Source organism: Stutzerimonas decontaminans (assembly GCF_000661915.1).
Taxonomy (GTDB): Bacteria; Pseudomonadota; Gammaproteobacteria; order Pseudomonadales; family Pseudomonadaceae; genus Stutzerimonas; species Stutzerimonas decontaminans.
This window is the reverse complement of the sequence record NZ_CP007509.1, coordinates 1134336-1249430: the sequence shown is the minus strand read 5'-3', so window position 1 is coordinate 1249430 and position 115095 is coordinate 1134336. Positions and strand designations below refer to the sequence as shown.

Here is a 115095-nt window from a genome sequence, read left to right as displayed (position 1 = left end):
GGATTTGACGATTACCCGCCCCGGAATCCCCACCGCAGTTGCACCCGGCGGGACTTCTCGAGTAACCACCGCATTGGAGCCGATCTTCGCTCCCGCACCGACAGTGAACGGGCCGAGAATCTTGGCGCCCGCCCCGACGATCACGCCATCCTCGAGCGTAGGATGACGCTTACCCTTGTTCCAGCTGGTGCCGCCGAGCGTGACACCATGGTAGAGCGTCACGTCATCGCCAATCTCGGCAGTTTCGCCAATGACGATACCCATGCCGTGGTCGATGAAGAAACGCCGCCCGATCCTGGCCCCTGGGTGTATTTCAACCCCCGTCAGCCAGCGTCCGAGATTCGATGACATGCGCGCGAGCCATTTCCACTCGTGCACCCACAGCCAATGGGAAAGCCGATGCATCCAAATGGCATGCAGCCCCGGGTAGCAGGTCAGGATTTCGAATGCATTGCGTGCCGCCGGGTCGCGATGAAAAACACTCTGAATGTCTTCGCGCATGCGTTCGAACATCATTCACTTCTCCGCTTATGAGGCTCGCCGCGGGCAGCCTTTTGTGTCTCGGTGAGGATACCGCGCAGGATATTCATTTCCAGCTTGCTGATACCGCTGCGCCCATATAGACGCCGTAACCGCGGCATCAGATGCCTCGGCTTGGCCGGATCCAGGAAACCAATATCCACCAAGGTCTGCTCGAGATGCCCGAAGTAATTCTCCAACTCATCGACCGTTACCGGCTGAGCGTCCAGCATTGCCGTGGTTTCAAGCTTCTCGACTTTCGTCGGACGGCCTTCGGCCGCCAGCCATGCCATGCGCACCTCATAGGTGAGCACCTGTACCGCGGCGGCAAGATTCAACGAACTGAACTGCGGGTCGGACGGGATATGAACGTGATACTGGCAGCGCTGCAGCTCTTCATTGGTCAGGCCGGCGTACTCGCGCCCGAAAACCAACGCCACATCGCTTCCGCAAGCCGCCTGCTCCACGGAAACCGTTGCGCACTCTCGCGGATCCAACAGCGGCCACGGAATGCGCCGATCACGCGCGCTGGTCCCCAACACCAGACTGCAACCGACCAGCGCCTCCTCCAGCGTACCGACAACCTGCGCGGCATCGAGAATATCGGTTGCGCCGGACGCCCTAGCTACAGCATCGGGACTCGGAAAATCTTCCGGCTCGACCAACACCAGACGCGACAGGCCCATGTTCTTCATGGCGCGAGCTGCGCCACCGATGTTGCCAGCGTGGCTGGTGTTGACCAGCACCACACGAATATTCTGCAGCGACACGATGATTCTCTGCTTGAAAGCGAGCGGAAAGCTTACAGGAAGCAGCTCGTGATCCGCCATCTGCGGGACCTGGCCGCAGCACCCGTGACGCTACATGCACCGGCGCTTTCCTGATAGAATTCCGCGCTTTCTTTAACGACCAGGTAATTGATCCATGCAGCCCATGCTGAATATCGCGCTGCGCGCCGCCCGCAGCGCCGGCGAACTGATTGTCCGTTCCACCGATCGCCTGGATGCAATCTCGGTCAACGAGAAAGAAGCGAAGGATTACGTTACCGAGATCGACAAGGCCGCCGAGCAGTGCATCGTCAACGCGCTGCGCAAGGCCTATCCGAATCACGGGATCCTCGGCGAGGAAGGCGGACTGCTCGAAGGCAGCGGCGACGGCGCTGATTACCTGTGGATCATCGACCCGCTGGATGGCACCACCAACTTCGTTCGCGGCATTCCTCACTATGCCGTCAGCATTGCCTGCAAATACCGCGGACGCCTGGAGCACGCGGTCGTTCTGGACCCGGTGCGCCAGGAAGAGTTCACCGCCAGCCGCGGTCGCGGCGCAGCAGTGAACGGTCGCCGCCTACGAGTCAGCACACGCAAGAGCCTAGAAGGCGCACTGCTCGGTACCGGCTTTCCGTTCAAAGACGGCCAGATGGACAACCTGGACGCCTATCTGAACATGTTTCGCAGCCTGGTCGGCCAGACCTCGGGCCTGCGTCGTGCGGGTGCCGCCAGCCTGGACCTCGCTTATGTTGCCGCCGGCCGCTTCGATGCGTTCTGGGAATTCGGCCTCTCGGAATGGGACATGGCCGCTGGCGCCCTGCTGATTCAGGAAGCAGGCGGCCTGGTCAGTGACTTCAGCGGCGGCCACGATTTCCTGGAAAAAGGGCAGATCGTTGCCGGCAACACCAAGTGCTTCAAGGCCGTACTGACTGCTATCCAACCGCACCTCACGCCGTCACTCAAACGCTGAGGAAGCAAAAAAAACGCCCCAACGGGGCGTTTTTTTCGTCTGCGCTTTACCGCTCAGATCACTGCTGCGACAGCATCAGCTGCCCATCCTGCACCGGAATCTGGCCGCCTGGATCACGATCCATACGCACGCGGCCAACCTTCCCTGCGAGGTCGTATTGGACGTCGTAACCGACGACTTTGTCGTGCGTATCGGTAACCGTACTGCAACGTGTTTCGGTGGTTGTATAGGTGCTGTTGGCCTGCATCCGGCCCTGCACCTGATTACCAGCGTAACCGCCACCAACCGCACCGGCGACAGTCGCGATCTTCTTGCCGTTGCCTCCGCCGACCTGATTGCCGAGCAGACCGCCGACCACGGCACCTACCGCAGTACCCGCGATGCGGTGCTCGTCCTGCACGGGCTTCTGGCGAGTCACAGTGACATCCTTGCAGACCTCGCGGGGCGTCCGGATGGTTTCCTTGATGGGCTCGACAGCCAGCACCTCGGCAAACTTTGGCCCGCGATCAACCAGACTATAAGTAGCGAAAGCGCCGCCAGCGGTGGCGACAACCACGCCAAGTGCCGTACCGACCAACATGGATTTGTTCACAGTGACTTCCTCTTTCCTTCGGGCTTCGCCCGTTCCGCAGCCTTGGACCTCGCCAGACTGCGGAAGTTCGAAGAAGTCAGGGACGCTCGTCGACTTCCTCTTCCACCACTGGCGGAATCAAGTCATCGCGGGTGAGCTTGAGCCACACGAGCAACATACCTGCAACGTAAACCGACGAGTAGGTCCCTGCACCGACGCCGATCAACAGCGCCAGCGAGAAACCCCACAGGTTCTCACCACCGAACACCATTAGTGAGCCAACTGCCAGCAAGGTGGACACGGAAGTCGCCACGGTGCGCAGCAGCGTTTGCGTGGTGGAGATGTTGATATTCTCCAGCAGCTCCGCCTTGCGCAGCATGCGGAAGTTCTCGCGAATCCGGTCGAAGATGACAATGGTGTCGTTCAGCGAATAGCCGATTACCGCCAGCACAGCTGCCAGCACCGTAAGATCGAACGAAATCTGGAAGAACGAGAACACCCCGAGCACCAGGATAACGTCGTGAAAAAGCGACAGCACAGCGCCTAGGCCGAACTTCCACTGGAACCGGAACGCCACGTAAACCAGGATACCGCCCAGCGCGAGCAACATGCCCAGCCCCCCCTGATCACGCAGCTCCTCGCCCACTGCCGGCCCGACGAACTCGACGCGCTTCACGCTCACCGAGTTGCCGCTGTCGGCGCTGCGCAACGCACTGGCGACGCGCTCGCCGAGTTGCGGATCGTCACCAGGCATACGCACCAGCACATCGGTGGTCGCGCCAAAGCTCTGGACCACCGCCTCGGCGAAACCGGACTGCACCAACTGCCCACGAACCTGCTCGAGCTCGACTGGGCGCTCGTAGCCCAGCTCGATCAACGTGCCTCCAGTGAAATCCAGGCCGAAGTTGAGCCCTTTGACCACCAGACTAGCCAGCGAAGCAACCGTCAGCAGCACGGTAAGGGCAAAGGCCACATGGCGAACGCCCATGAAATTGATTACGCGCTTCATCGTGCTAGCCCCTTAAATCCACAGCTTCTTGAGATCGCGGCCACCATAGATCAGGTTGACCATGCCACGCGTCACGATGATTGCAGTGAACATCGACGTCAGGATCCCGATCGACAAGGTCACCGCAAAGCCCTTGATCGGGCCGGTACCCATGGCGAACAGAATGCCGCCGACCAGCAAGGTAGTGAGGTTGCCATCGACGATCGCCGAGAAAGCCCGATCAAAACCTTCATGGATGGCACGCTGAATCGACATGCCATTGGCAATCTCCTCACGGATCCGCGAGAAGATCAGCACGTTGGCATCGACCGCCATACCCATGGTGAGCACGATGCCGGCAATACCCGGCAGGGTCAGCGTGGCATTGAGCATCGACATCAGGGCGGTCAGAACTACCATGTTGAACAGCAGCGCAATGGTCGCCAGCACACCAAAGAATTTGTAGATCAGCACCATGAAGATGGCGACGAACAGAAAGCCCCACATGGCAGCCTGGACACCTAACTTGATGTTCTCCGCGCCGAGGCTAGGGCCGATAGTACGCTCCTCGGCGAAATACATCGGCGCAGCCAGGCCGCCGGCGCGTAGCAGCAGCGCCAGCTCGGACGACTCACCCTGACCGTCGAGACCGGTGATGCGGAACTGGCTGCCGAGCGGCGACTGGATGGTCGCCAGGCTGATGATCTTCTTCTCTTCCTGAAAGGTTTCGACCCGTACTTCCTGCTCCACGCCGTCAACCATCTGCCGCACATAGCGGGTCATCGGCCGCTGCTCGATGAAGATCACCGCCATGCTGCGACCTACATTGTTACGCGTAGCGCGATTCATCAGATCGCCGCCATGCCCATCGAGACGGATATTGACCTGTGGGCGACCGTTCTCGTCGTAGCTGGCCTGGGCATCGGTCACCTGATCACCGGTGATGATCAGTGTGCGCTCCAACTGGACCGGCGGACGGCCTTCCTGGCGGAACTCGAACGCCTCGGTAGAAGCGCGTGATGCGTCGGCATCGGCCGCCAGACGGAATTCCAGATTCGCTGTCTTGCCGAGAATGCGCTTGGCTTCGGCGGTATCCTGCACGCCCGGCAGCTCCACGACGATCCGATTGGCGCCCTGGCGCTGTACCAGCGGCTCAGCCACGCCAAGCTCGTTCACTCGATTGCGCACCGTCGTCAGGTTTTGCTTGATCGAGTATTCGCGGATTTCCGCCAACTTGGCTTCGGTAAGCGTCAGGCGCAGCACGTACTGGCCGTTACGCTCAGCGGAAGTCAATTCGAAATCGGTGAAGTTCTTGCGGATAACTGACTGAGCCGTGCTCAGCGTCGCTTCATCGGCGAAGCCTAGCTGCACAGCGTCTTTCAGGTTCGGCAGACTGCGGTAGCGCACGCGCTCCTTGCGCAGCAGGCTCTTGACCTCGCCCTCGGAAACGTTCAGCCGCGTTTCAATGGCCTTCTCCATGTCGACTTCCAAAAGGAAGTGCACGCCACCGGAAAGGTCGAGACCCAGCTTCATTGGGCTGGCGCCCAGGCTGCGCAGCCAGTCGGGTGTGGTAGGCGCCAGATTGAGGGCAACGACATAGGCGTCGCCAAGCGTACGCCGAACGATATCTTTCGCCGGCAACTGATCATCCTGCCGCTCCAGGCGCACCAGGCCGCCGCGACCCTGCTCGTCCAGCGAAGCAGACTTGACAGCAATACCGCCATCCAAGAGCGCCTTACTGATCCGCTCAAGGTCCGCGGTACCGATTTCCTGTGCCGTACTGGCGCCAGTAACCTGGATAGCCGGGTCGTCCGGATAGAGATTTGGTGCCGAATAAACGAAGGCGATGGCGAGCACTGCCAGAATCAGCAGGTATTTCCAGAGAGGGAATCTATTGAGCATGACGCAGCCCGTTTAATGAACGCGGGGCGCCTTGCGCGCCCCGTCGGTGTTGAATGAAGTCAGCTCAGATGGCTTTCAGTGTGCCCTTGGGCAACGTTGCGGCGATTGCCACTTTCTGGAACTTCAGCTCAACGTTATCGGACACCTCGATTACCACAAAGTCATCGGCAACCTTGGTGACCTTGCCAGCGATACCGCCGGAAGTGACCACTTCGTCGCCCTTCTGCAGGCCGGCGATCAGGTTCTTGTGTTCCTTGGCACGCTTGGACTGGGGGCGCCAGATCATCAGGTAGAAGATGACCAGAAAACCGACCAGGAAAACCCACTCGAAACCAGTGCCGGCAGGACCAGCGGCAGCCTCCTGGGCATAGGCGGCGGGAATCAGAAAGCTCATGTAGCACTCCTGTTGCAGAAAGGATTGTTTTGTTCTGGCACGTCACGCAAGCGGCGGCGTTGGCAGACCGCGCTTGGCATAAAAGGCGTCGACAAAGGCCGCCAATGTACCCTGTTGAATGGCGTCGCGTAAACCAGCCATAACCCGCTGGTAATGCCGCAGGTTATGGATGGTATTCAACATGCTACCGAGCATTTCGCCGCATTTATCCAGATGATGTAGATAAGCGCGGGAGAAATGTTTGCAGGTGTAACAATCACAGCTCGGATCCAGCGGCGAATCGTCGTGTTTGTGCACCGCGTTACGAATTTTGATCACGCCGGTATCGGTAAACAAATGACCGTTGCGCGCATTGCGGGTCGGCATCACGCAATCGAACATGTCGACACCACGCCGCACGCCTTCGACCAGATCCTCCGGCTTGCCCACGCCCATCAGGTAACGTGGCTTGTCGGCAGGCATCTGCGGCGGCAGGAAGTCGAGGACGCGAATCATCTCTTCCTTCGGCTCGCCGACCGAGAGCCCACCAATCGCCAGGCCATCGAAGCCGATCTCGCACAGCCCCTCCAGCGATCGCATGCGCAGCGACTCGTGCATGCCACCCTGAACGATGCCGAACAGCGCCGATGGACTGTCGCCATGAGCGACTTTGGAACGCTTCGCCCAGCGCAGCGACAGCTCCATCGAACGCCGCGCGACGTCTTCGTCAGCCGGATAAGGCGTACATTCGTCAAAGATCATCACGATATCCGAACCGAGGTCGCGCTGGACCTGCATGGACTCTTCCGGCCCCATGAACACCTTGGCGCCATCGACCGGGGAAGCGAAATAGACACCCTCCTCCTTGATCTTGCGCATCGCGCCGAGGCTGAACACCTGGAAGCCACCAGAGTCGGTGAGTATCGGCCCCTGCCACTGCATGAAATCATGCAGATCACCGTGACGCTTGATCACTTCCGTTCCCGGGCGCAGCCACAGGTGGAAGGTGTTGCCGAGAATGATCTGCGCCCCGATCGCCTCAATGTCACGCGGCAGCATGCCCTTGACGGTGCCGTAGGTGCCTACCGGCATGAACGCCGGCGTCTCGACGGTACCACGGGGAAAGGTCAAACGCCCTCGACGCGCCTTACCATCGGTGGCAAGCAGCTCGAAGGACATATGGCAGGTGCGAGTCATTGGGTTTCCTCGGGGCCGCGCGGCGCGGGATTGCGGGTGATGAACATGGCATCACCGTAACTGAAGAAGCGATAGCGCTGAGCCACAGCCTCGGCGTAAGCCGCCATGGTTTCCGGATAGCCGGCAAAGGCGGAGACCAGCATCAGCAGGGTTGATTCGGGCAAATGGAAATTGGTCACCAGCGCATCGACGACATGAAAGGTCTTGCCTGGATAGATGAAGATATCGGTATCGCCACTGAACGGTTTGAGCTTGCCGTCGTTACGGGCAGCCGTTTCCAGCGAGCGAACACTGGTAGTCCCTACTGCGATCACCCGACCGCCGCGCGCGCGACAAGCCGCAACCGCATCGACCACTTCCTGCGTCACTTCCAGCCACTCGCGGTGCATGTGGTGTTCCTCGATGCGCTCCACGCGCACCGGCTGGAAGGTACCGGCACCGACATGCAGGGTGACGTAGGCGGTCTCGACCTCGGCAGCTCGTAACCCCTCCAACATGGGCTCATCGAAATGCAGCCCGGCGGTGGGAGCCGCCACGGCGCCGGCGCGCTGTGCATAGACGGTCTGATAGCGCTCGCGATCGGCGGCATCGTCTGGCCTGTCTATATAAGGAGGCAATGGCATGTGGCCGATGCGCTCGAGCAGCGGCAACACATCCTCCTCGAAGACAAGTTCGAACAGGGCATCATGCCGGGCGACCATTTCGGCAGTACCACCGCCGTCGAGCAGGATCTTCGAGCCAGGCTTGGGCGACTTGCTTGAACGGATATGCGCCAGAACGCTGCGACCGCCCAGCACCCGTTCGACGAGAATCTCCAACTTGCCGCCAGTAGCTTTCTGGCCAAAAAGTCGCGCCGGAATCACCCGGGTGTTGTTGAACACCATCAAGTCGCCAGGACGCACGTAATCCAGCAGGTCAGCGAAGTTGCGGTGCGAAAGATTCCCGGTTTCGCCATCAAGCACAAGCAGACGACTTGCGCGCCGCTCTGCCAAGGGATGCGTTGCGATCAGGGCGTCGGGCAGCTGGAAGTAGAAATCAGCGACTTGCATGGACAGGTTTCAGGACGCGGAAAGAGCGCAAATCTTATCCGAAAGGTGTCTATCTGGCCACGCCAAACGATTGACCACCGCACTTTGCATCCCTATACTGCGCGCCCACTGTGCCTCGATGGCGGAATCGGTAGACGCAGCGGATTCAAAATCCGCCGTTGGTAACAACGTGAGAGTTCGAGTCTCTCTCGAGGCACCATCAGTGAATCGCTACACGCAGCCACACCGCAAACTCCGCGAGCGGTAACCGAAAGCCGGCGTAGCGAAGCTTCAAAAGCATCAAGCCGTACGCGACCATCTGAACAGCATGGCCCTGCAGTACAGCAAGCAACATGGCGATACTGCTTCCCCCACACAGACTGACACCCGCATCGATTCGGTCAGCTTGTGGCATGACTCTCCCACGCCAGTGGATACAGCGAGTCGAGTTCACTTCAAAAGTGCCGAAAAGGCGCTGCCTGGACAGGCAAATTCTATGGCTCCGAGGGGTTGGCTTTCCCTGGCGAGTTATCGTAGAGTGTGCCCACTGTGTTTGCATGGGTCGCTGTTGAATCGTGACCTGGTGCAGTAGATCTTCAGATCCGCTACTCCGCTCGACTCTCTTACTCCTTGCAACCAGTTCCAGCTTCCCGCTTTGCGGGGGCAATTCTACTTTTGAGTTTCAAGGATACAAAGACATGTCGAATCGTCAGAACGGTACCGTCAAGTGGTTTAACGACGAAAAAGGTTTTGGTTTCATCACTCCTGAGAGCGGTCCGGATCTGTTTGTGCACTTCCGCGCAATCGAAGGTAATGGCTTCAAGAGCCTGAAAGAAGGCCAGAAAGTCAGCTTCGTCGCAGTGCAAGGTCAAAAGGGCATGCAGGCTGACCAGGTTCAAATCCAGGAATAAGCCACGCTCCGAAAGCCCCTGATGGCAACATCAGGGGCTTTTTTATGCGCGCAATTCCGTAGAATGCGCCACCGCCACTTTATCGAGACACGTAATGCGCAGACATCTGCTCAGCCCGCAGGGCCAGTTTCCCGCCGCCGGCCTGGCGCGCCGACTGGCAGCAATGTTCTATGACAGCCTGCTATGTATCGCGCTGATGATGGTCGTCACACTGCTCTATCAGCAGGTATTACTGCGTCTGCTCTACGGCAGCGAACAGTTGCAGATGCTTGCCGACGCCGGCCGCCTGGATATCGACCCGCTGCTCTCCACCCTTCTGCTGTTCAGCCTGTTCGGCTTCTTTGCCAAGTTCTGGACCCACAACGGCCAGACGCTGGGCATGCAGGTATGGGGTATTCGAATCCAGAACGCGGACGGGCGAGCCATCGACCTATGGCAGGCGCTGTTGCGCTTTTTGATCGCACTGGTTTCGCTGCTGTGCCTGGGAATGGGCTACTGGTGGATGCTGATCGACAAGCAAAAGCGCACCTGGCCCGACATCTATTCCGATAGTCAGGCCGTCCAGTTACCGAAGAACATCCACAAGAAGTAAGCGCAACTTACCCTTCCTCGACAGCAAGCCTTCGGCGCCACTGCTCCGAAGGCATCCTCTGCTACCCCGCCCTACGCAGCAGCCACGCCCCGATCAGCGCACAGATGCTTGCCGGAAGTACCACTGCAAGCAATGGCGAAAAGCCGAACACCTGGCTTGCAGGACCGAGCAGGTCCTGGATGATGCGGAACACGAAGCCGACGACCACACCGGTAAAGATGCGCTGGCCGAGCGTGACCGAACGTAGAGGCCCGAAGATGAACGAGATTGCCAGCAGGACCAGCGCCACCGTGACAACCGGCTGCAGGACCTTTGTCCAGAATGCCAGCCAGTAACGACCATTATTCAACCCCTGATCGCCGAGGTAGTGGATATAGCGCCACAGGCCGGTGATCGACAGCGCTTCCGGCTCCATCACCACGGTACCAAGCAGCTGAGGGGTCAACTGGACATCCCAGCGCTCTTCGGGCGTGCGCAGCACCTCGGTGTGGTCACCACGGAAATGCGTCGTCGAAATGTTCTCGAGCTTCCAGTGATCCCCCTGATAGCTGGCACGACGAGCGAAACTTGAAGACTGCAGCCGGCGTTCGTCGTCGAAACGATAGCGCGTCACGCCTACCAGAACCCCACCGGGCTGCACCGCATTGACGTGCACAAACTCGTTTTCCTGCCGATGCCACAATCCGCGCTTGCTGCTTTGCGCTTCACCTGCGCCTTGCGCCAGGGAGCGCCGAGCCTGCGCGACATCCTCGGTCGCGGGCGCGACGTACTCACCGATCAGGATGCCGGCGACAAGCAGCACCAGCATCGGCTTCATCACGGCCGTCACGATACGCCCCAGCGAGACGCCCGCCGCACGCATGATGGTCAGTTCGCTGCTGCTGGCCAGAGTACCCAGACCGATAAGGCAACCGATCAGGGCCGCCATCGGCAGCATTTCATACAGCCGACGCGGCGAGGTAAGCAGCACGTACTGCAAAGCATCACCCAGACCATAGCCGCCTTGGACATCACCCAGCTCATCGATGAAAGCGAACAGCAGCGCCAACCCGACGATGATGCCGAGCACGGTCAGAATGGCGAGGAAGACATGGATACCGATATAGCGATCGAGCTTAACCATGGGCCACCTCCCGCCGCACATGGCGCTTCTTCATTCGCAGCCTGATTGGTTCCCAGAACAGCATCAGCAGGCCGATGGCCAGGAACACCCCGTGCACCCACCAAAGCCCCAGCGCTATCGGGATACGGCCCTTGTCCAGCGCACCCCGCACGGCGATCAACAAGGCTAGATAGGTCATATAGAGCAGGATGGCGGGCAGCAGCTTGAGGAAGCGTCCCTGCCGCGGGTTGACCTTCGCCAGCGGCACAGCCAGCACCGTGACAACGAACACCAGCAGCGGCAGAGATAGCCGCCACTGCAGCTCAGTCTGATGGCGCACATTGTCGCTACCCAGCAGCTCCCGAGTCGGCATAGCCTCGCGCTCGCTCAGCTCCATGCTCACCTCAGGCTTGGGAAGCAGCACGCCGTAGGTATCGTATTGAATCGCGCGATAGTCGGCCTGCCCCGGATTGCCGTCGTAGCGATAACCGTTTTCCAGGATCAGGTAGCGACTGCCGTCAGGCTGGATCTCCTGCCGGCCGCTTTCGGCAACCAACACCGACAGCCCGCTTTCCTTGCCGGTCTGACGCGATACGTTGGTTTCCGAAATGAACACCCCACCCAGCTCACTGCGGTCAGCCGAAAGCTCGCGGGTGTAGGTTACCCGCGAGCCCCCACGCAGCGTCTGGAAGCGCCCTGGGACCAGCGTGTCGAACTCGGTCAGCGAATCCTGCTGATTGAAGATGCGATCCACCTCGGCAATACCTTGCGGCGCCAGACCCAGACTCAGCCAACCCACCAGCGCCGCAACCAGTGCGGCCGGCGCCATGCTGTAGGCCAGCAAACGGCGCTGGCTCATGCCGGTCGCCGACAGTACGGTCATTTCGCTTTCCAGATAGAGGCGGCCGTAGGCCAGCAGAATGCCGAGGAACAGCCCAAGAGGAAGGATCAGCTGAAGGAAGCCGGGCAGACGAAAGCCCATGATCAGCAACAGCACGCCGGGATCGAGCACCCCCTGCGCAGCCTGCGCCAGATACTTGATGAAGCGGCCGCTCATGATGATTACCAGCAGCACGGCACTGACCGCGCTCATGGTGACCAGCAGTTCTCGGGACAGGTAACGAAAGACGATCAAACCAGACACTCCAGGGTTGTCAGGCTCTGGCGGCAACGCTCAAACTAGCCGCCAGTTGCCGGCCCGCCGCAGCAGACCGTTGGAAATAGGTAATGGCACACCGACCGGACGCGGATCGCCGCGCCGAGGCAATCGCCGAAGCACGGTCGATTGCAACGTTTCTAGCCTAGCGCAGTCGTTAGCAACGACCGTACAGGCGAACCACCGGAAAAATAAGCCCGGCATTATCCTGCAAACCCGACTCTTTGTCTTGGGGACACCACGTCATGGAATTTGTTGTCAAAAGCGCCAAAGCCTCCACCCAGAAGACCGCCACCCTGATTCTGCCGCTAGGCGAGGATTGCGTCCTCGGCAGCGTCGCGCAGAGCGTGGACAGCGCCAGCGGCGGCGCGCTCAGTGCCGCGCTCAAGCGTGGTGACATTCAGGGCAAGTCGGGACAGACACTGCTGCTGCACAGCCTGCCGGGACTCAAGGCCGAACGCGTACTGCTGGTCGGCATCGGCAAGGCGGACGACCTCGACAGTCGTCAATGGCGCAAGGTGGTCAACGCCGCATTGGCTGTGATCAAGAACCTCGGCGGCGGCGACGCGGCTTTCGCCATGCAGGACGTGCAGGTCAAGGGCCGCGACAGCTACGCGCGCACTCGCCTGCTGGTGGAGATCGTCGCCGACGGCCAGTACGTGTTCGACAGCTTCAAGAGCAAGAAAGCCGAACCGCGCGCACTGCAAAAGATCACCCTGCTCTGCGACAAGACCGAACAGCCAGCAGTGGAGCGCGCCGCGCGCGAAGCCTCGGCGATCGCCAGCGGCATGGCCTTCACCCGCGACCTCGGCAATCTGCCGCCGAATGTCTGCCACCCGACCTACATCGCCGAGCAGGCCAAGCAGATGAGCAAGGCTTACAAGGGCCTGAATGTCGACGTTCTGGATGAGAAGAAGCTGAGGGATCTCGGCGCCGGCGCTTTCCTCGCGGTATCCCAGGGTAGCGATCAGCCCGGCTGCATCATCGTCATGCAGTACAACGGCGGCAACAAAGGCGACAAACCTTATGCCCTGGTAGGCAAAGGCATCACCTTCGATACCGGCGGCATCAGCCTCAAGCCGGGCCAGGGCATGGACGAGATGAAGTACGACATGGGCGGTGCCGCCTGCGTACTCGGCACGCTCAAGGCCGTACTGGAGCTGCAGCTGCCGATTAACCTGGTCTGCCTGCTGGCCTGCGCCGAGAACATGCCCAGCGGCGGTGCGACTCGCCCGGGCGACATCGTCACCACCATGAGCGGCCAGACTGTGGAAATCCTCAATACCGACGCTGAAGGCCGTCTGGTGCTGTGCGATACCCTCACCTACGCCGAACGCTTCGAGCCACGCGCAGTAATTGACGTGGCCACCCTGACCGGCGCCTGTATCGTCGCGCTGGGCAGCAACACCTCGGGGCTGCTGGGCAACAACGACGAACTGGTGCAGCAGCTGCTGCAGGCAGGCGAAAGTGCCGCTGACCGCGCCTGGCAACTGCCGCTGTTCGACGAGTATCAGGAGCAGCTGGACAGCCCCTTCGCCGATATCGCCAACATTGGCGGCCCCAAGGCCGGCACCATTACTGCCGCCTGCTTCCTCTCGCGCTTCACCAAGAAATACGCCTGGGCGCATCTGGATATCGCCGGTACGGCCTGGACCAGTGGCGGCAAGGAAAAAGGCGCTACCGGTCGTCCCGTGCCGCTGCTGACCCAATACCTGTTGGACCGGGCAAACTGACGATGCCGACCGCCGCGCATAGAGCCTCGGGCCGGAGCCGTCTCACATCGGCCGGCCCGGACGGAGCACGGCCATGACCCGGATCGAGTTCTATGTACTGCCGGATGACAACCCGCTCGGCCGCTTGCGGGCGGCCTGCCAACTGGCAGCCAAGGGTTGGCAGCACGGCATGCAGGTATTCATCCGCTGCGTGGACGAGGAGCAATCGAACCAGTTGGATGAGTTGCTCTGGAGCTTTCGCGCCGAGCGCTTCATCCCCCACGAGCAGGACGCCGATGACCCGCAGGCACCGGTGGTCGTCGGTATCGACCAGGCGCCGCCGTTCGCCCAGGGACTGCTGATCAACCTGGCGTCGACGCTTTCGTCGCACCTTGACCAGTTCAGCCGGATCATCGAGATCGTCAATCAGGAGCCGCAGCTGCTGACCGCCTGCCGGGAGAATTTCCGCCTGTATCGCCGTCAGGGCTATGATCCGCAACGGGTCGAACTCTAGAACCCTCCATACGACAGCAAGGGACAACCCCTGGCAGCAGCCGGGATGCTGCAGCCTCCGGAACCTCTGAGATGACACCGAAAGCCCCGAACAAACCCGCCGAGCTGCTGAGCGATCTCGAGTCCATTCGCGCCCTGCTCGGTGACGACTTCCCTGACAACCCGCCGAACAGCGAAGCGCTTGATCCAGACAGCATCCCCTTGCTGTCCGATATCGTCGAGCCGGCCCCAGCTGTAACCTCCGGCGACCCGAGTGACGACGAGCCACGGGAAACCAGTGTACGCAGCGCGTTCCGCTCCCTGGCTGAGCGGCACATTGATCACGAGCTGCGCACCGCCGCCAACCTGATCCTGCAGGAAGTGATCGACGACTTCGTGCCGCAGATCGAAGCGGAGCTCAAGCGCCGCCTGGAAACACGCCTCGAGCGCCTGGTTCGTACACCGCGCCCCTGAAGCGTCGCAACCGCGCTTTCTCCGCGCTAATCCGCAGTTAATCCCGCACGGCCGCGAAACCTCGCGGCCGTTTGCCTTTATACTTGCCCGTTTTTCCGACCAGCCGTTTTAAGGGTCCCGCCGCATGGACAAGACCTACCAGCCGCACGCCATCGAGACTTCCTGGTACCAGACCTGGGAATCGAACAACTATTTCGCCCCGCAAGGTTCCGGCGAGCCCTACACCATCATGATCCCGCCGCCGAACGTCACCGGCAGCCTGCACATGGGTCACGGCTTCAACAACGCGATCATGGACGCGCTGATCCGCTGGCGCCGCATGCAGGGCCGCAACACCCTGTGGCAGCCGGGCACCGACCATGCAGGTATCGCCACGCAGATGGTGGTCGAGCGCCAATTGGCCGCCCAGGGCGCCAGCCGTCATGACCTGGGCCGCGAGAAGTTTCTCGAGAAGGTCTGGCAGTGGAAGGAAGAATCCGGCGGCACCATTACCCGGCAGATCCGTCGCCTGGGCTCCTCGGTGGACTGGTCACGCGAGCGCTTCACCATGGACGATGGTCTCTCCGAGGCGGTCAAGGAAGCCTTCGTGCGCCTGCATGAGGACGGCCTGATCTATCGCGGCAAGCGCCTGGTCAACTGGGATACCAAGCTGCACACCGCCATTTCCGATCTGGAAGTGGAGAACCACGACGAGAAGGGTCACCTCTGGCACCTGCGTTATCCGCTGGCCGACGGCTGCAAGACCGCCGATGGCCTGGATTACCTGGTGGTCGCCACTACCCGCCCGGAAACCATGCTCGGTGACGCCGCCATTGCGGTGCATCCTGAAGACGAGCGTTACAAGAGCCTGATCGGCCGCCACGTCATGCTGCCGCTGGTCAACCGCCTGATCCCCATCGTTGCCGACGACTACGTCGACCTCGAGTTCGGCACCGGCTGCGTGAAGATCACCCCGGCGCATGACTTCAACGACTACGAGGTCGGCAAGCGCCATCACCTGCCGCTGATCAACATCTTCGACCAGAACGCCTGCATCCTGGCCCGCGCCCAGGTGTTCAACATCGATGGCTCGGTGAACGACAAAATCGACGGCAGCCTGCCGGACGGCTATGCGCACATGGACCGCTTCGATGCACGCAAGGCCATCGTCGCCGAATTCGACGCCATGAGCCTGCTGGAGAAGATCGACGATCACGCGCTGAAAGTGCCTCGCGGCGATCGCTCCGGCACCATCATCGAGCCCTGGCTGACGGATCAGTGGTACGTGTCCACCAAGCCGCTCGCCGAGAAGGCCATCGCCGCCGTCGAGAGTGGCGAGATCCAGTTCGTGCCCAAGCAGTACGAGAACATGTACTTCAGCTGGATGCGCGACATCCAGGACTGGTGCATCAGTCGTCAGCTCTGGTGGGGCCACCGCATTCCGGCCTGGTACGACGAAGCCGGCAACGTCTACGTTGGCCGCCATGAAGTGGAAGTGCGCAGCAAGTACAACCTCTGCAACAACGTCGAGCTGCGTCAGGACGAGGACGTGCTGGACACCTGGTTCAGCTCCGGGCTGTGGACCTTCTCCACCCTCGGCTGGCCGCAGCAGACCGATTTCCTCAAGACCTTCCATCCCACCGACGTGCTGGTCACCGGCTTTGACATCATTTTCTTCTGGGTTGCCCGGATGATCATGCTGTCCACCCACCTGACCGGGCAGATTCCGTTCAAGACCGTGTATGTGCACGGCTTGGTACGCGATGGCCAGGGGCAGAAGATGTCCAAGTCCAAGGGCAACGTGCTCGACCCGCTGGACATCGTCGATGGCATCACCCTCGATGAGCTACTGACCAAGCGCACCAGCGGCATGATGCAGCCCAAGCTCGCCGAGAAGATCGCCAAGCAGACCCGCGCCGAATTCCCCGAAGGTATCGCCAGCTACGGTACCGACGCCCTGCGCTTCACCTTCTGCTCGCTGGCCTCCACCGGTCGTGACATCAAGTTCGACATGGGTCGCGTCGAGGGATATCGCAACTTCTGCAACAAGATCTGGAACGCCGCCAACTTCGTCTTCGAGAATACCGAAGGCAAGGACACCGGCGCCAACGACGAACCGGTGGAGCTGTCCTCGGTTGACCGCTGGATCATCTCCGCCCTGCAGCGCACCGAAGCCGAAGTGACCCGCCAGCTCGAGGCCTTCCGCTTCGACCTGGCAGCCCAAGCGCTGTACGAATTCATCTGGGATGAGTACTGCGCCTGGTACCTGGAGCTGGTCAAGCCGCTGTTGTGGGACGAAACCGCCAGCGCCGAGCGCCAGCGCGGCACCCGCCGGACCCTGGTGCGCGTACTGGAAACCGCGCTGCGCCTGGCGCATCCGTTCATGCCGTTCATCACCGAGGAAATCTGGCAACGCGTTGCACCGCTGGCCGGTAAGTCCGGTCCGACGCTGATGCTGCAGCCCTGGCCGGAGTTCAATCCGGAGCGCATCGACGAGGCCGCCGAAGGCGATATCGAGTGGGTCAAGGCCTTCATGCTGGGCATTCGCCAGATCCGAGGCGAGATGAACATCTCCATGGCCAAGCGTGTCGACGTGGTCCTGGGCAACGCCTCAACCGAGGACCAGCGCCGCCTGGCCGACAACGAGCCGCTGCTGAAGAAGCTGGCCAAGCTGGAAAGCGTGCGCCTGCTCGGCGACGGTGAAGAAGCCCCCCTGTCGGCCATCGCGCTGGTCGGTGACATGCAGGTGCTGGTACCGATGGCCGGCCTGATTGACAAGGATGCCGAACTGGCACGCCTGGACAAGGAGATCGCGCGACTGGACGGCGAAGTCAAACGTGTCGGCGGCAAGCTGTCGAACGCCGGCTTCGTCGACAAGGCGCCAGCCGAGGTGATCGACAAGGAACGCGCCAAACTGGCCGAGGCAGAACAGGCCAAAGCCCGGTTGCAGGAGCAGCGCGACCGAATCGCCACCCTCTGATCATCTGATCATCTGATCATCGCGTTAAACGAGAAGGCCAGCCCGAAAGGTGCTGGCCTTTTTGCTTAAGGAGGTCATCTTGATTGATGACAAGTTATTACCGGTAACGCTGATACACTATGTCGCACATGAAACACCCCTTTACAAACTGGCAGGCCGTTAAAGCCAAGACGAACAGCTCGACGATGTGAAATGAGCCCTCTGCAGCGAGGCCCGATGTCTTCCCGCATCGAGCTGTACGCGCAACCGTTTACCAGCGGCAGGCAACTGCCTCGCACCCGCGGTTCCCGACTTGTCTCACCTCCGATAGCCGATCGCCGCCTGCCAGCCGCTGAGGCTGCGTCGCCACGTCCGCATGCCCGGCAAGGTTCCTCAAGATGGAGTCCCTCCGATGTATGCACTCATGGCTGTCGTGTTCGTCATAGGCTATCTATGCATAGCCTTTGAACATCCCCTGAAAATAGACAAGGCCGCCGCGGCAATCCTCACCGCGGTGTTGACCTGGACCATTCTGGTGCTAGGCGCCGACCAGATCCTTCCGCTGCTGCAGCCTGGCAGCCATGACCCGGCGGACTCGTCTGCCGTAGTGGTCGAAGCGCTGCGTCACCATCTGGGCGAAGTGTCAGAGATTCTCTTCTTCCTGCTCGGGGCGATGACCATCGTCGAGCTGATCGACTCGCACGAAGGCTTCAAGGCGATCACCGACCGCATCCAGACCCGCAAGCGCGTGCACCTGCTGTGGATCATCGGTTTCCTGACCTTCTTCCTCTCTGCTGCACTGGACAACCTGACTACCACCATCGTCATGGTATCGCTGCTGCGCAAGCTCATCCGCGGCCGCCCCGAGCGCTGGTTGTTCGTCGGTGTCGTGGTGATCGCCGCCAACTCCGGTGGCGCCTGGTCGCCGATCGGTGACGTGACCACCACCATGCTCTGGATCGGCAACCAGATCACCGCCTCGGGCGTGATCGTCAACCTGTTCCTACCGAGCCTGGTGTGCCTGCTGGTGCCGCTGATCATCCTCAGCTTCACCCTGCGCGGCGAAGCCCCGCGGCCGCGGCCGCGCGCCCACTTGGCCGAGAAGCACCCGCCTAGCACCAGTGTGTTCGAGCGCAATCTGGTGCTTGGTCTTGGCCTCGCCGCCCTGCTGTTCGTCCCGGTATTCAAGACAGTCACCCACCTGCCCCCGTACATGGGCATCCTCTTCGGCCTGGGCGTACTCTGGGTGGCTACCGAGATCATCCACCGCAACAAGAATGCCGAAGACAAGCACCCGCTCTCTGTAGTCGGCGTCCTGCGCAAGGTGGATACCCCAAGCGTGCTGTTCTTCCTCGGCATCCTGCTGGCGGTCTCCAGCCTTGCCACCGCCGGCCATCTCACCCAGGTCGCCACGGCGCTGCGCGAATCGCTCGGCCATATCTACGCGATCAACTACGCCATCGGCCTGCTCTCCGCAGTCGTCGATAACGTGCCGCTGGTAGCCGGCGCGATGAAGATGTACCCACTAGTCAGCGAGAAGATGCTCGCGGCTACCGCCGCAGAAGAGCTCGGCTGGATGTCGCAGTTCGTCATCGACGGCAACTTCTGGGAAATGCTCGCCTATTGCGCGGGCACCGGCGGCAGCACGCTGATCATCGGCTCGGCTGCAGGCGTTGCAGCCATGGGCATGGAAAAGATCAGCTTCACCTGGTATATCAAGCGCGTCAGCGTGCTGGCTTTCCTCGGTTACACTGCGGGCGCCGCGACCTACATCGGCATGCTCGCCCTGCGCTGAGCCATCGCCCTGCCAGGTCGTTGCCGCCAAAGGCGCCATCAACGACCTGGCCAGGGACCACGCATGACCGTCAGCAAGACCAAAACCAGTTTCTACCGCCGACTCTACGTCGCCTGGCTGATCGACAGCGGCAGCGCCACCAGCGTCCCGGCGCTGATGGCAGCCACCGGCATGCCGCGCCGCACCGCCCAGGACACCCTTGCCGCGCTCGCGGACCTGGATATCGAATGCACGTTCGAGCAGGACGATGGTGAACGGCATAACGCCGGCCACTACGCCATCCGCGACTGGGGCGCGATCGACAAAGGCTGGATCGAGCGAAACCTGAAGCACATCAGGTCCGTCCTTGATTACCCCTGATCGTCCATGAACACCGATTTGCTGCTGGTCCTCGCGCTGCTGGCGGGCTGCGTCGGCCTGTTCGCGCTGAACAAGCCGCGCATGGACGTAGTCGCGGTGCTGGCGATGGTAGCCCTGCCGCTGACCGGCGTGCTCAGCGTGCAAGAGGCGCTGGCCGGTTTTAGCGATCCGAGCGTAGTGCTAATTGCCACGCTGTTCGTCATCGGCGACGGCCTGGTGCGTACCGGCATCGCCTATCGCCTGGGCGACTGGCTGATGCGCGCTGCTGGCAACAGTGAAACTCGTCTGCTGATTCTGCTGATGCTGGCCGTCGCCGGGCTCGGCTCGGTGATGAGCTCGACTGGCGTGGTGGCGATATTCATCCCCGTTGTGCTCGGCATCGCCAATCGCATGAAGGTATCGCCGCGGCGGTTGATGATGCCGCTGGCATTTGCCGGGCTGATCAGCGGCATGCTGACCCTGGTGGCGACGCCGCCAAATCTGGTGGTCAACAGCGAGCTGCGTCGCGCCGGCCTCGAAGGTTTCGCCTTCTTTGCTTTCACCCCGATCGGTCTGGCGATCCTGTTGCTCGGGATCGGCTACATGCTGCTGGCGCGTCGCTGGCTGGGTATCGACAAGCACAGCGAAACGCTGGAGCCACGGCATACCCTGGCCGACCTTGCGCAGAGCTACCGGCTGGACGAACGCGAGCGGCGACTGCGGATCTTGCCGGGGTCGGTCCTGGCCAACCAGGCACTCGATGCGCTGCAACTACGCAGCCAGTACGGCATCAACGTGATCGCGGTGGAACGCCACGAGCGCCTGCGCAACCTGCTGTTGATGGCCACCGGCAACACCGAACTGTTTGTCGGTGATGTGCTGCTGGTCGATCTCGCCAGCCCGGCCATCGGCCTGCTCGGCGCCTACCAGGAACTCGGCCTGGAACCGTTGCAGCTCAGCACGTCCTACTACGCCGACCATGCACGCGAGCTGGGCCTGGCGGAGGTCGCACTGCCGCCGGATTCGCGCCTGCCGGGCAAGACCATCCAGCAGCTCGGGTTTCGCAGCCGCCACAAGCTCAACGTTGTCGGTCTGAGGCGCAACCGCGAGGCGCTGCAAGGGCTCCTGGTGGATGAGAAGCTCAAGCCGGCCGACACCCTGCTGGTCGCCGGCAGCTGGAAGCACATCCACCGGCTGCAGGGGCTAAGCCGCGACTTCCTGGTGTTGAGCCTGCCGGCGGAAGTGGACGACGTCGCTCCGGCCGCCAACCAGGCCCCCTTCGCGCTGCTCGGGTTGGCGGTGATGATCGTGCTGATGGTCGGCGGTGTGGTGCCCAATGTGCTCGCCGCGCTGATCGGTTGCCTGGTCATGGGCCTGTTCCGCTGCATCGACATGGACAGCGCCTACAAGGCGATCCACTGGCAAAGCCTGATACTGATCGTCGGCATGCTGCCGTTCGCGCTGGCGCTGCAGAAGACCGGCGGCATCGCCCTGGCGACCTCCGGGCTGGTCGGCCTGCTCGGCGACGCCGGCCCGCATGCGCTGCTTGCCTGCCTATTCCTGCTCACCGCGCTGATCGGGCTGTTCATCTCCAATACGGCGACAGCTGTGCTGATGGCGCCCGTCGCGCTTTCCACCGCCGAACAGCTGGGCGCCTCGCCCTACCCGTTCGCCATGATCGTCGCCCTGGCCGCCTCGGCCGCGTTCATGACACCGATTTCCTCACCGGTGAACACCCTGGTGCTCGGCCCAGGACAGTATCGCTTCGCTGATTTCGTACGCATCGGTGTGCCCTTCACACTTCTGGTGATGGCGGTTTCCGTGGCGCTGGTTCCGCTGCTGTTCCCGCTTTGATCTAACTGGCAGCGGATCGCCGGCACATGTGTCGCTGTAGAAAAGTGGCATGGCGGCGGTAAGGTCCAGCCGTTAAGCTCCAGCTCTCATTCTAAGAAGAACAGATTCCATGCCTCAGCGTGTCGCCCTGTTTCCGGTCCTGCTGGCCGGTGCCGTTCTGTTGTTGGTCGTCCATGGCCTTGGCCGCTTCGTCTATACCCCGCTGCTGCCCTGGCTGGTGGAGGACGGTCTGCTCAGCGTGCAGGAAGGCGCCAGCATCGCCAGCTGGAACTACCTCGGCTATCTGATCGGCGCCCTGCTCGCGGTGCGCTGGCATCGCGTCGCACAGATCCGCCGCACGTTGCCTTGGGCGCTAGGGCTGCACGTGTTGAGCAGCCTGCTACAGACCCAGGCCGAATCCGCCGATGCCCTGGCTGCCTTGCGCCTGGCCAACGGAATCAGCAACGGCCTGGTGTTCGTCCAGGCGCCCTCGCTGATCCTCGAATGGCTGGCACGCCAGCAGCGCGTGTCCTCCAGCGGCCTGGTCTATCTCGGCGTCTGCGTCGGCCTGATTCTCTCCAGCCTACTGGTGAGCCTGAGCGATGGGTATCTGCTCGGTGCCGAGCGCTGGTGGCCGGCGGCGCTGCTGTCGATACCGCTGGCCTGGTGGGGCTGGCGCCAGCTGTCGCGGCTGGACGTGCCCGACGAGGAAAAGGCTCATCCTTCGGCGGAGCCACCCAGCGGCAAGCTGCTCGATCGCTCCAGCACGCCACTGTTTCTTTCTTACGCCGGTGCTGGGATGGGCTACATCCTGCCGATGACGTTTCTGCCGATGGTCGCGCGCTTGCAGGTCGAGCCAGGGGATTTCCTGATTGGTGGCAGCTGGCTGGTCGTCGCACTGGCAACGCTGCCGTCGCCCTGGCTTTGGAATCGCCTCGGCGTGCGCATGGGCGACGACATCGCCTTGCGCCTGAGCTATCTCACCCAGCTGCTCGGCGTGCTCGCCGCGCTGCTGCTGCCCGGGGCCGTCGGCATCCTGCTCTGTGCGGTGCTGGTCGGCGGGACCTTCCTCGGTACGGTACTGCTGACCCAGCGTCTGGCGCGGGCGCTGCATCCACACCAGGGACCGCGGCTATCAGCGGCGCTGATCGCACTCTACGGCCTGACCCAGCTCGCCGCACCCTGGCTGACGAGTATCTGGATGGGCATGGGCGGCAGCCTGCACAGTGCCTTCTGGCTCGGCGCGGGTGCGCTGCTCTGGGGGCTGTTCTGGATGCTGATGGTGCCCCGTCGCCGCTAGCATCAAGCCTATCCGTCAGCAGCGGTTGTGGGACAATGCGCGCCCCAGCCGCCAACCTCCGCCGATCAAATGCCGCGCAAAGCCACCCCCCCGCCTTCGCAGCCCGTCCGTGCCGAACCCGGCAAGGCCGTATTGCATCCACGCAATCGCCATACCGGCCGCTACGACTTCCCGGCGCTGATCGCCGGCTGCCCGGAGTTGGCCGAGTACGTCATCCTCAATCCCTACGGCAAGCAGAGCATCGACTTCGCCAACCCCGATGCGGTGCGGGTGTTCAATCGCGCGCTGCTCAGGCAGTTCTACGGAATCCAGCACTGGGACATTCCGCCAGGCTACCTGTGCCCGCCGGTGCCAGGGCGCGCTGATTACCTGCACGGACTGGCCGATCTGCTCGCGCAGAACGATGCCAGCGCCATTCCCCGCGGCACCGCCATTCACGCGCTGGACATCGGCACCGGCGCCAACTGCATCTACCCGCTGATCGGCCATCGCGAATACGGCTGGCGCTTCACCGGCAGTGATATCGATGCTACGGCTCTGGCCTCGGCACGCACCATCGTCTCGGCCAATGGCCTCGCCTGGGCCATCGAACTAAGACAGCAGACCGCGCCGAAGCACATCTTCAAGGGCATGGTGTTGCCGGAGGATCGCTTCGACCTGACGTTGTGCAACCCGCCCTTCCATGCGTCGCAGGCCGAAGCCAGCAGTGGCAGCCAGCGCAAGTGGCGCAACCTTGGCAAGCTTGATCCCAGCCGCAAACTACCCGCGCTCAATTTCGGCGGTCAGGCGGCGGAGCTCTGGTGCGAAGGTGGCGAAGCGGCCTTTGTCGCGCGCATGGCGGAGGAAAGCGTCGCGTTCGCCGGACAGGTCTACTGGTTCAGCACATTGGTATCGAAGGGCGCCAACGTGGCGCCACTGGAGGCGCGGCTCAAGCGCCTCGGTGCCCGGCAGGTGCGCACGCTGGACATGGCTCAGGGACAGAAGAAGAGCCGCTTCGTCGCCTGGACGTTTCTGACCGAAGCTGAGCAGACGAACTGGCGCGCCGAGCGCTGGCCGAAAGGGTGAAATTCAGGCAGGCGCCAACGGAGGGCGTTAGACCGCCACGTCCCAGAGCTGCTTGTTCTTCAGCGCCATGGTCTGGATATAGCGCGGTTCACCGTTGATCTCTTCCAGTTCGGTCATCCCGGCCAGCTCGCCTACCACGCGATAACGCTTGCCTACACGCTTGTCCTTCAACGGATAGAGCTTGGCGATTTGTTGGGCGAGTTCGGTAAGGGTGGACATTGCTTGTTGCTCCATTGACTGCGTGCCGCAGGTATTTACCAACTGTTGATGACGGTTATGCGACAGCCGAGCCGTAGAACAGGGTTGCAGGGCTGCCACTTGATCGCAGGCGTACACGCACAAAAGCCGGTAGGTTGCTGCTAAGAACCGGCGATTTGTTCTTAATTTCTTCTACGCCGCTTCGCTTTGGAGCGATGAATACCGAATTGATTCCGTCACGTTCGTCGCCGCTCGCGGACTACAGACGTGGGTACCTGAGCGGTAATCGCTGGCAGTGCGGCCAGACATGCCGGCCACGCTAAAAAGAAGGAATCAGGAGATCGAGCAGGAGCTGCTTCAGCAGGTGCCCAGGCCCATCTGTAGGAGCGCCAGGCCGCCGCGCTGCCAGCCCCACCAGGCAAGCGCCAGCAGGCCCAGCAGCAGCGCGCCGGCCAGACCCAGCCAGAGCGGCTTCATCAGTTGACCTGCGCCTCGCGCAAGCGCTCGACCGGCTGCTCACGAATCGGCCAGTTGAGCACCGCTGCCATCAGGCTCAGCGCGATTGCGATCTGCCAGACCAGGTCGTAGCTGCCAGTGCGGTCGTACAGCCAACCGCCAAGCCAGCCGCCGAAGAACGAGCCCAGCTGATGGAAGAGAAAGGCGATGCCGCCAAGCATCGACAGGTTGCGCACGCCGAACATAGTCGCCACGGTGCCGTTGGTCAGCGGCACCGTGGACAGCCAGAGCAAGCCCATGGCAATACCGAATGCATAGGCGCTCCAGACACTCAATGGTGCCAGCAGGAAGATACTGATCACCACGCCGCGAATCAGGTACAACCCGGCCAGCAGCTTCGGTTTCGAATAGCAGCTGCCCAGCCAACCGGCGGTATAGGTGCCGACCACATTGAACAGCCCAACCAGTGCCAAAACAGTGGTGCCGACCTGCGCCGGCAGGTGCTTATCGACCAGATAGGCCGGCAGGTGCAGGCCGATGAAGACCACCTGGAAGCCGCAGACGAAGAAGCCCAGGGCCAGCAGACGGAACCCGGAATGCCCGGCTGCCTCGCGCAGCGCCTCGCCCAGTGACTGCTGCGTGCCGGGTGCCGCGGGCGCCTGCGCCGGACTGCGCATCATCCCCGCAAGCGGCACGATCAGCGCCACCAGCAAGCCAAGCGCCATAAGCGCCGAGGACCACCCCAGCCACTCGATGAGACCCAGGCTGCCCGGCAGCATGATGAACTGGCCGAAGGAGCCGGCGGCACTGGCGATGCCCATCGCCATGCTGCGCTTCTCCGGCGGCACCGCCCGCCCCACTGCACCGAGGATGACTGAGAACGAGGTACCTGACAGCCCCAGCCCGATCAGCAGCCCGGCACTCAACGTCAGCGTCGTCGGTGAATCGGACACCGCCATCAACGCCAGGCCCACGGCGTAGAGAATGCCGCCGATCAGCACCGCACGGGCCACGCCGAAGCGATCCGCCAACGCGCCGGTGACCGGTTGCACCAGCCCCCAGATCAGGTTCTGTATCGCAATGGCGAACGCGAACACCTCACGGCCCCAGCCGAACTCGGCACTCATAGGCGGCAGGAACAGACCGAACCCGTGGCGCACGCCGAGGGAAATCGCAAGGATCAGCGAGCCACCAGCGAGAATCCAGGCAGAGTTGCGCCATGCAGCGGTCATGGGTGTCATTCCTCGAAGAAAAGGCGACCAGTTTACTCAGTTAAGCCTTTCTTTCGTCACCCCATGTGTCCGATCGGGTGCCCTCCGCTCTCGTGGAACGCTAAAGCGCCATCAACCCTACGGCCATCAACAGCGGGGTCGCTACGCTGATCGCGGCGTTCAGCCCCAATGCCGGCAGCAGGCGTTGCGCCTGCAGCGGTTCGCGACGCAGCAACCAGGCCGCCCGCAGAGCCAGCGGCAAGGTCAACAGGCCGAGTGCGCCACCGGCCAGACCTGGCTGCGCCAGCACAGCCAGGAGTACACCGTAGGCCAGCAACCACTGCGCAAGCGCCACGCGCACGGCGTTGCCGCAGCCGATATGCATCGGCAGGGTACGCCGGCCGACAGCGCGGTCGGCATCAATGTCCGGAAACTGGCCGAGCAACAGCAGGTTGTTGCAGAGCAGCAGAGGAGTCAGGATCAACCACAGATCGCCAAGATCCGGGGCGCCGCCGAGAACGATGCGCGTACCCAGCACCATCAGCGCGAATCCCAGGCCCGGCGCGAACAGGCACAGCCAAGGGTGGCGGGTCAGCCAGGGCGTGTAAAGCAGCACCAGCAGCAGCCCCACCAGACCAACCGGCGCCAGACTGAGCAACAGCGGCGGCTGGCGCAGCAGGAAGAACAGGCCGATCAGCGCGCAGGTCAGCAGGCTGCCGAGACCGAGCAGCAATGTGCGACCCAGCAGATGCGGATGGGTCACCAAGGTGCCGCTGCCACCGCTGAACGCCGTGCGGCGGGTCTGCAGGTCCAGGCCACTGCGGTAATCACCCCATTCGTTGAGCGCATTGACTGCCACATGGGCGGCCAGGGCGCCGAGCATCACCAGCAGTGCATCACTGTAGGGCATCGCTTCCGCGCTCCCGCGCGCTGCTAAGGCCAGCCCGAGCGCCACGCAGCTCAGCGTGAGCAGCAGAAAACGACCGCGCGCCACACCCAGCCAGTCCAAGGTTCCGCTCATCTGTGCCTCCCGCTATCGTCCTGTGTACGGCAGGCTAACCCCAACGCCGCGAGGCGTCCTTGACACAGATCGACTCCGCCAGACCGCAGCTTCGGCTGCAGGCACGCACCACCCGCTCTCGGGTAAACTGCCCAACCTGTTGCATTCCAGCCGTGAGACCACCATGCCCATCCGCCACTGCATCGTCCATCTGATCGAGAAAAAGCCGGACGGCACCCCCGCCGTGCTTCATGCCCGTGACTCGGAGCTGGGCAACTCCCAGGCCATCGAAAACCTGCTGGCCGATCTCAACGAGAGCTACAACGCCAAGCAGGGCAAGGCCTGGGGCTTCTTTCACGAGGAGTCCGGCGCTTATCCGTTCAGCGGCTGGCTCGCGCAGTACATGGAAGGCAATCAGGACTTCACCGCATTCAGCCGCCAGGCAGTCGAGCACCTGCAGAAGCTGATGGAGGAATCCAACCTGTCCACCGGTGGTCACGTGCTGTTCGCCCACTACCAGCAGGGCATGACCGATTACCTGGCCATCGCCCTGCTGCACCACAGCAACGGCGTCACCGTTACCGACTCGCTGGACGTGACCGAAGCCCGGCACCTGGACCTCGGCCAGCTGCACCTGGCGACGCGGATCAACATCTCCGAGTGGCAGAACAACAAGCAGTCCAAGCAGTACATCTCCTTCATCAAGGGCAAGAACGGCAAGAAGGTGTCCGAGTACTTCCGCGACTTCATCGGCTGCCAGGAAGGCGTCGACGGCCCGGGCGAGACGCGCACGCTGCTCAAGGCCTTCAGCGACTACGTCGAAAGCGAGGACCTGCCCGAAGAAAAAGCGCGGGAGAAGACCAGCGCGCTGGTCGGCTACGCCAGCAGCCAGGCGAAGATCGGCGAGCCGATGTCGCTGGAGGAGCTGTCCGGGGTGATCGATGAGGAAAACCCACGCGCGTTCTACGAGCACATCCGCAACAAGGACTACGGCCTGTCGCCAGAGATTCCGGCCGACAAGCGCACGCTCAACCAGTTTCAGCGCTTCACCGGGCGCGCCGAAGGGCTGTCGATCAGCTTCGAGTCGCATCTGCTGGGCTCGAAGGTCGAGTACGACGAGGCGCGCGACATGCTGATCATCCGCCAGCTGCCAACCCAGCTGAAGGACCAGCTCAAGCGGCGCAAGGACTGACCGCGCCATGCGCCTGGCGGACGCCATTCTCGATGACTGCCTGTGCGACCCGGCGGCACCGCTGGCGCGCGATCCGGCACGCGGTTACGGCCTCGACAAAGCACAGGCACAGGTGCAGCTGGCAAGCCTGAAAGACTGGCTACGGGTACAGCAGACCATGCTCTGGGCCAATCGCCGCGATGCCTTGCTACTCGTGCTGCAGGGCCCGGACTGCTCCGGCAAGAACGGCGTAATCCGCCGCGTGCTCGCAGGCCTCGACCCACTGGGCCTTTCTCCGCACAGTTTCCAGGCGCCAAGCGAGGAGGAACGTCAGCATGACTTCCTCTGGCGCTACCGAGCGTGTCTGCCCAGGCCCGGCATGCTCGGCGCATTCAACCGCAGCTACTACGAGGCGCTGGTCAGCGATCTACGCGATAGCCTGTGCACACCCGCCGACATCCCGCTGCGTCGGGCCGCGATCGAGTCTTTCGAACGCCAGCTGCCAGCCCATGGAATCCACCCGCTCAAGTGCTACCTGCAACTGTCCGTTGACGAGCAGAAACAGCGTTTGCATCGACGCCTGGAGCAGCCGGAGAAGCGCTGGAAGCTGACCCTCGGCGATCTGCAGGACCACCGCAACTTCGCCCGGCAGCAGACGCAATGGGCCGAAGTGCTGCGCCACAGCCACAGCGATACGGTGCCCTGGTACGTGATACCGGCCGACCACCGCTGGCTGCGCGACCTGCTCGTGGCCAGCCTGCTCGCCCGCGAATTCGAGCGCCTGGCGCTCACCTGGCCGACACGCCCGGCGCCATTCACCCATGCCGATCTGGACAGCACGCCATGAAGCTTCTCGCTCTGCTGCCGCTGCTTCTGCCGCTGTTGGCGCACGCGCAGCAAGGCGACCCGGCAGCGGAACTGTCGGTGGACGAGGTCCGCTTCACGGTCGCCAATTCCGAATTCACCCTGATGCATGAGATGGGGCACCTGCTGATCAGCGAACTGCAACTGCCGGTACTGGGCCGTGAGGAAGATGCTGCTGACCAGCTGGGTTTCATGGGCCTGTTCCTGCTGCAGCAGGAACAACACCGCGACGACTTCTACGCCAAGCTGATGGACGTCGCCGATTACTGGCGTCTGGAATGGCAAAACGCGGAGCGCAACGGCGCACAGGTGCCCGTCTGGGACAGCCATGCGCTGGATGCGCAACGCTTCTACAACATCGCCTGCCTGGCCTACGGCAGCGATCCGGACCGGCTCGACTGGGTGCTGGAGGTCAGTGGGTTACCGGTGGAACGTGCGCTGTACTGTCCCGAGGAATACGCGCAGGCAGCTCACGCGGTGGAGTGGTTTCGCGAGCATTTCGGCCGCAGCGACGAGCAACCGGCGCGGCACCGTATTCAGGTGATCTACGACACACCACCCGGGCATCTGCCCGGTGGTGCCGAATTGCTGGAAAAGATTCGCGCCAGCGGCGAACTCGAAGCGGTCGCGGCCAAGGCCAGCGATGCCTTCGACCTGCCCCGCGATCTGACCTTGCGCATGAGCACCTGCGGCGCTCCGGACGCCTGGTTCAACCGCATCAGCGGCGAACTCACCCTGTGCTACGAGCGCATCGCCTACTTCCGCGACCTGGCTGCGGAACTGCCGCGGCTGCGCAGCGCTGCAGCCGCGCCGCACTAAACTTCAGCGCGCCTCGATCCGATAGCCCACACGCGGGAAGTGCACGTGCACGACACCGGTTCGATCATCGCTACGGCGCAGGATCAGCTCCTCCATACCGGCAAATACCAGTTCGCCCTCGACCGGGTCGGCGCCGTAATCCACCGCCGCGATAGCGACTTGCTGACCTTCGTGGAAGCCGTTGGGCTCTGCGAAATCCTCGTCCGGCAGCGCGGCCGGCTCGGCCTCCAGAGCGATACGCAGAGCATCTTCAGCGGACAGCTCGCTGCTTGAGCCATGTCCCACGCCGAGCACCTTGCCCAGCCAGGCCCGGACCTCCGGATAGTCATCTACCAGCGGCGCGGTGACCGGCGTTGCGCGCAGAAACCACAGGCAATGTGCGACGGCGAAGTCGGCGATCGACGGCGCCCCACCCAGCAGGAATTCACCCTCCTCGCGCGCCAGTTGCTGTTGCAGCCGCGTCATGAAGGTCGGCCAGTCGTTCTTCGCCTGCTCAAGCGGAACGCGACTGACCGAGCCATTGGCGAATAGCTGCGCGCGGTCCTTGCTGAAGGTCTGGACGAAGTCCTTGGGCACCTGGGCAAATCGCAAAGCCATTGATTCCGGCTGAAACACCAGACTCACCGCATTCAGGAACAATACTGAATCGGCCCACTTGGCCAGTGTCGCGGCTGCAAATTCCTGCCCCTCCGGAAACAGCGCCGGAGTGGCCTTCTCCGCTTCGAGGCGACGCGCGATCAACGCTGTATCGCAATACACATCGGCACCGACTTGCAGCACCGGCGTGCGCCGATAACCACCGGTCAGCGCGGTGAGATCGGGCTTGGGCATGACCGGCGGAATCATCACCGAGCGCCAGGACAACTGCTTGAAACCCAGCATCAGACGCGCCTTTTCGGCAAAGGGCGAGGTGGGATAGTGGTGCAGGATCAGCTCGTGCATAGCAGGCTCCGCCAGATGAATGGGTGAGTTAGAGGAACATCAGCTTAGACGCTCCGCCCAAGCCAGCCTACCGGCTGATTAACGCATCATTCACGCGACCGGAGCGGCGAGGGCCACCAAGCGCTCCTTGGCACGCTTGTCCAACCGCTTGATGGCGATCTCCCGCCGCAGCGCATCGCTCTTGCTGGCGCAGGCCTCGACGTAAACCAGCGCCTGCGCCGGGCTGGAGTGAAAGAACCGCGCGCCACGCCCACGCTGATGCTCGGCAAAGCGCCGCTGCGCGTCGTCGCTGATACCGCAGTACAACGCACCGTTAGCGGCACGGACCAGGTAGACGAACCAGGGTTTGAGCATCACCTCGGTCATGAAAAAGAACGCCTCGATGCAAGGGCAGGTCGGGCGGGCATTATGCCCAACTCGCCCGCAGCTTCCAGTTGCCAGCGGTCTTGCATCATCGCTTGCGTTGCCCGCTTAGCAGAGTGCCAGTTAGCTGTCCAGATATGGTGGCGGTTCGCCTTTGCGTATACTGCGCCGATGTTTGCCCAAACCGTGTTCCGCAAGCGCTGCGCCACCTGGCTGTTGGCGACCGGACTCTTCCTGATGCTCAGCAGCTGCGCCGAAAAGCCCAGCGAGCTGGAGCGTATACAGGAGGAAGGCGTACTGCGCGTGATCACCCGCAACAGCCCTTCCACCTATTTCCAGGATCGCAACGGCGAGGCCGGCTTCGAGTACGAGCTGGTCAAGCGTTTCGCCAACAATCTCGGTGTCGAGCTGCAGATTGAAACCGCGGACAACATCGACGAAATCTTCAACCGCCTGAACCGCCCTGGCGGCCCCGCGCTGGCCGCAGCTGGCCTGGTCGCCAGCGAAAGTCGGCTGGAACTGGCACGCTTCACCCGCTCCTATCTCGACGTCACCACCCAGGTGGTCTACCGCAGCGGCCAGCGCCGGCCGACCAGCCCGCAGGACCTGATCGGCAAGCGCATCCTGGTGCTCAAGGGCAGCAGCCAGGCGGAAAAACTCGCCTCGCTGCAGCTGGAGTATCCGGAGCTGCGCTACGAGGAATCGGATGCGGTGGAAGTGGTCGACCTGCTGCGCATGGTCGATGAAGGACAGATCGACCTGACCCTGGTGGAATCCAACGAGATGTCCATGAACCAGGTGTATTTCACCAACATCCGCGCCGGTTTCGATGTGGGCGAGCAGAACAGCCTCGCCTGGATCGTCGCCAAGGGCGAGGACGACAGCCTGCTCAAGGCCGCCAACGCCTTCCTCGAACAGGCTCAGCAGAACGGCACGCTGCAGCGGCTGCGCGAGCGCTACTACGGCCATGTCGACGTGCTCGGTTACGTCGGCGCCTACGCCTTCGCCAAGCACCTGCAGCAACGGCTGCCGCGTTACGAAAAGGCCTTCCGCGACACGGCCAAGCAACATGGCATCGACTGGCGTCTGCTCGCCGCGATCGGCTACCAGGAGTCCCACTGGCAACCGGAGGCCACCTCCAAGACCGGCGTGCGCGGCCTGATGATGCTGACCTTGCGCACCGCGAATGCGATGGGCGTGACCAACCGCCTCGACCCGGTGCAGAGTATCCAGGGCGGCGGCAAGTACCTGGTCAAGATCCATGCGGGCCTGCCGGAGAGCATCGAAGAGCCGGATCGCACCTGGTTCGCCCTCGCCGCCTACAACGTCGGTGGTGGTCATCTGGAAGATGCGCGCAAGCTGGCCGAAGCCGAAGGGCTCGACCCCAACAAATGGCTGGACGTGAAACAGATGCTGCCGCGTCTGTCGCAGAAGCAGTGGTACAGCAAGACCCGTTATGGTTACGCCCGCGGCGGCGAGCCCGTGCACTTCGTGGCCAACATCCGCCGCTATTACGACATCCTTACCTGGGTGACCCAGCCGCAGATGGAAGGCCAGCAGCTCGCCAAGAGCGACCTGCACATCCCTGGCATCTATGCCACTGACCTGATGGAAGAACTGCCGCCGCTCTGACTGCCAGGCGGCCAGACTGCCTCACGGCCCAGCCCCGACGCGACGCAGCAACGCCTTCTCGATTTCCAGAATCACCAGCACCGCCACCCCGGCGAGCACCACCAGTACGCCGGTGGTCAACGACAGCGCCTCGGAGGCGAACAGCGACTGCATGAATGGCGCGTAGGTGAACAGCAACTGCAGCGCGAACACGCCGAACACCGCCACCAGCACCCGTGGCGTGCCCTTCACGCCTTGCACGGTGAAGGACGGCGCCTTCAGGTAACGCACGCTGAACAGATAGAACACCTCCATGCAGACCAGTGTATTCACCGCTACCGTGCGCGCCGCCTCGACCGTCGCGCCCTGAGACAGCATCCACTGGTACATGCCGAAGATGCCGGCGAGAAACAGCGCCGAGACGAAGAAGATCCGCCAGATGACGAAGCGTGACAGCATGGGCTCGTCCGGTCGCCGGGGCGGTCGCTGCATCACATCCGCCTCGGTCGGCTCGAAGGCCAGCACCAGCGCCAGCGCCACCGAGCTGACCATGTTGACCCAGAGCACCTGCACCGGGGTGATCGGCAATGCGATGCCAAGCAGCACGGCGAGCAGCAGCGACAACGACTCGCCACCGTTGATCGGCAGCAGGAAGGTCACGGTCTTGCGCAGGTTGTCGTAGACCGTCCGCCCCTCTTCCACTGCGTGGGCGATGGAGGCGAAATTGTCGTCCGCCAGCACGATCGCGCCAGCCTGTTTGGCTGCCTCGGTGCCTTTCATGCCCATGGCCACGCCGACGTCCGCCTGCTTCAGCGCCGGCGCATCGTTGACGCCGTCGCCGGTCATGGCGACCACCTCGCCGTTGGCCTGCAGCGCGCGCACCAGACGCAGCTTGTGTTCCGGGCTGGCGCGGGCGAACACGCGGGCCTCGGCGACGGCCTCGCGCATGGCCGCTTCGTCCATCAGCTCCAGCTCGGGCCCGGTAATCGCTTTAATGTCATCGCCCATACCAAGCTGCCGGGCGATGGCGCTGGCGGTCACCCCGTGGTCACCGGTGATCATCACCACGCGAATGCCGGCAGCACGGCACTGCGCCACGGCGGTTATCGCCTCGTCGCGTGGCGGATCGATGATGCCGACCAAACCGAGCAGCGTAAGGCCACCGGCGACATCCGCATGGTCGAGATGCTCCTTGCCGGCGGCCAGCCTGCGCCGGGCCAGAGCCAACACGCGTCGACCGGCACGCGCCTGCGCCTCGATCTGCTCGTGCCAGTGCGCTTCGTCCAGCGCCTGCTCCTTGCCATCGGCTTCGAGCTGGTAGGAACACATCGCCAGCACGCGTTCCGGCGCGCCCTTGAGCAGCACTTCACGCGCGCCTTCGCAGGCATGCAGCGTCGCCATGAAACGGTGCTCGGACTCGAAGGGAATCACGTCCAGCCGCGGCCGATCGACCTGCAGGGCTGTCGGCGACAACCCCGCCTTCATCGCCAGGGTCAGCAATGCGCCTTCGGTGGGGTCGCCGGCCAACACCCAGGCCTGATCCTTCTCGTGCAAGCTGGCGTCATTGCACAGTGCCGCCGCCTCCACCAGGGCACGAGCCGCCGGGGAGCGCCCCTGCAACACGGCCGGTTCGACTGCTGAACCTTCGAACAGGAACGCACCCTGCGGCGCGTAACCAGCACCTTCGACTTCCAGCGACTGGCCGGCGCAGATCACCTGCTGCACGGTCATCTCATTGCGAGTCAGCGTGCCGGTCTTGTCCGAGCAGATCACCGTCACCGAACCCAGGGTCTCCACCGCCGGCAGGCGCCGGATCACCGCGTTGCGGGTGGCCATGCGCTGTACGCCGATGGCCAGGGTGATGGTCATGATCGCTGGCAAGCCCTCCGGAATCGCCGCAACCGACAGCCCAACCGCCGCCATGAACATCTCGCCGACGCCCATACCGCGCACCAGCGTGCCGAAGAGAAACAGCAACGCGCCGGTCGCCAGGATGACCACGGTCAGGATGCGGCCGAATTCCTCCATCTTGCGCAGTAGCGGTGTGGTGCCCTGCTCCACCGACTCCAGCATGCGGCCGATGCGGCCCATCTCGGTGGCACCACCGGTGGCGACCACCACAGCGCGTGCCTGGCCCTGGGTCACCAGCGTACCGGCATAACCCATGCAGAGGCGATCACCGATAGAGGCATCATCGGCCACGGCGTCGACCTGCTTGTCGACGGGGACCGATTCACCGGTCAGGGCGGCCTCGTCGACGCGCAGGTTGCGTGCCTGCAGCAAACGCACATCGGCCGGCAGGCTATCGCCCGACGCCAGCAGCACAATATCGCCGGGCACCAGCTCGGCGGCATCGATGTCCTGCTGGCGACCGTCACGCAGCACCACCGCCCGGGGCGCAAGCAGATGACGGATCGCCTGCAGCGCCTTCTCGGCCTTGCCTTCCTGAACGAAACCAATCACCACGTTAAGTACCACCACCGCCAGAATGACGAAGGTATCGACCCAATGCCCCATCAATGCAGTGACCAGTGCCGCGGCGATCAGCACGTAAAGCAGCACGTTGTTCACATGGCGCAGCAGTCGCTGCCAGATGCTCGCAGGCTTGGCCTCGTCGAGCCGATTGGGACCGTACTTGAGCAGCCGCTGCTGGGCCTGCTCGTCGGTTAGGCCGGCGCTCGAAGACTCCAGCGCAAGCAATGCCTCATCGGTCTGGCGCGCGTGCCAGCGGTTCGACTGGGTTTGCTGTTCGGGCATCGGATCCCCCTGATCGTTGATTCGGTGCTTCCGGGCGCACCGGCAGAGCTAGCCCATAAGAGCCGAAACAGAGCCTTCGGCGCCATCGCCGGGAAACGGCTTGCAACACTCGTGCAGCGGTCGAACGCCGCACGCCGCCTTTACGCCGGAAAAGTTTCCGCCGCGCTATGCTTGCCGGCCTGTCATGAATTCCGAGGACGCACCATGCAAAAAACCGTACTCATCATCGGCGCTTCCCGCGGTCTGGGCCTCGGCCTGGCCAAGCAGTTCTCCAGCGCAGGCTGGCAGGTGATCGCCACGGTACGCGATCCGCAGCACGCCGACACGCTGCGCCAGATACCGCAGGTGCGCGTCGAAACGCTGGATATGGACGATGCAAGCAGCGTAGACGAACTGGCCAAACGCTTGTCCGGCACCCGGCTCGACGTGCTGTTCGTCAATGCCGGCGTTGCCGGCCCGCAGGACAAACCGGCCACGCAAGCCACGCAAACGGAAGTCGGCCAGCTGTTCTACACCAACGCGGTCGCCCCAGTGCGCCTGGCCGAGCGGTTGTTGCCGCTGGTCGATCCTCAGCAGGGCATGATCGTCTTCATGAGTTCGATCCTCGGCAGCGTCGAAACCGGTCCAGGCATGGGCATGGACCTGTACGGCGCGAGCAAGGCCGCGCTGAATCACATGACGCGCACCTTTGTTGCTGGGTTGGGCGAAACGAAGCTGACCGTGCTGTCGATGCATCCGGGTTGGGTCAAGACCGACATGGGTGGCGACCAGGCACCGCTGGATGTCGAGACCAGCACGCGGGGGATGGTTGAGCAGGTTACCCGGGCGATTGGTCAGGGCGGGCATTGGTATCTGGATTACCAGGGCGATCCGCTGCCCTGGTAATCGCTGCGAGCGCGTCCATGGGGGCTTGTCTGCGAAAGACTAGGGTCGGTGCCGGATTCATTCGCGGTCAAGACCGCTCCCACGAACCAGCCCTTGGCAGCCCCTGTGACATCCCTTATCTTTCGACCCGCGGCAGAGACACCACCCCTGCCCCCTGGATCAGCAGACAGGGCATAACTGAGCTGGCTACTCTGAACTCAACCCTTCAGGAGAAAGCCGGCCATGCCTGCTCATCGAATTTGGATCAAGAATCCCCTCGCTCTGTTCACCGCAAACGACCACCGTGCCCCTGGCGGGCTGGTGGTCGAGAACGGCGTCATTGTCGAAATGCTCGCCGCTGGGGCCTCGCCCTCACTGCCGGTGGACGAGACCTTCGACGCCCGCGAGCACGTGGTGCTTCCGGGGCTGGTCAACACCCATCACCATTTCTACCAGACCCTTACCCGCGCCTGGGGGCCGGTGGTCAACGAGCCACTGTTCAACTGGCTGCTGACGCTCTACCCGGTCTGGGCGCGACTCACTCCAGAGGCATTGCAGCTGGCGAGCAAGGTGGCGCTTGCCGAATTGTTGCTGTCCGGCTGCACCACGGCGGCGGACCACCACTACCTGTTTCCGGGCGGGCTCGAGGACGCCATCGACATCCAGGTCGAGGCCGTCCGCGAGCTGGGCATGCGCGCCATGCTCACCCGCGGTTCGATGAACCTGTCCAAGGAAAACGGCGGCCTGCCCTGCAAAAGCGTGGTGCAGGACGCCGAGACCATTCTTGCCGACAGCGAGCGGCTGATCGACCGCTACCACGAGCGCGGCGACGGTGCGCAGATACAGATCGCCCTGGCGCCCTGCTCGCCGTTCTCGGTCACCACCGACATCATGCGCACCTGCGCGGAGCTGGCCGAAGCGCGCGATGTGCGTCTGCACACCCACCTGGCCGAAACGTTGGACGAGCAAGAGTTCTGCGCGAAACGCTTCGGCATGCGCACCGTGGACTACCTGCAGAGCGTCGGCTGGCTCGGCCCGCGAACCTGGCTGGCCCATGGCATTCACTTCAATCAGGTGGAGATTCACCGCCTGGGTGCAGCCGCGGTCGGCATCTGCCATTGCCCGAGTTCCAACATGCGCCTGGCCTCCGGCATCTGCCACACGCTTGAGCTGGAGGAGAAAGGCGCCATCATCGGCCTGGGCGTCGACGGTTCGGCCTCCAACGATGCTTCCAACATGATGCTCGAAGCGCGTCAGGCGCTGTTCATCCAGCGCCTGCGCTACGGCGCCGAGAAAATCACCCCAGAGAAGGTGCTCGGTTGGGCGACCCGCGGCTCGGCACGTTTGCTTGGACGTAGCGACATCGGCGAGCTGGCAGTCGGCAAACAGGCCGATCTTGCCCTTTTCAAGCTGGACGAACTGCGCTTCTCCGGCAGCCACGATCCCATCGCTGCGTTGCTGCTTTGCGCCGCCGACCGTGCGGACCGGGTGATGGTCGGCGGCAAATGGCGCGTCATCGACGGCCAGGTCGAAGGCCTCGACGTGCAGGGACTGATCACCGATCACCGGCAGGCAGCCCGACAATTGGTAAACGGCTGAGCAATCATGATCGAGGCTTGCACCAAAGCTGGGCGGCGTGGATTACTGGCGCACCAGCGCAAGCCTCGCTCGGGCGCCGGCGTCGAGTCGAAGCGGCCGCAATCCGGCACAACCAAGGTATCTGTCCAGTTGGTCAGCTTTTTGCTAACCAGCTATCAGCCAACACAGGCTCTGTAGCTAGACAAACAGGAGCGTCACCCGCCATGCAGAACAACTCACGGAAAACCCTGCTGCGCACACTCGCCGCAGCGATCGGCTTCAGCGCCGCACTGACGACCGCAGCGGCGTCGGCTGCCGATCCGTTGAAAGTCGGCTTCGTCTATATCGGCCCGATCGGCGACCACGGCTGGACCTACCAGCACGAGCAGGGCCGCAAGTACATGGAAGAGAAGCTCGGCGACAAGGTAAAGACCAGCTTCGTCGAGAACGTGCCGGAAGGCGCCGATGCCGAGCGGGTCATCCGCAACATGGCCAAGAGCGACTACGACCTGATCTTCACCACCTCCTTCGGCTACATGAACCCCACGCTGAAGGTCGCCAAGCAGTTTCCCAAGGTCACCTTCGAGCACGCCACCGGTTACAAGCAGGCGAAGAACGTCGGCACCTACCTGACCCGTTCCTATGAGGGCCGCTACGTCGGCGGTTTCCTCGCGGCGAAGATGACCAAGACCAAGAAGGTCGGCTACATCGCCTCCTTCCCGATTCCGGAAGTGATCCGCGACATCAACTCCATCCAGCTGGCGCTGGACAAGTACAACCCCGGCACCGAGATCAAAGTGGTGTGGGTCAACACCTGGTTCGATCCGGGCAAGGAAGCCGATGCCGCCAACGCGCTGATCGACCAGGGCGTCGACGTGATCTTCCAGCACACCGACAGCCCGGCGCCGATCCAGGCCGCCGAGCGTCGTGGCATCTACTCGGTCGGTTACGCCTCGGACATGCAGCACTTCGGGCCCAAGGCCGTGCTGACCTCCATCGTCAACGACTGGGGCCCGCACTACACCAAGTCGGCCGAAGCCGTGATGGCCGGCACCTGGAAATCCGAGGACTTCTGGGGCGGTCTGGCCCAGGAGAGCATCAGCCTGCCGATCAGCGATCTGGTGCCGGCCGATGTGAAGACCGAAGCCGAAGCGATCATCGCCAGCATCAAGAGCGGCGAGTTCCATCCGTTCACCGGCCCGATCAAGGACCAGGCTGGCGAAGTGCGCATCGCCGAGGGCGAAACCGCCAGCATCAAAGACCTCGCCTCGATGAATTACTACGTCGAAGGCGTCAAGGCCGAAATGCCGAAGTAAGCGTCACCCGCGCCGGCCTGGTGCCGGCGCACTGCGGAGTCTGCGTGCCGTCCCGCCACCTGGCGAACCGCACGCAGGGGGCATTGCCCTCGAAAGCCGCCGGTACGAGAAGACCGGCGGCGCCGTACCGGAGTCAGCCATGAATACACTGCCCATCATCGACATTTCCCCCCTCTACGACGCCGACGAAAAGGGCCACTTGGCCGTTGCCGAGGCGATCGACCGCGCCTGCCGCGAGTGGGGCTTCTTCTATATCAAGGGTCATCCGATCAGCGCCGAGCGCATCGCTACGCTGACCGAACATGCCCGCCGTTTCTTCGCACTGCCGGCCGAACAGAAGCTTGAGATCGACATCACCAAGAGCCAGCATCACCGCGGCTACGGTGCCGTCGCCACCGAGCAACTGGACCCGAGCCAGCCGTGCGATCTCAAGGAAACCTTCGACATGGGTTTCCATATGCCTACCGACCACCCGGAAGTGCTGGCCGGCAAACCGCTGCGCGGGCCCAACCGACACCCGGCACAGCTGGAAGGCTGGACCGAGCTGATGGAAGGCCACTACCGCGACATGCAGGATCTCGCCTGCACCCTGCTGCGTGCGATTGCGCTGGCCTTGGGCATCGAGCGGGACTTCTTCGACAAGCGCTTCGTCGAGCCCATCAGCGTGTTCCGCATGATCCACTACCCGCCCCGGCAGACCGCCACCAGCGCCGAGCAACAGGGTGCCGGCGCGCACACTGACTACGGCTGCGTCACCCTGCTCTATCAGGACCAGGCCGGCGGCCTGCAGGTGCAAAACGTCAAAGGCGAGTGGATCGACGCGCCGCCGATCGAAGGCACCTACGTGGTCAACATCGGCGACATGATGGCGCGCTGGAGCAACGACCGTTACAAGTCGACGCCCCATCGCGTGATCAGCCCGCTGGGCGTGGATCGCTATTCGATGCCCTTCTTCGCCGAGCCGCACCCGGACACCGAGATCGCCTGCCTGCCCGGCTGCTACAGCGAAGACAACCCACCGAAATACCCGAGCACGACGTGCAGCCGCTACATGCTCTCGCGCTTCGCCGAGACCTACGCCTACCGACGGCAGGGCGAGGCCGAAACGGCCTGAGCGGGCTTTAATTGCAGTATGAAAACATGGGCGAGCGCATCGATACGCCTCGCCCTATCTGCGCGCGTCTGCCGCATTGACTTTTGAGTCAGGAATTAGTTGACCGAAAAGTCAGATAGCGCTAGCTTGCGCGTCAGAACAACAACAGCGGAGGCATCGCCTTGATCCAGTTTCTTCTCAATCGAGAATTGCGCAGCGAGCGCGCACTCGATCCCAACACCACGGTGCTGCAGTACCTGCGCGAGCATCGTGGCAAGACCGGAACCAAGGAGGGCTGCGCCTCCGGTGACTGTGGCGCCTGTACCGTGGTGGTCGGCGAGCTGGTGGATGACCGCCTGCGCTATCGCACCCTCAACTCCTGCCTGACCTTCGTCTCCGCGCTGCACGGCAAGCAGCTGATCAGCGTCGAAGACCTCAAGGACCAGGGCCGGCTGCATAGCGTCCAGCAGGCCATGGTCGACTGCCACGGCTCACAGTGCGGCTTCTGCACCCCGGGATTCGTCATGAGCCTGTTCGCCCTGCAGAAGAATGCCGGCGCGGTGACCGAATACGACCCGCACCAGACTCACGAAGCGCTGGCCGGCAACCTCTGCCGCTGCACCGGCTACCGCCCCATTCTTGAAGCCGCCGAACAGGCCTGCTGCGGTAAGCAGCCGGACCAGTTCGACGCCCGCGAAGCGGAAACCATTGCCCAGCTGAAAGCCATCGAGCCGCGTGCGACCGCCGAGCTGAACAGCGGCGACAAGCGCTGCCTCTCCCCGCTGACGGTGGACGATCTGGCCGACATCTACAGCGCCAACCCGGACGCACGGCTGCTGGCCGGCGGCACTGACTTGGCCCTGGAAGTGACCCAGTTCCACCGCGAACTGCCGGTAATGATCTACGTCGGCCATATCGCCGAGATGAAAAAGGTCGAGGTAACGGACAGCAGCATCGAGATCGGTGCAGCCGCACCGCTGACCGACTGCTACGCCGCGCTGGCCGCCGAGTACCCGGATTTCGGCGAGCTGCTGCAGCGCTTCGCGTCGCTGCAGATCCGCAACCAGGGCACGCTGGGTGGCAACATCGGCAACGCCTCGCCGATCGGCGACTCGCCGCCGCTGCTGATCGCCCTGGGTGCCGAAGTTGTCCTGCGCAAGGGCGCCAGCAGCCGCACCCTGCCGCTCGAGGATTACTTCATCGACTACAAGGTCACCGCGCGCCAGCCTGGCGAGTTCATCGAGAAGATCATCGTACCGCGCGCCACACCGGATCGCCTGTTCCGCGCCTACAAGGTTTCCAAGCGTCTGGACGACGACATCTCCGCTGTCTGCGCCGCGTTTGACCTGCAGATCACCGACGGTGTGGTCGCCGATGCCCGCGTTGCCTTCGGCGGCATGGCGGCGATCCCCAAGCGTGCCGCGGCCTGCGAGGCGACGCTGAACGGCGCGCCGTGGAACCAGCAAACCGTGGAGGCGGCCTGCGATGCACTGGCCGAGGACTTCACGCCGCTGACCGACTTCCGCGCCAGCCGCGAATATCGCCTGCTGGTCGCACAGAACCTGCTGCGCAAATGCTTTCTCGAACAACATGCACCGAAGACCGAGACGAGGGTGACCGCTTATGTCTAACCACGTAACCACCCGCACTCAGGAAGAAATCGCGGCGCTGTTCACCCAGGACCTGGTCACCGGGGTCGGTCGCAGCGTCAAGCACGACAGCGCGCCCAAGCACGTCTCCGGCGAGGCGGTATACGTCGACGACCGCCTGGAGTTCCCCAACCAGCTGCATATCTATGCGCGCATGAGCGAGCGCGCCCACGCCCGCATCGTCCGCATCGACACCGCACCCTGCTACCAGATTCCGGGCGTGGCCATCGCCATCACGGCGAAGGACGTGCCGGGCCAGTTGGATATCGGCGCCGTATTGCCCGGCGATCCACTGCTCGCCGACGGCAAGGTCGAGTACATCGGCCAGCCGGTGATCGCCGTCGCCGCCGACAGTCTGGAAACCGCACGCAAGGCGGCCATGGCCGCGATCATCGAATACGAAGACCTGGAGCCAGTGCTCGATGTGGTCGATGCGCTGCACAAGAAGCACTTCGTGCTCGACAGCCACACCCACCAGCGTGGTGACTCGGCGACGGCCCTGGCCAGCGCGCCGCGTCGGCTGCAGGGCTCGCTGCACATCGGCGGGCAGGAGCACTTCTATTTGGAAACCCAGGTGTCCTCGGTGATGCCCACCGAAGACGGCGGCATGATCGTCTACACCTCGACGCAGAACCCCACCGAGGTGCAGAAGCTGGTCGCCGAAGTGCTCGGCGTCTCGATGAACAAGATCGTCATCGACATGCGTCGCATGGGCGGCGGCTTCGGCGGCAAGGAAACGCAGGCCGCGGGACCTGCGTGCCTGTGCGCGGTGATCGCGCACCTCACCGGCCGGCCGACCAAGATGCGCCTGCCGCGCATGGAAGACATGACCATGACCGGCAAACGCCACCCGTTCTATGTCGAATACGACGTCGGCTTCGACGATGACGGCCTGCTGCACGGTATCGAGATCGACCTGGCCGGCAACTGTGGCTACTCGCCGGACCTCTCCGGCTCCATCGTCGACCGCGCCATGTTCCACTCCGACAACGCCTACTACCTGGGCGACGCCACCATCAACGGCCATCGCTGCAAGACCAACCTGGCGTCGAACACCGCCTACCGCGGCTTCGGCGGCCCGCAGGGCATGGTGGCCATCGAGGAGATCATGGACGCCGTGGCGCGCGAACTGGGCAGGGACCCGCTCGACGTGCGCAAGCGCAACTACTACGGCAAGACCGAGCGCAACGTCACCCACTACTACCAGACCGTCGAGCACAACATGCTCGAGGAGATGACCGCCGAGCTTGAGGCTAGTAGCGAGTACGCACGCCGCCGCGAGGAAATCCGCGCGTTCAATGCCGCGAACCCGATCCTGAAGAAAGGCCTGGCGCTCACGCCGGTGAAGTTCGGTATCAGCTTCACCGCCAGCTTCCTCAACCAGGCCGGCGCGCTGGTGCACGTCTACACCGACGGCAGCATCCACCTGAACCACGGTGGCACCGAGATGGGCCAGGGCCTCAATACCAAGGTTGCGCAGGTGGTGGCCGAGGTGTTCCAGGTGGATATCGAGCGCATCCAGATCACAGCCACCAACACCGACAAGGTGCCCAACACCTCGCCGACGGCAGCCTCCAGCGGTGCCGACCTCAACGGCAAGGCGGCGCAGAATGCGGCGCAGACCATCAAGCAACGGCTGGTGGAGTTCGCCGCGCGCAAGTGGCAGATCTTCGAGGAAGACATCGAGTTCAAGAACGGCCAGGTGCGCCTGCGCGACCAGTACATCAGCTTCGATGAGCTGATCCAGCAGGCCTATTTCGGCCAGGTCTCACTGTCGTCCACCGGTTTTTACCGCACTCCGAAGATCTACTACGACCGCAGCCAGGCGCGCGGACGGCCGTTCTACTACTTCGCCTACGGCGCGGCCTGTTCGGAAGTGATCGTCGATACCCTGACCGGCGAATACAAGATGCTGCGCAGCGACATCCTGCATGACGTCGGCGCCTCGCTGAACCCGGCCATCGATATCGGACAGGTCGAAGGCGGCTTCGTCCAGGGTCTGGGCTGGCTGACCATGGAAGAGCTGGTCTGGAACGACAAGGGCAAGCTGATGACCAACGGCCCGGCCAGCTACAAGATCCCGGCGGTAGCGGACATGCCGCTGGATCTGCGGGTCAAGCTGGTGGAGAACCGCAAGAACCCCGAAGACACCGTGTTCCACTCCAAGGCCGTGGGCGAGCCGCCATTCATGCTCGGCATCTCGGTCTGGTGCGCGATCAAGGATGCCGTCGCCAGCCTGGCCGACTACCGGGCGCAGCCGCAGATCGATGCCCCGGCAACCCCCGAGCGCGTGCTCTGGGGCGTGGAACAGATGCGCAGGTTGAAGCAGGCGGCGAGCAAGTCTGCGACAACGGAGACCACCCCGGCCTGACGCAGGGTGGACAACGCTGTGCTTGTCCACCGTTGGCGCAACACGAACGTCCCGGTGGCGACGCTTTGCACTCGCCACCGGGCCATACGAAGGACAGAACCATGAGCAACACGGCCTGGATCGAAGCACTCGCCGACCTGCAACAACAAGGCGAACCCTGCGTGCTGGTGACCATCATCGAGGAGCGCGGCTCCACGCCGCGCAATGCCGGCTCGAAGATGGTGGTCAGCCGTGAGCGCCTGTACGACACCATCGGCGGCGGCCACCTGGAGTACAAGGCCCAGCAGATCGCCCGTGAAATGCTGGAAAAGCGCAGCCGTGACACCCGCCTCGAGCGCTTCTCCCTCGGCGCCAGCCTCGGCCAGTGCTGCGGTGGCGCTACGGTGCTGCTGTTCGAGCCCATGGGGCAGCCGCAGGCGCATATCGCCGTGTTCGGTGCCGGGCATGTCGGGCGCGCGCTGGTGCCGCTGCTGGCCAGCCTGCCGTGCAAGGTGCGCTGGATCGATTCGCGCGATAACGAATTTCCCGCCGAGATTCCGCGCGGCGTGGAAAAGGTGGTCAACGACGATGTGGTCGAGGAAGTGGATAACATGCCCGCCGGCAGCTACTTCATCGTCATGACCCACAATCATCAGCTCGACCTGGAACTGACCGCCGCGATCCTTTCGCGCAACGATTTCACCTACTACGGGCTGATCGGCTCGAAGAGCAAACGCGCCAGGTTCGAACACCGTCTGCGGGACCGCGGCTTCCAGCCGGAGACCGTGCAGCGCATGCGCTGCCCCATGGGCATCGCCGAGGTGAAGGGCAAGCTGCCGGTGGAGATCGCCGTGTCCATCGCCGGCGAGGTGATCGCCACCTACAACGCGCATTTCGGAGAAAAGGGTGGGGAGAACGCCGAGGACGGTGAAAAGCCGGTACCGATGCTGGTGCCTGCCTCGCGCCGCTCCCGGGCCAACTGATCGGGCCAACCCTGTGTGAGGCGCGCCCTCGCGGCGAAGTGGGCCACAGGCCGCCAACCGCTTCGCCCCGAGGGCGGGCCTTCCACAACGCAACGCACTCATTACAACGATTCGAGAGTCACCATGTCCCAAGCCAAAGCCTACCGTGCCGCCCTGCTTCATTGCCTCGCCGACCCGCGGGACGTGGGCATCGAGCAATCCCATGAATACTTCGAGGACGGCCTGCTGGTCGTCGAGGACGGCAGGGTCGCGCGCGTCGGCCACGCCGCCGAGCTGCTGCCGACCCTGGCGGCGGGCACGGAAGTGATCGAATACCCGGACGCGCTGATCACTCCTGGGTTCATCGACACCCATATCCACTACCCGCAGGTCGGCGTCATCGGCTCCTACGGCACGCAGCTACTGGACTGGCTGGAAACCTACACCTTCCCCAACGAGGGCCGTTTCAGCGACATGGCCCATGCCCGCGAGCAGGCCGAGCTGTTTCTCGGCGAACTGCTGCGCAACGGCACCACCACCGCGCTGGTGTTCGGCACGGTGCACAAGCAGTCGGTGGACGCCTTCTTTGAAGCCTGCGAGAAGCGCAATCTGCGGATGATCGCCGGCAAGGTACTGATGGACCGCAACGCCCCGGAGTTCCTCACCGACACCGCCGAGTCCGGCTACGCCGACAGCCGCGAGCTGATCGAGCGCTGGCACGGCAAGGGCCGTCTGCACTACGCCGTCACCCCGCGTTTCGCCCCGACCAGCACGCCGGAGCAGCTCACCCTGGCCGGCAAGCTGTTCGCCGAATTCCCCGACCTGTACATGCACACCCACATCTCCGAGAACAAGCAGGAGGTCGAGTGGGTCAAGGAGCTGTTCCCCGAGCGCAAGGGCTATCTGGACGTCTACGACCACCACGGCCTGATCGGCCCACGCTCGGTATTCGCGCACGGCGTGCACCTGTGTGACGAAGAATGCAGGCGCCTCGGTGAGACCGGCTCGGCGGTCTCGTTCTGCCCCACCTCCAATCTGTTCCTCGGCAGCGGCCTGTTCGATCTGGCTAAGGTGGAAGGTTTCGGCGTGCGTGTCGGCCTAGGCACCGACGTCGGCGGCGGTACCAGCTTCTCGCAGCTCGCCAGCCTCAACGAGGCGTACAAGGTGCTGCAGCTGCAGGGCCAGAAACTCGATGCCTTCAAAGCGCTCTACCTTGCCACGCTCGGCGGCGCACGAGCGCTGTATCTGGACGACCGGATCGGCAACCTGCAGCCGGGCAAGGAGGCCGACTTCGTGGTGCTCGACTACAAGGCGACGCCGCTGATCGACTATCGCCTCAGCCAGGCCACGACGCTGCAGGAAAAGCTCTTCGCCCTGATGATCCTCGGCGATGACCGCGCGGTGAAGGAAACCTACGCCGCCGGGGTGTCGGTGCACCGGAAAGGTTGAAGCCGCGCTTCGCGAAGAGGAGGTGCGTAGCGTGGAAAACCCGCAAAGCGGTTTTCCACACAGGCCGCACAGACGGGCTTGCGACTCGGACGGACCACCGAAGCTGCGTGGATGGCTTCAGCCATCCACCCTACGCCCGGGTTCTTTTCTTCGCGACGATGTTCGCGAAGACCGCATGCAGATCACCCGAGGCACTGTCTTCCTCGAGATTGAGCTTGCTGTCGATATGGTCCATGTGGTGCATCATCAGGCGCACCGCCTTGTCGCTGTCGCGGGCAGCGATGGCGCCGATCAGCTCGTTGTGTTCGTCGTACGAGCAGTGCGAGCGATTGCCGCTTTCGTACTGGGCAATGATCAGCGAGGTCTGCGAAACAAGGCTGCGCTGGAAGCTCACCAGCGGTGCGTTCTTCGCCGCCTCGGCGAGCTTGAGGTGAAATTCGCCGGAGAGGCGAATGCCAGCTCCGCGATCGCCACGGTCGAAGCAATCGCGCTCATCGGTCACCATCTGCCGCAATTCGGCGAGTTGCGCCTCGCTGGCGTGCTGCACGGCCAGTTCGGTTATGGCCTTTTCCACCAGCCGGCGGGCGAAGAAAATCTGCCGCGCCTCCTCGACGCTCGGACTGGCCACCACCGCCCCGCGATTGGGCCGCAGCAGCACCACGCCTTCATGCGCCAGCCTCGAGAGCGCACGGCGGATGATGGTGCGGCTGACGCCGAATATCTCGCCTAACGCCTCTTCACTGAGCTTGGTCCCCGGAGCAAGGCGCTGTTCGAGGATGGCATCGAAGATGTGCGCATAAACGATATCGTCCTGCGTCCCGGTGCGAGTCTTGCCGGTCTTGGTCGGCTTCTTCAGGGGCTGCAACTGTTCGTTCATCGATGGCTCGCAAATGAGGTGTCGGCAAGGCCGAACTTTACTGGGTTCACGCCCTTACTGGCAGTTCGCTGGACAAATAAATACCCTGAAACGCCACATATTTTGTGCACAATCAGCTCCTACCCCGTCCCGCCTGGCTGCAGCAGCTGACTCATCTAATCCAAGCACATCGAGCAACACCGCCCATTTATTGTTTGCAATTCCTGTATACAAAAGCATAATCCAGACAGCCTTTCTGACCTTTCGGTCAACTACCGACACAGATGGCCCACCATCACCCGCCCCTCGGGAGTTCTAGCGCTCCGGGTGATCGACAACAAGAACGATGAGGAACGCCCAGTGGAAAGCATCAAGCGCAAGCCCCAGGCTGCACCCTTGCAGCGCACCGCCCCCGTTTGGCTGGACCGCCTGTTCAAGCTCAGCGAACACCGCACCAGCATCCGTACCGAACTGCTCGCCGGCCTGACGACCTTCGTCACCATGGCCTACATCATCTTCGTCAACCCGAACATCATGGCCGACGCCGGCATCGATCACGGCGCCGCGTTCGTCGCCACCTGCATCGGCGCGGCGCTCGGCTGCCTGCTGATGGGCCTGTACGCCAACTGGCCGGTGGGCCTGGCGCCAGGCATGGGCCTCAACGCTTTCTTCACCTACACGGTGGTCGGCGAGATGGGCTACAGCTGGGAGATCGCGCTCGGCGCGGTATTCATCTCCGGCGTGCTGTTCATGATCATGAGCCTGTCGCGCATCCGCGAATGGCTGCTGAACAGCATCCCCATGAGCCTGCGCTTCGCCATGGGCGCCGGCGTTGGCCTGTTTCTCGGTTTGATCGGCCTGAAGACCGCCGGTATCGTCGTTGCCAGCCCCGCCACACTGCTGACCATGGGCTCACTCGCCGAACCTTCGGCGCTGCTGGCCGCGGTGTGCTTCCTGATGATCGCCGTGCTCAGCCACCGCAACGTGTTCGGTGCGATCCTGGTCAGCATGCTGGTGGTCACCGCCATCGGCTGGGCGCTTGGTCTGGTCGAGTACAACGGCCTGGTGTCGATGCCGCCGAGCCTGGCGCCGACCTGGCTGGCCATGGATATCGCCGGCGCGCTCAACGTGGCGATGGTCAGCGTGATCCTCGCCTTCCTCTTCGTGAACATGTTCGACACCGCCGGCACCCTGATGGGCGTCGCCCACAGGGCGAATCTGGTGAACGAGGACGGCAAGATCGAGAACCTCTCCCGCGCGCTGAAGGCCGACAGCAGCTCCAGCGTGGTCGGCGCCTTCGTCGGTTGCCCGCCAGTCACCAGCTACGTGGAAAGCGCCGCGGGCGTCGCCGCCGGCGGCCGCACCGGATTGACCGCAGTCACCGTCGGCGTGCTGTTCCTGATTGCCATGTTCTTCGCCCCACTGGCCGGCATGATTCCCGCCTATGCCACCGCCGGCGCGCTGATCTACGTGGCGATGCTGATGATGAGCGGCCTGGCCAATATCGACTGGAAGGACCACACCGACACCATCCCGGCCATCGTCACCGTGGTGATGATGCCGTTGACCTTTTCCATCGCCAACGGTATCGCCCTGGGCTTCTTGACCTACGCGACGCTCAAGCTGTTGACTGGCCAGCGCGACAAGGTATCGATCAGCCTGTATGTGTTGTGCGTGATCTTCATCGCCAAGTTCGCGTTTCTCTGAACCGGGCCGGCCGCGCCCGGCTCACCCACGGCCCCACTGCTTCGCAGTGGGGCTTTTGCATTGGCTGAAGGAGGCCGTCATGACCCTGGAAATATGGCTGTTGTTCGCCGGTGCGGCACTGGTGGTGATCCTGATCCCCGGGCCGCTGTCGTTACTGATGATCAGCAACAGCCTGAACTACGGAGTGCGCCGCTCCTGGCCGGCCTTCCTGGGCGGCGTGACAGCTTCCATCGCCCTGCTCAGCGCCTCGGCGTTGGGGCTTGGCGCGCTGCTGATGGCCTCGGAGCGGCTGTTCAGCACGCTCAAGCTGGTCGGTGCGCTTTACCTGTTCTACCTCGCCTGGCAGAGCTGGAAGGAAGCCCGTCGCACACCCGCCGCCCACGAGATCGAAAGCCCCGCCCTCGCCCCACGTTTCAGCCAGTTGTTCGGCCGGGCGTTTCTGCTGGGCGGCAGCAATCCGAAGGACATCCTCTTTTTCGCCGCCTTCCTGCCGCAGTTTCTCAGCGCGGGGCAGCCGTTGTTGCCGCAGCTGTTGGTGATGATCCTCACCTGGGCCGTCCTCGATCTGCTCTGCAAGCTGGCCTACGGATTCGGTGCGCAGGGGGCGGCACGTTATCTGCGCACCGGGAAGGGGCATGTGTGGTTCAACCGGACAAGTGCGGCGCTGTTTGGGGGCGCGGGGGCCGCTTCTTTGATGAGCCAGTGAGGTGATCTAGGGGCAAGTGCACCTTTCACCGCGCGTCGATTTTTGCTTAACGCCAGGAATAGCAAGCACAGCGGTCTCGGCTCGCATGGGCGCGGGCGGTTTGTGTATAACGCAGCGCTTTCCTCGGCTGAGACTCAGGTTGCGCCTTGCACGGCGCCTCACTTTTCTTTGTTTGCGCAAAGAAAAGTAAGCAAAAGAAAGCGCACCCTGACATCCGGGTTTTGCTACGCAAAACTTCCCTCCCTCCGGCGCCACTCCGGGGGTCGTCACGATGGGACGTCCCTGTCCCATCGTTCCTCGCTCGGCGTCCATGCCTCGCGCCCCCCTGCGCAACGCCTGCGCTCGGCCTCCTGAAGGGGAAGTGGGTCCGAGCCGCCTGTAAGCTCTTTTCACTACCTGCTCAAATCGGTGGACGGCTCCGTCCGTCAGGAAAGCAACCCCACACACCTAAATAAAAAACCCGCCATTACGGCGGGCAAAAGGACTCCACAAGAGTCAGCAATAAAGAGACAAGCGACTAGCTACCCCGATACGTCGAATAGCTATACGGCGATACCAACAACGGCACGTGGTAATGCTCCTGCGCCGAATCGATCCCGAAGCGCAGCACCACCACATCGAGAAACGCAGGATCCGCCAGGGCCACACCGCGGCGGCGGTAATAGTCGCCCGCACTGAACTGCAGCTGATAAACACCGGACAGGTAATCCGTGCCTTCCAGCAACGGACTGTCGCAGCGCCCATCGGCATTGGTCTCACGGGTGGCGACCAGGGTCAGCCCCTGATCCTCGACGCGATACAGCTCCACCTTGATTCCGCTGCCCGGGCAACCGTGGGCGGCGTCGAGTACGTGTGTGGTCAATCGGCCCACGGGCACCTCCGCTCTGTTGAATGGAAACTGCCCCGAGCATAACCATCCGCCTCACATCGCTCAAGACAATCCATAGATATTTTTGTATACAGTTCTTCTGACATCGTTTGGCCCGTTACCTGCAAGCCGCAGATGGCTTTGAGCACCGCCGATTACGACATGGCAGATACCAGCTGCAGAGAAAGGTTGAAATTCGCTATTTACAAAGCGCCATTCAATTTGTATACAATCCAGACATCCGGTCGTGCCATGACGACCTGCCATACAGGAAGCACCCCAGTGAGCGCCGACTACCCACGCGACCTGATCGGTTACGCCAGCAACCCACCGCACCCGCGCTGGCCGGGCGATGCGCGTATCGCGTTGTCCTTCGTACTCAATTACGAGGAAGGCGGCGAACGCTGCGTGCTGCACGGCGACAAGGAATCCGAAGCTTTTCTCTCCGAGATGGTCGCCGCGCAACCGTTGCAAGGCGTGCGCCACATGAGCATGGAGTCGCTCTACGAATATGGCAGTCGCGCCGGCGTATGGCGCCTGCTCAAGCTGTTCGATAAGCACGAGATTCCACTGACCATCTTCGCCGTCGCCATGGCCGCCCAGCGTCATCCCGAGCTGATCAAGACCATGGCCGGCGCGGGTCACGAAATCTGCAGCCACGGCTACCGCTGGATCGACTACCAGCACATGGACGAGGCGCAGGAGCGCGAGCACATGCAGGAAGCCATCCGCATCCTCAGCGAGATCACCGGCGAACGGCCGCTGGGCTGGTACACCGGTCGCACCGGCCCGAACACCCGGCGTCTGGTGCGCGAGGAAGGCGGCTTTCTCTACGACTCCGACACCTACGACGACGACCTGCCCTACTGGGACCCGGAATCGACGCCGGAAAAGCCGCATCTGGTGATCCCCTACACGCTGGACACCAACGACATGCGCTTCACCCAGGTGCAGGGCTTCAACAGCGGCGATGACTTCTTCACCTACCTGAAAGATGCCTTCGACGTGCTCTACGCCGAAGGCTGTGAAGGCGCGCCGAAGATGTTGTCCATCGGCATGCACTGCCGGCTGCTCGGGCGCCCGGCGCGCCTGGCATCGCTGGCCCGCTTCCTCGAATACGTGAAGGGTCATGAGAAGGTCTGGTGCGCCCGTCGTGTCGACATCGCCCGCCACTGGCACGCCACCCACCCTTTTACCGCGGAGCGCTATTGATGACCCCGTTCAAGACGATCAAACCCTCGACGCTGGATCGCGACGCCTTCGTCGCCGCCTTTGCCGACGTCTACGAGCACTCGCCCTGGGTCGCCGAAACCGTCTACCAGGCGGGCGTCGACGAGACGCTGGACGACATCAAGGTGCTGCACACCCGCCTGTCCCAGGCGATGCTCGCCGCCGACCATGACACTCAGCTGGCACTGGTCAATGCTCACCCGGATCTGGCCGGCAAGGCCGCCGTGCGTGGCGAGCTGACCGCCTCCAGCACCTCGGAACAGGCCGGCGCCGGCATCCACGAATGCACGCCGGAGGAGTTCGCCCGCTTCACCGAACTCAACGAGGCCTACAAGGCGAAGTTCGGCTTTCCCTTCATCATGGCGGTCAAGGGCAGCAACCGGCACCAGATCCTCGCCGCGTTCGAAGAGCGCATCCACAACGACCCCGAACAGGAGTTCGCCCGGGCGCTGGCGGAAATCAACAAGATCGCCCTGTTCCGACTGCAGGCGATGTAACGAGCACCAACCGCAACAAAGGCAGTAATGACAGAAACCGCTTCTCATCCAAGGCAGACGAGTCCATGAAAGCTTACGCCGTACCCTTCGAAAAATACGTCAACCTGGCCGATGCCCGCCTGGGCACCCGCGCCATCTCCGTCACCGACGATTGGTTCGCCGACGTTAACCGGTTGTTCCAACCAACACCGGCCGTATGGAAGGAGGGCGTTTTCGATGACAACGGCAAGTGGATGGACGGCTGGGAGTCGCGCCGCAAGCGCTTCGAAGGTTACGACCACGCGGTGATCCGCCTGGGCGTGCCGGGCCAGATCAAGGGCGTGGATATCGACACCAGCCACTTCACCGGCAACTATCCGCCGTCCGCCTCACTGGAAGCCTGCTTCGTCGCCGACGGCGACCCGAGCGATGATACCGCGTGGACGGAAATCCTCCCGGCGGTCGAGCTGCAGGGCAACAGCCACCACTACCACGAGATCGCCTTCGACAGGCCGGTCAGCCACCTGCGCTTCAACATCTACCCGGACGGCGGCGTCGCGCGTCTGCGCGTGCACGGCATTCCGTTCCGCGACTGGAGCAGCGTCGGCGACAACGAACAGATCGACCTGGCTGCGGCGCTGAATGGCGGTCGCGCGCTGGCCTGCTCGGACGAGCATTTCGGCCGCATGAGCAACATCCTCAACCCGAACCGTGGCGAGAACATGGGCGACGGCTGGGAAACCGCCCGCCGCCGCACCCCGGGCAATGACTGGGTCATCGTCGCCCTCGGCCATCCGGGCGAGATCGAGCGCATCGTCGTCGACACCCTGCACTTCAAGGGCAACTACCCCGACAGCTGCTCGATCCAGGCGGCTTACGTCAAAGGTGGCACCGACAGCCAGATCGAGACCCAGAGCCTGTTCTGGCGCGAGCTGCTGCCGAGCCAGAAGCTGTCGATGCACGCCGAACACGAGTTCAGCGAGCAGATCGCCAAGCTCGGCCCGATCACCCATGTGCGTCTGAACATCTTCCCGGACGGCGGTGTCAGTCGGCTGCGCTTGTTCGGCAAGGTGGCGAAGTAAGTCCGCCGTCGGAGTCGATCAAGCACGCACCGTGGGTGCAGTCTTGACCGCGAATGCGCTCGAGCGCCATCGCAGTCAAGACTGCCCTGCAAGGAAAGCCCCTACCGCAAGGAAGGGGCATCGCTAGAACAGAACAGAGCACGCCATGCGCACACTGACCATCGAGCCACTGACCAAGGAAGCCTTCGCCCCCTTCGGCGATGTCATCGAGACCGAAGGCAGCGAGTTCTTCATGATCAACAACGGTTCGACCCGCCGCTATCACAAGCTGGCCACGGTCGAGACCGCCGCGCCCGAGGACCAGGCGATCATCAGCATCTTCGCCGCCGAGGCGCTGGAAATGCCGCTGGCCATACGCATGCTCGAAAGACACCCGCAGGGCAGCCAAGCGTTCATACCGCTGCTCGGCAACCCATTTCTGGTCGTGGTCGCGCCACCTGGCGATGCACCTGTACCGGGCCACGTCCGCGCCTTCATCAGCAATGGCAGGCAGGGCGTCAATTACCACCGCGGCGTCTGGCACCACCCGGTGCTGACGATCGAAAAGCGGGATGAATTCCTGGTGGTCGATCGCAGCGGTTCTGGCAACAACTGCGACGAGTACTTCTTCACGGAGGATCAGCAACTCCTCCTCGACCCCCAACGGGAATCGACATGACCGCTACGGCGCCAGCCCATTCGGCGTTGCCTTGCCTGCGCTCGCGACGCGCTCAAGCCGATTCCAACAAGAAGAAATACGGCCGCCTGCAGGCCGCAAGAGGTGCATGAAAAATGGACGCCCATCTGACCGAATGGCTGAACCTGAGTATTCGCTGGATTCACATGATCGTCGGCATCGCCTGGATCGGTGCTTCGTTCTACTTCGTATGGCTGGAGAACAACCTCAACCGCAGCAACCCGCGCGAGGGTCTGTCGGGCGATCTCTGGGCCATCCACGGTGGCGGTATCTACCACTTGGAGAAATACAAACTCGCCCCGCCGCAGATGCCGGAAAACCTGCACTGGTTCAAGTGGGAGGCCTACACCACCTGGCTATCCGGCGTGGCGCTGTTGATGGTGGTGTACTACCTCAACCCCAGCCTGTACCTGATCGCACCGGGTAGCGAGCTGACTCCCGCGGCGGCCATAGCCCTCGGCTTCGGCTCGCTGATCGTCGGCTGGTTCGTCTATGACCTGCTCTGCGACTCGCCGCTGGGCAAGACGCCGGCCCTGCTCGGCCTGATTCTTTTCGTGTTGGTGATTGGCGCCTGCTGGGGCTACTCGCAGGTATTCAGCGGTCGTGCGGCCTATATCCATACCGGCGCGCTGATCGGCACCATCATGGTCGGCAACGTGTTCCGCATCATCATGCCGGCGCAGCGCGCATTGGTCGCCGCCATCGAGCAGAACCGCACGCCGGACCCGCTGCTGCCCGCCAAGGGCCTGCTGCGTTCGCGACACAACAACTATTTCACCTTGCCGGTGCTGTTCATCATGATCAGCAACCACTTCCCGAGCACCTACGGCAGCCAGTACAACTGGCTGATCCTCGCTGCCCTCGGCGCGCTGTCGGTGCTGGCGCGTCACTACTTCAACACCCGCCACAACGGTAACCGGTTCGCCTGGGCACTACCGGCCGCAGCGCTGGGCATGATCTGCCTGGCCTACGTCACCGCGCCGAACCGTCAGCCGACAGCACCTAACCTGGCGGCGACCTCGCCGGAGCAGGCCAGCATGAGTGCACAGCAGAGCGGCGCCAGTACCGGCCAGTTCGCTCAGGTCAGCGAGGTGATTCACGAGCGCTGCACCGTCTGCCATTCAGCGCAGCCCAGCAGCCCCCTGTTCAGCGCAGCCCCGGCTGGAGTGATGTTCGATACCGCGGAGCAGATACGCGAGCAGGCGGCGAAGATCCATGCGCAAACCGTGGCCAGCCAGATCATGCCGCTGGGCAACATCACCCAGATGACCCAGGACGAGCGCGATCTGCTGGGTGACTGGATCGCCAAGGGCGCGTCCATCAACTGAGCAAAGACGCCGCGCGCAGCCCGCGCGGCGTTTCTCTCTATGTACAGTTCCAGTCGGAGCACTGGCCGCATCACATCCCTCCTCGGCTCCTAGGCAAGGTTGGCAACGCTGCGCTGCATCACGCAACACCCGCCACCAGGCCGGCGACAGGCGAGCAGATTCCCGCAAGGAATATCGTCGCCGACGCTACCCATTCGCCGACGCCCCGTTAAAATGCCGCGCCCTCCCTCGACGCCGGACGCCGCCCCGTGATTGAAGCCAGCTGGATTGCCTTCGCTTTCGCCCTCGGGCTGCTTGCCCGCTTCATCGGCCTGCCGCCGCTGATCGGCTATCTGGCTGCCGGTTTCGCGCTGGCCGCCGCAGGCGATTACGTAGGCGTCGGGCAGGATGACAGCATCATTCTCGATCACCTGTCGCATCTGGGCGTGCTCCTGCTGCTGTTCACCGTCGGTCTCAAGCTCAAGCTCGGCAATCTGGTTCGCCGCGAAGTCATTGGCGGCAGCCTGCTGCACTTCTTCATCTCCAGTGTGCTGGTGATGCCGGCGATCATGCTGATCCTCGATAACAGCTGGCGTGAGGCTATGCTGCTGGCGATAGCGCTGTCCTTTTCCAGCACGGTGCTGGCGGCCAAGGTGCTGGAGAGCAAGCGCGAGCTGCGCGCCTTCCACGGGCGCGTCGCCATCGGCGTGCTGATCATCCAGGACCTCATCGCTCTGGTGGTCATGAGCCTCGCCGCCGGCAAGGCCCCTTCCGCCTGGGCATTGCTGGTGTTCCTGCTGCCGCTGCTGCGGCCCGTGCTGTTCCGCCTGCTCGATCACAGCGGCCACGAGGAGCTGATGGTGCTGCTCGGTTTGATGCTGGCACTGGTGGCCGGCGGTCTCGGCTTCGAATACGTCGGCCTGAGCTCCGAACTGGGGGCACTAGCCTTCGGCGCCATGCTCGCCAAACACAAGCGCGCCAGCGAGCTCGCCAATTCGTTATGGGCGATCAAGGAAGTGTTCCTGGTGGGCTTCTTCCTGAAGATCGGCATCGGTGGGCTGCCGGACGCCGACGCCCTGTGGTTCGCCTTCGCCATGTCGCTGCTGCTGCCACTGAAGGCCGTGCTGTTCTTCGGCCTGTTTATCGCCTTCCGCCTGCGCGCGCGCAGCGCCTTCCTGAGTGCCGCCAGTCTGACCAACTACAGCGAATTCGGCCTGATCGTCGCCAGCGTGGTCCTACCGCAGTGGCTAATGCCGCTGGCGATCACCGTGGCGTTCTCATTCATCGTGTCGGCGCAGATCAACCGTTTCGCCCATCCGCTGTACGAACGTCTGGCGCCGCGCCTGATCCGCTGCGAGCGCAACATTCGCCACCCGGATGAACAACCGGTATCGCTGGGCGATGCGCGAATCCTGATCATGGGCATGGGCCGTACCGGGCGCGCCGCCTATGACTACTTGGCGGAGAAAGGTTTCCGCTTGATCAGCCTCGATTCCGACCCGGTGATGGTGGAAAAAAGTGCTAAGGAAGGCCGCAATGTCCTGTTCGCCGACGCCGAGGACCAGATGTTCTGGCAGAGCCTGGAGATGAACGAGGTCGAAGCGGTGATCCTGGCGATGAACGATCCCGAGGCCAAGATCATCTCCACCCGCAAGCTGCGCGAAAGCGGCTTTGGCGGCCTGATCGTCTCGCACGCGATGTACGAAGACATCGCCCAGCGCATCCAGGAAGCTGGCGCCGACCGCACCTATCTGACCATGAGCGAGGCCGGTGCGGGCCTTGCGGAGAATGTCTCGCGGGAATTGCAGGCACCGCGCTGAGGCCTGGTCCAGACCCGTTCGCGCCGTCTGGGCCAACTGCCGCCGATCCAATTGTGCACAATTTTATGATTTATTGTTTATCAGCCTGTCTACAGGTTGCTATAGTCCAGGCGTCCTGACCGATCGAACAGCTTTCGACGGACAGCGATAGAGGTGCCGTGAAGCCTCGCAAGCCCATGACCGTAAAACAACAAATGGCAGGCTTAACAATGACCGCAACCGAAAACAGGAGCGGCACCGCTCCGCAGGCGAACCAGGACCTCATCTATCAGCTTGATGACCGCCCCGGCCCGCTACCCGCGACCTTCGCCGCCTTGCAGCACGTGCTGGCCAGCTTCGTCGGCATCATCACGCCAACCCTGATCGTCGGCAGCGTGCTCGGCCTCGATCAATACGTTCCCTACCTCGTCAGCATGGCGCTGTTCGTCTCCGGCCTCGGCACCTTCGTCCAGGCCAGACGCTTCGGGCCTATCGGCTCCGGACTGTTGTGCCTGCAGGGCACCAGCTTCGGCTTTCTCAGTGCCATCCTCAGCGCCGGCTTCATCGTCAAGGGCCGCGGCGGCAGCCCTGAGGAGATTCTCGCCACGCTGTTTGGCGTGAGTTTCTGCGCCGCCTTCGTCGAGATCGCCTTCAGCCAGTGCATCAACAAGCTGCGTCGGGTGATCACGCCGGTGGTGACCGGCACCATCATCTGCCTGATGGGGCTGTCGCTGATCAAGGTGGCGATGACCGACATCGCCGGCGGCTACGGCGCCGATGACCTCGGTGCCCTGCCCAACCTGGCGCTGGCCGGCCTGGTAATCGGCATCATCGTCGTCCTCAACCGTTTCCCCTGGCCAATCCTGCGACTGTCGGCGGTCATCGTCGCGCTTACCGCGGGCTACGTGGTCGCCTGGTCCATGGGCAAGGTCGATTTCGCCGAACTGGGCGAGCTACCGCTGGTGAGCGTGCCGCAACCGTTCCGCTTCGGCTTTGCATTCGACTGGATGGCCTTTATCCCGATCGCGGTGATCTTCCTGATCACACCGCTGGAGACCGCCGGCGACCTTACCGCCAATTCGATGATCTCGCGCCAGCCGGTGCGCGGGCCGGTGTACCTGCGGCGGATCAAATCGGGGATTCTCGCCGATGGCTGCAGCTCAGCGGTCGCCGCGGTATTCAACAGCCTGCCGATGACCACCTTCAGCCAGAACAACGGCGTGATCCAGCTCACTGGCGTCGCTAGCCGCTACGTCGGCTACTACATCGCGGGCATCCTGGTGCTGCTGGGCCTGTTCCCCTTCGTCGGCGGCGTGTTGCAGCTGATGCCCAAGCCGGTGCTCGGCGGCGCCACACTGATCATGTTCGGCACCGTGGCCATCGCCGGAATCAAGATTCTCGCCGAAGCCGGCCTGCATCGGCGCAACATGCTGATCGTGTCGATTTCCCTGGGCCTCGGACTAGGTGTCGCGGGCGTTCCAGAGGCGCTGAGTGCAATGCCCGAGGTATTGAAGAACATCTTCGGCTCGCCGATAACCATCGGTGCATTCAGCGCCATCCTGCTCAACCTGTTCCTGCCGCGCGAACCGAGCGAAGTCGATGTATTCGACCCCGAGGAGCTGATCGAGGATGCCGTCGGCACCAATACGCTGTCGGTGAACATCCCCGACTACTCGGCGAGAAATGCGACGCCTGCGACACCATGTCCCGATCGGTCTCTCTGAAACTGACAATCCCTTGATTTGACGCGCTTCTCGCGCCGTTGCTGTTCGTCGACAATATCAACCAGTAGCCATCAACTAAACGCACCGCTAGGGACAAACCATATGCACATCAAGACCGCCCCACTCGCCGTCGCGCTTGCCGGCAGCCTGCTGACCGCTCCGGTAATGGCCGAAGGTCTGCTGCACTGGCAGAGCAACAGCCTGACGTACCTGTACGGCAAGGACTACAAGATCGATTCGCCGATCCAGCAGACCGTGACCTTCGAGCACGCCAACGGCTGGAAGTACGGCGACACCTTCTTCTTCGTCGACTCGATCCACTACAACGGCAAGGGCAACGACGAAGGCCGCGATGACAGCACCTTCTACGGAGAATTCTCGCCGCGCCTGTCGTTCGGCAAGATCTTCCAGCGTGACCTGAGCTTCGGCCCGATCACCGACGTGCTGGTCGCCATGACCTACGAGTTCGGCGAAGGTGATGTGGAAACCTACATGATCGGCCCGGGTTTCGACCTCAACGTGCCCGGCTTCGACTATTTCTCCGTGAACTTCTACCATCGCAACACCGACGGTGACCGCGCGGGTGACGGTGTCTGGCAAATCACTCCGGTGTGGGGCTACACCCTGCCGGTGGGCAACTCCGACATCCTCTTCGATGGCTTCATCGACTGGGTAGTGGACAATGACCGCAACTCACGTGGCGAGGAGTATCACGCCAATTTCCACTTCAACCCGCAGATCAAGTACGACCTGGGCAAGGCGTTGAACTGGGGCGAAAAGCAGCTCTACGTCGGTATCGAGTACGACTACTGGACCAACAAGTACGGCATCGAGGATGGCGGTTACGTCAGCCAGAACTTCGTTGGCAAAACCGACCAGAACACCTTCAGCGCCATCGTCAAAGCGCACTTCTAAGCGCTGCTGCGAAGGGGCATTGCGCCCCTTCGCTTCTCTGCCAGCGTTCGGTTGAGGGGCTCGCGAACAGGGTGCTAGCATGCGGGCGCTTGTCCGTATCGCCGGCAGCCAGCGAAAGGCCCCCATGTCCAGTATCCGTGAGCGCAACAAAGAGCTGATTCTCAAAGCCGCCAGCGAGGAATTCGCCGAGAAAGGCTTCGCCGCGAGCAAAACCAGCGACATCGCCGCCCGCGCCGGGCTGCCGAAGCCCAACGTCTACTACTACTTCAAGTCCAAAGAAAACCTCTACCGCGAGGTGCTGGAGAGCATTGTCGAGCCGTTGCTCGCCGCCTCAGCCCCGTTCAACCAGCCCGGGCATCCGGCCGAGGTGCTGCGTGCCTACATCCGCACCAAGATCAGGATATCCCGCGACCACGCCTGCGCCTCCAAGGTGTTCGCCAACGAGATCATGCACGGCGCCCCGCACCTATCCCCGGAACGCACTGCGCAGCTCAATGCACAAGCGGCGCACAACATCGCCTGCATCCAGCGCTGGATCGATGACGGCCTGATGGCAGATGTCGACGCCAATCACCTGCTGTTCAGCATCTGGGCGGCAACCCAGACCTATGCCGATTTCGACTGGCAGATCAGCACTGTCACCGGCAAGACACGCCTCGACGACGCCGACTACGATGCGGCCGCCGACACCATCATCCGCCTGGTCCTCAAAGGTTGCGAGATCGCCGAGCCCCAGACCGCCTGACCGGCAGAAACAAAAAACGCCAGCATGCGCTGGCGTTTTTCGAATCTGGTTTACTAGCGAAGCGTCAGCTCCGAGCGCGCGCAGCATCGCGAAGCGCCTTCACTTGGTCGTGATTACGCTGTACGCCCTGGTACTGGCGTTCGACCACGATACGCACCTCTGCCGGCAGATCTTTTTCCAGCGCCTTGCGGTAGCTCTTCACTGCCACGTCCTCGCCACGCTCGCACTCGTTGAGAATCGCCTCGTCATCCTTGCCAGTGATCATCGCCTTGAGATCGACCCAGCGACGGTGCATGTCAGCGGAGAGGCTGGTGCTGGTTTCCGGGTCACCCCCCATTGAGCGGACCAATTGCTGCAGCTCCGCAGCGGCGGTGGCGCAATCGCGTGAGCGCTGGTTCATGGTGCTTTTAAGCTGGGGATCGCGAAGGTCTTCGGCGCATTCGAGGAAGCCCTTCTCGCCGTCCTTGCTGGTTTCTATCAGGTCGTTGAGTACTGAAATCGTCTCTTTCGTATCCATCGTATACCTCCTGCCAAGTCGACTCGGGAAGGGCCGCATCGCTGCGGCCCGCGTTATAAAGTCGACTGCCGACGCGCGCCAAAGGTTCAGCTAAACCGCTGGAAGGCAGGCGTTTTGGTACTGCTGTCCGGAAAACCGAGCACCGCCTCGGCTAAGGCCAAACCCGCCGCATCAGCTGCCCCAAGGAAATAGGCTGGCGCCTGATTCACCTGCGGACGATTTGTCGGCGAAGGAAACGGCAGCCCGTGTGGTCGCCGAAGCGGATGGTCAGCGCACTACCCGCCTCCGCAGCGCTCCGATCGGCTACGCCTTCGCCATGGCCAGACTGACCCAGGTCGGAGCATGGTCACTGGCATGCTCCTGGCCGCGTACCCAGCGGTCGACACCGGCATCCTGCAGGCGCGGCGCGAGGTCCGGACTGAGCAGAAGATGATCGATGCGCAGCCCGGAATTCTTCTGCCAGTGCTGTCGAAAGTAGTCCCAGAAGGTGTAGATGCGCTCGTCCGGGTACCTGGCGCGCAACGCGTCGGTCCAGCCCTGTGCCAGCAGGCGCGCGTAACATTCGCGGCTTTCCGGCTGCAGCAGCGCGTCCTTCTTCCAGGAGCGCGGGTTGTAGATGTCCTCGTCGGTCGGCACCACGTTGTAGTCGCCGGCCAGCACCGCCGGATGGCCACTTGCCAGCAGGCCCGCCGCGTGCTCGATGAAGCGCTCGAACCAGGCCAGCTTGTAATCGAATTTCGGCCCCGGCTGCGGATTGCCGTTGGGAAGGTAGAGACAGGCGACGATCACGCCCTGCACAGCCGCTTCCAGGTAGCGACTGTGGCTGTCATCCGGATCGCCCGGCAGACCGCGGCGGATCTCCAGCGGCTCGCAATCGCGGGCCAGAATCGCCACCCCGTTCCAGGATTTCTGCCCCTGCCAGATCGCGCCGTAGCCGGCCGCGCGGATGTCATCGATGGGAAAGTCGGCATCCTGCGCCTTGAGTTCCTGCAGGCAGACCACGTCAGGCTGCTCGCGCGTCAGCCATTCGAGCAGATTGGCCCGACGTGCACGGATGCCATTGATGTTGTAGGTAGCGATTTTCAGACTATCCACAAGCGCGTCTCTCACAGGCGGTTATATCCACCTTAGCTGTGACAGCGCAGTGAGGCTTCCCGATCCGGTGCCAATGATCGAAATCAGGCTGATGTTGCAGCGAAACGCAGGGTGAATTCGGTCTGCCGGGAATCGCTACGCACATCAACCTCGCCGCCGTGCAGCTGCATGATCGAGCGCACGATGGCCAATCCCAGGCCGCCGGAATCGCCCGGTTCCGCGCGTGACGGATCGCAGCGGTAGAAGCGGTCGAACAGCCGCGGCAGCTGTTCCGCCGCGATCGGCGGCCCCTGGTTGATCACGCTGACCCAGCGCCAGCCAGCCCCTGAGCCGCTGACGATGCGCACCGGGCTGTCGCCCGCGCCATAGCGCAGCGCATTGGCCAGCAAGTTTGCCAGTGCCCGGCGAATCAGGTCGGCATCACCAAACAGCTCGCCCTCGGTCTCGTCGAGCAGCTGGATGCCACGCTCTTCGGCGACACCCTCGAAGTATTCGCACAGCTGCTCGACCAGTTCCGGCAGCGAAAAAGCCTGCCGCGTGATGGCCGTTGCCGGCTGCTCGGCACGGGCGAGAAACAGCATGCTGTCGATCATTCGCGCCAGGCGCTCGTACTCCTCCTGATTCGACACCAGCAGCGCGTGATAGGCCTCGGCATCGCGGTCCTTGTGCAACAGCTGCTGGGTCTGCCCCATGAGATTGCCCAGCGGTGTGCGCATCTCGTGGGCAAGATCTTCGCTGAAGCGCGACAAGCGCGCGAAGCCCTGTTCCAAGCGATTGAGCATCTGGTTCAGCGCCCCACGCAGCGGCTCCAGTTCGCTGGGCATGGCCGATTCGTCCAGGCGCAGGTGCAGGTGCTGCACGTCGATCGCCAGCGCCTGACGGGTCAGGTGACGCACCGGACGCAAGGCGCGCCGACTGATCAGCCAGCCAAGCACTGACGCCAGCAGCGCGCCGAGGCTCAACGCCCACCACAGTTTTACACGGTAGGCGGCGAGCATCTGCTCACGCTCAGCGAGCATGCGCCCGGCGACCAGCGTCAGCCCCGCCTCGCCCGGCAGGCGCCGCCAGGCCAGCCGCGCTCCATCTGTATCGATCAGCTCCGCTGCGGCGCTGGCCGGCAATGTCGGAATGGGTAGCCGCGCCGGGTTGATCTCGATCAGCGCGCGCCCCTGAGCATCGAGCAGCCAGAGCAGGCTGTCGCGATTACCCAGCATGTTCTCGTACAGCTGCGGACGTTGCCGTAGCGCCTCGATGCTGGCGCTGTCGTCCAGCAGCGCCTGCATACGCTCCAGCCGGCCAAGCAGTGCCTGATCGTCACGCCAGGCGATCTCGCGCTCCAGCGAGCAGTACATATACAGGCCGATGCTGCCCAGCAGCACGCTCGCCACCAGGGCGAAGGCCAGCGCCAAGCGCAGGCTGAGTGAACGCGGCAACAGGCTCACGTGGCGGCTTCCAGCACATAGCCCATACCGCGCACGGTGTGGATGAGCTTGAGCGGAAAGGGATCGTCGACCTTGGCGCGCAGGCGGCGGATCGCTACGTCGACCACATTGGTGTCGCTGTCGAAGTTCATCTGCCAGACCTGCGAGGCGATCTGCGCACGCGACAGCACCTCGCCTTGGCGCAGCAGCAACAGGTGCAGCAAGGCGAACTCCTTGTTGGTCAGGCTGATGCGTTCGCCCTGGCGGGTGACGCGACGGCGCAACAGGTCCAGCTCCAGATCGGCGACCTGAAAGCGCTCGACTTCCCGCGGCGGCCCGCGCCGCAGCAGGGTGCGTACCCGCGCCAGCAGCTCGGCGTAGGAGAACGGCTTGACCAGATAGTCGTCGGCGCCCAGCTCCAGCCCACGCACACGGTCTTCCACCGCATCGCGCGCGGTGAGAAACAGCACCGGCGTATGCGCCGAGCGCCTGCGCACCACCTGTACCAGCTCCCAGCCGTCGAGCCCCGGCAGCATGACGTCGAGGATCAACAGGTCGAAGGTCTCCTCCTCGATCAGGTATTTGCCATCGACGCCGTTGCGCGCCACCTCGACGCGATAGCCAGATTCCTCCAGCCCGCGCTTGAGGTAGTCAGCCGTCTTGGCCTCGTCCTCCACCACCAGAATTCGCATCGGATCACCTCGCTGAATGTGCGCCGCAGGTCGTTGAAGAACGTCAGCGAGGCAGCCAGCGCAAGGCGAACAGGCGAAAAAGCGCAGTTTACAAGTGGTAAATGAGCATTTAGAGCCTGTTTTCAACGCAGCGATGGCAACGCAGGTAGTTCTTCAACGGCCTGCTAGGTTAGGGAGTCGGCGACGAAGCGGCCATTACAAAAGCGTAATGCGCAGGCAACGGTTCTGACGGGCTGGCATCGGCACCATGCGCTCCGCAGCCAAGTCACCCAAGGAAACCGATATGCGTCTCGCAGCCACACTGTCATTGCTGACCCTGGCATTAATTACCCCGGCCCTGAGCGCCAACGCCGCCACGCCGGCACCGATCACCCAGCAGAACGTCTCGCTGGCCCTGGCCGATGGCCTGATCCAGGCCACGCTGGACCAGTGCCACGCGGAAAACCGCACGGCGGTGGTCGCAGTGGTTGATCGCGGCGGCAATCTGGTTGCCCTGCGCCGGGACGACAACGTCGGCCCGCACAACACCCTCGCCGCCCAACGCAAGGCCTACACCGCGCTGTCGAGCAAGACCCCGACCCGTCTGTTCGCCGAGCGCGCCGCCGCTACGCCGGACGCCGCCAACCTCAACACGCTGGATGAGCTGTTGCTGCTCGGCGGTGGCGCGCCGCTGAAGGTCGGCAACGAGGTGATCGGCGCCATCGGCGTGGCCGGCGCCGGCGGTGCCAAGAACGACGAGGCCTGCGCCATGGCCGCCATCGAAAAACTGCTGCCCTCCTCCCACTGAAGAAAAGGAAAACCCCATGAAAGCACTACGTTCAATCGCCGCCGGTTTGATGCTCAGCGGCCTGTCCGGTCTGTCCCTGGCCGCTGGCAACCCGCTCAGCGTGCATGTGCTGAATCTGCAAGACGGCCTGCCTTCGCCAGACGTCCGTGTCACCCTGGAACAACGTCAGGGTGATGCCTGGAAATCACTCAACAGCGGCGAGACCAACGCCCAAGGCCGCATCACCGCGCTGTATCCCGAAGGCAAGGCGCTGGAAAAAGGCACCTACCGCGTCACCTTCAAGACCGGCGACTGGTTCGCCGCGCAGAATGCCAGCACCTTTTTCCCCGAAGTTCCAGTGATCTTCGAAGCGGATGGCAGCGTCGAGCACTACCACATCCCGCTGCTGCTGAGCCCCTACGGCTTCTCCACCTACCGCGGCAACTGAGCCGCTCAGCGCACTTCCCAATAGCCCGGTGCGTTGTAGATGTCCTTCAGGTAGTCGATGAAGAAACGCACCTTGGCCGGCAGGTAGCGCTGCTGCGGGTACACCGCCTGGATGTCGTAGGCCGGCAGCGCGTATTCGTCGAGTACCGTGACCAGCTCGCCGCGCTTGAGCTCGGCCTGGATCTCCCAGGTCGAGCGCCAGCCGATGCCCAGGCCCTGCTTGACCCAGTCGAACAGCAGTTCACCGTCATTGCAGTCCAGATTGCCGGCCACGCGGATCGCCACCTGCCTGCCGTCGCGCAGGAAAGTCCAGCCACGCTGCTGCCCGCCCTGCAGGTTGAAGGCCAGGCAGTTGTGCTCGGTCAGCTCCTCCAATGCCTTCGGCGTGCCGTGGCGGGCGAAGTACTCGGGCGAGCCGCAGACCACCCGCCTGTTCGGAAACAGCCGCACCGCCACATAGTTGGGGTCGGTCACCTCGCCGATGCGAATGCCCATGTCATAGCCGTGGCGCACCAGATCGACCACGCTGTCGGTGAAGTTGAACGACAGTTGCAGGTCGGGATAACGCGCCTGGAATGCCGGCGCGTGCGGGCCGATATGTCGCCGGCCGAATGCTGCTGGCGCCGACACCACCAGATGGCCACGCACCGAAGTGCGGTCGTGGCTGATGCTGGCATCCACCTCATCGAAATCCTTCAGCAGCCCACGGGCGCGCTCCAGGTATTGCTCGCCCAGATCGGTCAATGACAGCCCGCGCGTCGAGCGGTGCATCAGCTTCACACCCAGATGCCGCTCCAGCGCATCCAGCCGCCGCCCCATCACCACTGGAGTGACGTTTTCCTTGTGCGCAGCCGCGGCGAAGCTGCCGCAATCGGCCACCAGCACGAAGCTGCGCAGGGTCGTGTAACGATCCATTCGATACTCCTGATATCGACAGAACTGAAGTCTCGGCCAATTCCGCCGGAGAATCCAGGGCGGCATGCTTGAGCCACGTAGAAAAACTATCGAATAAGAGGTGTGATCCATGGCCCGCATGAGAGCAATCGACGCTGCCGTCGCGGTAATGCGCAAGGAAGGCATCGACACCGCCTTCGGCATCCCCGGAGCCGCGATCAATCCGCTGTATTCCGCCCTGCGGGCCGATGGCGGCATCCGTCATATCCTCGCCCGCCACGTCGAGGGTGCCTCGCACATGGCCGAGGGCTACACCCGCGCCAAGCCGGGCAACATCGGCGTGTGCATCGGCACCTCGGGCCCGGCCGGCACCGACATGATCACGGGCCTGTATTCCGCTTCGGCCGACTCGATCCCGATCCTCTGCATCACCGGCCAGGCGCCGCGTGCCAAGCTGCACAAAGAAGATTTCCAAGCCGTCGATATCGAATCCATCGCAAAGCCGGTGACCAAGTGGGCGGTTACCGTTCGCGAACCGGCGCTGGTGCCGCGCGTGTTCCAGCAGGCCTTCCACGTGATGCGCTCAGGCCGCCCCGGCCCGGTGCTGATCGACCTGCCATTCGATGTGCAGATGGGCGAGATCGAATTCGACATCGACACCTACGAGCCGCTCGCCGTGTACAAGCCGGCGGCGACCCGCAAGCAGATCGAGAAGGCCATCGACATGCTCTGCTCCGCCGAGCGTCCGCTGATCGTCGCCGGCGGCGGCATCTACAACGCCGCAGCCGAAACCTTGCTGGTGGAGTTCGCCGAGACCGTGGACGTGCCGGTGATCCCGACGCTGATGGGCTGGGGCTCGATCCCCGACGACCATCCGCTGATGGCCGGCATGTGCGGCCTGCAGACCAGCCACCGCTACGGCAACGCGACCATGCTGGAATCCGACTTCGTGCTCGGCATCGGCAACCGCTGGGCCAACCGCCACACTGGGTCGGTGGAGACCTATACCAAGGGCCGCACCTTCGTTCACGTCGACATCGAGCCGACCCAGATCGGCCGGGTGTTCGCGCCGGACTACGGGATCGTCTCCGACGCCCGCGCCGCGCTTGAGCTGTTCGTCGAGGTAGCCAGGGAACGCAAGGCTGAAGGTCGCCTGCCGGATCGCCGCGCCTGGGCCGCCGACTGCCTGGAACGCAAGCGCACGATGTTGCGCAAGACCAACTTCGACAGCGTGCCGATGAAGCCGCAGCGTGTGTACCAGTGCATGAACAACGCCTTCGGCAAGGACACCTGCTACGTCAGCACCATCGGCCTGTCGCAGATCGCCGCCGCGCAGTTCCTGCACGTTTACCAGCCGCGCCACTGGATCAACTGCGGCCAGGCCGGCCCGCTCGGCTGGACCATTCCGGCAGCGCTCGGTGTGGTTGCCGCCGATCCGGCGCGCAAGGTGGTGGCGCTTTCGGGCGACTATGACTTCCAGTTCATGATCGAGGAGTTGGCGGTGGGCGCCCAGTTCAAGCTGCCCTACATCCACATCCTGGTGAACAACGCCTACCTCGGGCTGATCCGCCAGTCGCAGCGCGGTTTCGAGATGGATTACTGCGTGCAGCTGGGCTTCGAGAACATCAATGCCGACCAGAGCGGCATGGAAGGCTACGGCGTCGATCATGTCGCGGTGGTCGAGGGCTTGGGCTGCAAGGCGATCCGCGTGTTTCGCCAGGAAGACCTGCGCCCGGCCATCGAACAGGCCCAGGCCTGGATGGCCGAGTACCGCGTGCCGGTGGTGATCGAGGTGATCCTCGAACGGGTGACCAACATCGCCATGGGCACCGAGATCGACGCCATCAACGAGTTCGAGGCGCTGGCCGAAGGCCGTGAAGATGCGCCGACGGCGGTCGGGCTGTTGGACTGATTCGCCCGTAACCACAACCGCGTGGAAGACGCTTCGCGCTCTTCCACGGGGCGGCCACCCGTCCTACCGGCCGCCGCAGTTATCAGCGACGGGCACCGAAGCAACCGTAGGGTGGATATCGCGAAGCATATCCACCACAACGCAACACCCAGGGTGGTCACCGCACCGCCGCAATGCTGAACCGAATTTGATCCCTACAGATCAGGAGAGAGAACCATGCCCCGCTTTGCCGCCAATCTGTCCATGCTGTTCACCGAGATGGATTTCCTCGACCGCTTCGCCGCCGCTGCCGAAGCCGGCTTTACCGGTGTCGAGTACCTGTTCCCCTACGACTACCCGGCCGAGGAGATCAAGGCCCGGCTGGACGCCAACAAGCTGACCCAGGTGCTGTTCAACCTGCCGGCCGGCGACTGGGCAAGCGGTGAGCGCGGTATCGCCATCCTGCCGGAGCGGGTCGAGGAGTTCCGCGCCGGCGTCGACCAGGCCATCGCCTATGCCAAGGTGCTCGGCAATACCCAGGTCAACTGCCTGGCCGGCATCGCCCCGCGTGGCGCCGATCTCGGCAAGCTGGAAATGACCTTTATCGAGAACCTGCGCTATGCCGCGCAGAAGCTCGAGGAGGCTGGCATCCGCCTGGTGATGGAGATGATCAACACCCGCGACATCCCACGCTTCTTCCTCAACAACACCTCCCAGGCGCAGGAGATCCGCGGCAAGGTCGGTCACCCCAACCTGTTCCTGCAGTACGACATCTACCACATGCAGATCATGGAGGGAGACCTGGCGCGGACCATCGAAGCCAACCTGGACGCGATCAACCATATCCAGCTGGCTGACAACCCGGGCCGTAACGAACCGGGCACCGGCGAGATCAATTACCACTTCCTGTTCGAGCACCTGGACCGTATCGGCTACCAGGGCTGGGTCGGCTGCGAGTACAAGCCGGCCACCAGCACCGCCGAAGGCCTCGCCTGGCTGAAGACACACAACGCCATCTGACCCGAACAGAATTTGAGGAGAAACAACCATGGCTAAGATCGGATTTATCGGCACCGGAATCATGGGCAAACCCATGGCAAGCAACCTGCAGAACGCAGGCCACCAACTGTTCCTTTCCGAACATCATGACAAGGCACCCGCCGACCTGGTGCAGGCCGGCGCCATCGCCCTGGCCACCCCGCAGGAAGTCGCGCAGGAGGCCGAGTTCATCATCGTCATGGTGCCGGATACGCCGCAGGTCGAGGACGTGCTGTTCCGCGACCAGGGCATCGCGGCTGGCGTCGGCCCGGGCAAGGTGGTGATCGACATGAGTTCGATCTCCCCCAGCGCCACCAAGCAGTTCGCCGAAAAGATCAAGGAGAGCGGCGCCGAATACCTCGACGCGCCGGTATCCGGCGGTGAAGTCGGCGCCAAGGCAGGCAGCCTGTCGATCATGGTCGGCGGCAGCGAAGCGGCCTTCGAGCGCGCCCTGCCGCTGTTCCAGGCGATGGGCAAGAACATCACCCGCGTCGGCGAGAACGGCGACGGCCAGACCGCCAAGGTGGCCAACCAGATCATCGTCGCGCTGAACATCCAGGCGGTCGCTGAGGCCCTGCTGTTCGCCGCGAAGAACGGCGCCGACCCGGCCAAGGTGCGCGAGGCGCTGATGGGCGGCTTCGCCGGCTCGAAGATTCTCGAAGTGCACGGCGAGCGCATGATCAAGGGCACCTTCGATCCGGGCTTCCGCATCAGCCTGCACCAGAAGGACCTCAACCTGGCGTTGGCCGGCGCCCGCGAGCTGGGCCTCAACCTGCCCAATACCGCCAACGCCCAGCAGGTGTTCAGCACCTGCGCGGCGATCGGCGGTAGCGGCTGGGACCATTCGGCGCTGATCAAGGGCCTGGAGCACATGGCCAACTTCTCGATCCGCAAGGAGTAAAGCCTTCGAGCGCGCTGCGTCGAGCCTCGCGACCCCACCTTCAGGGACAGACAGACCGGGTGGTGGGTCACCGCAACGCTCGGCTCCAGCGACGCTCAAAGGGTTGGATTGCAGGTGCGTGGGGTAGGAATCATCGCGTCTCCCCACGACCAGTGCCCCGCGCACCTGCACACCAACCGCCGTCTGCGGACGGCATCTTTTCGATTCGCCCGGCACTAGGAGTCACGGCCCGACTGCCGGGCGGGTCGATTTCAACCCTTAGCGCTTGCATTGCCGAGCCCTAAGGTCTGCAATCGGCCTCTGCAAAAAGAACCAAGGAGCCAGAGATGCCCATCGATCCCCAAGCCCTGCTGCGCCAGCTGTTCGACAGCGCCATCGAGGCTGCTCATCCGCGCCACGTGCTCGCCGACCATCTGCCCGAAGACCGCAGCGGTCGGGCCATCGTCATCGGCGCCGGCAAGGCCGCCGCGGCCATGGCCGAAGCCATCGAGCAGGTCTGGGAAGGCGAGCTGTCCGGCCTGGTGGTGACCCGCTACGAACATCACGCCGATTGCCGCCGGATCGAGGTGGTGGAGGCCGCGCACCCGGTACCGGATGACGCCGGCGAGCGCGTCGCCCGCCGCGTGCTGGAGCTGGTCAGCAACCTCGAGGAAAGCGACCGGGTGATCTTCCTGCTCTCCGGCGGCGGCTCGTCGTTGCTGGCATTGCCGGCCGAAGGCATCTCGCTGGCCGACAAGCAGGCGATAAACAAGGCGTTGCTGCGCTCCGGCGCGCACATCGGCGAGATGAACTGCGTACGCAAGCACCTCTCGGCGATCAAGGGCGGTCGCCTGGCGAAGGCCTGCTGGCCGGCCAGCGTGTACACCTATGCGATTTCCGACGTGCCCGGCGACGAGGCCACGGTGATCGCTTCCGGGCCGACCGTGGCTGATCCGACCACTTCGGCCGAGGCGCTGGCAATCCTCGAGCGCTACCACATCGAGGTGCCGGCCAACGTGCGCGCCTGGCTCGAAGACCCGCGTTCGGAGACCCTCAAGCCGGGCGACCCGATGCTCTCGCGCAGCCACTTCCAGATGATCGCCACACCCCAGCAATCGCTCGATGCCGCCGCCGAGGTGGCCCGCGCCGCTGGCGTTACCCCGATGATCCTAGGTGATCTGGAAGGCGAAGCACGCGAGGTGGCCAAGGTGCATGCCGGCATCGCCCGCCAGGTGGTGCTGCACGGCCAGCCGATTGCGGCGCCCTGCGTGATCCTGTCCGGCGGCGAGACCACCGTCACCGTGCGCGGCAACGGACGCGGCGGGCGCAATGCCGAGTTCCTGCTCGCCCTGACCGAAGCGCTGCAAGGCCTGCCGAACGTCTATGCGCTGGCCGGCGACACCGACGGCATCGACGGTTCGGAAGACAACGCTGGCGCGCTGATGACCCCGGACAGCTTCGCCCGTGCCGAAGCACAGGGCCTGCGCGCCGCCGATGCGCTGGCCAACAACGATGGCTACGGCTACTTCGCCGCGCTGGACAGCCTGATCGTCACCGGCCCGACGCGCACCAACGTCAACGATTTCCGCGCCATCCTGATCCTGCCGCCGTCCGTTTAGGGCGCGGCGCTCACCTGTCAGCGAGCCTGCCATGACACCCGACAAGAAGGTCAAGATCCTCGCCACCCTCGGCCCCACCACGCGCAGCGTCGATGACGTGCGCGCCATGGTGCACGCCGGAGTGAACCTGTTTCGCCTGAACTTCAGCCATGGCGAGCATGCCGACCATGCCGAGCGCTTCGCCTGGATCCGAGAGGGGGAACGCGAGCTGAAGCAGCCAATCGGCATCCTCATGGACCTGCAAGGACCCAAACTCAGGGTTGGCCGATTCGCCGCGGGCAAGGTACGGCTGGAGCGTGACCAGGCCTTTCGCCTGGATCTGGACCCGACCCCAGGCGACAACCGCCGTGTAAACCTGCCGCACCCGGAGATCATCGCCGCGCTCGAACCCGGCATGCAGCTGCTGATCGACGACGGCCGACTGCGCCTGACGGTGACTGCGCGTCATGCCGACGCAATCAACACCCGTGTGCTGGCTGGCGGCGAGCTGTCCGACCGCAAGGGTGTCAACGTGCCGGAAGCAGTGCTGGAACTAAGCCCGCTCACGGAGAAGGACCGTCGTGACCTGGCGTTCGGCCTGCAACTGGGCGTTGATTGGGTGGCCCTGTCCTTCGTCCAGCGCCCGCAGGACATTCATGAGGCACGCAAGCTGATCGGCGAGCGCGCCTTCCTCATGGCCAAGATCGAAAAGCCTTCGGCGGTGGACCATCTGCGCGAGATCGCGCGGCTCTCCGACGCGATCATGGTGGCGCGTGGCGACCTGGGCGTGGAAGTGCCGCCAGAGAACGTGCCGCGCATCCAGAAGAACATCGTGCGCATCTGCCGTCAGCTGGGTCGCCCGGTGGTGGTGGCGACGCAAATGCTCGAATCCATGCGCTTCGCCCCGGCGCCGACCCGCGCCGAAGTCACCGACGTGGCCAACGCGGTGGCCGAAGGCGCGGATGCGGTGATGCTGTCGGCAGAAACCGCTTCCGGCGACTACCCGCTGGAAGCAGTGAGCATGATGAGCAAGATCATTCGCCAGGTGGAAAGCGGCCCGGACTTCCAGGCCCAGCTCGAGGTGCACCGGCCGAGCGCGGAGGCGACGCTGTCCGATGCCATCAGCTGCGCCATTCGCCGCATCAGCGGCATCCTGCCGGTGGCGGTGTTGGTCAACTACACCGAGTCGGGACGCTCCAGCCTGCGTGCCTCGCGCGAGCGCCCGGCGACGCCGATCCTCAGCCTGACGCCGAGCGCCGCCACCGCGCGCAAGCTCACCGTGGCCTGGGGCGTTTACTCGGTGGTGGATGCGCCGATGCGCGACATGGAACAGGTCTGCGGCCACGCCCTGGAGCTGGCCCGCGCCCAAGGCATGGCCGGGAGCGGTGACACCGTGCTGATCACCGCGGGTGTACCGCTTGGCCAGCCGGGCACAACCAACTCACTGCGTATCGAGATACTCGACTAGCCTGGCTGCCGGCCATTCGCTGCTGATGGACCAAGTCGCTCAGCCCCTGGTCTCCAGCGGGTTCTGCTCCTGCGGATAGCGATGCTCCTCCTCGATGCTGCCGTCATCGCCGTGAACATTCACCAGCGCGGTGCGCAGCTTCATGTAGTCGTGCGTCTCGTCGAGAATGTCCTGTCGGTTCCCGGCTTCAAGCAACGCGCGCTGATCGCCTTCTTCGCGTAGCACCCAGCGGTCATCTTCGTGAGTGATGTGATAGATCTCCATGGCCCTCTCTCCTGCTGTTGAATGAAATATCGCGGATCGCCCCTGGTAAGAAAGCTGCCAGCGGGCGAGGTTCGATCGTCACCGCCAAGGTGATTTCGACCCTTTAAGGTCCATATCACCATGAAAAGCCAAGGTTCTTTTTACCTCGCACACCCTGCAAACCTTGATTCAAGTCAATTTTCGACCTGGAACGATTGTTGAAAGCCTCTATGGCAGAACGTTTCGTGTTCGCCCCGCGAATACAGGACGACTTTCCCATCAGAGGAGTTAGCAATGCTTTGCGCTGAACAGACTGCCCTAATCAAAGCCACCGTGCCGCTGCTGGAGAGCGGTGGCGAGGCGTTGACCACACATTTCTACAGGTTGTTGCTCACCGAACACCCCGAGGTGCAGCCCTTGTTCAATCAGGCTCACCAGGCCAGCGGCGAGCAGCCACGCGCCTTGGCCAACGGCGTACTGATGTATGCCAAACATATCGACCGCCTCGAAGCGCTCGGCCCACTGGTCGCTCAGATCATCAACAAGCACGTCGCCCTGCAGGTGTTGCCCGAACATTACCCGCTGGTGGGCTCCTGCCTGCTGCGCGCCATCCGCGAAGTACTGGGCGAGGAAATCGCTACCGACGCGGTGATCGATGCCTGGGGCGCCGCCTATCAGCAGCTGGCTGACATCCTCATCGGCCAGGAGGAACAGCTCTATCAGTCCAAGGCCGAGGCCGTCGGTGGCTGGCGCGGCGCACGGCGTTTTCGCATTGCCCGCAAGGTAGTCGAAAGTGACGAGATCACGTCCTTTCACCTGCAACCGGAGGACGGCGGGCCGCTAATGGAGTTTCTGCCCGGCCAATACATCGGCTTGCGCCTGCAAATCGACGGCAACGAGGCGCGCCGCAACTACTCGCTGTCCGCCGCAGGCAATGGCAGCGAGTACCGCATCAGCGTCAAGCGCGAGCCCGGCGGCGTGGTGTCCAACGCCCTGCACGACATGTCGGAGGGCACGGTGCTGGAACTGTTCGCGCCTGCCGGCGAGTTCACCCTGCAACCCAGTGAGAAGCCCTTGGTGCTGATCAGCGGTGGCGTGGGTATCACGCCTACCCTGGCAATGCTGGAACAGGCACTGGCCAGCGCCCGGCCGGTGCATTTCATCCATTGTGCTCGCAACGCCGGAGTGCATGCGTTCCGTCGCAGCGTGGATGCGCTAGCCGAGCGCCACGCGCAGCTCAAACGTTTTTATTGTTACGAGGAACACGCCGCCACAGAGCCCGCGCCTGATGCCGTCGGCCGACTCAGCGAACGTCAGCTGGGCGAATGGCTGCCGGCCGATCGTGATGTCGATGCGTACTTCCTCGGGCCAAAACCATTCATGGCTGCAATCCGCCGCCAGCTCAAAGCGCTTGGCGTGCCTGAGCACCAGACGCGCTACGAGTTCTTCGGTCCCGCTTCAGCGCTCGATTGATCCATTCGGAGGCTCGCTCGCTGCGAGCCTCGCTTCAAAGGAGATTCGGTCATGCTCTATCGCCTTTCCGCCCCGCACCGCCTGATGCGTACCGCCAACGCGTTGATGATCGCCGGTGTGCTGCTCCTGCTGGCAGGAATCAGCGGCGCTTACCTGTTCGATCAAAACCTTGCACTGAGCAGCATCGTCGCCTGCCATGCGTTGGTCATCCTCGGCCCCACTGCTTTAAAGATCGGCTATGTGATGCGTCTTCTCGCCGAGCGCAGCGAGAAACTCGCCGCCTGAGGTGCAAGCAGCTGCATCCTGCTTGGCTACAGATAATTAAAGCTGCCTTAACTTTGCCGCTTCGCCTGTAATTCCACTCCGCCATAGTCCTACATGACATGGGGAAAACCATTCGTCTATACGTTTTTATTCTTCGAAACTCCTATCGCCGGACTCCCTCTGACACAGGGAGGCTGATGGATCTCTTTCTTCAGCCCTTTGTGAAAGTCTCTATCCACTGAGGAGAAAAAGACATGGCAAATAGCAACCCTGGCAACTTCGCCAACGATAAAGAGAAAGCATCAGAAGCTGGCCGCAAAGGCGGACACAACAGCGGCGGCAACTTCGCCAACGACCGCGAGAAGGCCTCCGAAGCTGGCCGCAAAGGCGGCCAGAACAGCCACGGCGGCGGCCGCAGCAGCTAAAGGCTGACGGTATGAACAGGGGCAGGCGCCTAATTGGCTCCTGCCCTTCTTTTATTTTGAAAGCGGTAACGATTCCCTAAACAGCGGATTATCCTATTTGTCTTTATACAGCTCGTCCCGAACAGCCAGATCGAGGCCAAAGCAATATATAAAATAAATATAAATAAGTTCAGCAGTCTCGACACTTACCCCAACTAACTGCAATTACGCCACCGCATCTACCGGACATCAGGCGTCACCGAACCATCGAACTCGACCTGCTCGTGCCGTTTGTCGCTATTATCAGGAGACTTTCCAACTTGGAGTAGTCGATGAGCAGCAGCGCATTTTCCGAACGAATCATCCAGAGCCTGTTGGATACCGACTTCTACAAGCTGACCATGATGCAGGCGGTGCTGCATCACTACCCCAACGCAGAAGTCGAGTGGGCGTTTCGCAGTCGCTCCGGCGAAGACCTGACGCCGTTCCTCGATGAAATCCGCCAGCAGATCGAGGTGCTTGCCGACCTGCAGATGACGCCTGAAGAGCTGGCCTTCCTCGAGTGCATCCCCTACATGCAAGCGGATTTCATCCGCTTTCTTGGCCTGTTCCGCTTCGATCTGCGTTACCTGCGCATCGGCATCGAGGACGGCGAACTGGTGATTCACCTGCGCGGTCCCTGGCTCCACGTGATCCTGTTCGAGGTGCCGCTGCTGGCCATTGTCAGCGAGGTACGCAACCGCGCCCGCTACCCGCAGGTGACGATGGAGCAGGCAAGCGACCGGCTGGATGAAAAGCTGAGCTGGTTGCGTCGCCAGGCCAGCACCGAGGAACTGGCAAACTTCACCCTCGCGGACTTCGGCACGCGCCGGCGCTTTTCCTATGCCGTCCAGGCGATGGTAGTAAAACGACTACAAAGCGATTTTCCGGGCCGCTTCGTCGGCACCAGCAATGTCCATCTGGCGCGCACGCTACAGGTAAAGCCAATGGGCACCATGGCCCACGAATGGATCATGGCGCATCAGCAGCTCGGCCCGCGACTGATCGACAGCCAGGCCGCGGCGCTTGATTGCTGGGTACGCGAATACCGCGGGGCGCTGGGTATCGCACTGACCGACTGCATCACCATGGATGCCTTTCTGCGCGATTTCGATCTCTACTTCGCCAAGCTGTTCGACGGCCTGCGCCATGACTCGGGCGACCCGCTGGTCTGGGCCGAGAAGGCCATCGCGCACTATCAACGCCTGGGCATCGACCCACGAACCCGTCAGCTGATCTTTTCCGACGGCCTGAACCTAGCCAAGGCGTTGGAGATCCACCGCGCCCTGGCCGGTCGCACCCATGCCAGCTTCGGCATCGGCACGGGCCTTACCTGCGACATCCCCGGTGTCGAGCCGACCAACATGGTCATCAAGATGACCGCCTGCAATGGCCAGCCGGTGGCGAAACTGTCGGATTCACCGGGCAAGAGCATGTGCCGCGACGCCGCGTTTGTCAGCTATTTGCGACACGTGTTCGATGTTGCCGAAGGCTAAGGCGGCGCCGCTGCGCCTGCGCGCCGACGACGTCCTAGCCGCCCAATGCCAGCTTGCCGCCCCTGGTCTGTCGATCAGGCTGCTCGGCGGCGCAAAGGCGGTTGCGTCCGCCGGTCTTTGCGCAATACATGCGGCGGTCCGCTAGCTCCAGCAGCTCCCGGTAATCTACGGCCTGATCGCTGCAGCGCTCGGCCAGACCAATGCTTGCCGTGAGCGCCGAACCGTCCGGACGTGAGCCAAGGCCCAGGCTGACAATGCGCTCAAGCGCTTGGTGCGCCTGCTGCATGTCGGTGTCCGGCATGATCAGCAGAAACTCCTCGCCGCCCCAACGCAACAGGCTGTCGGATGCGCGCAACCGTGCCACCAGTTGCCTCGCCGCCTCGCGCAGCACGTGATCTCCGGCTTCGTGGCCATGGTTGTCATTGATCGACTTGAAGTGATCAAGATCAATGAACGCCAAGGCCAGAGCGCCGTTCTTGCGCTGCGCACTGTCCCACTGCAAACGGAGAATTTCCTCACCGCTGCCCCGGGAAAACACGCCAGTGAGCGGGTCGCGGATCGCCTGGCGCACCAAAGCAAACATGAACGCCAGCTGGCTCATGCTGGCCAGACTGGCGACGCCGGCAATCAGGATCAGCAGCCAGAACGCCCCGGCAAAGGACGGCCAATTGAGCGTTGCCCAGCTGAGGTAGCCGGCCAGCGCCTGCGCCATCAGCAGCAGGCAGGCAAGCACCAGGTTTTCCACCAGGGTCAGGGGGAAAATGGTCAGTCCCGCCATCAGCACGAACGGGAGAAAGGCATAGCCGGCGCCGACCACCGCGGAGAACTGCGCCAGCTGGTAACTGCCGAGCAACGAATGCGAGGCGATATAAAAGATGGTCGGGATGGCGAACAGGATGGCGATCGCGCGGTAGGCGTCCAGCAGGTTGCCGCTCGGGCGATAGAACAACAGCAGGCAGGTGAAGGCCAGGCAGGCCATCATTCGGAAACCAGCCAGCGCCGCCCATAGCCGGGGCTCGAACACCACCAGATCGATCAGGCTCCACAGGGGAGTCAGCACGGCGAACAGAAAGGCGAACAGGCGTACACGGTTGACGATCAACGTCGCGCGGCGCTGGCAGAGCAGCAGCGGATGACGCCGCGGTTCGAGTAGATGACGCAGTTCATCAGGCTTGAGCTCGCTGGGCAGCAGCGAGCTCAGACGGTCACGTAACAGATCGAGAAACGCTGGCATTTATTGTTGTGCTCCCAGGCCGGGACGGTTTCTTAGCGCAGCCCGCCGCTTCGGATGCCGGCGGCTGACCCTTCAACTTACTTTTCAAAGCAATCGCTGCGGCACTCGGCTCGCAAGGCGAAGCCGACGGATGGTACGCAGCTGAACGGCAGATTCCTTTGAGCCACGGCAATGAATTGGAGGCAAATAGCCAGTACGCCTTAAGAGGGAACCGTCAGGCGAGAACGATTCGCCCTTTCGAGCGCTTATCCGCACCGCTTCCAGCCATTAGCGTGGCTGGGTCGCCGGCTCCGGCGTGGGCGACGTATCCACAAGAAAAACAATAAGGAGATACCCGTGCAAAGCACTCTCAAGCCACTTGCGGCAGCCATTTTGCTTACCTGTGCGGCGGGACCGGCTACCGCTAACAGCGGTCCGTTCAGCCAGTTCATCGTCTTCGGCGACTCGTTGAGTGATGCGGGCAACTTCCCGGATCTGCAAAGCCCCACACTCGGTGGCAATCCCACCGGCGGCCTGCGCTTCACCAACCGCACCGGGCCCACTTATGGCGCAGGCGAATATATCGGTGAAGTCGGCACGCAACGTCTGGCAAGCATGCTGGGCCTTCAGTCGTTACCCTCCACGCCGCTGTTACCGGCACTACTCACAGGCAATCCGGACGGCACCAACTATGCCGTTGGTGGCTATCGCACCGACCAGATTCTCGACTCGATCAACTTTGAATCGACAGTGTCCGCGGGCGGCACTACCCGCACTCGTCTGGGGTATCTGATTGAGAATCCACGGGTCGATAGCAATGCGCTCTATTACCTGAATGGCGGCGGTAACGACATCTTTCAGCTCAATACCAATCCAGTGACGATGGCTCAGGCCGCCGGCAATCTGGTCGCCGGCGTTGGTGCGCTGCAAGCTGCTGGTGCCCGCTATATCATCGTCTCCGATCTGCCCGACGTCGGCACCACCCCGCTGGGTGCCCTTACCGGCCAGGCAGCGGCGTTCAACTTCCTGAGCGACCAGTTCAATGCCGAACTGGCCAGCCAGTTGCAGGCGCAGGGCGGCAACTACGTGCTGGTAAATAACCGCCTGCTGCTCGCCGAAGTGCGCGCCGACCTGGCTGCGTTCGGCTTCGACCCGAATGTGGCGCAGACCGCCGTATGTTTCGACCCTTCAGCCGCCAACTGCCTGCCTGATCCGACCTACAGCCTCGGCGGCACTGTGCCGGACCCGAATCGTCTGATGTTCAACGATGCCGTACATCCGACCACCGCAGTTCATCAGATCAGCGCCGATTATCTTTACTCGATCATCTCCGCTCCGTGGGAAGTGTCCCTGCTGCCGGAAATGGGTCGCTCGGCATTGCGCGCTCACCTGCAGCAGCTGGACAACGAGCTGTCCGCCCAGCGTGGCGACTGGCAGGCGGTCGGCGCCTGGCGGACCTTCATCCAGGGCGGTTACAACCGACCTGAGTACGACGGTTACGGTGGCGGTGACGGTAGCGGTCTGAGTCTGTCGCTTGGTGTTACCCAGCGTCTGAGCGAGACGTGGCTGGCTGGTGTCAGCCTGGGTCTGGCGGAAAACTCACTGGAACTGGGAAGAAACGACTCCGACTACGACATGCGCAGCTATCTAGCCACGGCTTTTGCACGCTACGAGCAGCAGCGCCTGTTCGCCGACTTCAGTCTCAGTGTCGGTTACCTCGATTATCACGACCTCAAGCGCACCTTTGCCCTCGGCATCACCGAACGCGCCGAAAAGGGCGACACCGAAGGTACGCTCTGGGGGGCGGCCGCCAAGGCCGGCTTCAACCTCATGCAACCAGGCGACCAGTTGCAGTTCGGCCCGTTCATAGGCGCGAGCTACCAGAAGGTCGACGTCGACGGTTACAGCGAGCAAGGCACGCGATCGACGGCGCTCAGCTATCACGATCAGGAACTGAAATCGCTGCGTCTGTCACTCGGACTTTTCGGCGACTACGCCCTTACCGACCGCACACGGTTGTTCGGCGAAGTGGCGCGGGAAGTGGAGCGTGAGGACGAAGACCGGAAAGATCTGCGCATGTCGCTGAACAGCGTACCGGGCAATAGCTTCGAGCTGCCGGGGGCAGTACCGACCGGCGATCAGACGCGCTTCAGCCTTGGCCTGGCGCACCGCTTGACGCCCGGTCTGGCCTTGCGCGCGAACTACCATTATCGCGGTAACGACAACCGCGACCACGGGCTTGGGCTGTCACTGGCCTGGGACTTGTAAGGGGCGCGCGAAACGATGAAGCCGCCGCCGCGAAAGGTGCGGCGGCGGACTGCTGTGGTCAGCGACCGTCGATCTGCCCTTGCAGATTGGCAATCTGACCCTGCATGGCGTTGATGGTACGGGTGACCTGAGCGCGGAAGGAGTCGAACTCGGCGGTGTTGGTGGCGCTCGGAGGCGGACGGTTGTCCACTTCACTGCGCAGCACCAGGATGTCCTGTTCCAGACGGCTGATCGCCTGGCTCTGATTGCCGCCCTGCTTCAGCGCGGCCACATCCTTGCTCAGGCTGTCGAGCCGCCCTGCCAGCTTGGCCTGCTCGTCCAATGTCGACTTCAGTGATGCCTGCTCGCTGCCGAGTGTCTTGACGGTTTCCGCCAAGGTCGCGGTAGTGCCCTGCTGAGCCTGGAGATCGCTGCCCAGACGCTCGAGGCGGCGACCCTGCTCTTCCATGCGCTGGTCCTGATTACCCTGCCTGCCGGCCAGACTCTGCTGCTCGGTAGCGAAGGCTTGCTGCTTGCGCGCGAGTTCCACAGTCTGCTGTTCCAGCTGCTTGATGCGCAGCTTCACCGCCTCGCTTTCCGTGGTCACGTTGGATTCGGTCGCAACGACCTTGCCGGAAATGTCCTGCAACCGCCCCGCGGCATCTTCGCTGATGCGAGCGAAGCTCTCCTGGGTCGCGACCAGCTGCATTTCCAGCATCGCGATTTTCTGATAGCTCCACCAGCCAAGCGCGCCGAGGCTGATCAACAAGGCCAGCACCATGACCCACAACGGAGCCGCGCTTGCTCGGCCGCCGCCGCCACCGCCACCGCCACCGCCTGCTGCACGACGCTTCTGCCGTGAGCGACCATCTTCGGGAGGTTCGGCAGCTGTACGCCGAATCGGCTCGAGATCCGGCGCCGGATAGGGCTCCACGCGATCACGGCCTGCGGTCAGGCTGGGGATGTTGTCCAGTTCGTCGTGAGCATCGTTGCGCATGGGTTACCTTCAATGGCGCGGAGCGAAAAACAGCGCGCAGTATAACGATTCGGAACCCAGCCATCAGCGACAGCAGGTTTACCGACGAAATGCACCGCGGTAGAGCATCGCACTGCTTGTGAAATGCATCACGGTGCACCGAAAAGCGAGTTCGATTCACGGCGTGGCGTTTGCGCATCGAGCCTACGACCTGACGCAAAACCCTGTAAGCCGCACCGGTCGCCCCATGCGCTCGTTTTCCAGGCGCACCTACGCGACTTGGTACGTAGCTTGCTGTGTTTCCCATGCCAGCGGATAGACACTTCCGACAGGGACGTTGGGCCTTAGGGCAATCACGAGGAACACAGCATGGAGCTGAACAAAGCGGTTATCGACTGCATGCGCAGCCTGCGACGCAGACTTCGCGATGAGCAGCAGCTCGACATCCACCTCAACCAGCCCGACGCGGTATCGGCCATGCTCGCCGGGTGTATGCGCTCGAACGACGAGCTGACTCGCGAACTCGGCCGACAGCTCGCCACCTTCAGCGAACAGTTGCCGGCACCGGCACCAGTGCCGCCATCACCCAGCTCCAGCAGCACCACCGTGCGCATCTATCGGGGCCAGCGCGTTCTCGCCTGAACCTGTCAGTCGACCAGCAGCCAGTCGCTGGTACAACGCACCAGATGACGGGTCAGCTCATCGAGCAATTGCCCGCCATTACGCCAGTGGTGCCAGTACAACGGCACGTCGATCGGCGGTCCGGACAGCACATCGACCAATTCCCCGCGCGCAAGTTCGCCGCGCACTTGTAATTCCGGCACCAGCCCCCAGCCCAGCCCGCTCTGCAATAACCGCACAAAACCCTCTGAGGACGGGCATAAATGGTGAATGAATGCCTCGCCCCCGCCAACGGCCGCCATATAGCGATGTTGCAGCTGATCGTCCGGGCCAAAAACCACAGCCGGTACACGCGCCAGATCACTGGCAACTGCCGGGCGCTTGAAATGACGACTGACGAACGCCGGACTGGCCAGCGCGCGATAGCGCATTGCGCCGAGAAACTGGCTGCGCGCCCCCGCTAGCGGGCGCTCCGCAGCGCAGACGCAGGCGGCCACTTCCCCGGCGCGCATCCGCTTGAGCCCGACCGCCTGGTCTTCCACAACGTGGTCGAGCAATACCCGATGCTCGGCGCAGAACGGCGCCACTGCCCCGGCCCACCAAGTCGCCAGGCTGTCGGCATTCAGGGCGATCCGTAATCGCTCTGGCAAGCGGTTCTCATCTAGCGCCGGGACCTGCCCCTGCAGATCGCGCTCGAGCAGCCGCACCTGCTGGACATGGTTAAGCAAACGCTGGCCCAGCTCGGTGGGCCTGGGCGGTGCCTCGCGCAGCAGTACCGGCTGACCAACCCGCGCCTCGAGCAACTTGATCCGCTGCGATATGGCCGATTGCGAAAGCCCAAGCGCCTGCGCCGCACGTTCAAACCCGGCCTGCTCCACGACCGCCGCAAGTGCGGCGAGCAATTTGTAATCGAACATCAGTTTTCCTAATGACACCTGACCATAATTTGTTTCTCTTATAGCTCGACGCTTAGCAGACTCGCCAGCAGAAAATGAATGAGGCGCTGGGCATGAATGCGATCTGGCAAAGCTATATCAACGGGTTACTGGTGGCTGCGGGCTTGATCATGGCCATCGGTGCGCAGAACGCCTTCGTCCTCGCGCAAAGCCTGCGTCGCGAACACCATCTGCCAGTCGCAGCGCTGTGCATCGTCTGCGATGCGTTGCTGGTTAGTATCGGCGTGTTCGGTCTGGCGGCCGTATTGGCAAGCAATCCGCTGCTGCTGGAAATTACCCGCTGGGGTGGCGTTGCCTTTCTGATCTGGTACGGCACCCTCGCGCTACGGCGCGCGGCCAAGCCGCAAAGCCTGCGCAGCGCCGACGCGCAGCCGCGTCCGCTGCGCGCAGTATTGCTGGCGGCACTCGCCGTGACACTGCTCAACCCGCACGTCTATCTCGACACGGTGGTGCTGATCGGATCACTCGGTGCGCAGCAGCCCGAGCCGGGCGCCTATACGCTTGGCGCCGCCAGCGCCTCGACACTGTGGTTCATGACACTCGCGCTCGGCGGTGCCTGGCTTGCTCCCTGGCTGGCCCGTCCGCTGACTTGGCGTCTGATCGACCTCGGCGTCGCCGCCATGATGTTTGCCATCGCCGCGCAGCTGGCATTCGCCGGCTGACGCGGTGCGCAACATCCTATTGCGAGCCAATTAGCAGCTCGGACGGAACACCATTGCGTGCGACGCGGTCCACGCAGGGCTCAGCCCGTCATTCGCAACCGATGCATCATCACCGCCCCCTTTGGAACCTTTATTCCATACAGTTGCCGCGTGGTTTTGCCGCAGGTCGGGTGCTATGATCGCTGGCTCGCAGACATGGAGCGGAAGGCTTCAGTCTGCCTGTTCGGCCGACCGTGAACGGCCAGAGATTGCGCAAGCATGTAGCGAGCGAAGGGAACGACAGAGGTCAGGGCAGGACGCGCATTCACACCTGCTCACCGGCATGTCCGGCACGCCTCGTACGCTCCTTCCAGCTGGCCGCATCAATCCTCGACACCTGAGTAGGAGATACATCATGGCTTTCGAATTGCCGCCGCTGCCGTACGAAAAGAATGCTCTCGAGCCGCACATGTCCGCCGAGACGCTCGAGTTCCACCACGACAAGCACCACGCTGCTTACGTGACCAACCTGAACAACCTGATCCCGGGCACCGAGTTCGAAGGCAAGGATCTGGAAAGCATCATCAAGACCTCCTCCGGTGGCATCTTCAACAACGCCGCCCAGGTCTGGAACCACACCTTCTTCTGGAATTGCCTGGCACCGAACGCCGGCGGCCAGCCGACTGGCGCCCTGGCTGATGCCATCAACGCCTCGTTCGGTTCCTTTGACAAGTTCAAGGAAGAGTTCACCAAGACCGCAATCGGCACCTTCGGCTCCGGCTGGGCCTGGCTGGTGAAGAAGTCCGACGGCAGCCTCGGCCTGGCCAGCACCATCGGTGCCGGCAACCCGATGACTGCGGGCGACAAGCCGCTGCTGACCTGTGACGTCTGGGAACACGCCTACTACATCGACTACCGCAACGCTCGTCCGAAGTTCGTCGAAGCGTTCTGGAACCTGGTCAACTGGGACTTCGTCGCGAAGAACTTCGCAGGCTAAGCCACCCGGTCAGCAGTAATGAAATGCCCGCACTCGACGCGGGCATTTTCATTTAAGGCTTCACCATCATCTGCCGCTATACATTTGCAGCCCCATAAATTGTCGCAGCCCTACTGCATCGGTAATCGGCGCGCAATCTTTCCTTAGGATTACGCCTTTGGGCTTGCATCCTAAGTCGTACTGCCGGCACAGTCGGAGCTTGCTGAACTACTGGATTTAATTGCCTTTGACGATTGCCGAATGACTAACAATACTTCCGCAACCGAGCGTCGGCACGGAAAAGGACCTTCATTTGAAGCTGGAAATGCGCAATAGCCTGTCGCGTAAGCTCCTGCGTGTCGTCCTGCTATCGGCGCTTGCGGTAGGGCTGGTGCTGAGCTGCGCGCAGATCATTTTCGGCGCCTACAAGGCGCGCCAGCTGATCGAATCAGACGCCCAACGCATTCTGCGCATGACCCGCGACCCGTCCACTCAGGCGATCTACAGCCTTGACCGCGAGATGGGCGCGCAAGTGATGGAAGGACTTTTCCAGCACGAATCGATTCGCATGGCATCCATCGGCCACCCGGACGAAGGCATGCTGGCACTGAAAATCAGGCCACCCATCGACCTGCCGACACGCTGGCTGACCGACCCGATCCTCCACCGCGACCGGCAGTTCTCGATCCCCCTGATCGGCAAACCGCCTTACAACGAGTATTACGGCGAACTGCGCATTACCCTGGACACCGCCCAGTACGGCCAGGAGTTCGTCAACGACTCCGTCGTCATCTTTATCCTCGGCATCCTGCGCGCTCTGACCCTCGGCTTTGTGCTTTTCCTGATCTACCAGTGGCTGCTCACCCGACCGCTGACCAAGCTCATCGAACACCTCGCCCAGATCAACCCGGACCGGCCCGGCGAGCATAAGCTGCCGATGATCAGGGGCCACGAACGCAATGAGCTGGGCCTTTGGGTGGAAACCGCCAACGGCTTGCTCTCGTCCATCGAACACAACATGCACCTGCGTCAGGAAGCTGAAAGCAGCCTGCATCGCATGACCCAGTACGACTCGCTGACCGGTCTGCCCAACCGGCAGCAGCTGCAAAGCCAGCTTGACCATATCCTCGACGAGGCGCGGCGCCTGCAGCGACGCATTGCCGTGCTCTGCCTGGGCCTGGATGACTTCAAAGGCGTCAACGAGCAATACAGCTACCAGGCCGGCGACTACATGTTGCAGGCTTTGGCTGACCGTTTACGCGCCGCGGAGACTCGACTGGGGGCCCTGGCGAGACTGGGCGGCGACCAGTTCGTACTTGTGCTGAGCGGTATCGAGCAGCCTTACGAGGCCGCCGAACTGGCGCAGGCACTGCTGGACGACCTGGAGAATCCCATTGAGCTCGATGGACACCTGATCCGTCTGCGCGCCACCATCGGCATCACGCTTTATCCGGAGGACGGCGACAACACCGAGAAGCTGTTGCAGAAGGCCGAGCAGACCATGACGCTGGCCAAAAGCCGCTCGCGCAACCGCTACCAGTTCTATGTGGCCAGCATCGACAGTGAAATGCGCGCTCGCCGGGAGCTGGAGAAGGACCTCAGCGAAGCCCTCAAACGTAACGAATTCCATTTGGTCTACCAGCCGCAGGTCGACTACCGGCAGAACCGTATTACTGGCGTCGAGGCACTGATTCGCTGGAAGCATCCGCAGGGCAAGCTGGTGCCGCCGGACCTGTTCATTCCTCTGGCCGAACAGAACGGCAGCATCATCGAGATCGGCAAGTGGGTACTCGATCAAGCCTGCAGCCAGCTGCGCCAGTGGCACGCTCAGGGTTACACCGGTTTACGCGTGGCGGTGAATCTCTCCACGGTGCAACTGCGTCATCCGCAGCTGCCGGCGATGATAGGCGAGCTGTTGCAGGAACATCAGCTGCCCGCCGAAACCCTGGAGCTGGAAGTGACCGAGACCGGCCTGATGGAGGACATCGATGCGGCGGCGCACAACCTGCACAGCCTGCGGCGCTCCGGTGCGCTGATTGCGATCGATGATTTCGGTACCGGATACTCCTCGCTCAGCTACCTCAAGAGCCTGCCGCTGGACAAGATCAAGATCGACAAGAGCTTCGTCCAGGACATTGGCCAGGACGAAGGCGCAACCATAGTCCGAGCGATCATCCAGCTGGGCAAGAGCCTGGGTATGACGGTGATCGCCGAGGGCGTCGAAACGCCAGAGCAGGAAGCCTACCTGATCGCCGAGGGCTGCCAGGAAGGCCAGGGGTACTACTACAGCAAGCCGCTCGCGGCGCGTGATCTCGACCTGCTGCTACGCCAGTCGACCCCCTTTGATCGGGCGGTCAATTCGGAACTCCGCTAGCACGCCGAGGCCGGCGCGCCGCTCGGCAAGGTTTGCAGCCGAGCTGCTGGCCAGTCGCAACGACTTGCGCCACACTTCTCGCCTTTTCGGCCGACCCACGGCCTAAGACGAGTCCTCAATGAAACGCTTCGTACTCCTGGATACCGCCGCGATCCCCACTGGCGGCGCCTTGTGCCTGTTCGAATATGGCGATGACTTCGTCATCAAGATCCAGGGCGGAAACGGCAATCAGCTGATGAATACCCGCACCCATGGCTCGGAAGACGCGCTAGCGGAGATCCCCTGCAAACGGATCGCCGCACGCGCGCAGGCACGGGTGCTGATCGGCGGACTGGGTATGGGCTTTACTCTGGCTTCGGCGTTGCGCCATCTCGGCCCGGACGCCGAGGTACTGGTCGCCGAACTGGTACCCGGCGTGATCGAGTGGAACCGCGGCGCGCTTGGCGAGAAATCCGGCCATCCGCTGCGCGATAGCCGTGCCAAGGTGCTGAATCAGGACGTCGCCGAGCTGCTGCAGGATCAAGCCCAGGGCTTTGATGCGATCATGCTGGATGTCGACAACGGCCCGGAAGGCCTGACGCAAAAGAGCAACAGCTGGCTCTACTCATTGGACGGACTGAATGCCTGTGCCCGCGCGTTGCGACCGTCCGGTGTGCTCGCGGTCTGGTCGGCCAGTGCTGACCGCGCCTTCTCCGACAAGCTCGCCAAGGCCGGCTTCAAAGCCGAAGAAGTGCAGGTACTCGCTCACGGCAACCGTGGCACGCGTCATACCATTTGGATCGCCGAAAAGCGCAAGCGCTGAGCGACAGCTGACGGCTACCAGGCGGTTATACCCAGCTGCATCGCCAGCCATACCGCACCAGCCAAACACATCACCGCACCTCTCGCCGCCTGCCAGTAGAAGCGCCGGGTGATGACCTCCTCGCCGTGACTGGAAAGCACGAAGGGCAGCGCTTCGCTGGGGCGAGCCATTTGATGCTGCTCCGGGGCGGCGCTGCTCTCGCGATGACGATCCTCTGCCTCGAGCCGCGCCGCCAGTCGGACGCGGTTCCATTCATGCTCGTCGAGCTGCCCGTCGGCATTGCTGTCGAAGCGCTGCAGCAGACCGGCGTAATCACCCTTCCACTGCCGGATCACTTCGCGCTTGGCTGACGATAGATCAAGGCCGTGGCGCCCGCCGCCGGTGGTGCGAAAGTCGCCGATCGCATACAGCGGTTCACCCTCGTGCAGCCGTTCCTCGGTGTAGCGATAGCGTTTGCCGCTGCTCAGCAGGCCCAGCCAGCCGCTTGGTGCGATACCGCGCGGATGACGCAGGCTGCCCGTCCAGACCTTGCGAAAGGCCGGGTGCACCTCGGCACCGCGCGGGTCGATCAGGCACTCACCAGTGGCATCGGCCAGACGCAGCCAGGCTTCGCTGGTGCCCCGCTCAAGCACGCTCCAGCTGCTGCGCTTGCCGTTGGAGCGATACTCCTCGATGCAGTAGCGCCACCATAAACAGGGCTCACCGGTAAGCGGCGCTACCGGTTGCGGCACGGCCAGCTCACGCAGCATGCCAACCAGTTCGACGTAGCCTTGGGCCGCCGAGCGGATGCGCGAAGTCGGCGTATCGAGCAAATGGCGCGCACGCGACCAGCGACTGATGCAGAGCCAGGCGCCGCCAAGACAAAATGCAGTGGCTAGGGCAAAAGTGAAGACTTGGCCGAGATCCATTTCAGCCGAAGAGCGCCTTCAGATCGACGTCGGCTTTCTCCGCCTCGCTGAACTGCAGCAATGCGGCTTCCTTGAAGCCGAACGCCCGCGCCAGCAGCACATCGGGGAACTGCTCAATGCGCACGTTGTTCAGGTTGACCGCCTCGTTGTACAGCTCGCGACGGTCGGCGATGCCACTTTCCAGCCCGCTGATACGTTGCTGCAGGTGACGGAAACTGTCGTTGGCCTTGAGCTCCGGGTAGTTCTCAGCCAGCGCGAACAACCGGCCCAGGCCGGCACGCAGCCCGGTCTCGGCCATCCCCAGCGCACCGACATCGCCCTGCTCCCGCGCGCTAGACACCGCATTGCGCGCACTGATTACCTGCTCCAGCGTATTACGTTCGTGCTGCATGTACTGCCGACAGGTTTCCACCAGTTTGGGTAGTTCTTCATGGCGCTGACGCAGCAGCACGTCGATGTTCGCCCAGGCCTTGCCGACGCCGTGCTTGAGGCGCACCAGGCCGTTATAGAGGATCACCGCATAGGCGGCGACGAGAAACAGCACCACCAGCACAACCACCGCGCTCAGGCTCATGACATCTCCATATCTGGGCTTCAAAACGCCAGCATTCTACCGGTTGCGTGGACACGGAAGAGAGAGCCCGTGCACGCATTGGCTTTGCACAAAATGAAAATCTTTCGCATTATTGAGCGCTTCCGAGCAGCCCTCGGCTTCGTTCACTCGCACGCAAAGGAACACGCACATGCTACGCACCCCCATCTGGGCAACCGCCAGCCTTCTCGCTGCGGCCATCTCGCTCGCCGGTTGCGGTGAAGACAAGACCCCGATCAACCAGACCGCTGCACCGCAAAGCACAACCGAAAGCGTGCCGGCTGAACAGGCGCAGACGCCCGATGAGCAGGCGGCCAAAGCCGTAGTCGGCCACTACGCCGATCTGGCCCTGGCCGTTTTCAGCGACGCGCACAGCACTGCAGTGCAACTCCAGCAGGCAATCGACGCGTTGCTCGCAAATCCCAGCGAAGAGACTCTGCAGGCCGCACGCCAGGCCTGGCTGGCTGCCCGCGTACCCTACATGCAGAGCGAAGTGTTCCGCTTCGGCAACCCGGTGGTCGATGAGTGGGAAGGCCAGCTCAACGCCTGGCCGCTCGACGAAGGCCTGATCGACTACGTCGAAGGTGACTACCAGCACGCCCTCGGCAACCCGGGCGCCAACGCCAACATCATCGCCAATACCGAATTGCAGATCGGCGAAGACAAGATCGACACCAGCGAGATCACCGCCGAGCTGCTGACCAGCCTCAACGAACTGGCCGGCTCCGAGGCCAACGTCGCCACCGGCTACCACGCCATCGAGTTCCTACTCTGGGGCCAGGACCTCAACGGCACCGGTCCGGGCGCCGGCGAGCGCCCGCATACCGACTACGTCGTTGGCGAAGGTTGCACCGGCGACAACTGCGAGCGTCGCCGCACGTACCTGAAAGTCGCCACCGACCTGCTGGTCAGTGATCTGCAGGAGATGGTCGAACAGTGGCAGCCGGGCGCCGAGAACTACCGTGCCAGCCTGGAAGCCGAATCGGGCGAGAACGGCCTGCGCAAGATGCTCTTCGGCATGGGTAGCCTGTCGCTTGGCGAACTGGCCGGCGAGCGCATGAAGGTTGCGCTGGAAGCCAACTCCACCGAAGACGAGCACGACTGCTTCAGCGACAACACGCACAACTCGCACTTCTTCAACGCCCGCGGCATTCGCAACGTTTATCTGGGCGAGTACAAGCGCGTCGACGGCAGCACCCTGACCGGCCCGAGTCTCGCCTCGCTGGTCCAGGGCGTCAGCCCCGAAGTCGACAGCACGCTGAAGACCGATCTGGAAACCACCGAAGCCAAGCTGCAGGTGCTGGTGGAAAGCGCTGAGAACGGCGAAGCCTTCGACCAGCTGATCGCTGAGGACAATGCTGAAGGACAAGAAAAGGTCCGCAGCGCCATCGCTGCACTGGTCAAGCAGACCGCCTCCATCGAACAGGCCGCCGCTGCCCTCGGCATCAGCGACCTCAACCCCGACACCGCCGATCACGAATTCTGACCGGCCGCGACACGGGTGCGGCATTTGCGCCCGTGTCGCACCTATCAAGCAAGCGCCGCTGCCGACGCAACGCTTTGCAGTCATCCCCGCAAATGCAAATCCCTCTTATTCAATTTCGATTAGCCTGCTAAGATTGCGCGGCTTAATTCACCGCTCTGCAGGTAATCCCATGCGTCCGCTGCTTCGCCGCCTCTTCCCGTTGCTGGCCTTGACTCTGGCTGCCTGCGGCAACGATGAAACGCCGCGCTTCGAACAACCCGAACCCGGTGAAGCGCTTTCGGGCGGCGCCGCCACGGTCATGAAGTTCGACCACAATGCCTTTTCCATGCCTTCGGCCAACCTCGCGCCGACGCGCCGACTCGACTTCAGCGTCGGCAACAGCTTCTTCCGCAACCCCTGGGTCATCGCTCCCGCCTCTACCACAGCCCGCGACGGCCTTGGCCCCCTGTTCAACACCAACGCCTGCCAGAACTGCCATATCAAGGACGGCCGCGGACATCCGCCAGCGCCTGATGCGGCGAGCGCAGTCTCGATGCTGGTACGGCTGTCTATACCGGCAGGGCCGGAGCACGCCGAAGTCATTCGTGAGCGTGGCATCGCACCGGAGCCGAGCTATGGCGGGCAGCTGCAGGACATGGCCATTCCCGGCGTCGCGCCCGAAGGCAAGGTGCGCCTGCGCTATTCAACCGAACGCGTGCGCTTCGCCGACGGCACTGAGGTGGAACTGCGCAAACCGCAAGTGGAGCTGAGCGAACTGGGCTACGGCGCTATGCACCCGGATACCCAGATGTCGCTGCGCATTGCGCCGCCGATGATCGGCCTCGGCCTGCTCGAAGCCATCCCCGAAGAAGCGCTGCTGGCCAATGCCGACCCGGATGACCGCAACGGAGATGGTATTTCCGGCCGACCCAACCGCGTCTTCGACCAGACCACCCGGCAAACCGTGATGGGACGCTTCGGCTGGAAAGCCGGGCAGCCGAAGCTGAACCAGCAGAATGCTGACGCGTTCTTCAACGACATGGGGCTGTCCACCAGCTTGTTCAGCGGCAGCAGCTGCACCGAACGGCAGACCGAGTGCCGCGCCATGCCTGATGGCGGCGAACCGGAAGTGAGCGACAACATTCTTGCCCAGGTGCTGTTCTACACCCGCAACCTCGGCGTACCGGCGCGGCGCAACGTCGGCGATCCACAGGTGCTCGCCGGCAAGACGCTTTTTCACCGTGCCGGCTGCCACAGTTGCCACGTGCCGCAGTTCACCACCGCCGCTGACGCCGCGGAACCGGAGCTGGCCAACCAGCTCATCCGCCCCTATACCGACCTGCTGCTGCATGACATGGGCGAAGGCCTGGCCGATCACCGACCGGAGTTCGAAGCCAGCGGCCGTGAGTGGCGCACGGCACCGCTCTGGGGCATCGGCCTGACCCAAACGGTCAGCGGGCATACCCTGTTCCTTCATGACGGGCGTGCCCGCAACCTGCTCGAAGCCATACTCTGGCACGGCGGCGAGGCGGAGCATTCCCGCCAGACCGTGCTGGGCTTCGACCAGGAACAACGCAACGCACTGCTGAGCTTCCTCGAGTCGCTCTGAATGCCGTTCACTCCAAGCTTTTCCGGCGCGAGAGCGCTGTAACCGGCCTAGCCGACGAGGAAATCATGATCCGTTCCAAAACCCTGCGCATCGCCAGCGGCAGCCTGCTTACCGCGCTTGTGCTGAGCGCCTGCACTCCGGCTGACCCGCAAGCTGAAACCAGCAAGGCGCTGGTCGATGGCGTGCTCCTGCCAAGCTACACCCAGTGGGCCGAAGCTGACCGCCGCCTGGCTGCAAGTGCGATCGCCTACTGCGCTGACAATCAGACAACCAAGGAGGCGCAGGAGGCGTTCGTGCATGCACAGACGGCCTGGGCCGGTCTGCAACCGTTGCTGATCGGCCCAATGGGCGAGGGCAATCTGGCCTGGCAGGTGCAGTTCTGGCCGGACAAGAAGAACCTCGTCGCGCGCCAGGTCACGGCATTGCTCAACGCCAAACCCAACCTTTCCCAGGCTGATCTGGACGGCGCCAGTGTCGTGGTGCAGGGCCTGAGCGCCTACGAATATATCCTTTTCGACAAGGGCATCGACCTCGCCGATAGCACCAGCAAGGCCCGCTACTGTCCCCTGCTGATCGCCATCGGCGAGCATCAGCAACAGCTGGCCGCCGGTGTGCTGCAGCAATGGCAGGACAAGGATGGCATGGCCGATCAGCTGCGCCGTTTCCCCAACGAGCGTTACGCCGAACCGAGCGAGGCCATCGCCGAGCTGCTACGTGTCCAGGTCACCGCACTCGACGGGCTGAAGAAGAAGCTCGGCGCCCCGCTAGGCCGCCAGGCCAAGGGCCATCCGCAGCCCTATCAGGCCGAAGGCTGGCGCAGCGACACGACGCTCGCCAACATCGCCGCAGCGATCAAAGGCGCCGAAAGCCTGTGGCTGGGCGCCGACAAGGATGGCCTGCGCGGACTGCTCGGTGCGGAACAGGCGGACCTGGCCAAGCGTATCGATGCCGGTTATGCCGAGCTGTTGCAGCAACTGACCGGCATGACTCAACCGTTCGGCGAGCTGCTGTCCAGTGAAGCGGGACGTGGCGAGCTCGACGCGCTGTACCAGCGAATCGATCGCCTGCATCGTCTGCATCAACTGGACCTGGCCCGCGCGCTTGGTGTGCAGATCGGCTTCAACGCGCACGACGGAGACTGATCATGAAGCGCCGAACCCTGCTGGGTCTGGGCGGTGCCATGCTGGCCGCCAGTGGCATTGCCGGCTGGACACTGACGCGTCATGGCGATCAGCCGGTGCTGCTCTCCGCGCGCAACGACCAGGAAGGTCGGCACTACGCCGTCGGCTACCGACTCGATGGCAGCCAGGTGTTCGCCACGCCGGTTGCCGAGCGCTGCCACGATGTCTACCCGCACCCTTACCTGCCGCTGGCAGTGTTTGTCGGCCGGCGCCCGAGCCGCGAGAGCTATCTGATCGACTCACGTGACGGACGCCTGCTGCAGGTGCTTGCCTCGCCAACGAATCGGCACTTCTACGGTCACGGCGTGTTTCACAAGGATGGCGAGTGGTTCTACACCACCGAGAACGACACCACCGATGCCGGCCGTGGGGTGCTCGGTGTGTACCGCCTGGAGGGTCGACAGCTGGTTCGCGTCGACGAGCACCCGACTCATGGGATCGGCCCGCACCAGCTGCTATGGATGCCGGACAACGAGACGCTGGTCGTTGCCAACGGCGGTATCCGCACCGAGGCCGACAGCCGCGAGATGATGAATCTGGCGGCCATGGAGCCGAGCCTGGTCCTGCTGCGCCGCGATGGCACACTGATCAGCAAGGAGCAGCTGCCCGAGCAGATGAACAGCGTCCGGCACCTCGCCGTCGCCGCCGACGGCACCATCGTCAGCGGCCAGCAATACGAGGGTGACCCGATGGACCGTGTGCCGCTGCTGGCAATCAAGCGGCCGGGGCAGCCGTTCCAGCACTTCCCGCTGGGTGAGACGCAGCGGCAGATCATGAACCAGTACACCGCGAGCCTGGCCATTCACGACGCGCTGCGCCTGCTGGCTGTGACGGCGCCGCGTGGCAACAAGGTGTTCATCTGGAATCTGGACAGCGCCGAACTGCGCCAGGAAGTTCACCTGCCTGACTGTGCCGGTGTCGCCGCGGTCGCCGAAGGTTTCGTGGTCAGTTCCGGCCAGGGTCGTTGCCGGCTGTTCGACTGCCGTGGCGAGCGAATCGCCAGCACACCGCTCGAGCTACCGGCAGGGCTCTGGGACAACCATCTGCGCGTGGTCTAGCTCAAGAAAAACAACGTGCAGCCGATGCATGCAAGGCAACGGCAAGGATGCTCATTGTTGTTTTTTCTCACACGACGAGACCTCGCCATGTTCCGAACTTCCCTGCGCGCCCAAATCCTCGCGCTGATCGGCGGCAGCCTGCTGCTGACGCTGCTCATCGCCCTCGCCTGCATCCGCCTGCTCAGCGGCAACATCGACCACTTCCAGAAGCTGCTCGACGGCCCGCTGGCCGAACTGCAACTGATCGACGAGGCCAACCTCGAGTTCAAGGTGCAGGTTCAGGAATGGAAGAACGTGCTGCTGCGCGGCAAGCAACTCGACAATCGCACCCGCTACTGGAGCCAGTTCGAAGCCCAGGAAGCCAAAGTACAGAAGATCCTCGGCGACCTGCTCGTGCTGACCGCCGACGAGCCGGCACTGGCCAGCCAAATCGAACGCCTGCGTAACGAGCATCGCACCCTTGGAGCTGCCTACCGCAAGGGCCTGGACGCCTATATCGCCGCTGACAGCGACCCGCTTGCCGGTGACGCCGCGGTGGCTGGGATCGACCGTGCCACCAGCGCGCAGCTGAGCGAACTCGTCAAGCAGCTGCACGGCGCGGCAGCCGAACAGTCGGAAACGATCCAGGCCGATGCCGCGACTACCGCAGTGCTTGGCCCGATCATCATGAGCCTGGCCGCCGTACTGGTGGCGTTGCTCAGTCTATGGCTGGTCAATCGACAGATCATCGAGCCGATCCGCAGCCTAATCGAACACATTGCCCGCCTCAGCCAGGGCAAGTTTGCCGACCGCGTGGATGCCAGCCGCGCCGACGAGCTGGGCCGCCTGGCCGTCGCCGCCAATGTGCTACGCGATTTCCTCGCCGACACCTTCACTCGTCTGAAGCAGAGCACGTCCAACCTCGACAGCGCCAGCGGTGAGCTGAATGCCATCGCCAGACTGATGGCAGACGGCACCCGCGAACAGTTCTCGCGTACCGATCAGGTCGCCACTGCGATGCACGAGATGTCCGCCACCGCTCAGGAAGTATCACGGCATGCCGCAGAAGCGGCGCAGGCCGCCGACGCCGCCGACCATTCCGCCCAGCAAGGCGAAGCGGTGATGCGCGGCACCATCGCTACCATCACCGACATGAGCAACGAGATCGCCAGCACGGCAGACGTCATCCGCCGCCTGGAGGGCGATAGCGGGCGCATCGGCAAGGTCTTGGAGGTGATCCGCGGGATCGCCGACCAAACCAACCTGCTAGCGCTCAACGCGGCCATCGAGGCGGCCCGCGCGGGTGACGCCGGCCGCGGCTTCGCCGTGGTCGCCGACGAGGTGCGCACCCTGGCCCAGCGCACCGCCGAATCCACCGCCGAGATCCACCAGATCATCGATACCGTGCAGACCGGCGCGAGCAATGCCGTACGCGCCATCGAGAGCGGTCAGGCGCGCAGCGAACAGGGCGTCGGCCAGGTGACCGAGGCCGGCCAGATGCTGCAGCGCATCACCGAAGCGGTAGAAGCCATCCGTGACATGAACCGCCAGATCGCCACCGCTGCCGAGGAGCAGACCGCGGTGGCCGAGGACATCTCGCGCAACATCACCGAGATCACCTCGATCGCTACCATCAACCAGCAGAACGTCGAGCGAACCGAAACCGCCAGCCAGAACCTGCATGAGCTGTCGGCGCAACTGACCGACGTCACCCAACGCCTCGCCGGCTGATGATAAGCGGGCGGGCCGACAGTCTGTCGCCCGCCCCGCATGTCCGCGCTTTCCACCCCCTCTCCCCCTTTACTTGCCTCCGATTCGGGGCTAAGTTCCTCGCTCTCCGGTCCCGCTGCGTCAGTGCCAGCTGGTTGCCGCCTCCGGCACCCACCGGACCGTTCGAACGGCTGCCTCGATCACGGCAGTAGACAGCCGGCTCACATCTCCAAGGAAATCGGAAAATGTTGCGCCGCATGCTGTTCATGCTGGGCGCGGTGGTCGTCGTCGTTGCGATCCTCGCCGCACTCAAGTTCAACTCGATCTACCAACAGATTCAGCAATTCCAGGCACCCAAGCCGGCGATCGATGTCGAGACCGAGGTTGCCCGGCGCATGGACTGGCAAAGCCGCCTACCAGCCATCGGCACGCTCAAGGCATCCCAGGGCATCGATCTGAGCGTCGAGATCGCCGGAACGATCACCGACGTGCAGTTCCAGTCCGGTGAGAAGGTCAGCAAGGGCCAGGCTATCGTGCTGCTCGATAGCGAGATGGAGCAGGCCAGCCTGGCCAGCGCCGAAGCCGATCTCAACCTGTCGCGCCTGGAGTTCCAGCGAGCGCGCAGCCTGCTGGATCGCCAGGCCATTTCCCGCAGCGAGTACGACCGGCTCAATGCCGAATCGCAGAAGGCCGAAGCCAGTGTCGCGCAACTGCGCGCCAGCTTGTCGAAGAAGCGCATTCTGGCGCCCTTCTCCGGCACCATCGGCATCCGCCAGGTTGATGTGGGCGACTACATCGCCGCCGGCACGCCGATCGCCACACTGCAGGACCTGTCCAGGCTGTTCGTCGATTTCTACCTGGCCGAACAGCATGTGCCGTTGCTGAAGCTCGGCCAGCGGGTGCAGCTGCAGGTCGCCGCGTATCCCGGGGAACGCTTCGAAGGCGTGATCAGCGCGCTGAACCCGAAGGTGGAAACCACCACCCGCAACGTGCAAGTCCGCGCCGAACTGGCCAACCCTGACGGACGGCTGTTACCCGGCATGTTCGCCGACCTGCAGGTCCTGCTGCCGACCGAAACCGCACAGGTGGTGGTTCCGGAAACGGCCATCACCTACACGCTGTACGGCAACTCGGTACTGCTGGTGACGGAAGGTACCCCGCCAGAGGGTGTCAGCGCCGACGAGCCTTACCTGGTGGTCGAGCGGCGCTTCGTCACCACCGGCGAGCGGCGCGATGGGCTGACTGTCGTTCTTGAGGGCCTAGAGGGCGGCGAGCAGGTGATCGTCGCCGGCCAGCTCAAGCTGGACAACGGCGCCCATGTCGCGATCAGCGAAAGCCGCACGCTCAGGCTGGAAGGCTCACAGCAGCCAGCGACCAATTGAACGACGCCTGCCGTTGATGCGGCAGGCCCGACGCACAGCACACATCGAACAGCTCCAGGGACTTGCCCATGGCTTTCACCGATCCCTTCATCCGCCGTCCGGTACTGGCGAGCGTCATCAGCCTGCTGATCGTGCTGCTCGGCATCCAGGCGTTCAACAGCCTGACCATCCGCCAGTACCCGCAGATGGAAAGCGCGCTGATCACGGTGACCACCGCCTATCCCGGCGCCAACGCCGAAACCATCCAGGGCTACATCACCCAGCCGTTGCAGCAGAGCCTGGCCAGCGCCGAAGGCGTGGACTACATGACCTCGGTCAGTCAGCAGAACGCCTCGGTGATCTCGGTCTATGCACGCATCGGTGCCGACACCGATCGCCTCTACACCGAGCTGCTGAGCCAGGCCAACTCGGTGAAGAACCAGCTGCCGCAGGACGCCGAGGACCCGGTGCTGAACAAGCAGGCGGCCGATTCCACCGCGCTGATGTACATCAGCTTCTACAGCGACCAGCTGAGCAATCCACAGATCACCGACTACCTGTCGCGGGTCATCCAGCCCAAGCTGGCGACGCTGCCGGGCATGGCCGAAGCGGAAATCCTCGGCAATCAGGTGTTTGCCATGCGCCTCTGGCTGGACCCGGTGAAGCTGGCCGCTTACGGCATCTCCGCCGGCGACGTGAACGAGGCGGTACGCAAGTACAACTTCCTCTCCGCGGCCGGCGAAGTGAAGGGCCAGTACGTGGTCACCAGTATCAACGCCGACACCGAGCTGAAGACGCCGGAAGCGTTCGCCGCCATCCCGCTGCGCACGCAAGGCGACAGTCGCGTGCTGCTGGGTGACGTGGCGCGGGTGGAGATGGGTGCCGAAAGCTACAACTCGATCAGCTCGTTCGACGGCATCCCCTCGGTCTATATCGGTATCAAGGGCACGCCCAGCGCCAACCCGCTGGACGTGATCAAGGAAGTCCGGGCGATCATGCCGCAGATCGAGGCCCAGCTGCCGCCAGGCCTGAAGGCGACCATCGCCTACGACGCCACCGAGTTCATTCAGGCCTCCATCGACGAGGTGGTGAAGACCCTGGCCGAGGCCGCGGTGATCGTCATCGTCGTGGTATTCCTCTTTCTCGGTTCGCTGCGCACCGTGCTGATCCCGGTGGTGACCATCCCGCTGTCGATGATCGGCGTGCTGTTCTTCATGCAGGCGATGGGCTACTCGATCAACCTGCTGACCCTGCTGGCCATGGTGCTGGCGATCGGCCTGGTGGTGGACGACGCCATCGTCGTGGTGGAGAACATCCACCGGCATATCGAGCAGGGCAAGTCACCGTTCCAGGCTGCCCTCGACGGCGCACGGGAAATCGCCATGCCGGTGGTCACCATGACCATCACCCTGGCCGCGGTCTATGCGCCAATCGGCTTCCTGCAGGGGCTGACCGGCGCGCTGTTCCAGGAGTTCGCCCTGACCCTGGCCGGCGCGGTACTGATCTCCGGCGTCGTGGCGCTGACCCTGTCGCCGATGATGTGTTCGAAGCTCTTGCGTCACGAAGAGAACCCCAGCGGCTTCGCCCATCGTCTGGACGAACTGTTCGAAGGCCTCAAGCAGCGCTACCAGCGCGCCCTGCACGGCACGCTAAATACCCGCCCGGTGGTGCTGGTATTTGCCGTGATCGTGCTGGCGCTGATTCCCGCCCTGCTGATGTTTACCGAAAGCGAACTGGCGCCGGAAGAAGATCAGGGCATTGTGTTCATGATGGCCAGCGCGCCGAAGACCGCCAACTTGGACTACCTGAACGCCTATACCGACCAGTTCCTGGAGATATTCCAGAGCTTTCCGGAGTACTACTCCTGGTTCCAGATCAATGGCTTCGACGGCGTACAGAGCGGCATCGGCGGCTTCCTGCTCAAACCCTGGGACGAGCGTGAGCGCTCGCAGATGGAGATCCTGCCTGAGGTCCAGGCCAAGCTCGACCGCCTGCCCGGCCTGCAGATCTTCGGTTTCAACCTACCCTCGCTGCCGGGCACCGGCGAAGGTCTGCCCTTCCAGTTCGTGATCAACACCGCCAACGACTACGAGACGCTGCTGCAAGTGACCGAGCGCATCCGCAAGCGCGCCGAGGAGTCCGGCAAGTTCGCCTTCCTCGATGTGGACCTGGCGTTCGACAAACCGGAAATCGTGGTCGAGATCGACCGTGAGAAGGCCGCGCAGATGGGCGTCTCCATGGAAGATCTCGGCCTGACCCTGAGCACCCTGCTCGGCGAGGGCGAGATCAACCGCTTCACCATCGAAGGCCGCAGTTACAAGGTCATCGCCCAGGTGGAGCGCGCCTACCGCGACAACCCGGATTGGCTGAGCAACTACTACGTGCGCAACGGGCAAGGCGAGATGCTGCCGCTGTCGACGCTGATCAAGGTGCGTGACCGCGCCCGGCCGACCCAGCTCAAGCAGTTCCAGCAACTCAACGCGGCAATGATTCAGGGCTTTCCGATCGTCAGCATGGGCGAAGCGATCAAGACACTGCAGACCATCGCCGGCGAAGAAGCACCCGAGGGTTTCAGCTTCGATTACGCTGGCGCCTCACGGCAGTACATCCAGGAAGGCAACGCGCTATACATGACCTTCGCGCTGGCATTGGCGGTGATTTTCCTGGTCCTGGCCGCGCAATTCGAAAGCTTCCGCGATCCGCTGGTGATCCTGGTCACCGTACCGCTGTCGGTATGCGGCGCGCTGGTGCCGCTGTTCCTCGGCCTTTCCAGCATGAACATCTATACGCAGGTAGGCCTAGTGACGCTGATCGGCCTGATCAGCAAGCACGGCATCATGATCGTCGAATTCGCCAATCAGCTGCGTCGTGAGCGCGGTCTGAGCCGGCGCGAAGCGGTGGAAGAAGCGGCAGCGATCCGCCTGCGGCCGGTGCTGATGACCACTGCTGCCACGGTGTTCGGCATGGTGCCGCTGATCATCGCCAGCGGCGCCGGCGCGGTCAGCCGTTTCGACATCGGTCTGGTGATCGCGACCGGCATGTCGGTGGGCACGCTGTTCACCCTGTTCGTGCTACCGGCGGTCTACGACCTGCTGGCCCAGCCGGACCACGCACCGAGCGGGCATGCGGCAGTCGGCGCGAGCTGAACGGCCGTGCGCAGGCTCCCGCCTAGCGCCGTTCAGCGCATGCTCTGAGACAACCCATAGAGCAGCAACAGCAGATCCTGATCAGGCCGTGCCGCGTCGAATCGTACCTTGCCGCTGGGCGGCAGCGGACAGTAACTGCGGTCTGCGCTGCTCTGTACCAGCATGGCGCTGGGCTCGTTCCAAGCCGCCACGCACAGCGTGGTGACCCCTAGTGCACCGACCAGAAACAATCCTCGAGCTATTTCCAACTTCATGGCGTAAGCCCTTGATTAGGCGAGTAGTTAACTGACCGTAGCCTAGTTGATTAATTTATGTGCAATTTTGGACGAACGGTTGCATCGTTTGCCGTCTCTTGCGAGGGCAACCACCGCAAGGCAAAAAAAACCCCGCACAAGGCGGGGTTTTTTATTTACAGCTCAGGAGCCGGTCGGCTTACATCATGCCACCCATACCGCCCATGCCACCCATGTCCGGCATGCCGCCAGCGGCCTTGTCGTCAGCCACTTCGGCGATCATCGCTTCGGTGGTGATCATCAGGCTGCCAATGGAAGCCGCGGCCTGCAGAGCAGAGCGGGTTACCTTGGCCGGGTCGAGAATACCCATCTCGATCATGTCGCCGTAGGTGTCGGAAGCAGCGTTGAAGCCAAAGTTGCCTTCGCCCTGCTTGACCTTGTCGACCACTACGCTCGGCTCACCACCAGCGTTGGAGACGATCTGACGCAGCGGCGCCTCGACAGCGCGGCGCAGCAGAGCGATGCCGACGTTCTGGTCTTCGTTCTCGCCCTTCAGCTCGGAGATGGCTTGCAGAGCACGTACCAGGGCAACGCCACCGCCAGGAACCACGCCTTCTTCGACGGCAGCACGGGTAGCGTGCAGGGCGTCTTCTACGCGGGCCTTCTTCTCTTTCATCTCGACTTCGGTACCGGCACCGACCTTGATCACGGCAACACCGCCAGCCAGCTTGGCCAGACGCTCTTGCAGCTTCTCTTTGTCGTAGTCGGAAGTGGTGTCTTCGACCTGCTTGCGGATCTGGGCAACGCGGGCTTCGATATCAGCCTGCTGACCAGCGCCGTCGATGATGGTGGTGTTTTCCTTGTTCAGCACGACGCGCTTGGCGTTACCCAGGTGCTCCAGGGTAGCGGTCTCCAGGCTCAGGCCGACTTCTTCGGAAATCACGGTACCGCCAGTCAGGATGGCGATGTCCTGCAGCATGGCCTTGCGACGATCACCAAAGCCCGGGGCCTTGACTGCAGCAACCTTGACGATGCCGCGCATGTTGTTGACCACCAGGGTAGCCAGCGCTTCGCCTTCGACGTCTTCGGCAACGATCAGCAGCGGACGACCGGCCTTGGCAACGGCTTCCAGCACCGGCAGCAGTTCGCGGATGTTGGAGATCTTCTTGTCGACCAGCAGCAGCAGCGGGCTGTCCAGCTCGGCGACCATGGTGTCCGGCTTGTTGATGAAGTACGGCGACAGGTAGCCGCGATCGAACTGCATGCCTTCGACGACGGACAGCTCGTTCTCCAGACCCGAACCTTCCTCGACGGTGATCACGCCCTCCTTGCCTACGCGCTCCATGGCTTCGGCGATGATGTCACCGATGGAGGAGTCGGAGTTGGCGGAGATGGTGCCAACCTGGGCGATGGCCTTGGAGTCGGTGCACGGCTTGGCCAGGTTCTTCAGCTCGGCGACGATGGCGATGGTGGCCTTGTCGATGCCGCGCTTCAGATCCATCGGGTTCATGCCGGCAGCGACGGCCTTCAGGCCTTCGTTGACGATGGCCTGGGCCAGAACGGTAGCGGTGGTGGTGCCGTCACCGGCTTCGTCGTTGGCCTTGGACGCAACGTCCTTGACCAGCTGAGCGCCCATGTTCTCGAAGCGATCCTTCAGCTCGATTTCCTTGGCGACGGAAACGCCGTCCTTGGTGATGGTCGGAGCACCGAAGCTCTTCTCCAGCACGACGTTGCGGCCTTTCGGGCCGAGGGTCGCTTTAACGGCGTCAGCCAGAACGTTTACACCGACCAGCATCTTCTTGCGTGCGGAGTCGCCGAATTTGACTTCTTTAGCAGCCATGTTGATTGATCCTCAATTCGTGAATTATTTACGGAGATTCGCAGGTGATCAGGCTTCGACGACGGCGAGAATTTCGTTCTCGCTCATCACCAGCAGATCTTCACCGTCGACCTTGACGGTGTTGCTGCCGGAATAAGGGCCGAACACCACCTTGTCACCGACCTTCACGGCCGGGGCGCGTACTTCGCCGTTGTCCAGCACGCGGCCGGTACCCACAGCAACGACTTCGCCACGGTTCGGCTTCTCGGCAGCGGAGCCCGGCAGGACGATACCGCCTGCGGTCTTGGTTTCTTCTTCGCTGCGACGAATCACGACGCGGTCATGCAGAGGACGAAGCTTCATTGTCGATCTCTCCTAGTAGAGTGGTTCCATGCCGATGACCCTTCATCGGCGGGTTGGGCAAATCCGGCGTTGCCGGTTGCGGCCCGCAACGCGAGCCGCAGAAGACGGACTGTCGAACACGACAGCGACCTTGCGGTGTCCGCTACATGCGGGCGTTCAAGAGCATTTCAAGGGGCGCGGATGAAATTTTCATGGCCGAAAACGAAACCGGCATGCCTGATGGCATGCCGGAGTGTCGATGTTCGGCTTAGCGGTCGCGGTCATTGCGTTCCCATTCGCCTTCGATCACGTTCGGCCGATGCGGGTTGGAACGCGCCTGCAGATCGTCGGCAAAGGCGCGCTGGCGGCGCACCTGCGCTTCGATCCGCCGGTTGATCTGACGGAACAGGAAGTTGCGGGTCGGCGGAAAAAGCACGATCAACGCCAGCACGTCGCTGATGAAGCCGGGCAGAAACAGCAAGCCGCCGCCGATCGCCATCATCAGCCCCTGCAGCATCTCGCGCTCAGGCAGTTCACCGCGTGCCAGACGCTCACGCGCGCGCCAAGCGGTGGCGAAGCCGGCCAGACGCAACAGCAGTATGCCGGCGATGCCGCTGAGCACCAGCAACAGGATCGTTGCCAACGCGCCGATGGAGCTGCCGACTTTGATCAGCACATACAGCTCGGCCAGCGGAAACAACAAAAACAGTACAAAGAAGATTCGCATCGATGGTCCTTGACGGAAGATCAGCTTCCAGTCCTCTGTAGATGGCGGCATGGCGGGTCTAATTCAACCCGGGCAATAAACAGCCTGTAACCGGATTATGCGCGACGCGGCTGAAGCGAAACTGAATCCACCTCAGCCGCGCGCCATGGCAACCAGGGCCTGGCGCACCGCCATAGGCGTCTCGCATGGCTGCGGAAATGCCAGCCAGTGCAATGCCTGGCCAATACGCAAATGGAACCCCTCGCTGTCGATGCCAGCCATCTGCGCTGGCACACTCTGCGGCAGCCCGGCCTGCTCGACATAACGGGCGATGGCAGCAGCATGATCGTCGTTCATATGCTCAACCATGCCCTGCTCCGCCTCGCCGCTTTCGACCGCAAAGGGGTTGGCCAGTGCAACATGGTCCAGCCAATGAATGGCACCGAAGCCACCGATATACCGCCAGCGCACCGGCTGCAGCACCCAGAAATCGAAGTCATGCACGCGATGGTAGTCGCGCGATTCGGGGAAATAGCGGTAATAACGCTGCGCCGCTGCCTGGATTGCTGCAGGCTCCTCGAGCTGGCGGGCTTCTGCCAGCAGCGTGAGCCGCCCGGCAGCCTGTACATCCTCGGCGGCGCGCTCGCCAACCAGCAGCGAGCAGCGCCCATCGGCCTTGAGATTGCGCGTGTGCTGGGCGATGCGGCTGATCAGGATCAGCGGCCAGCCGTTGGCGTCCAGGCAGTAAGGCACTACCGAGCCGAACGGAAAACCGGGCATGGCCTGGGAATGGGTAGAGAGCACGCCGCGGTATTCCTTGAGCAGGAGTTGTCGGGCATGCTTGCTGGCTTCGGCGCTCACTGGGGCTCCTCGGAAGACGGGTCCGGGTCGACGGAGCGCTCAGCATAACGGTTTCCCCGGCGGGCGTCGTTTGCCCCGTATTAGAACGACAACAGGAGATGAGCAGCATGCAGCTTCAGGACAAGGTCATCATCGTCACCGGCGGCGGTCAGGGCCTCGGCCGCGCCATGGGCGAGTACCTGGCGAGCAAGGGCGCCAGGCTCGCACTGGTGGATCTGAATCAGGAGCGCCTCGATGAAGCTGTCGCGGCCTGCAAGGCAGCCGGCGGCGACGCCCGCGCCTACCTGTGCAACGTCGCCAACGAAGAGCAGGTGAGCGATATGGTCGCCCGTGTGGCCGAGGACTTCGGTGGGCTGCATGGCCTGGTGAACAACGCCGGCATCCTGCGCGATGGCCTGCTGCTTAAGGTCAAGGACGGTGAGATCAGCAAGATGAGCCTGGCCCAGTGGCAGGCGGTGATCGACGTCAACCTGACCGGTGTTTTCCTCTGTACTCGCGAGGTCGCGGCGAAGATGGTCGAGCTGAAGAGCGAAGGCGCGATCATCAACATCTCCTCGATCTCCCGCGCCGGCAACATGGGCCAGACCAACTACTCCGCCGCCAAGGCCGGCGTGGCCTCGGCCACCGTTGTCTGGGCCAAGGAGCTGGCACGCTACGGCATTCGTGTCGCCGGCGTGGCCCCGGGCTTTATCGAGACCGAAATGGTCGCCAGCATGAAGCCGGAAGCGCTGGAGAAGATGACGGCCGGCATTCCGCTCAGGCGTATGGGCAAACCGGCCGAGATCGCCCACTCGGTGGCGTACATCTTCGAGAACGACTATTACACCGGGCGTATTCTCGAACTCGACGGCGGCCTGCGCCTCTGATTGCGTCGTCGGCCCAAAAAAGAAGGCAGCCATCGGGCTGCCTTCTTTATATATGTGCAAAACGAGCGGGTTTCGCTTACCAGCCCACCCCGAACCCGATGCTGTAGCGGGTTTCGTCGAGGTCGTTATCTGCACCGCTGATGATGTCCTTCTGCGCCTTCATGTTCAGCGAGGCCCAGTCGGTCACCTTGTAACGCAAGCCGACCTCGGCATCGAGCGCGTAATCGGCCACGTTCTCCAGCGGCTTGCCAAGCTCCCCGGTGCTGAACAGCTCGAAGGTCTTGCCCACCAGGTAGCGGTTGTAGTCCCACTTGACCGCCGCCAGGTAGAAGTTTTCCTTATCGCCGTCGGCGAACTCGTAGTCGCTGCGGTTGATCAGGCCGGCCAGCGAGAACGCGCCCAGCTCGTTGTCCCAGAACTGGTAACCCGGACCGGTACCGATGGTGCGCTGGCGGCGCACGTCTTCGATCTGGTCGCGCTTGTAGCTCAGGCGCCCCTGCCAGAACCAATGCTGATCGAGGAAGCGGTCCAGTGCGTACTCGGCATCCCAGTTGTCGGTCACCGTCACGCCATCGCGATATTCGCGGTTGTAGTTGCCGGTGCCGTTATGGCGCCACAGCCCGTGGCGGGCCTTGGTGTCGAAAGAGACATCATAGTCATCGGTATCGGTTTCGGCACGCTTGTAATCCATCGCCACATCGACATTGCCCTTCCAGGTGAAATCCTGGATCAGCGGCTTGGGATGGATGATCTGCGAAATGCTAGCCAGCTCGACGGTACGCGGCGCAGCACCGTTGACCAGAGTGACCTTGCCCTGCTCGGCGGCCTGCAATGCGTGGGCAACCTCACCGGTCACGTCGTCCTGTTTGACGAGAAGTTTCTGGTCGCTTTCCAGCGTGGCGATCTGGTTCCACTTCAGTGGAATCGAGCCACCGTATTCGGTTTCGATGAGCAGTTTGCCGCCGTCGAGCACGCTGATCTTGCCGGTCAGGCGATCACCGTTCTTCAGCCACACGGTGTCGGCGAGCGAAGGCAGGGCAACAGCGGAAAGGGTCGCGCATAGCAGGGTTCTGGTGAGCATAAATGTGCAGGGATTTTGGTCGAAGACGGTTGAAAGGCTGGCATTATCCCTATGCATTGAACTACAGCAAGCACAGACCGCCGAATGGAGCACGAGTTCGGCGAACCAACCTTCAGAACCGCCCGGAAGCCTTGCATGAACGATCACGCACCGCTGTTACCGCCCGGTGCCGACGCCGAAACACGGCGTACCGCTGTTTACCTGGTGATGGCGCAGATTCCGCCCGGCAAGGTCGTAAGCTACGGCGAACTGGCCGCCATGGCCGGGCTCGGTCGCGCTGCACGCTGGGTTGGACGGTTGATGTCGCAGTTGCCCGATGACACCCGCCTGCCCTGGCACAGGGTGATCGCCGCCGGAGGCAGGCTCAGCCTGCCAGCGGGCTCCGCCGCAGGACATGAGCAGCGCATGCGGCTGCGCGCCGAGGGACTCACCATCATCAACGACCGGGTGGACATGCGTCGGCACGGCTGGCATTCGCCGGAGCACAGCGGTTAGAGTGCGCCCTTCGTCCGAACTGTACAGAACTTCGATGTATGTCCCGTGAAACCTGGCGCGATGCGCTAGCCGCCTATGCCAGTCCCGCTACGCTGGCCCTGCTGTTGCTGGGTTTCGCCGCGGGCCTTCCCGCTGTACTGGTGTTCTCCACGCTGTCGGTCTGGCTGCGCGAAGCAGGCGTTTCCCGGGAAACCATCGGCTTCGCCAGCTGGATCAGCCTGGCCTACGCCTTCAAGTGGGTGTGGTCGCCAATGCTCGATCAGTGGCGCCTGCCCTGGATCGGCAGCCTTGGCCGCCGGCGCTCATGGCTGGTGCTGTCGCAGGCGCTGATCGCCATCGGCCTGATCGGCATGGCCCTGTGCAATCCGCAGCACAACCTGACGATGCTGATCGCGCTGGCGGTGGTTGTGGCTTTTTCATCGGCCACTCAGGACATCGCCATCGATGCGTATCGCCTGGAGATCGCCGAAGACAAGTTGCAGGCGACCCTGGCCGCCAGCTACATGACCGGCTACCGGATCGCCATGCTGCTGGCCAGCGCCGGTGCCCTGTTCCTTGCTGAATGGCTGGGTTCGAGCAGCATCGATTACAACCAGGCGGCCTGGACCACGACCTATCTGGCCTTCGCCCTGTTGATCGTCCCCGGCCTGATCACCAGCCTGGTGATCCGCGAGCCGGATGCCGGCACTCCGCTGCCCATCGAGCCGTCACGCTTCAGCTTCAACCACCAGCTCGCGGCGGTCGGCCTGCTGCTGGTGCTGCTGATCTCGGTACCGGCGATGATCAATGCGCTGATCGCCCAGGCCTGGCCACGGGCGACACTCTACGCGCTGTTCATTCTCGGCACGATTTCGCCGGTAGGTCAGGCCCTGTTCGTACCGGTGCGCCACATACTCGGACAGGCAGGCCAAAGGCAGCGTCCCCTGCGTTTCGACTTCGCGCACCAGGCCGTTTCGGTGATCGTGCTGATCATACTGATGGTCTCCACCACCGGCATGTTCCAGTCCTACTGGGGCGGCTACTGGCCGCGCGGCACCATGTACCTGTTGATCTGCTGGGGCTGTCTGTCCGCGCCCGGACGCATTCTGATGGGGCCCGTGCTGACGCCGATCACCGACTTCATCGTCCGCTACCGCTGGCAGGCGCTGTTGCTGCTCGGGTTGATCGCCACCTACCGCATGTCGGATACGGTGATGGGCGTGATGGCCAACGTGTTCTACATCGACCAGGGCTTTTCCAAGGACGAGATTGCCAGCGTCAGCAAGTTGTTCGGCCTGATCATGACGCTGCTCGGCGCCGCGTTCGGTGGCTTGCTCATCGTACGTTTCAGCATCCTGCCGATCCTTTTCATCGGTGGCGTCGCCTCGGCGGCGACCAACCTGATGTTCATGCTGCTGGTAGAGATGGGCGCGAACCTGCAGATGCTCATCGTCACGATTTCCTGCGACAACTTCAGTGGCGGCCTGGCCTCCACGGCGTTCGTCGCCTACCTGTCGAGCCTGACCAACCTGAAGTTCTCCGCCACGCAATATGCACTGCTCAGCTCGCTGATGTTGCTGCTGCCACGCCTGCTTGGCGGCTATTCCGGCGTGATGGTGGAAAACCTCGGCTACAGCAACTTCTTCCTGGTCACCGCCCTGCTCGGCATCCCGACGCTGGTGCTGATTGCCTGGCAATGGACCAGAAGCCGGCGGCAGCCGGATGATGGGGAAAGCGAAGGCGTCTCGGAGCGCAGCTGAAAACGAAGAAGCCGGCGGATGCCGGCTTCTTTCTGTCTGCAGATCGAATCAGCTCTGCACCAGATGCACCACGCGCTGGGGGAACGGGATGCCGACGCCCGCGGCAGTCAATCGCTCCTTGGCCTGCTCGGTGAAGCTGAAAGTCACCGGCCAGAAGTCGCCGGTGGCGACCCAAACACGCAGGGACAGATTCACCGAGCTGTCGCCAAGCCCGGTGACGAACACCACCGGTTCGGGTTCGCGCAGTACCCGTGGGTCCTCGGCAATCTCCAGCAATACCTGGCGCGCCAGCTTGATGTCGCTGCTGTAGTCGATGCCAATGTTGATGTCGGCACGGCGCCGCGGCTCGCGGGAAAAATTGGTGATATGCCCGTTGGAAAGCGCCCCGTTGGGTACTACCACCGTCTTGTTGTCGCCGGTCTTGAGTACGGTATGGAAGATCTGGATGGAGTTGACGGTGCCAGCAATACCCTGCGCCTCGATCCACTCGCCGACGCGAAACGGACGGAACAGCAGGATCAGCACGCCACCGGCAAAGTTCGCCAGACTGCCCTGCAAAGCCAGACCGATGGCCAGACCGGCAGCACCGATCACCGCGATGAAGGAGGTGGTTTCCACGCCGATCATCGACGCTACGCTGACCAGCAGCAGCACCTTGAGTACCACGCTGGCGAGGCTGCCGATAAAGCCGTGCAGGGTCGGGTCCACCTGCCGGCGCTGCAAGAGGCTGCTGACCTTGGCGGTCAGGGTGTTGATCAGCCACCACCCGAGCAGAAATGTCAGCAGCGCCAGCGTCACCTGCGCGCCGTATTGCAACACGATAGGCAGCCAGGATTCGGAAAGATCGACCAGGTAGTCGACGGACAGGTCCATGAAGATGCTCCTCAGAGGCATCGGTGCCCAGTGGCGGGCACCGACGAAAGCGGGGGGATGAAAGCACGCGCCGAGGCGCTGGGAAATCAGTCGCGGAAGTTGTTGAACTGCAGTGGCATACCGAATTCATGGCCACGCAGCAGGGCAATGGCTTCCTGCAGATCGTCGCGCTTCTTGCCGGTTACACGTACCTGCTCACCCTGAATGGCCGCTTGCACCTTGAGCTTGGCGTCCTTGATGTAGGCGACGATCTTCTTCGCCAGCTCCTTGTCGATCCCCTCGCGCAGCACCACTTCCTGCTTCGTGCTTTTGCCGGATGCGTAAGGATCCTTGATCTCCAGGCACTGGATATCGATCTTGCGTTTGACCAAGCTCAACTTGAGGATCTCGAGCATCTGCTCCAATTGGAACTCGGCGTCCGCCGTCAGCTGCACGGTCAGATCCTTTTGCTCGAAGCTGCCTTTTCCGCGCAGATCGTAACGACGATCCAGTTCCTTCATGGCATTGTCGATCGCGTTGGTGACTTCGTGTTTGTCCAGTTCGGACACCACGTCGAACGAGGGCATTGGGATTCCTCCACTATGTAGCGCGACAGGCCGCATGAGCCGAGCGCGTATGTCTTGACGGTTAAGAAAGCGCGGTCATTATAACGCTTCGACGTGTCAGCGCCCGCCCTACGGCAAGAGCGACAGGACGTCTCCTTTCAATTGATTGAGCTTGCCATGCCCACCCCCCACCTGAGCATCCTCGTAGTCGATGACGCCAAATTCTCCAGCGTCATGATCGGTCGCGCACTGAGCAAGGCTGGCTATCAGGATATCCGCTTCGCCAGCAGCGCCGCCGACGCGCTTTTGCAGCACGCGCAACGGCCGGCTCATGTGCTGCTGGCCGATTGGCTGATGCCCGAGATGGACGGTCTGGAAATGACCGGTCAGATTCGCCAGCGCGATGCCCTGAGCGGCCATTACAGCTATGTCATCCTGCTCACCGGTCGCGACAGCGAGAATGCCCTGGGGCTGGCCTTCGACCACGGCGTCGACGATTTCATCAGCAAATCGGCTATGAACGAACAGCTGCTGCCGCGCATCTTTGCTGCCGACCGCCTCTGCGGCTCCCTGCAGCGCCTCAAGCAGGAGAACCACCAGCTCGCGGAGAACGTCGCCACACTCGAACAACACAGCCTGCAGGACCCCCTGACGGGCCTGGGTAACGAGCGCTATCTGCTGCAGCGCCTCACGGCCAGCCTGCGCCAGATGGAAAATCGCGGCACGGCGTTGTACTACCTGCAGATCGGCCTAGCAGAAGCCGCTGCGCTACGTGAGCGCTACGGCGACGCCGTGTACGAAGAGATCCTCTGCGCCATCGCCGCCCGTCTGCAGCAACTCGTACGTCCGTTGGACGTGGTGTGCCGAATCGATGAAAGCCAGTTTGGCCTGCTGGCGCTGGTCAATGACGTCAGAGGTTGCTCGCCGAGTAGCTTCAAGCGTTTGCATGAGGGCCTGAACCTCAGAGCACTGAAGACCAGCGAAGGGTTCGTGTCGATCAAGGCCGGCATCAGTCTGGTCAGCCTCGACAGCGACGCGCTGCCAGTCGCACCGGAGACCGTCATCGAACGTGCGACGGCGCTGCTGCCGAGCGCTTATAGCACCGGCCGTATCGTCCCGCTGCGCCTGAAGCAGCCGGCGTGACGCAATGACCTGGCACGTCCTTGGCGCGGGCGCACTGGGTGGCCTCTGGGCGACCCGCCTGGCCAGGGCCGGCCTTCCTGTACGACTCATTCTGCGTTCCGCACAGCGCCTCGCCGAGTACCACAGGGCCGGCGGGCTCACGCTGAGCGAAGCGGGTCGCTCCAGTCTGCATGCCATCTCTGCAGAGCTGCCCGATGCCTCCACGCCGATCCAGCGCCTGCTGGTTGCATGCAAGGCTTACGATGCCGAAGCCGCGATTGCCCAGTTGGCGCAGCGCCTCGCCCCGAGCTGCGAAATCCTCCTGCTACAGAACGGCCTTGGCAGCCAACAGGCCATCGCCAAGCGCTGGCCGCAGGCGCGGTGCATCTTCGTCTCGAGTACCGAAGGCGCTTATCGCGAGGGCGCGCTGCAAGTCGTGTTCGCCGGCCAAGGGCAAAACTGGCTGGGCGACCCCAACGGCGGCACTGCCCCGGCCTGGCTGGACGATCTGGACCGTGCCGGCATCCCGCACATCTGGAGCAGCGACATCCTCACGCGGCTGTGGCGCAAGCTGGCATTGAACTGCGCTATCAACCCGCTGACCGTACTTCACGATTGCCGCAACGGTGAGCTGCTGCAATATCGCCAACAGCTGACCGAACTCTGCGAAGAACTCACCGAACTGCTCAACACCTGTGGCCAGGCCACCGCCCCCGGCGATCTGAAGAGCGAGGTACTACGGGTGATCGACGCCACGGCTGCCAACTACTCGTCCATGTATCAGGATGTAAGACTCGGCCGACGCACGGAGATCGCCTACCTGCTCGGTTATGCATGCCGCAGCGCGGATTCCCTTGATCTGGCCGTACCGCGGTTGCACGAATTGCATCTTCGCCTGCGCGAACACCTAGGCCAGCGTGGATTGCCCACCGACTGAGCCCCGGCTACCCTGCAGAAACCCTCTGCTACGCCGTGCCCGCCAATGATTCTGCGTCAGCGCCTCGAAAACCTTCCTGTCGGCCGCAAACTGTTGCTCGCCCTCCTCGTCCTGCTAGCCGCCGTGCTGCTGGTTTCCAACCTTACCTTCATCAGCGCGGCGTACTGGATCTCGCGGCAGAGCGTCGCCCCCCAGGCCATGCATACGCTTGGCGAGTTGTTCGCGACCGAAGAGCTGAGCAACCGCGCCCTGTCCTCGCCCGAGGCTGCGAGCGCATTGCTCAGGCGCCTGGACGGCTATGCGCCACTGCGCGCTGCGGTGATCTACGACCGCGACGGCAACAGTCTCGCCCAACTGCAGCAGGGCGAACGCTTGCGCCTGCCGAATCGGATCGACAAGGTCGCCGACTGGCGTGCCAGCGAGATCCGCGCCAACTTGCTGGTGAGACTGCCGCAAGCGGACGGCGCCGCCGGGCACCTGCTAATGGTGGCCAGCAGCGAGCTGCCAGGCGCGTTCTATACCGGCACCCTGACCGCGAGCCTGGCGATCCTGGTGGCCAGCCTGCTGCTCTGGGTATTGGTCGCCCGGCAGATTCGCCAGCTCATCACCCGGCCGATTCGCGATCTGGAAGCGCTGTCGCGCCAGGTCACCCGCGAGGAGGACTACTCGCTGCGCGCCAAGCCCGGCAACCAAGATGAGATCGGCAGGCTCGCCGATGCGTTCAACACCATGTTGTCGCGCATGGAGGCCCGAGAGCAGCAGCTCAAGCGCGCCCGCGACGATGCTCAGGAAGCATTCGATCACGCCCAGGGCCTGGCCGAGGAAACCCGCCACTCCAACCGCAAGCTGGAGCTGGAAGTGCAGGTGCGCAGCAAGATCGAACAGAAGCTGACCGGCTTCCAGAAGTACCTCAACAGCATCATCGATTCGATGCCCTCGGCACTGATTGCCCTCGACGAACAGCTCTACGTCACCCAGTGGAACCAGGAGGCCAGCGCCCTATCCGGCACCCCGTTGGATGACGCGCTGAACCAGCCGGTTTTCGTCGCCTTCGAACCGCTCAAGCCCTTCCTCACGCAGATCCGCCGCAGCTCCGAGCAGCACGTGGTGGAGAAGATCGAAAAGGTCACCTGGCTGCGTAACGACGAACCGCACCACTACGCGCTCACCTGCTATCCGCTGACCGGTGCCGGCGGGCGCGGCGTGGTGATCCGCATCGACGACATCACCCAGCGCATCAACATGGAAGAAATGATGGTGCAGTCGGAAAAGATGCTCTCGGTCGGCAGCCTGGCGGCCGGCATGGCCCACGAGATCAACAATCCCCTCGGTGCCATCCTGCACAACGCGCAGAACATTCGCCGCCGGCTTTCGCCGGAGCTTGAACGCAACCGCGAGGCCGCAGAGGAAACCGGAGTGCGCCTGGAGGCGGTCAACCAGTATCTGCAGCGCCGCGAAGTACCGCAGCTGCTCGATGGCATCCAGCAGGCCGGCTCACGCGCGGCGAAGATTGTCAGCCACATGCTCAGCTTCAGCCGCATGAGCAACCGACAGCTGGCCGACTGCCACCTGCCGGTGCTGATCGATCAGGCGCTGGAGATCGCCGGTAACGACTTCGCCCTGATGGAGGGTTTCGATTTCAAGGCCATCGATATCGTCCGGGACTTCGACCCGCGCGTGGATCGGGTGCCCTGCATTGGCAACGAGCTGGAGCAGGTGCTGCTCAATCTGCTGAAGAACGCTGCGCAGGCCATCCATGCTCACCAGAGCGGCAAGCCTGGACAGATCATCCTGCGCACGCGCCTGAATCCACCCTGGGCGGAAATTCAGGTGGAGGACAATGGCGGTGGTATTCCGGAGAATGTGCGCAAGCGTATCTTCGAGCCGTTCTTCACCACCAAGGAAGTCGGTCAGGGAACCGGACTGGGCCTTTCCGTCTCGTATTTCATCATCACCAACAATCATCAGGGGCAGATGGAGGTGCAGTGCCAAGCTGGCCATGGCACCACGTTCACCCTGCGGTTGCCGCTGAGCTCGCCCGGCGAGCAAATGGCGACCTGAACCTAGGAACCGACACATGGGCAATCGACTGTCGAAAATCTACACCCGCACCGGCGATAGCGGCGAAACCGGCCTCGGTGACGGGCGCCGCGTCCCCAAGGACCATCCCCGTGTGGAAGCCATGGGCGAGGTCGACACGCTCAACAGCCAGCTCGGCCTGCTGCTCGCCGAACTGGCGGAGGCACAGGTGCAATGGCCGGCGC

103 protein-coding genes and 1 tRNA gene (2 of these 104 running past the window's edge) are annotated in these 115095 nt (G+C 63.0%); 67 read left to right on the top strand and 37 right to left on the bottom strand.

All coding sequences use genetic code 11. The features are described from left to right. A protein-coding gene (cysE, locus tag UIB01_RS05740; protein ID WP_038665438.1) for a serine O-acetyltransferase crosses the window boundary here: on the bottom strand, positions 1-513 show its 5' portion. It extends 264 nt beyond the left edge of the window; only the first 513 of its 777 coding nucleotides appear in the window; the start codon lies at positions 511-513; its stop codon lies beyond the left edge, outside the window. Next, positions 513-1349, bottom strand: a complete 837-nt coding sequence (gene trmJ / locus UIB01_RS05735) for a tRNA (cytosine(32)/uridine(32)-2'-O)-methyltransferase TrmJ (protein ID WP_230585291.1) — start codon at positions 1347-1349, stop codon at positions 513-515. Before trmJ ends, cysE begins: the two co-directional genes overlap by 1 nt. 94 nt (positions 1350-1443) lie before the next feature. On the opposite strand from trmJ, the gene suhB reads away from it, so the two are divergent. Next, positions 1444-2259, top strand: a complete 816-nt coding sequence (suhB, locus tag UIB01_RS05730) for a type III secretion system regulator SuhB (protein WP_038657715.1) — start codon at positions 1444-1446, stop codon at positions 2257-2259. A gap of 58 nt (positions 2260-2317) precedes the next feature. Here the strand turns inward: suhB and UIB01_RS05725 are convergent, their stop codons facing one another. The 6 genes from UIB01_RS05725 to queA all read right to left on the bottom strand — a co-directional run bounded on the left by UIB01_RS05725 (position 2318) and on the right by queA (position 8339). Next, the gene (locus UIB01_RS05725) at positions 2318-2851 is read right to left on the bottom strand and encodes a glycine zipper 2TM domain-containing protein (protein WP_038657713.1); all 534 of its coding nucleotides are present in this window, start codon (positions 2849-2851) and stop codon (positions 2318-2320) included. Positions 2852-2927: 76 nt separating this feature from the next. Next, entirely contained in the window at positions 2928-3839 is a 912-nt protein-coding gene (gene secF / locus UIB01_RS05720; protein ID WP_038657711.1) for a protein translocase subunit SecF, read from the bottom strand. Between the two features lie 12 nt (positions 3840-3851). After that, positions 3852-5720 carry a protein translocase subunit SecD gene (secD, locus tag UIB01_RS05715; RefSeq protein WP_038657709.1) on the bottom strand — a complete coding sequence of 623 codons (1869 nt, stop codon included), beginning with the start codon at positions 5718-5720 and terminating at the stop codon, positions 3852-3854. Between the two features lie 64 nt (positions 5721-5784). After that, on the bottom strand, positions 5785-6114 hold the full coding sequence (yajC, locus tag UIB01_RS05710; protein ID WP_003296020.1) for a preprotein translocase subunit YajC: 330 nt from the start codon (positions 6112-6114) through the stop codon (positions 5785-5787). 42 nt (positions 6115-6156) lie between these two features. Next, positions 6157-7272: a tRNA guanosine(34) transglycosylase Tgt gene (tgt, locus tag UIB01_RS05705; RefSeq protein ID WP_102856959.1), complete on the bottom strand. Its 1116-nt coding sequence runs from the start codon at positions 7270-7272 to the stop codon at positions 6157-6159. Positions 7273-7286: 14 nt separating this feature from the next. Then, positions 7287-8339, bottom strand: coding sequence for a tRNA preQ1(34) S-adenosylmethionine ribosyltransferase-isomerase QueA (gene queA / locus UIB01_RS05700; RefSeq protein WP_038657705.1), 1053 nt, complete (start codon positions 8337-8339; stop codon positions 7287-7289). Positions 8340-8451: 112 nt separating this feature from the next. Between queA and UIB01_RS05695 the strand changes: the two genes are divergently transcribed. From UIB01_RS05695 to UIB01_RS05685, 3 genes are all read left to right on the top strand, one after another. Continuing rightward, positions 8452-8538, top strand: a tRNA-Leu gene (locus UIB01_RS05695). A 478-nt stretch (positions 8539-9016) separates the two neighbouring features. After that, positions 9017-9229: a cold-shock protein gene (locus UIB01_RS05690; protein WP_003284681.1), complete on the top strand. Its 213-nt coding sequence runs from the start codon at positions 9017-9019 to the stop codon at positions 9227-9229. A gap of 94 nt (positions 9230-9323) precedes the next feature. Beyond that, the gene (locus tag UIB01_RS05685; protein ID WP_038657703.1) at positions 9324-9821 is read left to right on the top strand and encodes an RDD family protein; all 498 of its coding nucleotides are present in this window, start codon (positions 9324-9326) and stop codon (positions 9819-9821) included. Between the two features lie 61 nt (positions 9822-9882). Here UIB01_RS05685 and lptG read toward each other — a convergent pair whose 3' ends face one another. Continuing rightward, positions 9883-10944, bottom strand: a complete 1062-nt coding sequence (lptG, locus tag UIB01_RS05680; protein ID WP_038657701.1) for an LPS export ABC transporter permease LptG — start codon at positions 10942-10944, stop codon at positions 9883-9885. Continuing rightward, on the bottom strand, positions 10937-12058 hold the full coding sequence (gene lptF / locus UIB01_RS05675) for an LPS export ABC transporter permease LptF (protein ID WP_038657699.1): 1122 nt from the start codon (positions 12056-12058) through the stop codon (positions 10937-10939). Before lptF ends, lptG begins: the two co-directional genes overlap by 8 nt. A 266-nt stretch (positions 12059-12324) precedes the next feature. On the opposite strand from lptF, the gene UIB01_RS05670 reads away from it, so the two are divergent. From UIB01_RS05670 to rlmF, 9 genes are all read left to right on the top strand, one after another. Continuing rightward, on the top strand, positions 12325-13812 hold the full coding sequence (locus UIB01_RS05670; RefSeq protein WP_038657697.1) for a leucyl aminopeptidase: 1488 nt from the start codon (positions 12325-12327) through the stop codon (positions 13810-13812). Positions 13813-13885: 73 nt separating this feature from the next. Then, positions 13886-14305, top strand: coding sequence for a DNA polymerase III subunit chi (locus UIB01_RS05665; protein WP_038657695.1), 420 nt, complete (start codon positions 13886-13888; stop codon positions 14303-14305). A gap of 71 nt (positions 14306-14376) precedes the next feature. Continuing rightward, the gene (locus UIB01_RS05660; protein WP_038657693.1) at positions 14377-14757 is read left to right on the top strand and encodes a hypothetical protein; all 381 of its coding nucleotides are present in this window, start codon (positions 14377-14379) and stop codon (positions 14755-14757) included. Between the two features lie 124 nt (positions 14758-14881). Beyond that, positions 14882-17716 carry a valine--tRNA ligase gene (locus tag UIB01_RS05655; protein WP_038657691.1) on the top strand — a complete coding sequence of 945 codons (2835 nt, stop codon included), beginning with the start codon at positions 14882-14884 and terminating at the stop codon, positions 17714-17716. Positions 17717-18107: 391 nt separating this feature from the next. Beyond that, positions 18108-19490: a sodium:proton antiporter NhaD gene (nhaD, locus tag UIB01_RS05650; protein ID WP_038657689.1), complete on the top strand. Its 1383-nt coding sequence runs from the start codon at positions 18108-18110 to the stop codon at positions 19488-19490. A gap of 63 nt (positions 19491-19553) precedes the next feature. After that, positions 19554-19850 carry a winged helix-turn-helix domain-containing protein gene (locus tag UIB01_RS05645; protein WP_038657687.1) on the top strand — a complete coding sequence of 99 codons (297 nt, stop codon included), beginning with the start codon at positions 19554-19556 and terminating at the stop codon, positions 19848-19850. Between the two features lie 6 nt (positions 19851-19856). After that, positions 19857-21683 carry an SLC13 family permease gene (locus UIB01_RS05640; protein ID WP_038657685.1) on the top strand — a complete coding sequence of 609 codons (1827 nt, stop codon included), beginning with the start codon at positions 19857-19859 and terminating at the stop codon, positions 21681-21683. 109 nt (positions 21684-21792) lie between these two features. Continuing rightward, positions 21793-22962 carry a YbfB/YjiJ family MFS transporter gene (locus UIB01_RS05635; RefSeq protein WP_038657683.1) on the top strand — a complete coding sequence of 390 codons (1170 nt, stop codon included), beginning with the start codon at positions 21793-21795 and terminating at the stop codon, positions 22960-22962. 69 nt (positions 22963-23031) lie between these two features. Further along, positions 23032-24027 (top strand): 23S rRNA (adenine(1618)-N(6))-methyltransferase RlmF, encoded by a 996-nt coding sequence (gene rlmF / locus UIB01_RS05630; protein ID WP_038657681.1) that lies wholly within the window; start codon positions 23032-23034, stop codon positions 24025-24027. 27 nt (positions 24028-24054) lie between these two features. Here the strand turns inward: rlmF and UIB01_RS05625 are convergent, their stop codons facing one another. From UIB01_RS05625 to UIB01_RS05615, 3 genes are all read right to left on the bottom strand, one after another. Continuing rightward, positions 24055-24246 (bottom strand): hypothetical protein, encoded by a 192-nt coding sequence (locus tag UIB01_RS05625; protein WP_003298204.1) that lies wholly within the window; start codon positions 24244-24246, stop codon positions 24055-24057. Positions 24247-24701: 455 nt separating this feature from the next. Continuing rightward, on the bottom strand, positions 24702-25913 hold the full coding sequence (locus UIB01_RS05620; protein ID WP_038657679.1) for an MFS transporter: 1212 nt from the start codon (positions 25911-25913) through the stop codon (positions 24702-24704). A 100-nt stretch (positions 25914-26013) separates the two neighbouring features. Beyond that, complete coding sequence (locus UIB01_RS05615) at positions 26014-26913, bottom strand: prenyltransferase (RefSeq protein ID WP_038657677.1); 900 nt, start codon at positions 26911-26913, stop codon at positions 26014-26016. A 163-nt stretch (positions 26914-27076) separates the two neighbouring features. Here UIB01_RS05615 and yejK point away from each other — a divergent pair, with 163 nt between their 5' ends. The 3 genes from yejK to UIB01_RS05600 are packed head-to-tail and all read left to right on the top strand — an operon-like array spanning position 27077 to position 29746. Beyond that, a complete protein-coding gene (gene yejK / locus UIB01_RS05610; protein ID WP_015276105.1) occupies positions 27077-28084 on the top strand; it encodes a nucleoid-associated protein YejK in 1008 nt (335 codons plus the stop codon). A 7-nt stretch (positions 28085-28091) separates the two neighbouring features. Beyond that, complete coding sequence (locus UIB01_RS05605) at positions 28092-28910, top strand: polyphosphate kinase 2 family protein (protein ID WP_038657675.1); 819 nt, start codon at positions 28092-28094, stop codon at positions 28908-28910. Further along, positions 28907-29746, top strand: a complete 840-nt coding sequence (locus UIB01_RS05600; protein ID WP_038657673.1) for a DUF4344 domain-containing metallopeptidase — start codon at positions 28907-28909, stop codon at positions 29744-29746. The genes UIB01_RS05605 and UIB01_RS05600 overlap by 4 nt, the downstream gene beginning before the upstream one ends. A 3-nt stretch (positions 29747-29749) precedes the next feature. Here the strand turns inward: UIB01_RS05600 and UIB01_RS05595 are convergent, their stop codons facing one another. Both UIB01_RS05595 and UIB01_RS05590 read right to left on the bottom strand, forming a co-directional pair. Further along, a complete protein-coding gene (locus UIB01_RS05595; protein WP_038657671.1) occupies positions 29750-30688 on the bottom strand; it encodes a glutathione S-transferase family protein in 939 nt (312 codons plus the stop codon). A 90-nt stretch (positions 30689-30778) separates the two neighbouring features. After that, the gene (locus UIB01_RS05590; RefSeq protein ID WP_038657669.1) at positions 30779-31054 is read right to left on the bottom strand and encodes a GIY-YIG nuclease family protein; all 276 of its coding nucleotides are present in this window, start codon (positions 31052-31054) and stop codon (positions 30779-30781) included. A 168-nt stretch (positions 31055-31222) separates the two neighbouring features. Here UIB01_RS05590 and mltF point away from each other — a divergent pair, with 168 nt between their 5' ends. Beyond that, a complete protein-coding gene (gene mltF, locus UIB01_RS05585) occupies positions 31223-32683 on the top strand; it encodes a membrane-bound lytic murein transglycosylase MltF (RefSeq protein WP_038657667.1) in 1461 nt (486 codons plus the stop codon). A 21-nt stretch (positions 32684-32704) separates the two neighbouring features. On the opposite strand, the gene UIB01_RS05580 is transcribed toward mltF, so the two are convergent. Next, positions 32705-35419 carry a cation-transporting P-type ATPase gene (locus UIB01_RS05580; RefSeq protein WP_038657665.1) on the bottom strand — a complete coding sequence of 905 codons (2715 nt, stop codon included), beginning with the start codon at positions 35417-35419 and terminating at the stop codon, positions 32705-32707. A 204-nt stretch (positions 35420-35623) separates the two neighbouring features. Here UIB01_RS05580 and UIB01_RS05575 point away from each other — a divergent pair, with 204 nt between their 5' ends. The 8 genes from UIB01_RS05575 (at position 35624) to guaD (ending at position 46680) form a co-directional block, all read left to right on the top strand. Continuing rightward, positions 35624-36304, top strand: a complete 681-nt coding sequence (locus tag UIB01_RS05575) for an SDR family oxidoreductase (RefSeq protein WP_038657663.1) — start codon at positions 35624-35626, stop codon at positions 36302-36304. Between the two features lie 222 nt (positions 36305-36526). Next, the gene (locus UIB01_RS05570; RefSeq protein ID WP_038657661.1) at positions 36527-37882 is read left to right on the top strand and encodes an 8-oxoguanine deaminase; all 1356 of its coding nucleotides are present in this window, start codon (positions 36527-36529) and stop codon (positions 37880-37882) included. 203 nt (positions 37883-38085) lie between these two features. Next, positions 38086-39177: a BMP family ABC transporter substrate-binding protein gene (locus UIB01_RS05565; RefSeq protein ID WP_038657659.1), complete on the top strand. Its 1092-nt coding sequence runs from the start codon at positions 38086-38088 to the stop codon at positions 39175-39177. A gap of 139 nt (positions 39178-39316) precedes the next feature. After that, positions 39317-40291, top strand: a complete 975-nt coding sequence (locus UIB01_RS05560) for a 2-oxoglutarate and iron-dependent oxygenase domain-containing protein (protein ID WP_038657656.1) — start codon at positions 39317-39319, stop codon at positions 40289-40291. 161 nt (positions 40292-40452) lie between these two features. Next, a complete protein-coding gene (xdhA, locus tag UIB01_RS05555; RefSeq protein WP_038657654.1) occupies positions 40453-41901 on the top strand; it encodes a xanthine dehydrogenase small subunit in 1449 nt (482 codons plus the stop codon). Then, positions 41894-44290 (top strand): xanthine dehydrogenase molybdopterin binding subunit, encoded by a 2397-nt coding sequence (gene xdhB, locus UIB01_RS05550; protein ID WP_038657652.1) that lies wholly within the window; start codon positions 41894-41896, stop codon positions 44288-44290. Before xdhA ends, xdhB begins: the two co-directional genes overlap by 8 nt. Before the next feature lie 101 nt (positions 44291-44391). Next, the gene (xdhC, locus tag UIB01_RS05545) at positions 44392-45252 is read left to right on the top strand and encodes a xanthine dehydrogenase accessory protein XdhC (protein WP_038657650.1); all 861 of its coding nucleotides are present in this window, start codon (positions 44392-44394) and stop codon (positions 45250-45252) included. A gap of 123 nt (positions 45253-45375) precedes the next feature. Beyond that, positions 45376-46680 (top strand): guanine deaminase, encoded by a 1305-nt coding sequence (gene guaD, locus UIB01_RS05540; protein WP_038657648.1) that lies wholly within the window; start codon positions 45376-45378, stop codon positions 46678-46680. Between the two features lie 130 nt (positions 46681-46810). On the opposite strand, the gene UIB01_RS05535 is transcribed toward guaD, so the two are convergent. Further along, positions 46811-47557 carry a GntR family transcriptional regulator gene (locus UIB01_RS05535; RefSeq protein WP_038657646.1) on the bottom strand — a complete coding sequence of 249 codons (747 nt, stop codon included), beginning with the start codon at positions 47555-47557 and terminating at the stop codon, positions 46811-46813. Between the two features lie 339 nt (positions 47558-47896). Between UIB01_RS05535 and UIB01_RS05530 the strand changes: the two genes are divergently transcribed. Both UIB01_RS05530 and UIB01_RS05525 read left to right on the top strand, forming a co-directional pair. After that, the gene (locus UIB01_RS05530) at positions 47897-49243 is read left to right on the top strand and encodes an NCS2 family permease (protein WP_038665432.1); all 1347 of its coding nucleotides are present in this window, start codon (positions 47897-47899) and stop codon (positions 49241-49243) included. Between the two features lie 79 nt (positions 49244-49322). Continuing rightward, complete coding sequence (locus tag UIB01_RS05525) at positions 49323-49949, top strand: LysE family translocator (protein ID WP_038657644.1); 627 nt, start codon at positions 49323-49325, stop codon at positions 49947-49949. Between the two features lie 517 nt (positions 49950-50466). On the opposite strand, the gene uraH (UIB01_RS05520) is transcribed toward UIB01_RS05525, so the two are convergent. Then, complete coding sequence (gene uraH, locus UIB01_RS05520) at positions 50467-50820, bottom strand: hydroxyisourate hydrolase (RefSeq protein WP_038657642.1); 354 nt, start codon at positions 50818-50820, stop codon at positions 50467-50469. A 279-nt stretch (positions 50821-51099) separates the two neighbouring features. Here uraH (UIB01_RS05520) and puuE point away from each other — a divergent pair, with 279 nt between their 5' ends. The 9 genes from puuE (at position 51100) to UIB01_RS05475 (ending at position 60771) form a co-directional block, all read left to right on the top strand. After that, positions 51100-52029: an allantoinase PuuE gene (gene puuE, locus UIB01_RS05515; protein ID WP_038657640.1), complete on the top strand. Its 930-nt coding sequence runs from the start codon at positions 51100-51102 to the stop codon at positions 52027-52029. Next, the gene (gene uraD / locus UIB01_RS05510; protein ID WP_038657638.1) at positions 52029-52544 is read left to right on the top strand and encodes a 2-oxo-4-hydroxy-4-carboxy-5-ureidoimidazoline decarboxylase; all 516 of its coding nucleotides are present in this window, start codon (positions 52029-52031) and stop codon (positions 52542-52544) included. The genes puuE and uraD overlap by 1 nt, the downstream gene beginning before the upstream one ends. Positions 52545-52609: 65 nt before the next feature. Further along, the gene (gene alc / locus UIB01_RS05505; RefSeq protein ID WP_038657636.1) at positions 52610-53605 is read left to right on the top strand and encodes an allantoicase; all 996 of its coding nucleotides are present in this window, start codon (positions 52610-52612) and stop codon (positions 53603-53605) included. Between the two features lie 145 nt (positions 53606-53750). Continuing rightward, a complete protein-coding gene (locus UIB01_RS05500) occupies positions 53751-54263 on the top strand; it encodes an ureidoglycolate lyase (RefSeq protein WP_038657634.1) in 513 nt (170 codons plus the stop codon). 113 nt (positions 54264-54376) lie between these two features. Beyond that, positions 54377-55609: a urate hydroxylase PuuD gene (locus tag UIB01_RS05495; RefSeq protein WP_038657632.1), complete on the top strand. Its 1233-nt coding sequence runs from the start codon at positions 54377-54379 to the stop codon at positions 55607-55609. Positions 55610-55857: 248 nt separating this feature from the next. Beyond that, positions 55858-57408: a cation:proton antiporter domain-containing protein gene (locus UIB01_RS05490; RefSeq protein ID WP_038657630.1), complete on the top strand. Its 1551-nt coding sequence runs from the start codon at positions 55858-55860 to the stop codon at positions 57406-57408. A 209-nt stretch (positions 57409-57617) separates the two neighbouring features. After that, positions 57618-59111, top strand: a complete 1494-nt coding sequence (locus tag UIB01_RS05485; RefSeq protein ID WP_180983550.1) for a uracil-xanthine permease family protein — start codon at positions 57618-57620, stop codon at positions 59109-59111. Positions 59112-59213: 102 nt separating this feature from the next. Then, positions 59214-60026, top strand: a complete 813-nt coding sequence (locus tag UIB01_RS05480) for an outer membrane protein OmpK (RefSeq protein ID WP_038657627.1) — start codon at positions 59214-59216, stop codon at positions 60024-60026. Between the two features lie 124 nt (positions 60027-60150). Next, positions 60151-60771 carry a TetR/AcrR family transcriptional regulator gene (locus UIB01_RS05475; protein ID WP_038657625.1) on the top strand — a complete coding sequence of 207 codons (621 nt, stop codon included), beginning with the start codon at positions 60151-60153 and terminating at the stop codon, positions 60769-60771. Between the two features lie 64 nt (positions 60772-60835). Here the strand turns inward: UIB01_RS05475 and UIB01_RS05470 are convergent, their stop codons facing one another. The 4 genes from UIB01_RS05470 to UIB01_RS05455 all read right to left on the bottom strand — a co-directional run bounded on the left by UIB01_RS05470 (position 60836) and on the right by UIB01_RS05455 (position 64496). After that, a complete protein-coding gene (locus UIB01_RS05470; RefSeq protein WP_038657623.1) occupies positions 60836-61288 on the bottom strand; it encodes a PA2169 family four-helix-bundle protein in 453 nt (150 codons plus the stop codon). A 303-nt stretch (positions 61289-61591) separates the two neighbouring features. Further along, on the bottom strand, positions 61592-62383 hold the full coding sequence (gene xth / locus UIB01_RS05465) for an exodeoxyribonuclease III (protein WP_038657621.1): 792 nt from the start codon (positions 62381-62383) through the stop codon (positions 61592-61594). Positions 62384-62466: 83 nt separating this feature from the next. Continuing rightward, a complete protein-coding gene (locus UIB01_RS05460; protein WP_038657618.1) occupies positions 62467-63825 on the bottom strand; it encodes a heavy metal sensor histidine kinase in 1359 nt (452 codons plus the stop codon). Beyond that, complete coding sequence (locus tag UIB01_RS05455; RefSeq protein WP_038657616.1) at positions 63822-64496, bottom strand: heavy metal response regulator transcription factor; 675 nt, start codon at positions 64494-64496, stop codon at positions 63822-63824. Before UIB01_RS05455 ends, UIB01_RS05460 begins: the two co-directional genes overlap by 4 nt. A gap of 283 nt (positions 64497-64779) precedes the next feature. On the opposite strand from UIB01_RS05455, the gene UIB01_RS05450 reads away from it, so the two are divergent. Together UIB01_RS05450 and uraH (UIB01_RS05445) are read left to right on the top strand one after the other, a co-directional pair. Continuing rightward, positions 64780-65283 (top strand): GlcG/HbpS family heme-binding protein, encoded by a 504-nt coding sequence (locus UIB01_RS05450; RefSeq protein WP_038657614.1) that lies wholly within the window; start codon positions 64780-64782, stop codon positions 65281-65283. A gap of 16 nt (positions 65284-65299) precedes the next feature. After that, the gene (gene uraH / locus UIB01_RS05445; RefSeq protein ID WP_038657612.1) at positions 65300-65710 is read left to right on the top strand and encodes a hydroxyisourate hydrolase; all 411 of its coding nucleotides are present in this window, start codon (positions 65300-65302) and stop codon (positions 65708-65710) included. Between the two features lie 5 nt (positions 65711-65715). Here the strand turns inward: uraH (UIB01_RS05445) and UIB01_RS05440 are convergent, their stop codons facing one another. Beyond that, a complete protein-coding gene (locus UIB01_RS05440; RefSeq protein ID WP_038657608.1) occupies positions 65716-66624 on the bottom strand; it encodes a LysR family transcriptional regulator in 909 nt (302 codons plus the stop codon). Positions 66625-66733: 109 nt separating this feature from the next. Between UIB01_RS05440 and gcl the strand changes: the two genes are divergently transcribed. The 5 genes from gcl to pyk all read left to right on the top strand — a co-directional run bounded on the left by gcl (position 66734) and on the right by pyk (position 73478). Further along, the gene (gene gcl, locus UIB01_RS05435; protein ID WP_038657606.1) at positions 66734-68515 is read left to right on the top strand and encodes a glyoxylate carboligase; all 1782 of its coding nucleotides are present in this window, start codon (positions 66734-66736) and stop codon (positions 68513-68515) included. 216 nt (positions 68516-68731) lie between these two features. After that, positions 68732-69514 carry a hydroxypyruvate isomerase gene (hyi, locus tag UIB01_RS05430; protein ID WP_038657604.1) on the top strand — a complete coding sequence of 261 codons (783 nt, stop codon included), beginning with the start codon at positions 68732-68734 and terminating at the stop codon, positions 69512-69514. A gap of 28 nt (positions 69515-69542) precedes the next feature. Continuing rightward, positions 69543-70433 (top strand): 2-hydroxy-3-oxopropionate reductase, encoded by an 891-nt coding sequence (locus UIB01_RS05425; RefSeq protein ID WP_038657602.1) that lies wholly within the window; start codon positions 69543-69545, stop codon positions 70431-70433. Positions 70434-70759: 326 nt separating this feature from the next. Continuing rightward, positions 70760-72031 (top strand): glycerate kinase type-2 family protein, encoded by a 1272-nt coding sequence (locus tag UIB01_RS05420; protein ID WP_038657601.1) that lies wholly within the window; start codon positions 70760-70762, stop codon positions 72029-72031. A 31-nt stretch (positions 72032-72062) separates the two neighbouring features. Continuing rightward, positions 72063-73478: a pyruvate kinase gene (gene pyk, locus UIB01_RS05415; protein WP_038657599.1), complete on the top strand. Its 1416-nt coding sequence runs from the start codon at positions 72063-72065 to the stop codon at positions 73476-73478. 39 nt (positions 73479-73517) lie between these two features. Here the strand turns inward: pyk and UIB01_RS05410 are convergent, their stop codons facing one another. After that, the gene (locus tag UIB01_RS05410; protein ID WP_038657597.1) at positions 73518-73742 is read right to left on the bottom strand and encodes a DUF2188 domain-containing protein; all 225 of its coding nucleotides are present in this window, start codon (positions 73740-73742) and stop codon (positions 73518-73520) included. 273 nt (positions 73743-74015) lie between these two features. Between UIB01_RS05410 and hmpA the strand changes: the two genes are divergently transcribed. The 4 genes from hmpA to pncB all read left to right on the top strand — a co-directional run bounded on the left by hmpA (position 74016) and on the right by pncB (position 77397). Next, complete coding sequence (gene hmpA, locus UIB01_RS05405; protein ID WP_038657594.1) at positions 74016-75194, top strand: NO-inducible flavohemoprotein; 1179 nt, start codon at positions 74016-74018, stop codon at positions 75192-75194. A 51-nt stretch (positions 75195-75245) separates the two neighbouring features. Continuing rightward, on the top strand, positions 75246-75479 hold the full coding sequence (locus UIB01_RS05400) for a hypothetical protein (RefSeq protein ID WP_038657592.1): 234 nt from the start codon (positions 75246-75248) through the stop codon (positions 75477-75479). Between the two features lie 233 nt (positions 75480-75712). Next, positions 75713-75883, top strand: coding sequence for a con-10 family general stress protein (locus tag UIB01_RS05395; RefSeq protein WP_038657590.1), 171 nt, complete (start codon positions 75713-75715; stop codon positions 75881-75883). 311 nt (positions 75884-76194) lie between these two features. Then, on the top strand, positions 76195-77397 hold the full coding sequence (pncB, locus tag UIB01_RS05390) for a nicotinate phosphoribosyltransferase (protein WP_038657588.1): 1203 nt from the start codon (positions 76195-76197) through the stop codon (positions 77395-77397). A gap of 34 nt (positions 77398-77431) precedes the next feature. On the opposite strand, the gene UIB01_RS05385 is transcribed toward pncB, so the two are convergent. Continuing rightward, on the bottom strand, positions 77432-78631 hold the full coding sequence (locus UIB01_RS05385) for a GGDEF domain-containing protein (protein ID WP_038657586.1): 1200 nt from the start codon (positions 78629-78631) through the stop codon (positions 77432-77434). A 336-nt stretch (positions 78632-78967) separates the two neighbouring features. Between UIB01_RS05385 and UIB01_RS05380 the strand changes: the two genes are divergently transcribed. Then, complete coding sequence (locus tag UIB01_RS05380; protein ID WP_038657584.1) at positions 78968-80878, top strand: autotransporter domain-containing SGNH/GDSL hydrolase family protein; 1911 nt, start codon at positions 78968-78970, stop codon at positions 80876-80878. Positions 80879-80936: 58 nt separating this feature from the next. On the opposite strand, the gene UIB01_RS05375 is transcribed toward UIB01_RS05380, so the two are convergent. Further along, positions 80937-81854 carry a hypothetical protein gene (locus UIB01_RS05375; protein ID WP_038657582.1) on the bottom strand — a complete coding sequence of 306 codons (918 nt, stop codon included), beginning with the start codon at positions 81852-81854 and terminating at the stop codon, positions 80937-80939. 348 nt (positions 81855-82202) lie between these two features. On the opposite strand from UIB01_RS05375, the gene UIB01_RS05370 reads away from it, so the two are divergent. Then, positions 82203-82475: a hypothetical protein gene (locus tag UIB01_RS05370; RefSeq protein ID WP_038657580.1), complete on the top strand. Its 273-nt coding sequence runs from the start codon at positions 82203-82205 to the stop codon at positions 82473-82475. Between the two features lie 5 nt (positions 82476-82480). Here the strand turns inward: UIB01_RS05370 and UIB01_RS05365 are convergent, their stop codons facing one another. Next, entirely contained in the window at positions 82481-83371 is an 891-nt protein-coding gene (locus UIB01_RS05365) for a LysR family transcriptional regulator ArgP (protein ID WP_038657578.1), read from the bottom strand. 92 nt (positions 83372-83463) lie between these two features. On the opposite strand from UIB01_RS05365, the gene UIB01_RS05360 reads away from it, so the two are divergent. From UIB01_RS05360 to UIB01_RS05345, 4 genes are all read left to right on the top strand, one after another. Beyond that, positions 83464-84072, top strand: a complete 609-nt coding sequence (locus UIB01_RS05360) for a LysE/ArgO family amino acid transporter (RefSeq protein WP_038665426.1) — start codon at positions 83464-83466, stop codon at positions 84070-84072. Positions 84073-84466: 394 nt separating this feature from the next. Then, positions 84467-85048: a superoxide dismutase gene (locus tag UIB01_RS05355; protein WP_003294652.1), complete on the top strand. Its 582-nt coding sequence runs from the start codon at positions 84467-84469 to the stop codon at positions 85046-85048. A gap of 292 nt (positions 85049-85340) precedes the next feature. Further along, positions 85341-87401 (top strand): putative bifunctional diguanylate cyclase/phosphodiesterase, encoded by a 2061-nt coding sequence (locus tag UIB01_RS05350; RefSeq protein WP_038657574.1) that lies wholly within the window; start codon positions 85341-85343, stop codon positions 87399-87401. A 118-nt stretch (positions 87402-87519) separates the two neighbouring features. Beyond that, positions 87520-88203 carry a spermidine synthase gene (locus UIB01_RS05345; protein WP_038657573.1) on the top strand — a complete coding sequence of 228 codons (684 nt, stop codon included), beginning with the start codon at positions 87520-87522 and terminating at the stop codon, positions 88201-88203. A gap of 14 nt (positions 88204-88217) precedes the next feature. On the opposite strand, the gene UIB01_RS05340 is transcribed toward UIB01_RS05345, so the two are convergent. Beyond that, positions 88218-89111 carry a GIDE domain-containing protein gene (locus UIB01_RS05340; protein WP_038657570.1) on the bottom strand — a complete coding sequence of 298 codons (894 nt, stop codon included), beginning with the start codon at positions 89109-89111 and terminating at the stop codon, positions 88218-88220. 1 nt (position 89112) lies between these two features. Beyond that, positions 89113-89685, bottom strand: coding sequence for a LemA family protein (locus tag UIB01_RS05335; RefSeq protein WP_038657568.1), 573 nt, complete (start codon positions 89683-89685; stop codon positions 89113-89115). 169 nt (positions 89686-89854) lie between these two features. Here UIB01_RS05335 and UIB01_RS05330 point away from each other — a divergent pair, with 169 nt between their 5' ends. From UIB01_RS05330 to UIB01_RS05300, 7 genes are all read left to right on the top strand, one after another. Then, entirely contained in the window at positions 89855-91189 is a 1335-nt protein-coding gene (locus tag UIB01_RS05330; RefSeq protein ID WP_038657566.1) for an imelysin family protein, read from the top strand. Positions 91190-91358: 169 nt separating this feature from the next. Then, positions 91359-92777 (top strand): di-heme oxidoreductase family protein, encoded by a 1419-nt coding sequence (locus tag UIB01_RS05325; protein WP_038657564.1) that lies wholly within the window; start codon positions 91359-91361, stop codon positions 92775-92777. Positions 92778-92842: 65 nt separating this feature from the next. Further along, complete coding sequence (locus UIB01_RS05320) at positions 92843-93919, top strand: imelysin family protein (protein ID WP_038657562.1); 1077 nt, start codon at positions 92843-92845, stop codon at positions 93917-93919. A 2-nt stretch (positions 93920-93921) separates the two neighbouring features. Further along, positions 93922-95016 (top strand): DUF1513 domain-containing protein, encoded by a 1095-nt coding sequence (locus UIB01_RS05315; RefSeq protein ID WP_038657560.1) that lies wholly within the window; start codon positions 93922-93924, stop codon positions 95014-95016. 87 nt (positions 95017-95103) lie between these two features. Next, the gene (locus UIB01_RS05310; protein WP_038657558.1) at positions 95104-96726 is read left to right on the top strand and encodes a methyl-accepting chemotaxis protein; all 1623 of its coding nucleotides are present in this window, start codon (positions 95104-95106) and stop codon (positions 96724-96726) included. A 224-nt stretch (positions 96727-96950) separates the two neighbouring features. Then, complete coding sequence (locus tag UIB01_RS05305) at positions 96951-98087, top strand: efflux RND transporter periplasmic adaptor subunit (protein ID WP_038657555.1); 1137 nt, start codon at positions 96951-96953, stop codon at positions 98085-98087. Positions 98088-98155: 68 nt separating this feature from the next. Next, positions 98156-101212, top strand: coding sequence for a multidrug efflux RND transporter permease subunit (locus tag UIB01_RS05300; protein ID WP_038657553.1), 3057 nt, complete (start codon positions 98156-98158; stop codon positions 101210-101212). 32 nt (positions 101213-101244) lie between these two features. Here the strand turns inward: UIB01_RS05300 and UIB01_RS05295 are convergent, their stop codons facing one another. From UIB01_RS05295 to UIB01_RS05275, 5 genes are all read right to left on the bottom strand, one after another. Further along, positions 101245-101466: a hypothetical protein gene (locus UIB01_RS05295; RefSeq protein WP_038657551.1), complete on the bottom strand. Its 222-nt coding sequence runs from the start codon at positions 101464-101466 to the stop codon at positions 101245-101247. A 178-nt stretch (positions 101467-101644) separates the two neighbouring features. Then, positions 101645-103285: a chaperonin GroEL gene (gene groL, locus UIB01_RS05290; RefSeq protein WP_038657549.1), complete on the bottom strand. Its 1641-nt coding sequence runs from the start codon at positions 103283-103285 to the stop codon at positions 101645-101647. 48 nt (positions 103286-103333) lie between these two features. Beyond that, on the bottom strand, positions 103334-103627 hold the full coding sequence (locus UIB01_RS05285; protein ID WP_015276035.1) for a co-chaperone GroES: 294 nt from the start codon (positions 103625-103627) through the stop codon (positions 103334-103336). 247 nt (positions 103628-103874) lie between these two features. After that, positions 103875-104333, bottom strand: coding sequence for an FxsA family protein (locus tag UIB01_RS05280; RefSeq protein WP_038657546.1), 459 nt, complete (start codon positions 104331-104333; stop codon positions 103875-103877). 132 nt (positions 104334-104465) lie between these two features. Next, a complete protein-coding gene (locus tag UIB01_RS05275; protein WP_038657545.1) occupies positions 104466-105173 on the bottom strand; it encodes a HugZ family pyridoxamine 5'-phosphate oxidase in 708 nt (235 codons plus the stop codon). A 107-nt stretch (positions 105174-105280) separates the two neighbouring features. Between UIB01_RS05275 and UIB01_RS05270 the strand changes: the two genes are divergently transcribed. Continuing rightward, positions 105281-106039: an SDR family oxidoreductase gene (locus UIB01_RS05270; protein WP_038657543.1), complete on the top strand. Its 759-nt coding sequence runs from the start codon at positions 105281-105283 to the stop codon at positions 106037-106039. Positions 106040-106115: 76 nt separating this feature from the next. Here UIB01_RS05270 and UIB01_RS05265 read toward each other — a convergent pair whose 3' ends face one another. Next, positions 106116-107120 carry a DUF481 domain-containing protein gene (locus UIB01_RS05265; RefSeq protein WP_038657541.1) on the bottom strand — a complete coding sequence of 335 codons (1005 nt, stop codon included), beginning with the start codon at positions 107118-107120 and terminating at the stop codon, positions 106116-106118. A gap of 135 nt (positions 107121-107255) precedes the next feature. Here UIB01_RS05265 and UIB01_RS05260 point away from each other — a divergent pair, with 135 nt between their 5' ends. Together UIB01_RS05260 and UIB01_RS05255 are read left to right on the top strand one after the other, a co-directional pair. Next, complete coding sequence (locus tag UIB01_RS05260; protein WP_038657539.1) at positions 107256-107615, top strand: MGMT family protein; 360 nt, start codon at positions 107256-107258, stop codon at positions 107613-107615. 38 nt (positions 107616-107653) lie between these two features. Further along, positions 107654-109354: an AmpG family muropeptide MFS transporter gene (locus tag UIB01_RS05255; protein WP_038657537.1), complete on the top strand. Its 1701-nt coding sequence runs from the start codon at positions 107654-107656 to the stop codon at positions 109352-109354. Between the two features lie 48 nt (positions 109355-109402). Here the strand turns inward: UIB01_RS05255 and UIB01_RS05250 are convergent, their stop codons facing one another. Both UIB01_RS05250 and UIB01_RS05245 read right to left on the bottom strand, forming a co-directional pair. After that, complete coding sequence (locus tag UIB01_RS05250) at positions 109403-110227, bottom strand: mechanosensitive ion channel family protein (protein WP_038657535.1); 825 nt, start codon at positions 110225-110227, stop codon at positions 109403-109405. Positions 110228-110313: 86 nt separating this feature from the next. Then, the gene (locus tag UIB01_RS05245; RefSeq protein WP_038657533.1) at positions 110314-110793 is read right to left on the bottom strand and encodes a YajQ family cyclic di-GMP-binding protein; all 480 of its coding nucleotides are present in this window, start codon (positions 110791-110793) and stop codon (positions 110314-110316) included. Positions 110794-110949: 156 nt separating this feature from the next. Between UIB01_RS05245 and UIB01_RS05240 the strand changes: the two genes are divergently transcribed. The 4 genes in view from UIB01_RS05240 to UIB01_RS05225 are tightly spaced (at most 45 nt apart) and all read left to right on the top strand, a layout consistent with a single transcriptional unit that may run on beyond the window. Then, positions 110950-111915: a GGDEF domain-containing response regulator gene (locus UIB01_RS05240; RefSeq protein WP_038657531.1), complete on the top strand. Its 966-nt coding sequence runs from the start codon at positions 110950-110952 to the stop codon at positions 111913-111915. 4 nt (positions 111916-111919) lie between these two features. Further along, on the top strand, positions 111920-112831 hold the full coding sequence (locus tag UIB01_RS05235) for a putative 2-dehydropantoate 2-reductase (RefSeq protein WP_038657529.1): 912 nt from the start codon (positions 111920-111922) through the stop codon (positions 112829-112831). Between the two features lie 45 nt (positions 112832-112876). After that, on the top strand, positions 112877-114892 hold the full coding sequence (locus UIB01_RS05230; protein ID WP_038657527.1) for a sensor histidine kinase: 2016 nt from the start codon (positions 112877-112879) through the stop codon (positions 114890-114892). 16 nt (positions 114893-114908) lie between these two features. Next, a protein-coding gene (locus UIB01_RS05225; protein WP_038657525.1) for a cob(I)yrinic acid a,c-diamide adenosyltransferase crosses the window boundary here: on the top strand, positions 114909-115095 show its start. Its footprint extends 404 nt past the window's final position; the window shows 187 of its 591 coding nt (coding positions 1-187); its start codon is at positions 114909-114911; the stop codon falls past the right edge of the window.

Excerpts from the sequence above, each read along its gene's own strand:
- trmJ (WP_230585291.1), bottom strand. The coding sequence starts at position 1,349 with ATGGCGGATCACGAGCTGCTTCCTGTAAGCTTTCCGCTCGCTTTCAAG.
- suhB (WP_038657715.1), top strand. The coding sequence starts at position 1,444 with ATGCAGCCCATGCTGAATATCGCGCTGCGCGCCGCCCGCAGCGCCGGC.
- secF (WP_038657711.1), bottom strand. The coding sequence starts at position 3,839 with ATGAAGCGCGTAATCAATTTCATGGGCGTTCGCCATGTGGCCTTTGCC.
- secD (WP_038657709.1), bottom strand. The coding sequence starts at position 5,720 with ATGCTCAATAGATTCCCTCTCTGGAAATACCTGCTGATTCTGGCAGTG.
- yajC (WP_003296020.1), bottom strand. The coding sequence starts at position 6,114 with ATGAGCTTTCTGATTCCCGCCGCCTATGCCCAGGAGGCTGCCGCTGGT.
- tgt (WP_102856959.1), bottom strand. The coding sequence starts at position 7,272 with ATGTCCTTCGAGCTGCTTGCCACCGATGGTAAGGCGCGTCGAGGGCGT.
- queA (WP_038657705.1), bottom strand. The coding sequence starts at position 8,339 with ATGCAAGTCGCTGATTTCTACTTCCAGCTGCCCGACGCCCTGATCGCA.
- UIB01_RS05690 (WP_003284681.1), top strand. The coding sequence starts at position 9,017 with ATGTCGAATCGTCAGAACGGTACCGTCAAGTGGTTTAACGACGAAAAA.
- UIB01_RS05685 (WP_038657703.1), top strand. The coding sequence starts at position 9,324 with ATGCGCAGACATCTGCTCAGCCCGCAGGGCCAGTTTCCCGCCGCCGGC.
- lptG (WP_038657701.1), bottom strand. The coding sequence starts at position 10,944 with ATGGTTAAGCTCGATCGCTATATCGGTATCCATGTCTTCCTCGCCATT.
- UIB01_RS05670 (WP_038657697.1), top strand. The coding sequence starts at position 12,325 with ATGGAATTTGTTGTCAAAAGCGCCAAAGCCTCCACCCAGAAGACCGCC.
- UIB01_RS05665 (WP_038657695.1), top strand. The coding sequence starts at position 13,886 with ATGACCCGGATCGAGTTCTATGTACTGCCGGATGACAACCCGCTCGGC.
- UIB01_RS05660 (WP_038657693.1), top strand. The coding sequence starts at position 14,377 with ATGACACCGAAAGCCCCGAACAAACCCGCCGAGCTGCTGAGCGATCTC.
- UIB01_RS05655 (WP_038657691.1), top strand. The coding sequence starts at position 14,882 with ATGGACAAGACCTACCAGCCGCACGCCATCGAGACTTCCTGGTACCAG.
- nhaD (WP_038657689.1), top strand. The coding sequence starts at position 18,108 with ATGTATGCACTCATGGCTGTCGTGTTCGTCATAGGCTATCTATGCATA.
- UIB01_RS05645 (WP_038657687.1), top strand. The coding sequence starts at position 19,554 with ATGACCGTCAGCAAGACCAAAACCAGTTTCTACCGCCGACTCTACGTC.
- UIB01_RS05640 (WP_038657685.1), top strand. The coding sequence starts at position 19,857 with ATGAACACCGATTTGCTGCTGGTCCTCGCGCTGCTGGCGGGCTGCGTC.
- UIB01_RS05635 (WP_038657683.1), top strand. The coding sequence starts at position 21,793 with ATGCCTCAGCGTGTCGCCCTGTTTCCGGTCCTGCTGGCCGGTGCCGTT.
- rlmF (WP_038657681.1), top strand. The coding sequence starts at position 23,032 with ATGCCGCGCAAAGCCACCCCCCCGCCTTCGCAGCCCGTCCGTGCCGAA.
- UIB01_RS05625 (WP_003298204.1), bottom strand. The coding sequence starts at position 24,246 with ATGTCCACCCTTACCGAACTCGCCCAACAAATCGCCAAGCTCTATCCG.
- UIB01_RS05620 (WP_038657679.1), bottom strand. The coding sequence starts at position 25,913 with ATGACCGCTGCATGGCGCAACTCTGCCTGGATTCTCGCTGGTGGCTCG.
- UIB01_RS05615 (WP_038657677.1), bottom strand. The coding sequence starts at position 26,913 with ATGAGCGGAACCTTGGACTGGCTGGGTGTGGCGCGCGGTCGTTTTCTG.
- yejK (WP_015276105.1), top strand. The coding sequence starts at position 27,077 with ATGCCCATCCGCCACTGCATCGTCCATCTGATCGAGAAAAAGCCGGAC.
- UIB01_RS05605 (WP_038657675.1), top strand. The coding sequence starts at position 28,092 with ATGCGCCTGGCGGACGCCATTCTCGATGACTGCCTGTGCGACCCGGCG.
- UIB01_RS05600 (WP_038657673.1), top strand. The coding sequence starts at position 28,907 with ATGAAGCTTCTCGCTCTGCTGCCGCTGCTTCTGCCGCTGTTGGCGCAC.
- UIB01_RS05595 (WP_038657671.1), bottom strand. The coding sequence starts at position 30,688 with ATGCACGAGCTGATCCTGCACCACTATCCCACCTCGCCCTTTGCCGAA.
- UIB01_RS05590 (WP_038657669.1), bottom strand. The coding sequence starts at position 31,054 with ATGACCGAGGTGATGCTCAAACCCTGGTTCGTCTACCTGGTCCGTGCC.
- mltF (WP_038657667.1), top strand. The coding sequence starts at position 31,223 with ATGTTTGCCCAAACCGTGTTCCGCAAGCGCTGCGCCACCTGGCTGTTG.
- UIB01_RS05580 (WP_038657665.1), bottom strand. The coding sequence starts at position 35,419 with ATGCCCGAACAGCAAACCCAGTCGAACCGCTGGCACGCGCGCCAGACC.
- UIB01_RS05575 (WP_038657663.1), top strand. The coding sequence starts at position 35,624 with ATGCAAAAAACCGTACTCATCATCGGCGCTTCCCGCGGTCTGGGCCTC.
- UIB01_RS05570 (WP_038657661.1), top strand. The coding sequence starts at position 36,527 with ATGCCTGCTCATCGAATTTGGATCAAGAATCCCCTCGCTCTGTTCACC.
- UIB01_RS05565 (WP_038657659.1), top strand. The coding sequence starts at position 38,086 with ATGCAGAACAACTCACGGAAAACCCTGCTGCGCACACTCGCCGCAGCG.
- UIB01_RS05560 (WP_038657656.1), top strand. The coding sequence starts at position 39,317 with ATGAATACACTGCCCATCATCGACATTTCCCCCCTCTACGACGCCGAC.
- xdhB (WP_038657652.1), top strand. The coding sequence starts at position 41,894 with ATGTCTAACCACGTAACCACCCGCACTCAGGAAGAAATCGCGGCGCTG.
- xdhC (WP_038657650.1), top strand. The coding sequence starts at position 44,392 with ATGAGCAACACGGCCTGGATCGAAGCACTCGCCGACCTGCAACAACAA.
- guaD (WP_038657648.1), top strand. The coding sequence starts at position 45,376 with ATGTCCCAAGCCAAAGCCTACCGTGCCGCCCTGCTTCATTGCCTCGCC.
- UIB01_RS05535 (WP_038657646.1), bottom strand. The coding sequence starts at position 47,557 with ATGAACGAACAGTTGCAGCCCCTGAAGAAGCCGACCAAGACCGGCAAG.
- UIB01_RS05525 (WP_038657644.1), top strand. The coding sequence starts at position 49,323 with ATGACCCTGGAAATATGGCTGTTGTTCGCCGGTGCGGCACTGGTGGTG.
- uraD (WP_038657638.1), top strand. The coding sequence starts at position 52,029 with ATGACCCCGTTCAAGACGATCAAACCCTCGACGCTGGATCGCGACGCC.
- alc (WP_038657636.1), top strand. The coding sequence starts at position 52,610 with ATGAAAGCTTACGCCGTACCCTTCGAAAAATACGTCAACCTGGCCGAT.
- UIB01_RS05500 (WP_038657634.1), top strand. The coding sequence starts at position 53,751 with ATGCGCACACTGACCATCGAGCCACTGACCAAGGAAGCCTTCGCCCCC.
- UIB01_RS05495 (WP_038657632.1), top strand. The coding sequence starts at position 54,377 with ATGGACGCCCATCTGACCGAATGGCTGAACCTGAGTATTCGCTGGATT.
- UIB01_RS05485 (WP_180983550.1), top strand. The coding sequence starts at position 57,618 with ATGACCGCAACCGAAAACAGGAGCGGCACCGCTCCGCAGGCGAACCAG.
- UIB01_RS05480 (WP_038657627.1), top strand. The coding sequence starts at position 59,214 with ATGCACATCAAGACCGCCCCACTCGCCGTCGCGCTTGCCGGCAGCCTG.
- UIB01_RS05475 (WP_038657625.1), top strand. The coding sequence starts at position 60,151 with ATGTCCAGTATCCGTGAGCGCAACAAAGAGCTGATTCTCAAAGCCGCC.
- UIB01_RS05470 (WP_038657623.1), bottom strand. The coding sequence starts at position 61,288 with ATGGATACGAAAGAGACGATTTCAGTACTCAACGACCTGATAGAAACC.
- UIB01_RS05455 (WP_038657616.1), bottom strand. The coding sequence starts at position 64,496 with ATGCGAATTCTGGTGGTGGAGGACGAGGCCAAGACGGCTGACTACCTC.
- UIB01_RS05450 (WP_038657614.1), top strand. The coding sequence starts at position 64,780 with ATGCGTCTCGCAGCCACACTGTCATTGCTGACCCTGGCATTAATTACC.
- uraH (WP_038657612.1), top strand. The coding sequence starts at position 65,300 with ATGAAAGCACTACGTTCAATCGCCGCCGGTTTGATGCTCAGCGGCCTG.
- UIB01_RS05440 (WP_038657608.1), bottom strand. The coding sequence starts at position 66,624 with ATGGATCGTTACACGACCCTGCGCAGCTTCGTGCTGGTGGCCGATTGC.
- gcl (WP_038657606.1), top strand. The coding sequence starts at position 66,734 with ATGGCCCGCATGAGAGCAATCGACGCTGCCGTCGCGGTAATGCGCAAG.
- hyi (WP_038657604.1), top strand. The coding sequence starts at position 68,732 with ATGCCCCGCTTTGCCGCCAATCTGTCCATGCTGTTCACCGAGATGGAT.
- UIB01_RS05425 (WP_038657602.1), top strand. The coding sequence starts at position 69,543 with ATGGCTAAGATCGGATTTATCGGCACCGGAATCATGGGCAAACCCATG.
- UIB01_RS05420 (WP_038657601.1), top strand. The coding sequence starts at position 70,760 with ATGCCCATCGATCCCCAAGCCCTGCTGCGCCAGCTGTTCGACAGCGCC.
- pyk (WP_038657599.1), top strand. The coding sequence starts at position 72,063 with ATGACACCCGACAAGAAGGTCAAGATCCTCGCCACCCTCGGCCCCACC.
- UIB01_RS05410 (WP_038657597.1), bottom strand. The coding sequence starts at position 73,742 with ATGGAGATCTATCACATCACTCACGAAGATGACCGCTGGGTGCTACGC.
- hmpA (WP_038657594.1), top strand. The coding sequence starts at position 74,016 with ATGCTTTGCGCTGAACAGACTGCCCTAATCAAAGCCACCGTGCCGCTG.
- UIB01_RS05400 (WP_038657592.1), top strand. The coding sequence starts at position 75,246 with ATGCTCTATCGCCTTTCCGCCCCGCACCGCCTGATGCGTACCGCCAAC.
- UIB01_RS05395 (WP_038657590.1), top strand. The coding sequence starts at position 75,713 with ATGGCAAATAGCAACCCTGGCAACTTCGCCAACGATAAAGAGAAAGCA.
- pncB (WP_038657588.1), top strand. The coding sequence starts at position 76,195 with ATGAGCAGCAGCGCATTTTCCGAACGAATCATCCAGAGCCTGTTGGAT.
- UIB01_RS05385 (WP_038657586.1), bottom strand. The coding sequence starts at position 78,631 with ATGCCAGCGTTTCTCGATCTGTTACGTGACCGTCTGAGCTCGCTGCTG.
- UIB01_RS05375 (WP_038657582.1), bottom strand. The coding sequence starts at position 81,854 with ATGCGCAACGATGCTCACGACGAACTGGACAACATCCCCAGCCTGACC.
- UIB01_RS05370 (WP_038657580.1), top strand. The coding sequence starts at position 82,203 with ATGGAGCTGAACAAAGCGGTTATCGACTGCATGCGCAGCCTGCGACGC.
- UIB01_RS05365 (WP_038657578.1), bottom strand. The coding sequence starts at position 83,371 with ATGTTCGATTACAAATTGCTCGCCGCACTTGCGGCGGTCGTGGAGCAG.
- UIB01_RS05360 (WP_038665426.1), top strand. The coding sequence starts at position 83,464 with ATGAATGCGATCTGGCAAAGCTATATCAACGGGTTACTGGTGGCTGCG.
- UIB01_RS05355 (WP_003294652.1), top strand. The coding sequence starts at position 84,467 with ATGGCTTTCGAATTGCCGCCGCTGCCGTACGAAAAGAATGCTCTCGAG.
- UIB01_RS05345 (WP_038657573.1), top strand. The coding sequence starts at position 87,520 with ATGAAACGCTTCGTACTCCTGGATACCGCCGCGATCCCCACTGGCGGC.
- UIB01_RS05340 (WP_038657570.1), bottom strand. The coding sequence starts at position 89,111 with ATGGATCTCGGCCAAGTCTTCACTTTTGCCCTAGCCACTGCATTTTGT.
- UIB01_RS05335 (WP_038657568.1), bottom strand. The coding sequence starts at position 89,685 with ATGAGCCTGAGCGCGGTGGTTGTGCTGGTGGTGCTGTTTCTCGTCGCC.
- UIB01_RS05330 (WP_038657566.1), top strand. The coding sequence starts at position 89,855 with ATGCTACGCACCCCCATCTGGGCAACCGCCAGCCTTCTCGCTGCGGCC.
- UIB01_RS05325 (WP_038657564.1), top strand. The coding sequence starts at position 91,359 with ATGCGTCCGCTGCTTCGCCGCCTCTTCCCGTTGCTGGCCTTGACTCTG.
- UIB01_RS05320 (WP_038657562.1), top strand. The coding sequence starts at position 92,843 with ATGATCCGTTCCAAAACCCTGCGCATCGCCAGCGGCAGCCTGCTTACC.
- UIB01_RS05315 (WP_038657560.1), top strand. The coding sequence starts at position 93,922 with ATGAAGCGCCGAACCCTGCTGGGTCTGGGCGGTGCCATGCTGGCCGCC.
- UIB01_RS05310 (WP_038657558.1), top strand. The coding sequence starts at position 95,104 with ATGTTCCGAACTTCCCTGCGCGCCCAAATCCTCGCGCTGATCGGCGGC.
- UIB01_RS05305 (WP_038657555.1), top strand. The coding sequence starts at position 96,951 with ATGTTGCGCCGCATGCTGTTCATGCTGGGCGCGGTGGTCGTCGTCGTT.
- UIB01_RS05300 (WP_038657553.1), top strand. The coding sequence starts at position 98,156 with ATGGCTTTCACCGATCCCTTCATCCGCCGTCCGGTACTGGCGAGCGTC.
- UIB01_RS05295 (WP_038657551.1), bottom strand. The coding sequence starts at position 101,466 with ATGAAGTTGGAAATAGCTCGAGGATTGTTTCTGGTCGGTGCACTAGGG.
- groL (WP_038657549.1), bottom strand. The coding sequence starts at position 103,285 with ATGGCTGCTAAAGAAGTCAAATTCGGCGACTCCGCACGCAAGAAGATG.
- UIB01_RS05285 (WP_015276035.1), bottom strand. The coding sequence starts at position 103,627 with ATGAAGCTTCGTCCTCTGCATGACCGCGTCGTGATTCGTCGCAGCGAA.
- UIB01_RS05280 (WP_038657546.1), bottom strand. The coding sequence starts at position 104,333 with ATGCGAATCTTCTTTGTACTGTTTTTGTTGTTTCCGCTGGCCGAGCTG.
- UIB01_RS05270 (WP_038657543.1), top strand. The coding sequence starts at position 105,281 with ATGCAGCTTCAGGACAAGGTCATCATCGTCACCGGCGGCGGTCAGGGC.
- UIB01_RS05265 (WP_038657541.1), bottom strand. The coding sequence starts at position 107,120 with ATGCTCACCAGAACCCTGCTATGCGCGACCCTTTCCGCTGTTGCCCTG.
- UIB01_RS05260 (WP_038657539.1), top strand. The coding sequence starts at position 107,256 with ATGAACGATCACGCACCGCTGTTACCGCCCGGTGCCGACGCCGAAACA.
- UIB01_RS05255 (WP_038657537.1), top strand. The coding sequence starts at position 107,654 with ATGTCCCGTGAAACCTGGCGCGATGCGCTAGCCGCCTATGCCAGTCCC.
- UIB01_RS05250 (WP_038657535.1), bottom strand. The coding sequence starts at position 110,227 with ATGGACCTGTCCGTCGACTACCTGGTCGATCTTTCCGAATCCTGGCTG.
- UIB01_RS05245 (WP_038657533.1), bottom strand. The coding sequence starts at position 110,793 with ATGCCCTCGTTCGACGTGGTGTCCGAACTGGACAAACACGAAGTCACC.
- UIB01_RS05240 (WP_038657531.1), top strand. The coding sequence starts at position 110,950 with ATGCCCACCCCCCACCTGAGCATCCTCGTAGTCGATGACGCCAAATTC.
- UIB01_RS05235 (WP_038657529.1), top strand. The coding sequence starts at position 111,920 with ATGACCTGGCACGTCCTTGGCGCGGGCGCACTGGGTGGCCTCTGGGCG.
- UIB01_RS05230 (WP_038657527.1), top strand. The coding sequence starts at position 112,877 with ATGATTCTGCGTCAGCGCCTCGAAAACCTTCCTGTCGGCCGCAAACTG.